At 66.7% G+C, this 82564-nt stretch carries 81 protein-coding genes and 1 tRNA gene (1 of these 82 running past the window's edge); 44 read left to right on the top strand and 38 right to left on the bottom strand.

The window, feature by feature from the left end; all coding sequences use genetic code 11:
* Nucleotides 1-247: 247 nt before the first annotated feature.
* On the top strand, nucleotides 248-598 hold the full coding sequence (locus SOM26_RS06185) for a hypothetical protein (RefSeq protein WP_320451841.1): 351 nt from the start codon (nucleotides 248-250) through the stop codon (nucleotides 596-598).
* A 152-nt stretch (nucleotides 599-750) separates the two neighbouring features.
* On the opposite strand, the gene SOM26_RS06180 is transcribed toward SOM26_RS06185, so the two are convergent.
* Both SOM26_RS06180 and SOM26_RS06175 read right to left on the bottom strand, forming a co-directional pair.
* On the bottom strand, nucleotides 751-1905 hold the full coding sequence (locus SOM26_RS06180) for a diguanylate cyclase domain-containing protein (RefSeq protein WP_320451840.1): 1155 nt from the start codon (nucleotides 1903-1905) through the stop codon (nucleotides 751-753).
* Nucleotides 1906-2414: 509 nt separating this feature from the next.
* Nucleotides 2415-2491 (bottom strand) — tRNA-Pro (locus SOM26_RS06175).
* Nucleotides 2492-2683: 192 nt separating this feature from the next.
* Between SOM26_RS06175 and yajC the strand changes: the two genes are divergently transcribed.
* The 4 genes from yajC to SOM26_RS06155 are packed head-to-tail and all read left to right on the top strand — an operon-like array spanning nucleotide 2684 to nucleotide 6034.
* Nucleotides 2684-3034: a preprotein translocase subunit YajC gene (gene yajC / locus SOM26_RS06170; protein WP_320451839.1), complete on the top strand. Its 351-nt coding sequence runs from the start codon at nucleotides 2684-2686 to the stop codon at nucleotides 3032-3034.
* A 4-nt stretch (nucleotides 3035-3038) separates the two neighbouring features.
* Entirely contained in the window at nucleotides 3039-4643 is a 1605-nt protein-coding gene (secD, locus tag SOM26_RS06165; RefSeq protein WP_320451838.1) for a protein translocase subunit SecD, read from the top strand.
* A 16-nt stretch (nucleotides 4644-4659) separates the two neighbouring features.
* Complete coding sequence (secF, locus tag SOM26_RS06160; protein ID WP_320451837.1) at nucleotides 4660-5640, top strand: protein translocase subunit SecF; 981 nt, start codon at nucleotides 4660-4662, stop codon at nucleotides 5638-5640.
* A gap of 10 nt (nucleotides 5641-5650) precedes the next feature.
* Nucleotides 5651-6034, top strand: a complete 384-nt coding sequence (locus SOM26_RS06155; protein ID WP_320451836.1) for an Mth938-like domain-containing protein — start codon at nucleotides 5651-5653, stop codon at nucleotides 6032-6034.
* 36 nt (nucleotides 6035-6070) lie between these two features.
* Here the strand turns inward: SOM26_RS06155 and SOM26_RS06150 are convergent, their stop codons facing one another.
* Entirely contained in the window at nucleotides 6071-7243 is a 1173-nt protein-coding gene (locus SOM26_RS06150; RefSeq protein WP_320451835.1) for a glycosyltransferase, read from the bottom strand.
* A 227-nt stretch (nucleotides 7244-7470) separates the two neighbouring features.
* On the opposite strand from SOM26_RS06150, the gene SOM26_RS06145 reads away from it, so the two are divergent.
* Nucleotides 7471-8916 carry a S41 family peptidase gene (locus SOM26_RS06145; protein ID WP_320451834.1) on the top strand — a complete coding sequence of 482 codons (1446 nt, stop codon included), beginning with the start codon at nucleotides 7471-7473 and terminating at the stop codon, nucleotides 8914-8916.
* 51 nt (nucleotides 8917-8967) lie between these two features.
* Here SOM26_RS06145 and SOM26_RS06140 read toward each other — a convergent pair whose 3' ends face one another.
* Entirely contained in the window at nucleotides 8968-9792 is an 825-nt protein-coding gene (locus SOM26_RS06140) for a class I mannose-6-phosphate isomerase (RefSeq protein WP_320451833.1), read from the bottom strand.
* Nucleotides 9793-9999: 207 nt separating this feature from the next.
* Here SOM26_RS06140 and SOM26_RS06135 point away from each other — a divergent pair, with 207 nt between their 5' ends.
* The 7 genes from SOM26_RS06135 (at nucleotide 10000) to SOM26_RS06105 (ending at nucleotide 20484) form a co-directional block, all read left to right on the top strand.
* Nucleotides 10000-10938 (top strand): outer membrane protein assembly factor BamD, encoded by a 939-nt coding sequence (locus SOM26_RS06135; protein ID WP_320451832.1) that lies wholly within the window; start codon nucleotides 10000-10002, stop codon nucleotides 10936-10938.
* A gap of 214 nt (nucleotides 10939-11152) precedes the next feature.
* Nucleotides 11153-12814, top strand: a complete 1662-nt coding sequence (gene recN, locus SOM26_RS06130) for a DNA repair protein RecN (RefSeq protein ID WP_320451831.1) — start codon at nucleotides 11153-11155, stop codon at nucleotides 12812-12814.
* A 135-nt stretch (nucleotides 12815-12949) separates the two neighbouring features.
* A complete protein-coding gene (locus SOM26_RS06125; RefSeq protein WP_320451830.1) occupies nucleotides 12950-13135 on the top strand; it encodes a hypothetical protein in 186 nt (61 codons plus the stop codon).
* Nucleotides 13136-13208: 73 nt separating this feature from the next.
* Nucleotides 13209-15347 carry an NAD-dependent DNA ligase LigA gene (gene ligA / locus SOM26_RS06120; protein WP_320451829.1) on the top strand — a complete coding sequence of 713 codons (2139 nt, stop codon included), beginning with the start codon at nucleotides 13209-13211 and terminating at the stop codon, nucleotides 15345-15347.
* A 317-nt stretch (nucleotides 15348-15664) separates the two neighbouring features.
* Nucleotides 15665-18424, top strand: coding sequence for a TonB-dependent receptor (locus SOM26_RS06115; RefSeq protein WP_320451828.1), 2760 nt, complete (start codon nucleotides 15665-15667; stop codon nucleotides 18422-18424).
* 132 nt (nucleotides 18425-18556) lie between these two features.
* Nucleotides 18557-19690, top strand: a complete 1134-nt coding sequence (locus SOM26_RS06110; protein ID WP_414712024.1) for a sensor histidine kinase — start codon at nucleotides 18557-18559, stop codon at nucleotides 19688-19690.
* Entirely contained in the window at nucleotides 19687-20484 is a 798-nt protein-coding gene (locus tag SOM26_RS06105; RefSeq protein WP_320451826.1) for a LytR/AlgR family response regulator transcription factor, read from the top strand. Before SOM26_RS06110 ends, SOM26_RS06105 begins: the two co-directional genes overlap by 4 nt.
* 131 nt (nucleotides 20485-20615) lie before the next feature.
* Here the strand turns inward: SOM26_RS06105 and queE are convergent, their stop codons facing one another.
* The 3 genes from queE to SOM26_RS06090 all read right to left on the bottom strand — a co-directional run bounded on the left by queE (nucleotide 20616) and on the right by SOM26_RS06090 (nucleotide 23005).
* A complete protein-coding gene (queE, locus tag SOM26_RS06100; protein WP_320451825.1) occupies nucleotides 20616-21248 on the bottom strand; it encodes a 7-carboxy-7-deazaguanine synthase in 633 nt (210 codons plus the stop codon).
* Between the two features lie 4 nt (nucleotides 21249-21252).
* Entirely contained in the window at nucleotides 21253-21948 is a 696-nt protein-coding gene (gene queC / locus SOM26_RS06095) for a 7-cyano-7-deazaguanine synthase QueC (protein ID WP_320451824.1), read from the bottom strand.
* 205 nt (nucleotides 21949-22153) lie between these two features.
* The gene (locus SOM26_RS06090; RefSeq protein ID WP_320451823.1) at nucleotides 22154-23005 is read right to left on the bottom strand and encodes an ABC transporter permease; all 852 of its coding nucleotides are present in this window, start codon (nucleotides 23003-23005) and stop codon (nucleotides 22154-22156) included.
* An 87-nt stretch (nucleotides 23006-23092) separates the two neighbouring features.
* Between SOM26_RS06090 and SOM26_RS06085 the strand changes: the two genes are divergently transcribed.
* Nucleotides 23093-23740, top strand: a complete 648-nt coding sequence (locus tag SOM26_RS06085) for a GcrA family cell cycle regulator (protein WP_320451822.1) — start codon at nucleotides 23093-23095, stop codon at nucleotides 23738-23740.
* A 195-nt stretch (nucleotides 23741-23935) separates the two neighbouring features.
* Here SOM26_RS06085 and SOM26_RS06080 read toward each other — a convergent pair whose 3' ends face one another.
* Nucleotides 23936-24796, bottom strand: coding sequence for an outer membrane protein (locus tag SOM26_RS06080; protein WP_320451821.1), 861 nt, complete (start codon nucleotides 24794-24796; stop codon nucleotides 23936-23938).
* A gap of 152 nt (nucleotides 24797-24948) precedes the next feature.
* Between SOM26_RS06080 and parE the strand changes: the two genes are divergently transcribed.
* The 5 genes from parE (at nucleotide 24949) to hslO (ending at nucleotide 31511) form a co-directional block, all read left to right on the top strand.
* Entirely contained in the window at nucleotides 24949-26928 is a 1980-nt protein-coding gene (parE, locus tag SOM26_RS06075; protein ID WP_320451820.1) for a DNA topoisomerase IV subunit B, read from the top strand.
* A gap of 112 nt (nucleotides 26929-27040) precedes the next feature.
* The gene (locus tag SOM26_RS06070; protein ID WP_320451819.1) at nucleotides 27041-28195 is read left to right on the top strand and encodes a hypothetical protein; all 1155 of its coding nucleotides are present in this window, start codon (nucleotides 27041-27043) and stop codon (nucleotides 28193-28195) included.
* Between the two features lie 117 nt (nucleotides 28196-28312).
* A complete protein-coding gene (locus tag SOM26_RS06065; protein ID WP_320451818.1) occupies nucleotides 28313-29503 on the top strand; it encodes an aspartate aminotransferase family protein in 1191 nt (396 codons plus the stop codon).
* Between the two features lie 51 nt (nucleotides 29504-29554).
* Nucleotides 29555-30478, top strand: a complete 924-nt coding sequence (gene argF, locus SOM26_RS06060) for an ornithine carbamoyltransferase (protein ID WP_320451817.1) — start codon at nucleotides 29555-29557, stop codon at nucleotides 30476-30478.
* 118 nt (nucleotides 30479-30596) lie between these two features.
* Nucleotides 30597-31511 (top strand): Hsp33 family molecular chaperone HslO, encoded by a 915-nt coding sequence (hslO, locus tag SOM26_RS06055; RefSeq protein WP_320451816.1) that lies wholly within the window; start codon nucleotides 30597-30599, stop codon nucleotides 31509-31511.
* A gap of 216 nt (nucleotides 31512-31727) precedes the next feature.
* Here hslO and SOM26_RS06050 read toward each other — a convergent pair whose 3' ends face one another.
* From SOM26_RS06050 to SOM26_RS06040, 3 genes are read right to left on the bottom strand one after another with little or no spacing between them, the layout of a single operon-like run.
* On the bottom strand, nucleotides 31728-32519 hold the full coding sequence (locus SOM26_RS06050; RefSeq protein ID WP_320451815.1) for a LysR family transcriptional regulator: 792 nt from the start codon (nucleotides 32517-32519) through the stop codon (nucleotides 31728-31730).
* A complete protein-coding gene (apaG, locus tag SOM26_RS06045) occupies nucleotides 32516-32914 on the bottom strand; it encodes a Co2+/Mg2+ efflux facilitator ApaG/CorD (protein WP_320451814.1) in 399 nt (132 codons plus the stop codon). The genes SOM26_RS06050 and apaG overlap by 4 nt, the downstream gene beginning before the upstream one ends.
* Nucleotides 32911-34119, bottom strand: a complete 1209-nt coding sequence (locus SOM26_RS06040) for a trans-sulfuration enzyme family protein (RefSeq protein WP_320451813.1) — start codon at nucleotides 34117-34119, stop codon at nucleotides 32911-32913. The genes apaG and SOM26_RS06040 overlap by 4 nt, the downstream gene beginning before the upstream one ends.
* A gap of 137 nt (nucleotides 34120-34256) precedes the next feature.
* Between SOM26_RS06040 and SOM26_RS06035 the strand changes: the two genes are divergently transcribed.
* Nucleotides 34257-34562: a hypothetical protein gene (locus SOM26_RS06035; protein ID WP_320451812.1), complete on the top strand. Its 306-nt coding sequence runs from the start codon at nucleotides 34257-34259 to the stop codon at nucleotides 34560-34562.
* Between the two features lie 141 nt (nucleotides 34563-34703).
* On the opposite strand, the gene SOM26_RS06030 is transcribed toward SOM26_RS06035, so the two are convergent.
* Nucleotides 34704-36563, bottom strand: a complete 1860-nt coding sequence (locus SOM26_RS06030) for a glycoside hydrolase family 35 protein (RefSeq protein WP_320451811.1) — start codon at nucleotides 36561-36563, stop codon at nucleotides 34704-34706.
* Between the two features lie 177 nt (nucleotides 36564-36740).
* Nucleotides 36741-38075, bottom strand: coding sequence for a methyl-accepting chemotaxis protein (locus SOM26_RS06025; RefSeq protein ID WP_320451810.1), 1335 nt, complete (start codon nucleotides 38073-38075; stop codon nucleotides 36741-36743).
* Nucleotides 38076-38263: 188 nt separating this feature from the next.
* Here SOM26_RS06025 and SOM26_RS06020 point away from each other — a divergent pair, with 188 nt between their 5' ends.
* On the top strand, nucleotides 38264-39508 hold the full coding sequence (locus SOM26_RS06020) for a phospholipid carrier-dependent glycosyltransferase (protein WP_320451809.1): 1245 nt from the start codon (nucleotides 38264-38266) through the stop codon (nucleotides 39506-39508).
* Between the two features lie 106 nt (nucleotides 39509-39614).
* Here the strand turns inward: SOM26_RS06020 and SOM26_RS06015 are convergent, their stop codons facing one another.
* Genes SOM26_RS06015 through recO form a run of 3 tightly spaced genes read right to left on the bottom strand, consistent with a single transcriptional unit; the run spans nucleotide 39615 to nucleotide 42550 of the window.
* Nucleotides 39615-40715: a glycosyltransferase gene (locus SOM26_RS06015; RefSeq protein ID WP_320451808.1), complete on the bottom strand. Its 1101-nt coding sequence runs from the start codon at nucleotides 40713-40715 to the stop codon at nucleotides 39615-39617.
* A 5-nt stretch (nucleotides 40716-40720) separates the two neighbouring features.
* Nucleotides 40721-41764: a 3-isopropylmalate dehydrogenase gene (gene leuB / locus SOM26_RS06010; RefSeq protein ID WP_320451807.1), complete on the bottom strand. Its 1044-nt coding sequence runs from the start codon at nucleotides 41762-41764 to the stop codon at nucleotides 40721-40723.
* Between the two features lie 54 nt (nucleotides 41765-41818).
* Nucleotides 41819-42550: a DNA repair protein RecO gene (gene recO / locus SOM26_RS06005; RefSeq protein ID WP_320451806.1), complete on the bottom strand. Its 732-nt coding sequence runs from the start codon at nucleotides 42548-42550 to the stop codon at nucleotides 41819-41821.
* Nucleotides 42551-42846: 296 nt separating this feature from the next.
* On the opposite strand from recO, the gene SOM26_RS06000 reads away from it, so the two are divergent.
* Entirely contained in the window at nucleotides 42847-44616 is a 1770-nt protein-coding gene (locus tag SOM26_RS06000; protein ID WP_320451805.1) for a methyl-accepting chemotaxis protein, read from the top strand.
* Nucleotides 44617-44706: 90 nt separating this feature from the next.
* Here SOM26_RS06000 and uvrC read toward each other — a convergent pair whose 3' ends face one another.
* From uvrC to SOM26_RS05950, 10 genes are all read right to left on the bottom strand, one after another.
* On the bottom strand, nucleotides 44707-46626 hold the full coding sequence (gene uvrC, locus SOM26_RS05995) for an excinuclease ABC subunit UvrC (protein ID WP_320451804.1): 1920 nt from the start codon (nucleotides 46624-46626) through the stop codon (nucleotides 44707-44709).
* A 241-nt stretch (nucleotides 46627-46867) separates the two neighbouring features.
* Nucleotides 46868-47188, bottom strand: a complete 321-nt coding sequence (locus SOM26_RS05990; RefSeq protein ID WP_056431693.1) for a DMT family transporter — start codon at nucleotides 47186-47188, stop codon at nucleotides 46868-46870.
* A 299-nt stretch (nucleotides 47189-47487) separates the two neighbouring features.
* On the bottom strand, nucleotides 47488-48150 hold the full coding sequence (locus SOM26_RS05985) for a F0F1 ATP synthase subunit B family protein (protein WP_320451803.1): 663 nt from the start codon (nucleotides 48148-48150) through the stop codon (nucleotides 47488-47490).
* Complete coding sequence (locus SOM26_RS05980) at nucleotides 48143-48637, bottom strand: F0F1 ATP synthase subunit B family protein (protein WP_320451802.1); 495 nt, start codon at nucleotides 48635-48637, stop codon at nucleotides 48143-48145. Before SOM26_RS05980 ends, SOM26_RS05985 begins: the two co-directional genes overlap by 8 nt.
* Nucleotides 48638-48696: 59 nt before the next feature.
* Complete coding sequence (locus tag SOM26_RS05975; RefSeq protein WP_007406947.1) at nucleotides 48697-48924, bottom strand: F0F1 ATP synthase subunit C; 228 nt, start codon at nucleotides 48922-48924, stop codon at nucleotides 48697-48699.
* Nucleotides 48925-49005: 81 nt separating this feature from the next.
* Nucleotides 49006-49797 (bottom strand): F0F1 ATP synthase subunit A, encoded by a 792-nt coding sequence (locus SOM26_RS05970; RefSeq protein WP_056431901.1) that lies wholly within the window; start codon nucleotides 49795-49797, stop codon nucleotides 49006-49008.
* A 33-nt stretch (nucleotides 49798-49830) separates the two neighbouring features.
* Entirely contained in the window at nucleotides 49831-50148 is a 318-nt protein-coding gene (locus tag SOM26_RS05965; RefSeq protein WP_061780102.1) for an AtpZ/AtpI family protein, read from the bottom strand.
* 354 nt (nucleotides 50149-50502) lie between these two features.
* Nucleotides 50503-50883: a YdbL family probable chaperone protein gene (locus tag SOM26_RS05960; protein ID WP_320451801.1), complete on the bottom strand. Its 381-nt coding sequence runs from the start codon at nucleotides 50881-50883 to the stop codon at nucleotides 50503-50505.
* A gap of 2 nt (nucleotides 50884-50885) precedes the next feature.
* Nucleotides 50886-51074 carry a YnbE family lipoprotein gene (locus SOM26_RS05955; RefSeq protein WP_320451800.1) on the bottom strand — a complete coding sequence of 63 codons (189 nt, stop codon included), beginning with the start codon at nucleotides 51072-51074 and terminating at the stop codon, nucleotides 50886-50888.
* A 29-nt stretch (nucleotides 51075-51103) separates the two neighbouring features.
* The gene (locus SOM26_RS05950) at nucleotides 51104-54289 is read right to left on the bottom strand and encodes an intermembrane phospholipid transport YdbH family protein (protein WP_320451799.1); all 3186 of its coding nucleotides are present in this window, start codon (nucleotides 54287-54289) and stop codon (nucleotides 51104-51106) included.
* Nucleotides 54290-54429: 140 nt separating this feature from the next.
* Here SOM26_RS05950 and radC point away from each other — a divergent pair, with 140 nt between their 5' ends.
* The 8 genes from radC (at nucleotide 54430) to SOM26_RS05910 (ending at nucleotide 60319) form a co-directional block, all read left to right on the top strand.
* Nucleotides 54430-55119, top strand: a complete 690-nt coding sequence (radC, locus tag SOM26_RS05945; protein ID WP_320451798.1) for a RadC family protein — start codon at nucleotides 54430-54432, stop codon at nucleotides 55117-55119.
* A gap of 97 nt (nucleotides 55120-55216) precedes the next feature.
* Nucleotides 55217-55792, top strand: a complete 576-nt coding sequence (gene pth, locus SOM26_RS05940; RefSeq protein WP_320451797.1) for an aminoacyl-tRNA hydrolase — start codon at nucleotides 55217-55219, stop codon at nucleotides 55790-55792.
* Entirely contained in the window at nucleotides 55789-56391 is a 603-nt protein-coding gene (locus tag SOM26_RS05935) for a TIGR02466 family protein (protein ID WP_320451796.1), read from the top strand. The genes pth and SOM26_RS05935 overlap by 4 nt, the downstream gene beginning before the upstream one ends.
* A gap of 185 nt (nucleotides 56392-56576) precedes the next feature.
* Complete coding sequence (locus SOM26_RS05930; protein WP_320451795.1) at nucleotides 56577-56741, top strand: hypothetical protein; 165 nt, start codon at nucleotides 56577-56579, stop codon at nucleotides 56739-56741.
* A gap of 129 nt (nucleotides 56742-56870) precedes the next feature.
* A complete protein-coding gene (gene ychF / locus SOM26_RS05925) occupies nucleotides 56871-57971 on the top strand; it encodes a redox-regulated ATPase YchF (protein ID WP_320451794.1) in 1101 nt (366 codons plus the stop codon).
* A gap of 83 nt (nucleotides 57972-58054) precedes the next feature.
* Nucleotides 58055-58447, top strand: coding sequence for a BLUF domain-containing protein (locus SOM26_RS05920; protein WP_320451793.1), 393 nt, complete (start codon nucleotides 58055-58057; stop codon nucleotides 58445-58447).
* A 107-nt stretch (nucleotides 58448-58554) separates the two neighbouring features.
* Entirely contained in the window at nucleotides 58555-59856 is a 1302-nt protein-coding gene (locus SOM26_RS05915; RefSeq protein ID WP_320451792.1) for an alkaline phosphatase family protein, read from the top strand.
* Nucleotides 59857-59866: 10 nt separating this feature from the next.
* Entirely contained in the window at nucleotides 59867-60319 is a 453-nt protein-coding gene (locus tag SOM26_RS05910) for a MaoC family dehydratase (protein ID WP_320451791.1), read from the top strand.
* Nucleotides 60320-60334: 15 nt separating this feature from the next.
* Here the strand turns inward: SOM26_RS05910 and SOM26_RS05905 are convergent, their stop codons facing one another.
* On the bottom strand, nucleotides 60335-60808 hold the full coding sequence (locus tag SOM26_RS05905) for a hypothetical protein (RefSeq protein ID WP_320451790.1): 474 nt from the start codon (nucleotides 60806-60808) through the stop codon (nucleotides 60335-60337).
* A gap of 369 nt (nucleotides 60809-61177) precedes the next feature.
* Here SOM26_RS05905 and petA point away from each other — a divergent pair, with 369 nt between their 5' ends.
* From petA to SOM26_RS05870, 7 genes are all read left to right on the top strand, one after another.
* Nucleotides 61178-61771 (top strand): ubiquinol-cytochrome c reductase iron-sulfur subunit, encoded by a 594-nt coding sequence (gene petA, locus SOM26_RS05900; RefSeq protein WP_320451789.1) that lies wholly within the window; start codon nucleotides 61178-61180, stop codon nucleotides 61769-61771.
* A 14-nt stretch (nucleotides 61772-61785) separates the two neighbouring features.
* Nucleotides 61786-63069: a cytochrome b gene (locus SOM26_RS05895; RefSeq protein WP_320451788.1), complete on the top strand. Its 1284-nt coding sequence runs from the start codon at nucleotides 61786-61788 to the stop codon at nucleotides 63067-63069.
* A 26-nt stretch (nucleotides 63070-63095) separates the two neighbouring features.
* Nucleotides 63096-63944, top strand: coding sequence for a cytochrome c1 (locus SOM26_RS05890; protein WP_320451787.1), 849 nt, complete (start codon nucleotides 63096-63098; stop codon nucleotides 63942-63944).
* Between the two features lie 159 nt (nucleotides 63945-64103).
* Complete coding sequence (locus SOM26_RS05885) at nucleotides 64104-64640, top strand: adenine phosphoribosyltransferase (protein ID WP_320451786.1); 537 nt, start codon at nucleotides 64104-64106, stop codon at nucleotides 64638-64640.
* Nucleotides 64640-65095, top strand: coding sequence for a tRNA (cytidine(34)-2'-O)-methyltransferase (locus SOM26_RS05880; RefSeq protein WP_320451785.1), 456 nt, complete (start codon nucleotides 64640-64642; stop codon nucleotides 65093-65095). The genes SOM26_RS05885 and SOM26_RS05880 overlap by 1 nt, the downstream gene beginning before the upstream one ends.
* Before the next feature lie 35 nt (nucleotides 65096-65130).
* On the top strand, nucleotides 65131-65991 hold the full coding sequence (gene hemF, locus SOM26_RS05875; RefSeq protein WP_320451784.1) for an oxygen-dependent coproporphyrinogen oxidase: 861 nt from the start codon (nucleotides 65131-65133) through the stop codon (nucleotides 65989-65991).
* Nucleotides 65992-65995: 4 nt separating this feature from the next.
* Entirely contained in the window at nucleotides 65996-66589 is a 594-nt protein-coding gene (locus tag SOM26_RS05870; protein WP_320451783.1) for a GNAT family N-acetyltransferase, read from the top strand.
* Here the strand turns inward: SOM26_RS05870 and SOM26_RS05865 are convergent.
* Both SOM26_RS05865 and SOM26_RS05860 read right to left on the bottom strand, forming a co-directional pair.
* Nucleotides 66579-67328, bottom strand: a complete 750-nt coding sequence (locus SOM26_RS05865; protein WP_320451782.1) for a hypothetical protein — start codon at nucleotides 67326-67328, stop codon at nucleotides 66579-66581. The two genes, SOM26_RS05870 and SOM26_RS05865, sit on opposite strands and share 11 nt — an antisense overlap.
* Nucleotides 67325-68176: a glycerophosphodiester phosphodiesterase family protein gene (locus SOM26_RS05860; protein WP_320451781.1), complete on the bottom strand. Its 852-nt coding sequence runs from the start codon at nucleotides 68174-68176 to the stop codon at nucleotides 67325-67327. The genes SOM26_RS05865 and SOM26_RS05860 overlap by 4 nt, the downstream gene beginning before the upstream one ends.
* A gap of 164 nt (nucleotides 68177-68340) precedes the next feature.
* On the opposite strand from SOM26_RS05860, the gene lipB reads away from it, so the two are divergent.
* From lipB to SOM26_RS05840, 4 genes are all read left to right on the top strand, one after another.
* The gene (gene lipB, locus SOM26_RS05855) at nucleotides 68341-69012 is read left to right on the top strand and encodes a lipoyl(octanoyl) transferase LipB (protein ID WP_320451780.1); all 672 of its coding nucleotides are present in this window, start codon (nucleotides 68341-68343) and stop codon (nucleotides 69010-69012) included.
* Nucleotides 69013-69102: 90 nt separating this feature from the next.
* Nucleotides 69103-69375: a hypothetical protein gene (locus SOM26_RS05850; protein WP_320451779.1), complete on the top strand. Its 273-nt coding sequence runs from the start codon at nucleotides 69103-69105 to the stop codon at nucleotides 69373-69375.
* A gap of 226 nt (nucleotides 69376-69601) precedes the next feature.
* Nucleotides 69602-70309 carry a hypothetical protein gene (locus SOM26_RS05845; protein WP_320451778.1) on the top strand — a complete coding sequence of 236 codons (708 nt, stop codon included), beginning with the start codon at nucleotides 69602-69604 and terminating at the stop codon, nucleotides 70307-70309.
* A 191-nt stretch (nucleotides 70310-70500) separates the two neighbouring features.
* Nucleotides 70501-72363, top strand: a complete 1863-nt coding sequence (locus SOM26_RS05840) for an ABC-F family ATP-binding cassette domain-containing protein (RefSeq protein ID WP_320451777.1) — start codon at nucleotides 70501-70503, stop codon at nucleotides 72361-72363.
* Nucleotides 72364-72593: 230 nt separating this feature from the next.
* Here SOM26_RS05840 and SOM26_RS05835 read toward each other — a convergent pair whose 3' ends face one another.
* Both SOM26_RS05835 and SOM26_RS05830 read right to left on the bottom strand, forming a co-directional pair.
* Nucleotides 72594-72872, bottom strand: a complete 279-nt coding sequence (locus SOM26_RS05835) for a DUF3297 family protein (RefSeq protein ID WP_320451776.1) — start codon at nucleotides 72870-72872, stop codon at nucleotides 72594-72596.
* An 84-nt stretch (nucleotides 72873-72956) separates the two neighbouring features.
* Nucleotides 72957-73343: a hypothetical protein gene (locus SOM26_RS05830; protein ID WP_320451775.1), complete on the bottom strand. Its 387-nt coding sequence runs from the start codon at nucleotides 73341-73343 to the stop codon at nucleotides 72957-72959.
* A gap of 150 nt (nucleotides 73344-73493) precedes the next feature.
* Between SOM26_RS05830 and SOM26_RS05825 the strand changes: the two genes are divergently transcribed.
* Nucleotides 73494-73895, top strand: a complete 402-nt coding sequence (locus SOM26_RS05825; protein ID WP_320451774.1) for an EVE domain-containing protein — start codon at nucleotides 73494-73496, stop codon at nucleotides 73893-73895.
* A 21-nt stretch (nucleotides 73896-73916) separates the two neighbouring features.
* On the opposite strand, the gene SOM26_RS05820 is transcribed toward SOM26_RS05825, so the two are convergent.
* From SOM26_RS05820 to SOM26_RS05805, 4 genes are all read right to left on the bottom strand, one after another.
* Nucleotides 73917-74735, bottom strand: a complete 819-nt coding sequence (locus tag SOM26_RS05820; RefSeq protein WP_320451773.1) for a shikimate 5-dehydrogenase — start codon at nucleotides 74733-74735, stop codon at nucleotides 73917-73919.
* Between the two features lie 65 nt (nucleotides 74736-74800).
* Nucleotides 74801-75865, bottom strand: a complete 1065-nt coding sequence (locus SOM26_RS05815) for a sialidase family protein (RefSeq protein ID WP_320451772.1) — start codon at nucleotides 75863-75865, stop codon at nucleotides 74801-74803.
* 40 nt (nucleotides 75866-75905) lie between these two features.
* Nucleotides 75906-76946 carry an NAD(P)H-dependent flavin oxidoreductase gene (locus SOM26_RS05810; RefSeq protein WP_320451771.1) on the bottom strand — a complete coding sequence of 347 codons (1041 nt, stop codon included), beginning with the start codon at nucleotides 76944-76946 and terminating at the stop codon, nucleotides 75906-75908.
* Nucleotides 76947-76954: 8 nt separating this feature from the next.
* A complete protein-coding gene (locus SOM26_RS05805) occupies nucleotides 76955-77665 on the bottom strand; it encodes a c-type cytochrome (protein ID WP_320451770.1) in 711 nt (236 codons plus the stop codon).
* A gap of 127 nt (nucleotides 77666-77792) precedes the next feature.
* Here SOM26_RS05805 and SOM26_RS05800 point away from each other — a divergent pair, with 127 nt between their 5' ends.
* Nucleotides 77793-78683, top strand: coding sequence for a prephenate dehydratase (locus SOM26_RS05800; protein WP_320451769.1), 891 nt, complete (start codon nucleotides 77793-77795; stop codon nucleotides 78681-78683).
* A 129-nt stretch (nucleotides 78684-78812) separates the two neighbouring features.
* Here the strand turns inward: SOM26_RS05800 and nudC are convergent, their stop codons facing one another.
* From nudC to mutY, 3 genes are read right to left on the bottom strand one after another with little or no spacing between them, the layout of a single operon-like run.
* Complete coding sequence (nudC, locus tag SOM26_RS05795; RefSeq protein WP_414712023.1) at nucleotides 78813-79661, bottom strand: NAD(+) diphosphatase; 849 nt, start codon at nucleotides 79659-79661, stop codon at nucleotides 78813-78815.
* 2 nt (nucleotides 79662-79663) lie between these two features.
* A complete protein-coding gene (locus SOM26_RS05790; RefSeq protein WP_414712022.1) occupies nucleotides 79664-80980 on the bottom strand; it encodes a serine hydrolase domain-containing protein in 1317 nt (438 codons plus the stop codon).
* 8 nt (nucleotides 80981-80988) lie between these two features.
* Nucleotides 80989-82038, bottom strand: coding sequence for an A/G-specific adenine glycosylase (gene mutY / locus SOM26_RS05785; protein ID WP_320451766.1), 1050 nt, complete (start codon nucleotides 82036-82038; stop codon nucleotides 80989-80991).
* 26 nt (nucleotides 82039-82064) lie between these two features.
* Here mutY and SOM26_RS05780 point away from each other — a divergent pair, with 26 nt between their 5' ends.
* On the top strand, nucleotides 82065-82564 hold the 5' portion of the coding sequence (locus SOM26_RS05780; protein ID WP_320451765.1) for a DUF721 domain-containing protein. The gene runs 16 nt beyond the window's last position; only the first 500 of its 516 coding nucleotides appear in the window; the start codon lies at nucleotides 82065-82067; its stop codon lies beyond the right edge, outside the window.

Below are 82564 nucleotides of genomic sequence, written 5' to 3'. Positions count from 1 at the left end.
ACGGAGGCCAGCCTCCATATCCTGGCCTATAACTTCAAGCGGCTGATTGCCATCCTCGGCGTCCCGGCAATGATCGCAGCAATTCAGAGCTGAGCGCCAACGCTCAACCTTCAACGCGCCGCGCCGAAAATACTGACCAGCTGCTGTGAAGCCGTTTTTACACGGCCTGGCCCAGTAGCGGACATTCAGCTTTGCTGGCACGATGCCGACCATGATGCAGCGACCCTTTACGAACCGTACTGTTGGCGTGATCGCGATCGCGCTGGTTTCTGCGGCAACCGGATACGCCGTCGGGCGGTCGAGCCAGCACGCTCCTGAAATGTACCGGCCCCGCACTGCCGAAGCTGCGGTGATCGCCCGATCTCGGGAAGACTTCGGAGGCTCGCCCATAGTGCAAGATGCAATCCGCCGTTGGACGCCGAAGAATGGTGGGACGGTCGAAAAGGCGATGTCAGGCTATCAGGTCCAAGTAGTGGACACGCCCTCGATGTCCTGCGTCAAGTTCGCTGCTATTGCATATGACGTGGGAGGAGAGCCGACCTACTGCTATAACCCCCGCACCGCCCAGCTGGTGTGGGAGAACAGCAACGTCGAGTGAATGTCCGCTTTCCACCACGCCCGGTCGGTCTGCTAGCGCCCAAACCCGGTCATTCCCAAAACTCAATTCCATACGAGACGGCGAAGGCACGGCATACGCAGGCCGGACTAATGGTTTTGCCAGCGGATACCGGGTGCGCGATGTCGCCATCGTCAGGTAACAATCCGAAGATCACCCCCGGCGAGGCGGTCCATGTGGTCGACATGACCTTGCGATACACCGCCGCCCGCACGCTTGACCTGATACGATGCCAGATCGGCCGCACGCACGAGCGCGTCGAAATCCATGCCGTCATCATATGCGACCGCGAACCCCAGGCTTGCTCCGACATACACGCTGGTGTCGCCGATATCGTATGGCTTGCGCAACGTCGCGAGTAGCTGATCCGCCAACGATATGGCGTCCTCGGTGCAAGCAACGCCGCCCTGGAGGATCGCAAACTCGTCTCCGCCCAGCCGTGCAGCCGCAGCACCCGGTGCAGAGGCTCGGATGCGCCGGGCAACATCGACGAGCACCTGGTCGCCCGCGGCATGGCCATGACAATCGTTGATGGGCTTGAACCCGTCGAGATCGAAGCAATGAATTGCGAGGCCGCCCGGCGTGCCCGATGTCACGCGAAACGCCTCTCTGAACCCCAGACGATTGAGAAGCCCCGTCAGGGGGTCGTTGCGTGCCAGCGTCGCCATATCCAGCTCGGTCGCGATATGGCGCACGGCATTGCGATAGACGTGTCGGACCGTCTCGAAACTGCCTGCAAGAAACACGGCGAACATTGCCGCCGTGACCCGGTGCGGAACATCGCTCCAAAAGCAGCATGCCACTATGACGGGAACAGCGGCAACGATCAGCGCCGCGACCGCCAGCGCGGGACAAACGGCAAGACGCGCCACTACACCCGCGCAATAAGCGAACAGGAGCGCCGTCCCGAGTACATGCCATTCCGCGTCGATATGGAAAAATAGCAGGCTCACCATTGCTGCGATCGAAGTTGCTGTGGCCAGCGTCACGACCAAATGCCGCTGTTGGTAGAAGCGGGCGGTAGAAGCACAGTGTGTTTCATTCCTCAGTGCCTCACGCTGGTAGCTCATCAGGAACAGCTTTCCGCCTGTTCCTGCCGCTCCGGTCAACGCGGCAAGGGCGAAAACAGGATTGCCAATCCGGAGCCAGGCCAGCGACGCGATACCGACCAAAGTGATCCCCATGATTGCGGTGGGTACCGCGCTGTACGCCAGATCCGAAATCAACGCCGCATAGACATCGGGATCTATACGGCAGGGAGCGGTCTGCGTGAGTTGGGGGCGCTTCATAATGGTGAAACCCGGCGATCAAGGGGAACGGGACAATTACATTCGCATGGGAATGTCTAACGCAATGTTATTACGAGATATCACGGGATTGATCGGCGCGCACTGGCTGCAGTGTCGCGTCGCCGGCTGTCCTTGGGCACCAGCGACGGGGAGGATTGCCGATCTCACTCCCATCCGTAGCAGCCGCTGATGGTGAGACCGGAGAGGATCAATGTCGCTGCCCCGATCCAGACGTTACGCCCGATCGTGATTGGCCTGCCAACCTCCAACGCCCTGGAGCGTAATGACGAGTTGCGCAAGTGGTCAGCCGTGAGGGGGGTGGACGCCGGGACCGATTTCCGTGACGGTGCCTATCCACCCATAGCAGACAATCAGTCCGGGCATCTTGGTCCGCCATGGGGCAAAGGTCTTCCCGGCGCCCACGTCATGCCGAACAAACAGGACACGCGAAAACGAAAAAAGCGGGCTTTCGCCCGCTTCATCGTCGTCCACCGATGTCAGTAGAAGATTGGTCGGGGCGACAGGATTCGAACCTGCGACCCCCACACCCCCAGTGTGATGCGCTACCAGGCTGCGCTACGCCCCGACCGAGCGGCGGCCTCTAGGCGGGTTTTATCCGGGATGCAAGCCTTGATGTTACGATACCGCCGACACCACATCCGCCTCTCCATTGCGCCTGTCCGCCTGCGATGGTAGCGGGCAGGCTATCCGACATGGGGGCTTGTCGATCGTCATCGGTCGACCGGTGCCCGTGCCCATTCAGCATAGACGGGTCCGAATGTTCATTCCCTTCACCGCCCCAGTCGCCGCGGCCGCCGCCGCAACCGGGGCCGCCGGCTCCAGCGGCGTCGCCTCGTTCATCAGCCTCGCGCCGCTGATCGTCGTCTTCGTCGTCTTCTACTTCCTGATGATCCGCCCGCAACAGCGCCGCATGAAGACGCTGCAGGCGTCGATCGAGGCGGTCAAGAAGGGCGATCAGGTCACCACGGCGGGCGGCATCGTCGGCAAGGTGACCCGCGTCGAGGACCAGCTGGTCGAGGTCGAGATCGCGCCGAACGTCCGCGTCCGCGTGGTCAAGGCGACGCTGACCGACATTCTCGATCCCACCGCCAAGCCCGCGAACGACTGACCCCATGCTGGATTTCCCCCGCTGGAAGGTCGCTTCCATCATCGCGCTGCTGGGCGCGCTGTGCCTGCTGGCGATCCCGAGCTTTCTGCCCGAAAGCATGACCGACAAATGGGGGGCGATCCCCCATCCGCGCGTCAACAAGGGTCTCGACCTGGCGGGCGGCAGCTATCTGCTGCTGGAGGCGGACACCGCCGACCTCGCCAATACGCGGCTGGAGACGATGCGCGACCAGGTCGCGGCCGAGATGCGGCGCGGCAATCCGCGCATCGACATCGGCGACATCTCGGTGCGTAACGGCCAGCTCAGCTTCATGCTGCGCGATCCGTCGCAGGTCGATGCGGCGCGCGAGCGGCTGCTGACGATCACCGGCGGCGGGGCGGGCATGACCGGCCAGCGCGAATGGGACATCAACGTCGTCGACACCTCGCGCTTCGTCCTGAAGCCGACCCAGGCGGGCCTGACCCAGGCGGTCGACACCGCGATGAAGACCGCGACCGAGGTGGTCCGGCGCCGCATCGACGCGCTGGGCACCAAGGAGCCGACGATCCTCCAGCAGGGTTCGAACCGCATCGTGGTGCAGGTCCCCGGCCTGCAGAACCCGCAGGCGCTGAAGGACCTGATCGGCAAGACAGCCAAGCTGGAATTCAAGCTGGTCGACACCACCGCCAATCCGGCCGAGGTGGTCAAGGGCAATGCCCCGGCGGGCAGCCAGGTCCTGCCCTATCCCGGCAATCCACTCGGCGCGCCGGTGATCGCGGTCAAGCGGCCGGTCATCATCTCGGGCGACCAGTTGATCGACGCGCAGCAGACGTTCGACCAGCAGACCAACGCGCCGCAGGTGGCGATCACCTTCGACGCGCAGGGCGGGCGCAAGTTCGCGCGCATCACGCAGGAAAATACCGGCAAGCCCTTCGCCATCATCCTCGACGGGCAGGTGCTGTCGGCCCCCAACATCAACGAACCGATCCTGGGCGGTCGCGCCTCGATCAGCGGCAACTTCACCGTCGACACGGCGAACCAGCTGGCGATCTCGCTGCGCTCGGGCAAGCTGCCGATCGACCTGAAGGTCGTCGAGGAACGCACCGTCGGTCCCGACCTGGGCGCCGATTCGATCCGCGCGGGCATCCTCGCCTCGGCGATCGCCGCGGTCGCGGTCATCATCTTCATGACCGTCACCTATGGCCGGTTCGGCATCTATGCGAACATTGCGGTCGTCATCAACGTGCTGGTCATCCTGGCCGTCATGGCGATGCTGAACGCGACGCTGACCCTGCCGGGTATCGCGGGCTTCATCCTGACCATCGGCACTGCGGTCGACGCCAACGTGCTGATCAACGAGCGCATCCGCGAAGAGCGACGGCGCGGGCGAAACGTCATCCAGGCGGTCGAGCTGGGTTACAAGGAAGCCAGCCGCACCATCTTCGAGGCGAACGTGACCCATGCGATTTCGGGTGTGATCATGCTCGTGCTCGGCTCGGGGCCCGTCAAGGGCTTCGCGGTCGTGCTGCTGATCGGCATCGTGACCAGCGTGTTCACCGCCGTTACCTTCACGCGGATGCTCGTGGCGCTGTGGTTGCGCCGCGAAAAGCCCAAGACCATCAACATTTGAGGCAGGAGAACAGATCATGCGCCTCCTGAAACTCGTCCCCGACAACACGAACATCGATTTCGTCCGCCTGCGCGGCTGGGCGTTCGGGCTGACGCTCGCGCTCACCCTGCTGGCGGTCGGCGTGACGTTCGTGAAGGGCCTCAATCTGGGCGTCGACTTTGTCGGCGGCCTGATGATCGAGGAGAAATTCCCCACCCCGCCTTCCGCCGACCGGGTCCGTTCGGTCGTCGACGGCCTGGGCGTGGGCGAAGCCAATATCCAGACAGTCGGCGACGGCCGTACCATCAGCATCCGCCTGCCGGTGCCCAAGTCCAACGACGAAGGCGCGACCAACGCCGTCGTGCGCAAGGTCGAGTCCGCGCTGGGCCAGCAATTCCCCGGCGCGACCTTCACCCGTTACGACACGGTGTCGGGCAAGGTCTCCGACGAACTGATCAAGCACGGCGTGCTGGCGGTGGTGCTGGCGATCCTGGGTATCGGCCTGTTCGCGATCTTCCGCTTCGAATGGCAGTTCGGCGTGTCGACCATCGTCGCCATCGTCCACGATCTTCTCGTCACGCTGGGCTTCTTCGCGATCACCCAGTTCGAGCTGGACCTGACGATCATCGCGGCGTTCCTGACCATCATCGGCTATTCGATCAACGACAAGATCGTCATCGACGACCGCATCCGCGAGAATATGCGCCGCTATCGCAAGATGGACATGCGCGAGATCATCAACCTGTCGGTGAACGAGACGCTGCCGCGCACGGTCATGACCTCGGTCACGATCCTGCTGGCGCTGATCGCGCTGCTGCTGCTGGGCGGCCATGTGCTGCGCGGCTTCACCGCGGCGATGATCTTGGGCATCGTGGTCGGCACCTATTCGTCGATCTACGTCTCCTCCTCGCTGCTGATCTCGCTGGGCCTGCGCGCCGAGCCGAACCGCGAGAAGCCGGGCACCACCGACAAGCGCAAGGTGGCCGACGCCGAGCGCATCACCCCGCGCGAGAGCTGAGCCGCCCGCAATGAGCGACTCGATCCGCATCACGCGTGATCCGACCGCGCCCGGCCCGATCGTCCGCGGCTTTGCCGCCACGGGCTTTCGGGTGGGCGAAATCGCCTATCCGGCACTGCTGCTGGCGCCGGACTGGCACGAACCGTGGAGCCCTCCGCCCTTCGAGGCGCTGACCGCCGAGGCGGTGGCCGCGCTGGTCGACGAGGCGCCGGAGTTCCTGCTGCTCGGCACCGGCGCGACCTTGCGCCGTGCGCCCGCCGCCATGGTCGCGGCGCTCGAGGTGCGTGGTGTGGGGGTGGAGGTGATGGACAGCCGCGCCGCCGCCCGCGCCTGGGGCGTGCTGCGCGGCGAAGGCCGCAAGCTGGCCGCCGCGCTCTACCCGCTTGACGCCTGAGCGTTCCTCCCCCGCAAGGGGAGGAACGATATGGGCCTACCGCGCTCGCCCGACCAGCTCCGCCAGATGCGAATGCAGCGCCGCCGCATTGGCGGGCCAGGTGAAGTCGCGCACCGCCGCGCGTGTCGCCCAGGGGTCGGGCGGCTGATCGAGCAGGTCGCGGATCGCGGTGGCGAAAGCGTCGGCATCCGCCTGCGCGATGCGTCCCGCCGCCCGGCTGGTCACCACATCGGCCGCCCCGCCCGCGGGCGTGATCACGACCGGCGTCCCGCAGGCGATCGATTCGACCCAGGCATTGGCCAGCCCTTCCGATACCGAGGCCAGCGCCATCACGTCGGCGGCCCCCAGCCATTCGGGCAGTGCGGCATGGGCCATGCCGCCGACCAGCCTGACCCGGTCCGCCACCCCCAGTCGCTCGGCACGCGCGGCCAGGGCGGCGCGGTCCGCTCCTTCGCCGATGATGACCAGCGTGACGCCGGGCAGGCGCGCCACCGCGTCGATGACGACACCGTGCCCCTTGCGCGGGATCAGAGCACCCAGCGACACCACCATCGGTCCGGTGATGCCCAGCGCCGCGCGGGCGGTCAGGCGGTCGATCGGCTGGAACCGGGCCTGGTCGACGCCGGTATGATGGACGCGGATGCGGTGGCGCGAGACACCGAGCGCGGCGACATCCTCCGCCATCGCGTCGCTGACCGCGAGCAAGCCATCGGCCTGCGCCGCCGCCTGCGCCACCTGTCGCCGGGTGGCGGGCGCATGGCCCCAATGGTGGATATCGGCACCGCGCGCCTTGATCGATACCGGCACGCCGTAGCGCCGCCCCAGCGCGACCGCCGCCGGTCCGTCGGGGAAGAAGAAGGATGCGTCAATCACGTCGAACCGCTGCTCGTCGCGAAGCCGGTCGAGCATGGGGACAAGTGCCCGCCGCATCGCCGGGACATGAAACCGCGCCCCCGTCCCCGGCAATGTGGTGAAGCGCGGCCGCGAGACGTCGAGGCCCGACCAGTCCTCCCGGAGCGGCAGCGCGGCTTGCGCCTTGAAACGCGGCGCCCCGGCCAGCGGCCAGACCGGCAGGCCGATCGGCGCGACGACACGCACCGCCACTCCCGGCCGCATCGCCAGCGCTGCGGTCTGGCGTTCGACGAAGATGCCGAAATTGGGCCGCGTCGCATCAGGAAACAGGCTCGACAGGGTCAGAACGTTCAGCATGACATTCGATACTCCCGCCGCGCGCCCACGGCTTGCCGCCATTGATTCCGATTTCGGAACGATCTGGTTAAGATGTCGCCTCCATGGTCGGCATCTGGCCACATATCACCCCTTTGCGACAAGGATCATGACGGCATCGCACATGGCCGTTCATCCATGCGACAGATCGCGCCTGACACAATCGAATGTGGCGGCTAATCTGCCGTCGACTTCGGGGGGTGGATGTGATGGCGCGATTCGGACGTCTGGGTGCCGTGTTGGCACTGGGTGCGACGCTGGCGGGTTGTGGCGGCGGCGATGGCGGCGGCAGCGGTGGTGGGGCCGCGACCAATCCCGGCGGCGGGACGACGACCGGCACGACCGAATCGGCCTGCTCGCTGCGCAATCGCCAGAACTGGGCCGCCGCGCAGTTGAACGAATGGTATCTGTTCCCCGAGACGCTGCCCGCCTCGCTCGACCCCTCGCCCTATAAGACGGTCAGCGACTATATCGACGAACTGACTGCGACGGCGCGGGCGCAGCGCAAGGATCGCTATTTCACCTACATCACCTCGATCGCCGAAGAAAATGCCTATTACAGCTCGGGCGCATCGGCGGGGTTCGGCTTCCGGCTGGCGGCGGATGCGGGGCAGACGAAGCTGCAGATCGCGGAGTCGTTCGAGGGCGGCGCGGCACTCGCCGCCGGGATCGACCGGGGTACGGCGATCCTGGGCATCGGCACCACCGCCGACAATATCCGCACCATTGCCGACATCGTCGCCGCCGATCCCAATAACGGCCTGTCCAACGCGCTCGGGCCGAGCACGGCGGGCACGACGCGCTTCCTGCGCGTGTCCGATCCTGCCGGTGCGGTCCGTACGGTGCAGCTCGCCAAGTCGGACTATTCGCTCCAGCCGGTGTCGCCCAATTACGGGGCGCAGGTGATCACCGACAACGGCCAGCGCTATGGCTATATCAACCTGCGCACCTTCATCAGCACCGCGGACCCGCAGTTGCGCGCCGCCTTCGCGACCTTCAAGCAGCAGGGCATCACCCAGGTCGTGGTCGATCTGCGCTACAATGGCGGTGGCAGCGTCGATATCGCCGACCTGTTCAACAACCTGCTGGGCGGCGCGCGCCAGTCGTCCGACGTGATGGGCTATACCGCCTATCGCGCCAGCAAGTCGGCGAACAACCAGACGACCTATTTCTCACCCCAGTCGCAGTCGATCACGCCGACCCGGATCGCCTTTATCGGCACCGGCGCGACCGCCTCGGCCAGCGAGCTCGTGCTCAACCGGACCCTGCCCTACATGGGCAGCAACACCGGGCTGATCGGCACCAACACCTATGGCAAGCCGGTGGGGCAGATCGCGCGCGACAATGCGCAGTGCGACGACCGCCTGCGCATCATCGCCATCGCGATCCAGAATGCGAACCGGCAGGGCGATTATTATAGCGGCCTGGCAGGCGTCGTTCCCGCGAGCTGTCGCGCGGCGGACGACCTGACCCGCAAGATGGGCGATCCGCAGGAAGCCTCGACCCGCGCCGCGCTCGACTTCCTGCAGGGCAAGAGCTGCACCCCGATCACCGCGACCGCCTCGGCACAGGCGTTCCGCAACGACGATCTGCGCAAGCTGGTCCAGCCCGACCGCCCGACCGCCGCGCAGCGCGACGTGCCGGGGCTGTTCTAAGATTCCGTAAGCCCTCTCTCCCAGAATCGGGGAGAGAGGGCCAGACGCCTCTTACAGGCGCTGCGTACCCGCATAGGCGAATAGCGCGTCGCCGTCCGCCGACAACGTGACGGTCTCATGCCCGGTGACGGTCACGCAATGCCCCGCGTGAAAATCGACATCCGCGACTTTGCCTGAACCGGTGATCGGGATCAGCCAGGCGGTCTTGCCCTCGGGCAGCGCCACGGCATGGTCCCCGGCCGCCCAGCGTTCCAGCACGAACTTGGGCCCCTCGACCAGAATGTCGCGGCCCTCGCCTGCTGCGCCCGGCGACACGATCGGCTGGTACGGAGTCAGATGCGCAACGTCGACGCCATCCTCCAGATGGAGTTCGCGGTCGCTGCCATAATCGTACAGGCGATAGGTCGTCTCGCTGTTCTGCTGCACTTCGATCACGGTCAGCCCGGCGCCGATCGCGTGGATCGTGCCCGAAGGGGCATAATAAAAGTCGCCTTCCTTGACCGGCACCCAGTCTAGATCCGCCTCGACCGAACCGTCGCGCGCGTCGCTGCGCAGCTGTTCCTTGGTCATCGTCGCCTTGGGCCCCAGCGCGATGGTCGAATCGGGCTCGGCGGTCAGGATCGTCCAGCATTCGTCCTTGCCGCGCGGCAGGCCGCGGGCATGGGCCTGTTCGTCATCGGGATGGACCTGCACCGACAGCTTCTCGCTGGTGAACAGATATTTGATGAGCAGGTCGGGCGAGGTGTCGCCGGGTTCCTGGAACCAGACCTCGCCGATCGGCGCGCCACCCGGCGCGACATCCTCGAACCCCGGATAGAGCGTGTGGCGGCCCCAGGGCTTTTCGACGCGGTGGGTGTGGAGCAGCGTGGCGGGCATGATTCAGGGATTCCTTCACGATCGGGCGTCGGTGAAACCGTTGGTACGGGGCGGCGTTCCACCCCGGCACCTTCGCTGCCGTCCATGCCGCGATCGCCGCGCCGATGGCAAGTCGTTCGACCCCGGAATTGCCCGCGCCGACCGCTCGCCAACCATATGTGCGGAGGGACTGTTCCCGGCCGTTCGCCTGCGCTAAGGACATGCGCGATGCGTAACCCCCGTTCCCGTGCGCTGTCGCTGGCGCTCATCGCCGCTTTGGCCCTTCCGATCGCGGGTTGTGCCCGCAACCGTACCCGCACCGACCTGCCCTATGTCGCGCGCGACGTCGGCACGCTGTACACGGCCGCCAAGAACCGGCTCGACCAGCGCCGCTACAAGGAGGCCGCGCTGCTCTTCGACGAGGTGGAGCGACAGCACCCCTATTCGGTCTGGGCTCGCCGCGCGCAGCTGATGAGTGCGTTCAGCTATTATCTGGGTCGCGAATATACCCAGTCGATCCAGTCGGCGCAGCGCTTCCTGGCGGTCCATCCCGGCAACCGCGACGCCCCCTATGCCTATTACCTGATCGCGCTCGGCTATTACGAGCAGATCCAGGACGTGACCCGCGACCAGAAGATCACCCGCCAGGCGCTCGACGCGCTGGGCGAGCTGATGCGCCGCTATCCCAACACCCGCTATGCCGCCGATGCGCGGTTGAAGGTCGATCTGGTCAACGACCATCTGGCGGGCAAGGAGATGGAGATCGGCCGCTTCTACGAGGACCGCCACCAGTGGCTGGCCGCGTCGATGCGCTTCCGCACCGTCATCGACAAATATCAGACGACCAGCCACACGCCCGAGGCGTTGATGCGCCTGACCGAAACCTATCTGGCGCTGGGCGTACGTCCCGAGGCCGAGCGGTCGGCCGCCGTGCTGGGCGCCAACTATCCGGGCACCGACTGGTACAACCGCGCTTACAAGCTGATGCGCGAATATCCGGTGGAGCCGATTCCCGCGATTCAGCCGGGCCAGCCCGTGGTGCCGACCGGCACGCCGGGTTCGGTCAATGTCGGCCTGCCAGGCGGCGGTGGCGGCACCGTCACGCCCAGCGCTGCCGCGCCGGGCCGTCCGACCCCGACCGGCAACAACAGCTCGCCGACGGGTTAAACACCTTATCCTCCCCGGTACGGGGAGGTGGCAGGCCACAGGCCTGACGGAGGGGGGCTTCCACAAGGCATGTCCTGTGTGGCGATCCCCCTCCACCAGCTTTGCTGGTCCCCCTCCCCGTGCCGGGGAGGAATAGATGCCTCCCGAACAAATCGGGATCATTTTCGCCGCGGGGGGATAACATCGCGCGGCATTTCGCTTTATATCGCGGCCTATGCTGACCGCGCTGTCCATTCGTGATGTCGTCCTGATCGAGGCGCTCGACCTCGATTTCGGCCGTGGCCTGGGCGTCCTGACGGGCGAGACCGGGGCGGGCAAGTCGATCCTGCTCGATGCGCTGGGCCTGGCGCTGGGCGGGCGTGGCGACAGCGGACTGGTGCGGCATGGTGCCGGCCAGGCGATCGTCACCGCCAGTTTCGAGCCCCCCGCCCCCGACAGCCGCCTCGCCGCGATCCTCGACGACGCGGGAATTGAGATCGAGGCGGGCGAGCCGTTGATCGTACGCCGTCAGGTCAAGGCCGATGGCGGCAGCCGTGGCTTCGTCAACAACCAGCCCGCCTCTGCCGCGCTGCTGCGCGAGATCGCGCCTTTCCTGGTCGAAATCCACGGCCAGCATGACGATCGCGGCTTGCTGAACCCGCGCGGTCACCGGACGATGCTCGACAGCTTCGGACGGGTCGATGCAAGCGCGGTCGCTGCCGCCTGGACCCGGTTCCGCGAGGCGGAGGCCGCCCTGAGCGCCGCGCGCGACGAGATCGAGACGGCGGCCCGCGATCGCGAGTGGCTGGAACATGCGGTCGCCGAACTCACCAAGCTCGCAGCCGAACCGGGCGAGGAAGAAGCACTGGCCGATCGCCGCCGCACCATGCAGCGATCGGAAAAGATCGCCGACGAACTGGGCGCGATCGACGAGCATCTGCAAGGATCGGACGGCGCGCTGGCCGGACTGCGCCAGGCGGCCCGCGTGCTGGAGCGGATCGGCGAGGACCATCCCGCGCTCGCCGAGGCCCTCGCCGCCATCGACCGCGCGGTGATCGAGGCGTCGCTGGCCGAGGATCGGCTGGTCGAGGCGCAGCGCGAACTCGCTTATGACCCGCGCGCGCTGGAAGAGGACGAGGCACGGCTGTTCGAGTTGCGCGGCATGGCGCGCAAGCATCGCGTCCAGCCCGACGATCTGGCCGACCTGACCGAACAGTTGCGCGGGCGACTCGAGCGCCTCGACGCGGGCGAGGAAGGAATCGGGCGACTGGAAGCGGCGGTCGCCAGTGCGTGCGCCGCCTTCGACCAGGCCGCCGCCAAGGTGTCGAGCGCGCGCATCGCCGCCGCCGAGCGGCTGGACCGGGCGGTAAAGGGTGAGCTGGCCCCGCTGAAGCTCGATGCCGCGCGTTTTCGAACGATCGTCGCGCCGCTCGAACCCTCGGGCTGGTCGGCGGCGGGCAAGGACCGGGTCGAGTTCGAAATCTCGACCAATCCCGGCGCCCCCTTCGCACCGCTGATGAAGATCGCCAGCGGCGGCGAATTGTCACGTTTCCTTTTGGCGTTGAAGGTCGCGCTGGCGGAGGAAGGCGGCGCATCGACGATGGTCTTTGACGAAATCGACCGCGGCGTCGGCGGTGCGGTCGCCTCGGCGATCGGCGACCGCCTCCACCGGCTCGCGGAGCGGACGCAGCTGCTGGTCGTGACCCACAGCCCGCAGGTCGCGGCACGCGGCGCGGCACATCTGCTGATCGCCAAGAGCCATGACGGCACCGTCACCCGCACCGGCGTTCGTGGCCTGAGCGCGGTCGAACGGCGCGAGGAGATCGCCCGGATGCTGTCGGGTGCGACGATCACCGACGAAGCGCGTGCCCAAGCCGACCGGTTGCTGGAGCCATGACAGCCAGACATTGGAAAAAGATTTTGTAAGTGATAGCAAGCAGCGGATGGTTAACGCGTCCTAACGCCTGTTTGCAGGACGTATCCGATGTTGAACAAATTGACCGCCGCTCCCCTGCCCGACGCCGCAAACGATATGACCGTGCTGATGGAGCGTGTGCAGTCGTGCATTGCGTTGGCTGACCGGCTGGAATTGCAGCATGTGGCGATCTATCTCGACCAAGCGCGGGCGCTTCTTGCCGAAAAGGGGGCCGAGGATCAGGCCGCCATGGGTATGGCGCCCCTGTCCTTCTCCGTAACCCCTATCGACCCCCAGCCCTGATCCGACTTGCCCGCGCCGATTGGCGCTCGGGCCATCTTGATCCCGTGACCGGGGCTGGACTAGCACGGGTCGCGTGACATCCCCGCTTCCCCTGCCGCAAACCGATCTCGAAGCCGCCGCCCAGCTCAACAGCCTCGCCCGCGAGATCGCCCATCACAACCGCCTTTATCATACCGATGACGCGCCCGAGATTTCGGACGCCGATTATGACGCGCTGGTCCGCCGCAACACCGCGATCGAGACCGCCTTCCCGCACCTGATCCGCAGCGACTCGCCCAATACCCAGGTCGGTGCCGCCCCCGCCGCGCATCTGGCCAAGGTGCCGCACGCGCGGCCGATGACCAGCCTCGACAACGCCTTCACCGACGAGGAGGTCGAGGAGTTTGTCGGCCGCGTCCGCCGCTATCTGAAGCTGGCCGAGGACGAACCCGTTACCCTGACCGCCGAGCCCAAGATCGATGGCCTGTCCTGCTCGCTGCGTTATGTCGACGGACGCCTGGTCCAGGCACTGACGCGCGGCGATGGCGCGATCGGCGAGGACGTGACCGAGAATGTCCGCACCATCGCCGACATTCCCCACACCCTGCCCGCCGACGCGCCGAACGTGTTCGAGGTGCGCGGCGAAGTCTATATGAGCAAGGCCGATTTCGCCGCGCTCAACGCCCGGCTGGCGCAGGAAGCGGCCGAAACCGGCAAGGAGGCGCGCCAGTTCGCCAATCCGCGCAACGCCGCCGCCGGATCGCTTCGCCAGAAGAACCCCGCCATCACGGCCGGGCGCCCCTTGCGCTTCCTCGCCCATGGCTGGGGCGAGGCGAGCGCGGTGAGGGTAGAGACGCAATATGACATGGTCGAGGCTTGGCGGCGCTGGAGATTTCCCATCGCCGACGCCTTTGCCCGCGTGCCCGACGCCGCCGCCGCGCTGGCCATCTATCGCACCATCGAGACGCAGCGCGCCGACCTGCCCTTCGATATCGACGGCGTGGTCTACAAGGTCGACCGGCTCGACTGGCAGGCGCGACTCGGCATTGTCGGGCGCACGCCGCGCTGGGCGATCGCACACAAATTCCCCGCCGAGCGCGCCCAGACCACGCTGGAGAAAATCGACATCCAGGTCGGCCGCACCGGCGCCCTCACCCCGGTCGCTCGGCTGGAGCCGGTGACGGTCGGCGGCGTCGTCGTAACCAACGCGACACTGCACAATGCCGACGAGATCGAGCGGCTGGGCGTTCGCCCCGGCGACCGCGTGGTCCTGCAACGCGCGGGCGACGTCATCCCGCAGATCGTCGAGAACCTGACCCGCGACGTGGCGCGCGAACCCTTCGTCTTCCCCGACCACTGCCCCGAATGCGGCAGCCTCGCCACGCGCGAGGAGGGCGAGGTCGTCATCCGCTGCACCGGCGGCTTGATCTGCCCGGCGCAGCGCGTGGAACGCCTGATCCACCTCGTCTCGCGCCATGCCTTCGACATTACCGGCCTGGGGCTGGTGCGCGTCGAGGAATTCTTCCGCGACGGCCTCATCGCCTCACCCGCCGACATCTTCCGTCTACACAAGCATCGCGAGGCGCTGATCCAGCGCGAGCGCATGTCGGAACTGGTGGTCGACAAGCTGCTCTCCGCCATCGACGCGCGGCGCGACATCTCGCTCGACCGCTTCCTCTTTGCGCTGGGCATCCGCCATGTCGGCGAGATCACCGCGCGTGACCTGGCCCGCCGCTTCGTCTCGATGGCCGGTTTCCGCGCGATGATCGATGCCGCGCTCCAGGTCCGTGCCGAAACCGTCCCTGCCCTGGGGGAACCCGAGCGCAAGTTCGAACTCCGCCGCCAGCGCGCCATCGTCGCCGCGATCGACACGCCGCAGATCGGCCCCGAAGTCGCCGACGCCCTCCTCGACTTCTTCGTCGAGGAGCATAACCGCGCCGTCGTCGACGACCTGCTGAGCGAAGTCACGCCCGCCGACACCGTCCACCAGACCCGCGAATCGGAGGTGACCGGCAAGACCCTGGTCTTCACCGGTACGCTCGAAACCCTGTCGCGCGACGAGGCCAAGGCGCAGGCCGAGGCGCTGGGCGCCCGCGTCTCTGGCTCGGTATCGGCCAAGACCGACCTTCTGATCGCCGGACCGGGGGCAGGATCGAAGCTGAAAAAGGCGCAGGACCTGGGCATCCGGGTGATCAACGAAGCCGACTGGAACGCACTGGTCGCGGCGAGTTGAGGATGGCGGGATCGTGACGGCATCGTCATGATCTGGGTTCCGGCTCGTATGGCCCGGCGGGACTTACTGCACCCTCCGCAGGACCCCATGCAGGCGGACAGTGCGCAAATTCCGGAACCGAATGAAGGCGATAGCGCCGATACCGCTCCCATTACCGTTGCCAAACTGCAACGCTTGACGAATGAGTGAAGTCCCCCCTGTCACCGCCATGAACTTTGTAACATAACGGCAATGTTCGTAGCGCAGGGGCACGCTCAACCGAGCCGAAAAACGGCCGGACCGCGCCGCTTCGCGCGCGAAAAGGGGACCTTTGATTTATGCGTAATTCGCTTTTCCTGGGCGCGGCCGTCGTTGCGCTCGCCATTCCGGCCGCAGCGTCGGCGCAGTCGACCGGCTCGGTGGATGCCGAAGAAGTCGTCGTCACCGGCAATCGCAATGACAGCGTGGGCGGCGTCAAGACCGTCGACACCACCCGCAACAAGGCGGTGCTGACGCAGCAGTTCATCAGCCGCCAGACCCCGGGCCAGAGCGTCAACGAAATCATCAACAACCTGCCGGGCGTCAGCTTCCAGAACAACGACCCGTTCGGTTCGGCCGGCGGCACGCTGACCATCCGCGGCTTCGACTCGACCCGCATCAGCCAGACCTTCGACGGCATTCCGCTGAACGACACCGGCAACTATGCGATCTACTCGAACCAGCAGCTTGACCCCGAACTGATCGAGCAGGTCAACGTCAACCTGGGCACCACCGACGTGGACTCGCCCACCCCCGGCGCGACCGGTTCGACCGTCAATTATCGCAGCCTGATCCCGACCGACAATTTCGGTGCGCGCATGGTCGGCTCGGTCGGCGACTACAGCTTCTTCCGCGTATTCGGCGTGGTGAACACCGGCGTCTTCACCCCCTGGGGCACCAAGGCCTGGATCGCGGGCAGCAACGCCACCAACGACGTGGTGTTCAACAACTTCGGCAAGATCGACAAGCAGCAGTATAACGCCAAGGTCTATCAGCCGGTCGGCAGCAACGGCGACTTCATCGCCGTGTCGGGCCACTACAATCAGCTGCGCAACAACTTCTTCGGCTCAGCCCCGCTGCGCAACGACACCAATGTATACAGCAACGTAACAGGTACCGGCACGTCGGCCGCGAATCCCCCGGTCCTGAACGTCGGCGCGATCCGCACCGCCGGCACCGGGTCGAGCAACCGCTTCCCCAACAGCCGCGACGAGCTGCCCTATTCGGTCGCACGCTGCCAGATCGCTACGGCCAATGCGGGCGTCAACGACGTGCCCAACAGCTGCGGCACCACCTTCGACGAGCGTTACAACCCGTCGAACACCGCCAACATCCGCGTCAACTCGCGCTTCACGCTCGCCGATAACCTCGTCCTGTCGGCCGACCCGTATTTCCAGTACACCAAGGCCAATGGCGGCGGCACGGTGCGCGGCCAGGAAGGCGCCTTTACCGCCCGCAACGGCCAGACCTTCTACGGCTTCATCGGTAACAACTATTATTTTGGCCGCGACCTGAACGGTGACGGCGACGTGCTCGATCGCACCACCACCGTCGGCAGCACCACGACCAATGGCGGCGTCACCCTGCTCGCCCCCAGCCAGACGGTTACGCGCCGCTACGGCCTCATCTCGTCGCTGCGCTACGACATCGCGCGTGGCCAGACGATCCGTGTCGCCTACACGCACGAATATGCGCGTCACCGTCAGACCGGCGAGCTGGGCTATCTCCAGCTGAACGGCCGGCCGTTCGACGTCTTCCCGGTCAACAACCCGATCCTCGCCGTCAACGGCTCGGTGGTCCAGAAGCGTGACCGCCAGTCGTTCGCGATCCTGGATCAGCTGTCGGGCGAATATACCGGCAAGTTCTTCGACGACACGCTGACCATCCAGGCGGGCATCCGCGCACCGTGGTTCAAGCGCGACCTGAACAACTTCTGCTTCGTCACCTCGGGCAGCGGCAATGTCGACTGCCTGGGTCGTGGCAACGATGCGGCCAACGCCGCCTATGCGGCCGCGAACCCGTATTCGTACAACGCCACCACCAACACGGTGACCGGCTTTGCGGCGCCGCAGCAGCGCGTCCTGCGCTACAACCGCGTCCTGCCGAGCGCGGGCTTCACCTATCGCCTCGACAGCAATGCCTCGGTCTTCGCGAATTACTCGCGTGGTTTCCAGGTTCCGGGCACCGACAATCTTTACCAGACGCTATACTATCCGGCGAACACCGAGGCGGCCAATCCGAAGCCCGAATTCTCGGACAACTTCGACCTGGGCGCCCGCTACACCACCAGCCGCATTCAGGCGCAGCTGGGCCTCTGGTACACCAAGTTCAGCAACCGTCTGGCCTCGGCCTATGACGTCGACACGCAGCAGACGATCTATCGCAACTTGGGCCGCGTCGATAAGTACGGCATCGATGGCTCGATCGCCTATCGTCCGGTCGACGACGTCATGCTCTACGTCTTCGGTTCGTACCTGAAGTCGGAAATCAAGAACGACGTCGTGCTGGGTCGCTGCCCGACCACGCTGACCGCCGCGAACACCACCTCGAACTGCTCGGGCCCCGGTGCCCCGGTTTATGCGCTGACTGCTGGCAAGCGGGAGTCGGGTGCACCGGTCTACACCTTCGGTGGTCGCGCTCAGGCGACGCTCGGCCCCGTCGATCTCGGCATCCAGGCCAAGCGGACCGGTCGTCGTTACCTGAACGACCAGAACCTGCCGCAGTTCGCCTGCACCGTGGCGCTGATCAACAGTGTCTGCCCGACGGTCAGCAACGTGCCTGCGTCGTTTACCGGCACGCGCGGCATTCAGTACCAGACCTACGGCGCCTATGCGCCGGGCTACACGACCGTCGATCTGGACGCGCGGATCGCGCTCGGCTGGACTGGCATCGGCACCAACAAGACCTATATCCAGGTGAACCTGCAGAACGTGTTCAACACCTTCTATGTCGGCGGCATGGGTCAGGCGGGGCAGACGGCCAATGTCGTCTCGTCGCTGCCGTTCGTGCAGATCGGTTCGCCGCGCGCGCTGATCGTGTCGCTGAACACCCAGTTCTAAGATTCGCCCCGGCTTTCACGCCGGATCGGTTCGGGGCCGCCCTTCCTTTGGGAAGGGCGGTCCTTTCTTTTTGCCCTTTCGCAGACTTTGCCCTTCCCCCTCAGGCCGTGTAGGTGTCGCCCGGCCATGGCCATGCATTCGCCCGTCGCGACCCCGTACGCGTCCTCCGCCGCCACCGACAAACCCTCGGTCCGGCCGTTTTTCGAGAACAAGGCCCGTGCCTTCTGGACGCTGCAGGCGGTCGGCTGGTCGGGCTATCTGGTCCAGCGCTCGGTGGTGGGCGTGTCCAACGGCTTTTCGCTCGAGAAGATCATCCCGATCATCATCGAGGCGATCCTGGGTTACTGCATCACCCTGCTGCTCTCGACGCTGTACGGCTATTACCGGCGGCTGCCGCGGCTGATGGGGGTGTTCCTGACGCTGGCGACGCTGGCCGCCGCGACCTTCCTCTATGCCGCGCTCAACGCCTTTTCCTTCTCGTTCATCACCACGACCCAGCCGGGGGTCACCGTCTCGCTGCTGCTCGGCAACCTGTTCATCACCTTCGAGGTGCTGGCGGGCTGGTCGGCGCTGTACTTCGCGATCAACTATTATCTGATCGTCGAGAGCCAGATCGACGAGATGCGCGCGCTGGAGCTCCAGGCGTCGACCGCGCAACTGGCGATGTTGCGCTATCAGCTGAACCCGCATTTCCTGTTCAACACGCTGAACTCGATCTCGACGCTGGTGCTGCTGAAACAGACCGAGCGGGCGAACGCGATGTTAAGCCGGCTGTCAGCCTTCCTGCGCTACACGCTGGCGAATGAGCCCACGGCGCATGTGACCGTGGCGCAAGAGGTTGAAACACTGAAACTCTATCTCGAAATCGAAAAGATGCGCTTCGAAGATCGCCTGCGTCCCAGTTTCGAGATCGACCCGCGGGCCGAGCGGGCGCGCCTGCCCTCGCTGCTGCTGCAACCGCTGGTCGAGAACGCTATCAAATACGCCGTCACGCCACAGGAAGAAGGCGCGGAAATTCGGGTCGATGTGCGACTGGTCGGGCAACGGGTGCGGATCGCCGTATCCGACACCGGCCCCGGCTTGCACGAAATCCGTCATTCCTCAAGCGTTTCGACCGGCGTTGGACTGTCCAATATCCGCGAACGGCTGGCCCAGGCCTATGGCCCGGACCATCGTTTCGAATCCCGCTCCGCGCCGGCTGGCGGATTCTCGGTCGAGATCGAGATCCCCTTCCAGCTTGAGAATGTGAACAGAGAGGCCGCATGACCATCCGCACCATCCTCGTCGACGACGAGCCCCTGGCGATCCAGGGACTGGAGATCCGTCTCCAGGCGCACGACGACGTCGAGATTATCGAGCGTTGCTCGAACGGGCGCGAGGCGATCCGCGCGATCAAGACGCACAAGCCCGACCTCGTCTTCCTCGACATCCAGATGCCGGGTTTCGACGGTTTCTCGGTGATCCAGGGCCTGATGGAGGTCGAACCACCGTTGTTCGTCTTCGTCACCGCCTATTCCGACCATGCCCTGCGCGCGTTCGAGGCGCAGGCGGTCGATTACCTGATGAAGCCAGTCGAGGAAGCGCGCCTGGCCGATACGCTGGACCGCGTGCGCCAGCGCCTGAACGAGAAGCGCGGCGCGGGCGAGGTCGAGAAGCTGAAGGAAGTGCTCGCCGAACACGCTCCCGACGCGGTCACGGACCTGAGCGAGGGCGGCGAAGTGGCGTCGAGCCGGTTCGAGAAGCTGATCAACATCAAGGACCGCGGCCAGATCTTCCGCGTCGATGTCGACACGATCGAAATGATCGAGGCGGCGGGCGATTACATGGTCATCAACACCGGCGACAACTCGCTGGTGCTGCGCGAGACGATGAAGGACCTGGAAAAGCGGCTCGATCCGCGTCGGTTCCAGCGGGTGCACCGCTCGACCATCGTCAATCTCGACCTGGTCAAGCAAGTCAAGCCGCACACCAACGGCGAATGTTTCCTGCTGCTCGAATCGGGGGCGCAGGTGAAGGTTTCGCGCAGCTACCGCGACGTGGTGGCGCGGTTCGTTCACTGAGAAATGTTCCTCCCCTTTAAGGGGAGGGGGACCAGCGAAGCTGGTGGAGGGGTGTCACCCTATCGAGAGCAGGACACCCCTCCGTCAGGCCTAACGGCCTGCCACCTCCCCTTGCAGGGGAGGAAGGGAGTTTACCGCAACCCCAGCATCTTGTGCGTTTGGAGCGTCAGCCGCCAGCGCGGCCGCTCCATCACCATGGCGATACACGCCTCGCGATGCGCCTCCGCCTGCGGATCGTCGAGCGGCTGAAGCAGGTGATTCGCGAAATCCCAGTTCTCGACCTCGGCGGGATCGATCCCCGCCTGGGGCCAGACCAGCTTCAATTCCTGGCCCGAACGCTGGACGACGTCCGATCCCGCCTTGGGGCTGATGCACACCCAGTCGATGCGCGGATGCGCCGCGATCGTGCCGTTGCTCTCAATCGCGATGAAGAAGCCCGCCGCATGGAGCGCATCGACCAGCGCATCGTCGACCTGGAGCATCGGCTCGCCCCCGGTCAGCACGACGAAACGCTCGTCCCGCGATCCGCCCCAGAAACCCTCGACCGCCGCGACCAGCGCGCCTGCATCGGCAAAACGCCCGCCGCCCAGGCCGTCGACTCCGACGAAATCGGTGTCGCAGAAACGGCAGATCGCGTTCGCCCGGTCCTGCTCGCGCCCCGACCACAGGTTGCATCCGGCGAAGCGCACGAACACCGCGCGCCGCCCGGCCTGCACGCCCTCACCCTGAAGGGTCAGGAACATCTCCTTGACGGCGTAGCTCACCGCCTCAGTCCTGCGGCTTGACCGCATAGGCGGTCGGATCGGGGATACCCGCTTCCTCGAACCCCTTGGAGCGCAGGCGGCAGCTGTCGCATTCGCCACAGTGCAGCCCCTCAGGCGTCGGGTCGTAGCAGGACCAGCTCAGCCCCATGTCGACGCCCAGCCGCGTGCCTTCGCGCACGATGTCGGCCTTGGTCATGTGCTGGAGCGGCGCGTGGATCTTGAACGGCTGCCCCTCGACGCCCGCCTTGGTCGCGATCTCGGCCAGCCCCTCAAAGGCGGCGATGAACTCGGGGCGGCAGTCGGGATAGCCCGAATAGTCGAGCGCATTGACCCCGATGAACAGGTCCCGCGCGCCCGCCGCCTCGGCCCAGCCCAGCGCCAGGCTGAGGAAGATCGTATTGCGGGCGGGGACATAGGTGACGGGAATGCCCGGCTGGACGCCGTCCTTGGGCACGTCGATATCGGCGGTCAGCGCGGATCCACCGAACGCGGACAGGTCGATCGGCAGGACGATGTGGCGCTCGGCGCCCAGCGACTCGGCGACGCGCGCGGCGGCGGCGAGCTCGACCTTGTGCCGCTGGTTATAATCGACCGACAGCGCGAGCACGCGATAGCCGGCGGCCTTGGCCGAAGCAGCGGAAATCATCGAGTCCAGCCCGCCCGAAACGAGCACGACCGCCATGGGAGCAGAAGATGTCATGATGGGCGCGATCGCTACGCCCATTGGCGCGCCGTTGCAATGCCGGGGTTATGGCAGGGTAAGAAACGGCGGGGCCGAAAGATCAGCCCCGCCAAGGACCTGGCCGGGCATGCTGATGACCCGGACGAGGGAGATTTCCGCTACTGAAAGCAGAAACCCGCCTTAGCAGCGGTTCGGTTAAAAAACCGGAAAAACCTGATCCGTTTCAGTTCTTCAGCTTCCAGCCCTTGCGCAGCAGGACATAGCAGAGGACGGCCATGGCGATGTCGATGCCCAGCACGACGAACCCGCCCAGCGTCACCGGCGAGTCGGCCAGGCCCAGAAAGCCGTAACGAAAGCCCGAAATGACGTAGAAGAACGGGTTGGCGTGACTGATCGCGCGGAAGGCCGGGGCCAGGCCGTCGACCGAATAGAAGGTGCCCGACAGCAGCGACAGCGGCACGACCACGAAATTGGTGACGGCCGCGGCGTGATCGAACTTCTCCGCCCAGATCGAGGTCAGCACGCCCAGCAACGCCAGGAAGATCGAACCCAGCAGGCCGAACCACAGCACCGCGAACAGCGCATGCGGCGTCACATGCACGCCCGGCCAGATCGCCATCGCCGCCCAGACGGTCACCCCGACCAGCACCGCGCGCGTCACCGCTCCGCCGACCAGCGCGGCCAGCAACTCGGCGGTCGACAGCGGCGGCATGAGGTAGTCGACGATCGTGCCCTGGATCTTGCCGACCAGCAGCGAGAAGCTGGCGTTCGCAAAGGCATTGTTCATCATGCCCATGACGATCAGGCCCGGCGCGATGAAATCGGCGAACGGCACCTGCGCGCCCGCGACCGGGACGGCATGGCGGCCACCCAGCGCGGTGGTGAAAATGATGAGATAAAGCAGCGTCGTGACCGACGGAGCCCAGATCGTCTGGAGCTGCACCTTGAAGAACCGGCGCACCTCCTTGATATAGAGGGTCTTGAGGCCGCCCCAGTTGATGTTCCGGATTACGGGCTCACCGGGGGCGGCACGCACCGCCGAGGGAATTTCGCCGATAGGGGGCTGGCTGCTCATCGCCATAGCGCGTAACCGTTGCCGTGGCCGCCCGCAACCCGGTACGATGATCGGCGGTTGCGATGATGAAGTAAGGAAAGGTTTCGAATGTCGTGGACCGATGAGCGGATCGATACGCTCAGGACGATGTGGGAGGCGGGACAGACCGCCAGCCAGATCGCCGAAGCACTGGGCGGGGTCAGCCGCAATGCGGTGATCGGCAAGGCGCACCGCCTGGGCCTTCAGGCGCGCCCGTCGCCGGTAAAGGCCAGCGAGCCTGCCCCCGCCGCCGAGCCGGTCGTCGCCGCGCCGCCGCCCCCTCCCGCGCCGGAACCGGAGCCCGAACCGATTCGCGCCGAGCCCGAGGTCGAGGACGAACCGGAAGCCGAAGTCGAAGCCGCACCGGTGCGCGAGCCGCAGCCGATCCTGCGCTCGGTCGGCCCTGGCGGCTTTGTCCGCCAGTCGCCCGGCGAGCAGCAGCCGCCGCCCTCGCCCGCCCCGCCGCGTCGCCTGGTCCCGGCCAAGCCCAGCCCCGAGATGGCGGGCAAGACCTCGCTGCTCGAGCTGAACGATCGCATCTGCAAGTGGCCGATCGGCCATCCGGGTGAGCCGGACTTCCACTTCTGTGGCGACAAGGTCAATCCGGGCTTCCCGTACTGCGTCGCGCATTGCGGCCATGCCTATCAGGCACAGCTGCCGCGCCGCGACCGCCGTCCGCCGCCGCCCCTGCCCTTCGGCGGCCCGCGCGTTCGCTGATCGGGTTCGGACGAATCAAAAAAGCCCGCCGGTTTCGTAACCGGCGGGCTTTTTCGTGGCTGGCGTCATGCCGTGCTCTTCGACGTCGCTCGGGCCGGACGGAGGGCGAGCCATGAGGCGCCGCCGCCGTTCACTCTGAGCGAAGTCGAAGCGCCCGCCCCGCCGCTTTCCTCAAGCGACGGGGCGCGGCTCGCATCAGAAGCGGAACGCCGCCGTCGCGCGCAGCGAATGCCAGCGGAACTTGTCGTCCGAGCGACGGAGATCCGTACCGGCCGTGTTGGGGGCCAGCACGAACGGGTTCGTCGCGGGCGCCGAACCCTGAGTCACGCGGACGCGCGTGTCGTCGTCCTGATACTGGTGGTACATATATTCCATGCCGATCGAGAAGTTGCGCCCGATCTTCTGTTCGATACCGCCGCCGCCAAGCAAACCGAACTGGTTGCGCTTGCCGCTGAGAGCAAAGGCGTTGGCGCCGTTCGAGGTCGCGAACTCACGGTTGATGCGGGCATAGCCGCCGCCGAACGTGCCGTAGAACAGCGTGTTGTTCGCCGCATAGCCCAGGCGACCACGGACCGAGGCTTCCCAGTCGATGCTGCGCGTGAAGGTGTACCAGGCCGGGGTGGTCGAGAAGGCCGAGACGCTGTCGGTGATTTCCGACTTACCGAACTCGCCGACCGCACCGTACACGATGTTGCCCGCCTGATGGTCGATGCCGACGCGGCCATAATAGGCGATGCCGTCCTTGTCGTTGTCACAGCCCGTCGCGGCGTTCTGCGGCGACAGGGTGCTGCGCGCACGACCGTTGCAGAAGCCCGGCGAGAAGGCGTTGGCACCGGTCGAGGTCGTCACCACGTCGCCGAAGCGGCCGTCGAGGTTGCGGTCGAACAGGAACCGCGAGCCGACATCGTTGGGCTGCACGTCATAGCCGAAGCTGCCGCCGACATAGACGCCGGAGAAAGGCGCAGCGTCCTCGCCGGCATAGCTGCTGTCCTGCGCCATCGCAGGCGCGGCGATCAACGCCGAGGCCATGGCCCCCGCCATCCAGAATTTCATCATTATCACTCCCGTACCCTTGGCATAAAGGTATCGCGGTAACGGTCCGGGTCGGTGAAAATATCCCACGTTAGAATATCGGCAAAGCTTTGTTGCATTTGCGCAACGCGCCAGGGCGCTGGCGCAAGCGTCCTGCACCGCCTATAGTTCCCGTTATGTCCAATGATCTGTTCGCGGGCGGTGCCCGTCCCCAACCCGCCTATGACGCCTCCTCGATCGAGGTGCTGGAGGGGCTGGAGCCGGTGCGTCGCCGCCCGGGCATGTATATCGGCGGCACCGACGAGCGCGCGCTCCACCATCTGGCGGCCGAAGTCCTCGACAACGCCATGGACGAAGCGGTGGCGGGCCATGCCAACCGGATCGAGGTCAAGCTGGAGCCGGGCAACCGCCTGACCATCGTCGATAATGGGCGCGGCATTCCGGTCGATCCGCATCCCAAATTCCCGGACAAGTCGGCGCTGGAGGTGATCCTGTCGACGCTCCACTCGGGCGGCAAGTTCACCGGCAAGGCCTATGCGACTTCCGGCGGTCTGCACGGCGTCGGCATCTCGGTGGTCAACGCGCTGTCGTCGGACACGGTGGTCGAGGTGGCGCGGGAGCGTATCCTCTATCGCCAGCGTTTCGCGCGAGGCCAAACGCTGGGCGCGCTGGAGACGGTCGGTGCGGCCCCCAACCGGCGCGGCACCAGCGTGGCCTTCACCCCCGACACCGAGATTTTCGGGCCCGAGCTGAACTTCAAGCCCACGCGGCTGCACAAGCTGGTCCGCTCCAAGGCCTATCTGTTCGCGGGCGTCGAGATACGCTGGCACTGCGCGCCCGAGCTGATCACCGACGACACGCCGGCGGACGCGGTCTTCCAGTTTCCCGGCGGCCTGGCCGACCATCTCAAGGAACAGATCGGCGGCCGGGAATGCGCCACCGCCGATTTCTTCTCCGGCAACCAGGATTTCCCCGGCGAGCAGGGCCGCGTCGAATGGGCGGTCGCATGGCCGCTCTGGAGCGACGGCAGCTATAGCTGGTATTGCAACACCATCCCGACCCCCGATGGCGGCACCCATGAACAGGGCCTGCGCCAGGCGCTCGTGCGCGGCCTGCGCGCGTTCGGCGAGCTGGTGAACCAGAAAAAGGCCAAGGATATCACCGCCGACGACGTCATGGTCGGCTCCGAATTGATGCTCTCGGTCTTCATCCGCGAACCGCAATTCCAGAGCCAGACCAAGGATCGACTGACCAGCCCGGAGGCAGCGGGCCTGGTCGAAAAGGCGGTGCGCGACCATTTCGACCATTATCTGTCGGCGAACATGGATCGCGGCAAGGCGTTGCTCGGCTATGTGCTCGACCGGATGGACGAGCGGCTGCGTCGCAAGGCCGAGCGCGAGGTCAAGCGCAAGACCGCGACTTCCGCGCGCAAGCTGCGCTTGCCCGGCAAGCTGACCGACTGTTCGGCTGACAGCCCGGAAGGCACCGAGCTGTTCATCGTCGAGGGCGACTCGGCGGGCGGCTCGGCCAAGCAGGCGCGCGACCGCAAGACGCAGGCGATCCTGCCCATCCGTGGCAAGATCCTGAACGTGGCCTCGGCGACCTCGGCCAAGATCCTCCAGAACCAGGAAATCGCCGACCTGACCCTGGCCATGGGTTGCGGCACGCGCAAGGATTGCGACCCGACCCAGCTGCGCTACGAAAAGATCGTCATCATGACCGACGCCGATGTCGACGGCGCGCATATCGCCACGCTGCTGATGACCTTCTTCTTCCAGGAAATGCCCGACCTTGTCCGTCGCGGGCACCTGTATCTGGCCCAGCCGCCGCTCTATCGCCTGACGGTCGGCGCCAAGTCGCTCTACGCCCGCGACGACGCCCACCGCGCCCAGCTGGAGCGCACGGCGTTCAAGGGTAAGAAGGTCGACGTCGCGCGCTTCAAGGGCCTGGGCGAGATGAACCCCGGCCAGCTGCGCGAAACCACCATGGACCCCGCCAGCCGCAGCCTGATCCGCATCACCCTGCCCCAGGAATATGAGGAGCGTGCGGGCGTGAAGGACCTGGTCGATCGGCTGATGGGCAACAACCCGGCCCACCGCTTCGCCTTCATCCAGGAAAATGCGGCGCGGCTGGACGAAGAGGTGATCGACGCTTGAGGCTGGAGACTTGCAAACAAGATTAAAGTTTGAAAGGATCTTCGCTTTCCCATCCGGCATTTCAAGTCACGCCACTCTTTCATGATGACATAGGTCGCAGGGGACTGTCCTTATGCTTTTGCTGGCTTTTACCCTTCAAGTACAATCGCCGCCTCCCCCGCCCCGCCCCGAATTGCAGCCGAATCAACCGGCCGAGATGGATGCCACGGTCGTGGTGACCGGCAAAAGCTTGCCCTCTACTCGAGAAGCGCTTGAAAAGTGTCTGGCAACGAAATGTCCGTCGAAGGAGGACATCGCCAAATCGCTCGCTTATGCGGAAGTCCAGTTCATGAGCGGCGACTATAAGGGCAGTCGCAAAACATTGCTGGCTGCACGGCATCGTAACGCCAATCAGGCAAGTTCTCTCCCCTATGATGTCGCCAGACTACACCGCGCGTTGAGCCGGATCACTCGGTTGAACGGCATTGCGATCAACCCCCGCGTCAATGCGGCGGACGCGGTCTATGCCCTCCGCGCCGGCCTTCCTGCCGCCTCGCCCGCCATTTTCGCTCAACGACTGGAGGTCGGCGACGAACTGGCGCGCGAGGGACGCCTCAACGGAGCGTTACAGCATTACGACTGGGTGGCGCGAGAGGCCGGGAAGGCGGGGCTGAAAGCCTCGACCGGCATGGCCTATCTACGGTCGGCTATCTTGTTGACGGCGGTCGCGGCCGAACAGCCGCCCTACCGCAATCGTGCAATGGCGGCGGTGACGCGCATCATGAAGTTGGAGGGATCGGACATGCTGCCGTTCCGCAATGCCGCTCGTGCTCTGCAAATCCAGATTGTACCCGAGCAAGACCGGGCATCGATCGCCGCGCGGCTGGCACCTGAGATGGAATTGGGCGACGATGGACAGCAGATGCTTGTCTACGCCCCGATGATCGATACCAGCCGGATGCCCTTCGGCTCTGCCGCCGGGGAAGAGGCGCCCGCCTATGCTGATATCAGCTTTCGCGTCATGCCTGACGGCCGCGTCACCGACGTTACCCCGATAACCGTCACCCAAACAGTCCGTCCGATCTGGGTCGAGGCCATAACCAAGGCGCTGGCCGAACGCCGGTATACACCACGCCGGGCCAAGGCCGGCGACGGGGGAATGCTGCATCTGGAACGGTACAGCTTCGTATCTCCACTCATCGCCGACTCCGGTTCACGAATGCCCCGCCGTTCGCCTACCCGTGAAATTAACACGACCGATCTGACGGCTGCCATTCCTGATCGATAGGTGCCGCGGCGCATTGGCAGCGTGCATCCCCATGCGTTGACGACGGCGAGCAATAGCCCGTATGATCAGGAAGGGCGGCCAACTGTGCCGCCCTTTGCTGTTTGAAGGAGACACCCCGTGACCATCACCGCCCTGATGCCCGTCTACCCACGGTGCGGGGTGCGTCCGGTCCGAGGCGAGGGCGTCTACCTTTATGGTGAAGACGGCCAGCAATATCTGGACTTTGCTGCGGGCATCGCGGTCAACGCGCTGGGCCATGGCCACCCCAAGCTGGTCGAGGCGATCGCGAACCAGGCCGCGACGCTGATGCACGTGTCGAACCTGTACGGCAGCCCGCAGGGCGAGCATTTCGCGCAGCGGCTGGTCGATTCGACCTTCGCCGACACGGTGTTCTTCACCAATTCGGGTGCCGAAGCGGTCGAGTGCGCGATCAAGACCGCGCGCCGCTATCACTTCGCCAATGGCAATCCGCAGCGTCACACGCTGATCACGTTCAACAACGCGTTCCATGGCCGGACGCTGGGCGCGATCTCGGCGACCAACCAGCCCAAGATGCGCGACGGGTTCGAGCCGCTGCTGCCGGGCTTCGCCTATGCCCCGTTCGACGATCTGGAAGCCGCGCTGGCGCTGATCGACGAGAACACCGCCGGTTTCCTGGTCGAGCCGATCCAGGGCGAAGGCGGCCTGCGTCCGGCCAGCATGGAATTCCTGCAGGGCCTGCGCAAGGCGTGCGACGAGCATGGCCTGCTGCTGGTGCTGGACGAGGTGCAGTGCGGCTATGGTCGTACCGGCAAGTTCTTCGCGCATGAGCTGTACGGCGTGAAGCCGGACATCATGGCGGTCGCCAAGGGGATCGGCGGCGGCTTCCCGCTGGGCGCATGCCTGGCGACCGAGGAAGCGGCCAAGGGCATGGTCGCGGGCACGCATGGCTCGACCTATGGCGGCAACCCGCTGAGCATGGCCGCTGGTGAAGCGGTGCTCGACGTGATCCAGGAGCCGGGCTTCCTCGAGCATGTCGAGGCGATGGGCCAGCGCCTGCGCTCGACGCTGGAGCAGATGATCCCGAACTTCGACCATCTGTTCGAGGAAGTGCGCGGCCACGGCCTGATGCAGGGCCTGAAGATGAAGAGCGACAGCCGTCGTTTCGTGGCGCATTGCCGCGACCATCACGGGTTGCTGCTGGTAGCGGCGGGCGAGAACGTCATCCGCATCCTGCCACCGCTGGTCATCGACGAAAGCCACATCACCGAGTTCGCGACGAAGCTGTCGGACGCCGCGCGCGTCTACGTGCCCGCTGCCGACGATTGATATCTTTGCCACCCCGGCGGCACCGTCCGCCGGGGGACGGAGTACCGACCCATGACGATCCGCCACTTCCTGAACCTCGCCGACGCCGGTCCCGAGGGTGTGACCGCCATTTTGCAGGATGCGCAAGCCCGCAAGACTGCCCGCGCCGGTTTTCCGAAGGGCCGCGTCGATGCCGACGCCCCGCTCGCCGGCCACACGCTCGCCATGGTGTTCGAGAAGAACTCGACCCGCACCCGTGTCAGCTTCGACATGGCGATCCGCCAGCTCGGCGGCACCTCGATCGTGCTCGATGCGGGCACCATGCAACTGGGTCGCGGCGAGACGATCGCCGACACCGCGCGCATCCTGTCGGGCTATACCGATGCGATCATGATCCGCACCGACGACCATGCCAAGGTCGAGGAAATGGCACATTATGCCAGCGTGCCGGTCATCAACGGCCTGACCGACCTGTCGCATCCGTGCCAGATCATGGCCGACCTGCTGACCGTGATCGAGGCGGGCAAGACCCTGTCCGGCCTGAAGGTCGCGTGGCTGGGCGACGGCAACAATGTGCTGCATTCGATCGTCGAGGCGGGCGGGCTGCTCGGCTTCGACGTGGTGGCCGCCTGCCCCGATGGCTATCAGCCCGAAGCGGCCACGCTGGCGTTGGGCCAGGGCCGTGCGACCTGCACCACCGATCCGCGCGCCGCGGTCGAGGGCGCGGACATCGTCGTGACCGACACCTGGATCTCGATGGGCCAGTCCCATGCCGAGGAAAAGCTGGCGGCGATGATGCCCTATCAGGTCAATGCCGAGCTGATGGCGCTGGCCAAGCCGGATGCGAAGTTCCTCCACTGCCTGCCCGCGCACCGCGACGAGGAAGTGACCTCGGACGTGATCGACGGCCCGCAGTCACTGATCTGGCCGGAGGCGGAGAACCGGCTCCACGCCCAGAAGTCGGTGCTGCGCTGGTGCTTCGGCCAGATCGGTTGATCGCGGCCCGCCCCATACTATCTATGGAAAGGCCGGCGGGTTCGTCGGCCTTTTCTCTTTTCCCCGCCGCACCGGCATCACATCGCCCGGACGCTCTCCGGTGCGTAGAGGCACGACCATGACCGACATCACCCTGCCCGACCTCGACCGCGCGATCGCGTTCACCATCCCGCAGCAACATGCGCGCGGACGGATGGTGCGGCTCGGGCCCGTGCTGGACGAGATCCTGACGTCGCATGCCTATCCGCCTGCGATCGAACGGCTGCTGGCCGAGGCGCTGACCCTGACCGCGCTGATGGGCGCGACGCTGAAGGACACCAACGGCCAGCTGACGATCCAGACGCGCAGCGACAGCGGCGTGATCCGGCTGCTGGTCTGCGACTATCGCGGCGGCGAGTTGCGCGGCTATATCCAGTATGACGAGGACCGGCTGGCCGAGTTGCCCGCCGACCCGACGCTGTTTGCGCTGTTCGGCCAGGGCTATCTGGCGATCACCTTCGATCTGGCGGTGACGGGCGAGCGGTATCAGGGCATCGTGCCGCTGGACGGCGAGACGCTGTCGGCCGCCGCCGAGAGCTATTTCACCCAGTCCGAACAGATCCCCAGCCTGCTGCGCGTCGGCATCGCCAAGGGGCCTGACGGTCGCACGGTCGCGGGCGGCCTGTTCCTGCAGCATTTGCCCGAGGGCGAGGAAGGCCGCGAGCGACTGCACGTCAAGCTCGACCATCCCGAATGGGAGCATGTCCAGGCGCTGGGCGAGACGATGCAGGTTGAGGAACTGGCCGACGCCGCACTGCCGCTGGAGACGCTGGTGTGGCGGCTGTTCAACGAGGAGCAGAATGTTCGCGTGTCGGAATCGCCCGCCATCGTGCGGGGGTGCCGCTGCTCGGCCGACTATATCGCCAGCGTGATCACCAAGTTCTCGATCGACGAACGGCGCGAGATGGCGGATGCCGATGGCCTGATCCAGATCGACTGTGCGTTCTGCGCGAAGAAATTCCCGGTGCCCTTCGACGCCGAACCGGTGGCCTGACCGTAAGATACTCCCCGGTACGGGGCGGACTGGACCGGTTCCTGTTCCCCGGCAAAGGCCGGGGTCTAGGTTCGGAATGTTCGAAATGGGGCGGATCGACGCGTGGCAGGCATCGCCTGCTGATCGCGTTTGCCTCCCACGTGGCGCACTCCAGCACCCCCAGCCGCTGTGCAACTGGATCCCGGCCCGCGCCGGGATACGGGATGTATTATGGACTTACCCGCCCAGCGCCTCGACCAGCGCCTTGACCTTTTGCTGGCGCCATTGCGGCAGCGGGGCGACCAGCCAGTACCCCATGCGCGACGGCACAGCCTCGCCGGTGGCGACCACCCGCCCCTCGGCCAGATCGCGTTCGGCAAGCAGTTGCGGGACGATGGCACGGCCCAGTCCGGCGGCGACCGCGTCGATCGCCAGGCCCGCATCGGTGACGCGGACCAGCGGGGCGCCCTCCTCCGGCGCGCCCGGCCAGGCGATCAGGGGTGCGTCGCCAGAACCGCCGGGCGCGCCGATCGGGATCATGCCATCCGACTCGATCGCCTCACCCTCCAGCCCGCCGGGCCCGTCACCCCAGCGTATGGCCAGGTCCAGATTGGCCTCGGTAAAGTCGAGCCCCTCGTCCGATGCGATCAGCGAGAAGCGCAGATCGGGGTCCCCCGCCGCGATCGCCGCCAAGCGCGGCATCAGCCACTTCTCGGTCACGTCGCGTGGCGCAGCGATGGTCAGCGACTTGGACGACTGGCCCGCCTGCATGGCACGCACCGCATCCTCGAACTGCAGGAAGCCTGCGCGCAAGGGGGCAAGCCCCGCCTCCGCTTCCGGGGTCAGTTCCAGCCCGCGCGTCGTGCGACGGAACAGGACGACGCCCAGCGTATCCTCCAGCGCGCGAATCTGCTGCCCGACCGCCGCCGGGGTCACCGCCAGCTCATCGGCGGCGCGCGTGAAGCTCAGATGGCGCGCGGCGGCGTCCAGCACGCGCAGGCCGTTGAGCGGCAGGTGCGTGCGCTTCACGATTCCACCGCCGGGGCGATCAGCGCGAAATGCGGGATGGCCGCGTCGAAGGTCACGCCGTCCGCGCCGACCATGCGATAGCTGCCCTGCATCGCGCCGCTGGTCGTCGCCAGCGGACAGCCCGAGACATAGTCGTAGGACGCGCCCGGCTGGATCACCGGCTGCTCGCCGACCACGCCTTCGCCCTCGACCGAATGGCGCGCGCCGCGTCCATCGGTGATGATCCAGCGGCGGGTGAGCAACTGCACCGGCTGGTCGCCCTCATTCTCGATGCGCACATGATAGGCCCAGAACCAGCGCCCGCGCTGCGGCTCGGACTGTTCGGGCAGATAGCTGACCGACACGCGGATCGTCACCGGCCCGCTGGTCAGCGCATGGGGAAAGAGCGCCTTCACAGACCCACGACGCGCAAGGCCTGATCGAGATCGTCGATCAGGTCGTCGGGATCTTCCAGTCCGATGTTCAGGCGCAGCATCCCCTCGCCGATGCCCATCTCGATCCGCTTCTCCTCGGCGACCCCGGCATGGGTGGTCGAGGCGGGGTGCGTCATCAGCGAGCGCGAGTCGCCGATATTGTTCGAGATATCGATCAGCTCCAGCGCGTCGAGCAGGCCGTGCGCCTGTTCGCGCCCGCCGTCCAGTTCCAGCGCGAAGATGCTGCCACCCGCCTTCATCTGGCGCATGGCGAGTTCGTGCTGCGGATGGCTGGGCAGCGCGGGGCACAGGACGCGCGGCACGCGGCCCTCCAGGAAGGTCGCGACCTTCAGCGCCGATTCCGACTGGCGATGGATACGCAGGTCCAGCGTCTCCAGACCCTTCAGCACTACCCAGGCGTTGAACGCGGACAGCGTCGGGCCGGTGTTGCGGGTAAAGGGCAGCAGCGTGTTGTTGATGAAATCCTCGGTCCCGCACACCGCGCCCGCCAATACGCGGCCCTGCCCGTCCATCATCTTGGTGGCGGAATAGGCGGTCACGTCCGCGCCGAAATCCATCGGCCGCTGGAGCGCAGGCGTCGCAAAAGCGTTGTCGACGACGGTGGTGATGCCACGCTCGCGCGCGATGGCGCAGATCGCCTCCAGGTCGGCGACGTCCATCGTCGGGTTGGCGGGCGTCTCGAAGAAGAAGACCTTCGTCTCGGGCTTCACCGCGTCCAGGAACGCCTGCGGGTCGCGGGCGTCGACGACCGTGGTGGCGATGCCGAACTTGGGGAGCAGCGTGTCGGTCAGCCAGCGGCACGATCCGAACGCCGCGCGCCCGCCGACCAGATGGTCACCCGCCTGCAACTGGCAGAGCAGCACCGCGGTCATCGCCGCCATGCCCGACGCCATGGTGCGGCACGCCTCCGCCCCCTCCAGCAGGGCGATGCGCTGTTCCAGCATCTCGACGGTCGGGTTCTGCAGGCGGGAATAGGTCATCCCCTCCTGCTCGCCCGCGAACCGCGCCGCCGCATCGCCCGCCCGGTCGTAGCAATAGCCCGAGGTCAGGAAGAGTGCTTCGGAGGTTTCGCCATACTCCGACCGCGCGGTGCCGCCGCGCACGGCCTGCGTCGCGGGGCGCCATTGGGAAGTGATCGAACGGTCCTGGCCAGTCTTGCGCTTCATGCGCGTTCATTTGCCGGTCCGGGGGGCGGGGTTCAAGGATATTCCGACGCCGATGGCCAAGTGTAGCCGTTACTGTGGCGGAACGAAACAGCGTGACGCCCGGTTATCGGCATCCAAACCGAACAGGGAGAATATGCATGAAGATCCGTATCGGCCTGCTGATGGCCGCCAGCCTGGTGTCGCTGTCGGCCTGTGGCGGCAAGGGGACCGACAAGCTGGCCGAAAATGTCGAGAAGGCTGCCGACAACCGCGCCGACGGCATGGAAGACCAGGCGGATGCGCTGCGCAACCAGGCCAAGATGCTCGACAAGCAGGCCGAGAAGACCCGCGACTATGCCGAGGACCGTGCCGACGCGATCAAGGCCGCCGACGTCAACGCCGCCGCCATGAGCCCGGAGCAGCGCGAGGCGGTCATCGACAATCAGGCGGCGGCGGTACGCTGATATATATCCTCCCCGGTACGGGGAGGTGGCAGCGCATAGCGCTGACGGAGGGGGGCTTCCTCATGGGATGTCCTTGGCGGCAAGCCCCCTCCACCACTGCTTCGCAGCGGTCCCCCTCCCCGTGCCGGGGAGGATTTCCGATTACTGCGCCTCGCGGTGGTTGGTGACCTTGCCATAGATCGGCTTGGCGACCGTGGTCAGCCTGTCGCTGGTATCGCCAGTCAGGTCGAAGAACAGGATGCGGTTCGCCCCCGCCTTCAGCCAGGGCGCGGGCGTGTAAAGCGTGTGCACCGGCCCGATCCCCCAGAAACGACCCAGATTATGGTCGTTCAGCCACAACTGCCCCTTATGCGCGCCGCGCATGTCGAGATAGGTGTCGCCGGGCTTGGCCACCGTCATCTCCGCCTCGTAGAAGCAGGGCCCGGTGCACGGGTTCGCCGACAGCTTCAGCCTGGCCAGATTGTCCATTGGCAGGCGGAACATCTGCCAATCGGTCAACGGCGCGCCCGCCAGCGTCACCGCCCCGGTCAGGCCGGTCTGCTCGGTGCGGATCGCGTGGGAATAATTCACCCGGCCGGTATTCTCGACCAGGATGTTGAGCACCGTCGGCCGGGTGCGCGCGGGCAGATCGACCGTTTCCTGATCCAGCCGCCGGTCGAGCGTGCCGACCAGCGTCTTGTCGAGATACACCTGCGCATAGCTGTGCATGCCTTTCAGGGTCAGCGGTCCGGCCGCGCCCGCCGGCACGGTCACGCGGTATAGGACATAGCCGTAATTCTGGTCGAGTTCTTCGAACGTCATCGGCGCGGCCGCGCGCACCGGCGTCGGCAGATTGTCCCACAGCGACGCGCTACGCCGTACCGCCGATACCGGGAAGGTCGTCGCCACCGTCGGCGCGGGCGTGGGCGCGGCGGGCTTGCCGGTTACATCGGCGATGGCGGCAGCGATCAGGCCGTATTTGTAGCGGGGATTGCCCGCCTCATCGATCGGCGCGTCATAGTCATAGCTGGTCGTGTCGGGATGATAGTCCTTGCCGGTGTGCGAGTCCGCGCCGTTCATCCAGCCGAAAGTGGTGCCGCCATGCACCATGTAGAGTGAGATGGAATAGCCGCGCTTGAGCATATAGGCCATTTCCTCGGCCTCTTTCCTGCCGTCCGTCTCGTGGTGCTCCTCGCCCCATTTGTCGAACCAGCCCGCCCAATATTCGCCGACCATGCGCAGGCCGTCCGGGCGATACGCCTCCAGCTTGGCGACCGAGCTTTGCGCGCCGCCCGAACCGAAATTCACGACCGACGGCAGGTTGGGCAGCGAGCCCTTGGCCAGGTCGCCGCCCTGGTTCGAGGTGAACAGGATGCCGTCGGCGAACCCGGCCCGCTTGTAGCTCACCTCAAGTCCGCGCAAATACGCCTGGTCGTCGCCGAACGCGCCATATTCGTTTTCCAACTGCACCGCGACGATCGGCCCGCCATTCTTCAGCAGCAGCGGCTTGACCTCCTGCCCCAGCCGCATCAGCCAGCGATCGACCGCGGCGGTATATTGGGGATCGGTCGAGCGCAGGACCAGCTTGCGATCCTTGAGCAGCCAGGACGGATAGCCGCCCAACTCCCACTCGGCACAGACATAGGGGCCGGGGCGCAGGATCACGTCCAGCCCCTCGGCCTGCGCGTCGCGGATGAAGGCGACGATGTCGTTCTGGCCACTGAAATCATAAGTGCCGGGACGCGGCTCATGCGCGTTCCAGAAGGCGTAGGTGGTGATGGTGTTCAGCCCCATCGCCTTGGCCTTGCGCAGCCGGTCGCGCCAATAGGCACGGGGGATGCGGACATAGTGCATCTCGCCCGAGATCACCTGATGCGGCTGGCCGTTGCGCAGGAAGCCCTTGCCCTGCACCGCGAAGGTCCGGGGCGGCCCGTCATTGGCAAGCGGGCTTTGCGCCGACAGCGGCGACAGCGCCGAAGCCGCCAGAATTCCACACAAGATCGATCGAACCGCTCGCGTCACGTCACTCTCCCGTCATTCGGACATGGCGGGACGAGATGTCTGACGATCATTGCCCGCCCTTGCCCTTTTGCCATGGGTGCCACGGGGAAATGGGTTCGTCAAATTGTCTGACCAATGGGATTGCCGTGCCGACCGTCATCGTCGGCAGGCCACGAGGCGGCCCTCCCTTCCCCCTCGTCAGGCCGCCTTCCACATCGGCTGCGCCATCGCGCCGGAGTGACCGGACAGGCGGAAGCGGCCGACCTGATCGCTCATCACGCCCGCCTCGCCTGCCAATTCCCGGACGGCGGCGGTGGCTTCCTCGACCATCGCGGCGTTCTGCTGGGTCACCGAATCGAGTTCGCCGATCGCGATCGTGATCTGCGACGCGCTGCTGGCCTGCTGCTCGGAGGCGGTGGCCATGTCGCCGATCAGCGTCGCCATCTCCCCCACCTGCGCGGCAATGCGTTGCAGCGTCGATCCGGCGGCGTCGACTTCGTGCACCCCGGCGCGAATCTGCGCGTCGGAGGCGCCGATCCGGCTTTTCACGTCCTTGGCGGCATCGGCCGAGCGCTGCGCCAGCGCGCGGACTTCGGAGGCGACGACGGCAAAGCCCTTGCCCGCGTCCCCCGCCCGCGCCGCCTCGACCCCGGCGTTCAGCGCCAGCAGATTTGTCTGGAACGCGATACCGTCGATGACGCCGATGATCGCGGAGATTTCGCTCGACGTGCGCTCGATCCCGCCCATCGCGTCGATCGCACGCTGGACGACCACGCCACTCTGCGCGGCATTCTCCTGCGCCGAAGCCGCGACCTGGGCGGCGCGATTGCTGATCTGGGCGCTTTCCTGGATCGCACCGGTCACCTCGCGCATCGCAGCGGCGGTTTCCTCCAGCGAGGCGGCCTGATGCTCGGTGCGGCGCGACAGGTCACCCGCCGCCTTGCCGATTTCCTGTGCGGCATTGTGGACCCGACGCGACGAGCCGTCGATCGCCTGGATCGAGTCGCCCAGCATCTGCGCGGTCTCGTTGAAGTGCAGGCGCAGCGGTTCGTAATCGTCGCGAAAGGGCTTGTCGATCCGGCGCGTCAGGTCGCCATTGGCCAGGCGCGACAGACCGTCGCCCAGCTGGTTCACCATCGCCATCGTATCGCCCATGTCCTGGATCAGGACCAGCACGTCCTGCGGCGTGACGACATGCGCCGGAATCAGCGTGACCAGGAAACGCTCGATCTGGCCGCGACGATCGATGTTCAGCCATTCGAACCGGGCAAAGCCCTCCCGCAATGCCTGTTCGACGCGCTCGCCGACATGCTCCTCGCTGGGACGGCCATCGGCTTGGCAGGGGGCGGAGAATTCGATCGGGCTGTGGCCCAGCACCTCTCGCATCGGACGGTCATAGACCCGCTCCGCCGCGGCATTGCCCGCGATGAACGACCCGCCGGAAAGCAGCATCATGGCATCGGGCGACTTTTCGAACACCGCAATCGCCAGTCGATCCGTGACATTCGCCTGCTTTTTACCAAACAATCCCATGATATCGATTCGCCTATCTGCATGGCTGGGCTTGCCCGGCACCAGGGCGCGTCGGCGCGCCATCCTCATCCGTGACCGGCGGACGTAACCGCCAAGTCTGAAGGATGGGTTAGGGGCACGCCCCGTCGCATCGGTCCGTTGCGGAAAAACCGTTTGTGCCCCCCGCTCCGCCCGGTCATGACCGGGCCATGCGCCGCCTGCTCGCCCCGTTTCGCCACCCGATTCCGGCCCTGCTGGCTTTGCTGGTCGCCGCGCAGGCGCTGTTCTGCTGGCGGTTGACCACCCCGCACAAGCTGGTGTTCGACGAGGTGCATTACGTCCCCGCCGCACATACCCTGCTGGCGCTCGACGGACCGGTGAATATCGAGCATCCGCTGCTCGGCAAGGCCCTGATCGCACTGGGCATGATGATGTTCGGCGATACGCCGCTCGGCTGGCGGGCGCTGTCGACGCTGGCGGGCACGGCGATCGTCGGGGGCGTGTTCGCCATCGCCTGGCTGATGACCCGCCGCACGCGCACCGCGGCGATCGCGGGGCTGCTGACGCTCGTCAACTTCATGGTCCTGGTGCAGGCACGGATCGCGATGCTCGACGGGTTCATGGCGGCGTTCGTCGTGCTGGCGGTCGCGGCCATGGCGTGGGCGATGCGGGGGACGGCCACCCAGAGCCGCTGGCGATGGGCGCTCGGCGCGCTGTTGCTGGGACTGGCGGTCGGGGTGAAGTGGGCGGCGGTGCCCTATCTCGGCTATGCCGCGATCGGCTTCGTCCTGATGAAGCGCGACGACGCCAGCCGCTGGCCGGGCCTGCGATGGTGGTCGGCATGGGGACTGCTCGGCCTGGTGGCGGTGCCGGCGTATCTGGCGACCTTCGCCCCCGCCTTCTTCTATGCGCACGAACCGATGACCTGGGCGCGGCTGTTGCCCTTCCAACTGGAGATGTACGCGCGCCAGACCCAGATACTGCCGCCGCACACCTATCAGTCGACCTGGTGGAGCTGGCCGGTGATCGGGCGGCCGATCTGGTATTTCTATGAGGTCGCCGACGGTGCGCAGCGCGGCATCTTCCTGCTGGGCAATCCGGCGGTGATGTGGGGCGGGCTGATCGCGGTGGCGGCCTGTGCGCTGGGGTGGCTGCGCACGCGCGAGATCCGGCTGGGCGTGGCGGCGGCCCTGTGGATCGGCGGCTTCGGGGTGTGGGCGATCATCCCCAAGTCGCTGGGTTTCTATTATTATTACTTCCTGCCCGCGATCTGGCTGTCGGTCGCGCTGGCCGTGGCGATCGACCGGTGGCGGGCAAAGCTGCGCGATTGGGACGAGGCGTATCTGGTCGGTGCGATATGCCTGTTCGTCTATTTCTACCCGATCCTGACCGCGGGCGCGCTGGCGGGGCCGGGGTCTTTCGCGCGGTGGACGTGGTTTGGCGATTGGCGGTGAGGTTCGGGGCATGCACTTCGACTTTGCTCAGTGCGAACGGAGCTATGTCCTCAAATCCGTTCAGGCTGAGCGAAGTCGAAGCCCACGCCCTGCCCTCACCCGAAACTCAATACCGACCCCAGACGAACCGCGACGACAGCGCATAATTCCACACCGCGCCGACCAGCACGCCGATCAGCGCCGATACCGCCCATTCGTTCGCACGCGCATCGTGCAGGAAGGCCGCGACGCCGACATTGGCGATCGCCCCGACCGCACAGACCAGACAGAACGACACCCAGCCGTCGAGCAGCGGCCGGAAACCCGTCAAACGCCGATCGCGATAGGTCAGCGCGTTGTTCAGGAAGAAGTTGAACGTCATCGCCGCCGTTACCGCGACGATCTGGCTGGCCAGGAAGCTGGTGCCCAGCGCCACGAAGAACAGGCTGAGCACCGCCATGTGCACGCCGACGCCCAACACGCCGATCGCCGAGAACATCGCGAAGCGCACCGGTACGACCTTGCCGAACCGGCGATCGTACAGAGCGATCAGATATTCCATCGCCACGACGTGATCGAGCTTCGACTCGCCCTCGGTCCGCAGGCGGAAGACATAGGGCATTTCGGCGGCACGAAGCGGGCGCGGCGACGCGCTCATGATGTCGAGCAGGATCTTGAACCCGATTCCCGACAGATGCGGCACCGTCGCCCGCGCCACATCGGTGCGGACCATGAAGAATCCGCTCATCGGGTCGGACAGGTTCACGTTCAGCACCCGTTGCGACAGCTTGGTCGCAAAGGCCGACTTGGCCACCCGGTCCCGGTCCCAGTCGCCCGTCCCGCCGCCATCGACGAAGCGCGAGCCGACGACGATGTCGAGGTCGGCTTCCGCCTGCAACCGGTCGAGCATCTTGGGGAGCAGCGTCTCGTCATGCTGCAGATCGCCGTCGATCACCGCCACCATCGGCGCGGCGGTGGCGCACATCCCCTCGATACAGGCCGAGGAAAGCCCGCGCCGCCCGATGCGCTGGATCACCCGGACGCGGGGATCGACCTTGCCCAGTTCGCGCGCGGTGTCCGCCGTGCCGTCGGGGCTGTTGTCGTCGACGAAGATCGCCTCCCACCGCCGCCCGACCAGCGCCTGGTCGAGCTTGGCGATGAGCACGGGCACATTGGCGCGCTCGTTGAAGGTCGGGATGACGACCGCAAGTTCGAGGAGCGCGCTCATGGGGCTTAGAGCCGTTCGAGGATCGCGTCGGCCATGGCGCGGGTCGACAGGCTGCCGCCCAGGTCGCCGGTCCGCGCGCCGTCACGGATCGCGCCCGCCACCGCCGCGTCGATGCGATCGGCGGCTTCAGGCTCACCCAGCGAGTGGCGCAGCATCAGCGCCGACGACAGGATCGCCGCACAGGGATTGGCCTTGCCCTGGCCCGCAATGTCGGGGGCCGAGCCATGGATCGGCTCGTACAGCCCCTTGCCGGTCGCGCCCAGCGCGGCGGAGGGCAGCATCCCGATCGACCCTGCGCACATCGATGCCTGGTCGGACAGGATGTCGCCGAACAGATTGCCGGTCAGGATCACGTCGAACTGGCCCGGATCTCGCACCAGCTGCATCGCGCAATTGTCGACATACATATGCTCGAGCGCGACGTCCGGATAGTCCTTCGCCACCTCGACCACCACGTCGCGCCACAGCTGCGAGGTTTCCAGCACATTGGCCTTGTCGACCGACAGCAACCGGCGGCGGCGGCGCATCGCGGTCTCGAAACCGACGCGGGCGATCCGCGCCACTTCCTCTTCGTCATAGCGCATCAGGTCATGGCCCTCGCGCAGGCCCGCCTCGGTGGTGCCGCGGCCCTTGGCCCCGAAATAGACGTCGCCGGTCAGCTCGCGCACGATCACCATGTCGATGCGCCGCGCGATGTCGGGACGCAGCGAGCTGGCATCCTCCAGCCCCTCGAACAGGCGCGCGGGGCGCAGGTTGGCGAACAGCCCGAACGCCTTGCGCAGGCCCAGGATCGCCTGTTCCGGGCGATGCGCGCGTTCCAGATTGTCGAAACGCGGATCGCCCACCGCGCCGAACAGCAGCGCATCGGCGCGCTCCGCCACCGCCAGCGTCTCGGGCGGCAGCGGATGCCCGGCCGCCTCATAGGCCGCCCCGCCGACCTTGGCCTCCTCGAAGATCAGGCCCAGATCCAGCGTCTCCAGCACACGCCGCGCTTCCGCCGTCACTTCCGGGCCGATGCCGTCACCGGCGAGGATCGCGATCAATGCCATGGCTGGCCCCTTTTCACCTGATTTCGACGCGCCCTTTGCCTTAGCGGACCGGCATCACGCAACCGCCCTTTTGAACCGATCGAAAAGCCGCGCACGCGCGGGCATCGGATCATTGCGCAACCCGACCAACAGATCACGCGCCAGGAAATGAGCGGTAATCCGCCCGGCGGCCAGAATATCGGGCCAGTCGGCCGCCCCGCCCCCGCTCAAGAAGCCGGGAAGCGGGAACAGCCGCGCCTCATATCCGAACGCCGCCCCCCCCGACACCGCCGCCCCGCTCTTGGGGCTGACAAACGCCAGATCGGTGGTCGCGCCGGTCACGGTGCACCGGTCGAGATCGAGGCCGAAGCCCAGTTGCCCCAGCAGCAGCAATTCGTACCGCACCAATGCCCCGGCCCAACCCCGCGCGGAAGGTGCCGACTCGATCGCGGTCAGCACCGCGTCGAGCGCATCGTACAGTACGGGATAAGGCTGCTCCTCCGGCAGCGTCGCGGCGGTCAACGCGCATAGCCATTCGATCCCGGCGGCGGCCAGCGGTTCGCCGTGAAGCCCCGCGCGGCTATGCCCCGGCTCGATGGTCAGCGCGGCGAGCTGCTCGGCGGTCCGCGCCCGCCACTCGCCGACGATCCCGTTACCCGGTTGCAGGATGGGCCGCAGCCCCCGCGATCGCCCGCCCCGGACATAGCCCGGCTGCACGCCGTCCTCGCGAGTCAACGCCCGCACGATCGCCCCATGTTCGCCATGCGGCCGGACCGACAGGATGATGGCGGGGGCAACACGGTGCATGGGGAACGATGTAGGGCGGATTGGAGCGCGATGCCATGCGCCCACCTGGGCATCGCCCCCGCAAATCCGGCGGCAAATGGCATCATGAAGAAGTGAAGGAGGCAAGGGATCGACGGATTTTCCGATACCGGCCCAGGGGCGCATCCTGGTCGGACAGCCGAAAAAAAACCTGCATGTAAACAGTATCTTGACGACAGCCTGCCGCCAGCAAGCGACAAAAGCGCTCTCAGTTAAATTATAATTAGTCCCGATCGGGCATCTTTACATGGATTAGGTTCAGTGCCGTGTGTGTGAGGATGCGTATGCCGTTCGGTTGGTCGAAAAAGCGGGACGATGGCTCAGCCGAAGTCGTCGACGTTCCTGAGATTTCCGCCATCCGGCGTTCGCAGGCGGTCATTGAGTTCAGCCTGGATGGGACGATTCTCGACGCCAACGAGAATTTCCTCTCGGTCATGGGATACCGGTTGGACGAGATCGTCGGCCGTCACCACCGCATGTTTCTCGAACCGTCCGAAGCGGCCAGTGCGAAATACGGCGAATTCTGGCATAGGCTGAACCGCGGCGAATATTTCGCGGCGGAATTCAAGAGATTGGCAAAGGGTGGCCGCGAGGTATGGATCCACGGCGCCTATAATCCCATCATGGACGCGAACGGCAAGCCGTTCAAAATCATCAAGTTTGCCAACGACATCACGGAAAGCAAGCTGATCAGCGCCGATCATGCGGGGCAGATCGCGGCCATCGGCCTGACCCAGGCCGTCATCAGCTTTACGCCGGACGGTCATATCCTGTCCGCCAACGCCATATTCTGCGACGCGGTCGGCTATCCCCTGGAGGAGATTGTCGGCCGTCATCATCGCATGTTCGTTCGCCCCGAAGAGCGGGACGACCCAGCCTATACCGGCTTCTGGAAATCGCTTCAGGCCGGCACGTGCATGGCGGGCGAATTTTGCCGGGTCACGCGCGACGGGAAGCCGCTATGGCTGCAGGCCTCTTACACACCCATCCTCGACCCGGATGGTCGCCCGTTCAAAGTGGTCAAATACGCGACCGACATTACCGAACGCGTCCGGGAGCGGCGCAAGTTCAACCTGCTGTCGCTTGTCGCCAACAACACCGACAATTCGGTCGTCATCACCGATGCCCAACGGCGTATCATCTATGTCAATGACGGCTTCGAACGCATGACCGGCTATCGCCTGGCCGACGTACGGGGCAAGAATCCCGGATCCATCTTGCAGGGGGCCTATACCGACACGGATACGGTGGACCGGATTCGCACATGCCTGTCTGCCGGTGAGCCGTTCTACGAAGAGATCCTGAACTATAACCGCCTTGGCGAACCCTATTGGATATCGCTCGCCATCAATCCGATCCGCGATGCGAAGGGGAAAATCGAGAAGTTCGTCTCGATCCAGGCGAACATCACCGAAACGAAAGTCCGCTCGCTTCAATTCAACGAGACGCTGGCGGCGATCAGCGCCTCGACCGCGATCGTCGAATGGAGCCTGGACGGTGCGTGCCAGTCATTGAACTCGTTTTTCAAGGGCAGGTCGCCGGTGCCGCTGGCGCGTCTGCTGCCCGCCGAGACCATCGCGAGAATTGTCAAAGGCGAACAGGTGCGAAGCGAGTTCGTCTGGCCCGGCTCTGGTCAGGATGAGTTGTGGCTCGATGGCATGTTCTCCGCCATCAACAATCTTGGAGGAGAGCCGGAAAAGATCCTGATGTGCGCGGTCGATATGACGCCACGCCGCCGAACCGTGGTCGAAACCTCCGACGCGATGCAGACCATGTTGTCGCGCGTTTCCGACATCGTCGGCAAACTCGACGACATCGCCCGGATGACCAACCTGCTCGCCCTGAACGCCTCGGTGGAAGCCGCCCGTGCGGCCGATGCCGGACGTGGTTTCGCGGTCGTCGCCGCCGAGGTTCGCGTCCTGGCCCATCAGGCCGGGGAAGCCGCGGGCGAAATTCGCGACCTGATCGACGAAAGTCGCCTGCAAATTCTCCGCCTGGGCAGCAAGACGGCCGAAAACCACGCTCACATCACGGCTGGCACCGCATGAGTTCCTTGCATAGGCCGTTCCCGAAATGACCATTGGGGCTGGACGACACGAGGACCCGGCATCGTCAAGCTGGCCAGAGGGGAAATGCCGTCACCGGCTATGATAGAAATCATAGACCTGCTGTGCAACCGCCTGGCTGACCCCCGGCGCCTTCTGCAAGTCCTCAAGGCTGGCGTTGCGCACCGCCCGACCTGTCCCGAAGTGCATCAGCAGCGCCTTCTTCCGCGCCGGGCCGATGCCGGGCACTTCGTCCAGCGGACTCGCGCCCATCGCCTTGGCGCGCTTGTCGCGGTGCGCGCCGATCACGAAGCGGTGCACCTCGTCGCGTAGCCGCTGGAGATAGAAGAGCAACGGCGCATTGACCGGCAGCATCCGCTCGCTGCCGTCCATCATGTGGAAGACCTCGCGCCCTTCGCGGCCGTGATGCGGGCCCTTGGCGACGCCGACCAGGCAGACATCCTCGATGCCCAGATCCTCCAGCACCGCCTTGGCCGCGTTGAGCTGGCCACGCCCGCCGTCGATCAGGACCAGATCGGGCCAGGTCGCGTCGTCACGGTCGGGGGTTTCCTCCAACTGGCGGGCGAAGCGGCGGCGGAAGACTTCGCGCATCATGCCGAAATCGTCGTTGGTCGCCGCCTCGTTCCCCTTGATGTTGAACTTGCGATACTGGCCCTTCTGGAAACCCTCCGGCCCGGCCACGACCATCGCGCCCAGCGCGTTGGTGCCCTGGATATGACTGTTGTCATAGACCTCGATCCGCTGCGGCGGTTCGGACAGGTCGAAGAATTCGGCGACCTCTCGCAGCAGCCGGGCCTGCGTCGTCGATTCGGCCAGACGCCGGTCGAGTGCCTCGACCGCGTTCCGCTTGGCCTGGTCCAGCAGGCGGCGGCGATCGCCCCGCTGCGGCACCGCAAGCTGCACCTTATACCCGGCACGCTCGCCCAATGCCTCGGTCAGCAATTCGCCTTCGGGCAGGTCGCGGTCGAGCAGGATTGTCTTGGCGGGGGGCACCTCCTCGTAGAATTGGCTGAGGAAGCTGGTCAGCACCTCCTCTTCCGGCACATCGTTGGTATGCGCCGGGAAGAAGCTGCGATGCCCCCAATTCTGGCCGCCGCGGATGAAGAAGGCCTGGATGCCCATCACCCCCTCGCGATTGGCAAGTGCGAAGATGTCGGCGTCGCCCACCCCTTCGGCGTTGATCGCCTGCGTGCCTTGGATGAAGGTCAGCGCCTTCAGTCGGTCGCGCAGGATCGCGGCCAGCTCGAAGTCCATCGCCTCGGCCGCGTCCTGCATCTGCTTGCCCAGCTTTGCCTGCACCTGGGTCGACTTGCCGCCGAGGAAATTCTTGGCGTCGGCGACCAGCTCGGCATAGGCGGCTTCGTCGATCCGGCCGACGCAAGGGGCCGAGCAGCGCTTGATCTGATAGAGCAGGCACGGCCGGTCGCGTCCCTTGAAGAAACTGTCGGTGCATGACCGCAGCAGGAACAGCTTTTGCAGCGCGTTCAGCGTGTTGTTGACGCTGCCCGCACTGGCGAAGGGGCCGTAGTAATTGCCCACCGCACGCCGCGCACCGCGATGCTTCTGGATGCGCGGGAAATCATGGTCGTGGCGCAGCAGGATGAACGGGAAGCTCTTGTCGTCGCGCAACAGGACGTTGAAGGCAGGGCGATAGCGCTTGATCAACTGCGCCTCGAGCAGCAGCGCCTCGGCCTCGTTGTTGGTCGTGACGATGGTCATCGACCGGGTCTGCGACACCATGCGCTGCAACCGCTTGGGCAGCCGGTCGACCTGGGTATAGTTGGCGACGCGGTTCTTCAGCGCGCGTGCCTTGCCGATATAGAGGACGTCGCCGCGCGCATCCTGCATCCGATAGACGCCCGGCCGCAGCGGCAGCGTGGCCAGCACGTTGCGGATCGCGGCCACGCCTGCGTTCAGATCGGGCGCATCGGCCCCGCGCAGGGTGAAGGTGGATTTCTCTTCGTTGAAGCGGTCGACGGGAGGCTCGGACATTGCGCCCGATTTAGGAGCGCAGGGTCCGGATCGCTACCCTGTGCGGTGGCTTTGGTTCAGGCAAAACCGCGAAGATACGAAGGTTTTTTGTGCGCGCAGAGGCGCGGAGGACGCAGAGATAATTCCTCCCCTGCAAGGGGAGGTGGCAGTCCGAAGGACTGGCAGAGGGGTGCAACCGCCAGCGGGACACCCCTCCACCAGCTTCGCTGGTCCCCCTCCCCTTACAGGAGAGGAATAGGGCTCACCCTTGTGCGAACAGCTTGGTGCCCATCACGCCGATCACGGTCAGCACCATGAAGCCCGCCTGGATCGGCGCGATCTTGTCGCCGAACACGATGGCGCCGCCGATCACGACACCCACCGCGCCAAGGCCCGTCCACACCGCATAGGCGGTCCCCGCCGGAAGCCCGCGCATGGCCAGCGCCAGCAGGCCCATATTCACGAAGCTGAGGACGATCGGCACGCTCGATGCCTGCCAGGTGGCGACGGTCGCCGCCCATTTCAGGCTGAGCGCCCAGCAAATCTCGGTAATCACGGCAATGCCCAGAATGACCCATGCCATCGGAAGTATCTCCTTTGTCACGGGCTCGGCGATATGGGCATCGTCGCCGGAAACCCGGAAGAGACGGCGATGCGGCCCCGTGGTGACGGGGCTATGGGCAAGGTTGGATCAAATACCCAACTTCCGTTCAGGCTGAGCGAAGTTGAAGCCCACGCCCTTTCCCATCCCAACGCGGAGCAGAGAGATTCCCTTGGGCTTCGACTTCGCTCAGCCTGAACGGAGGGGGGATACAGCTCCAAAACGACCGAACCGCGCCTCGGCTTCCCGAAGCGCGGTCCTGTCTCCGGCCAACAGGCCGATCAGTTGGGGCGACCGAGCCCCGAAATGGTGCGGTCGATCATCGCCCGGTCGGCATCCGCCGAATGATGCTCTGCGATCAGCAGACCGGCGGCCTTGGCGGCAGCCTCGGCCGCGCGGGCGCGGACTTCGGCGATCGCGGTGCGCTCGGCGGCGGCGATCTTGTCCTCGGCCATCTTGGCGCGACGCTCCATCAGCGCCTCGGCATCGGCTTTGGCCTTGCTGAGCAGCTGACCCGCTTCATGCTGGGCCTGGGCGCGCATCGCCTCGGCATCGGCATGGGCGGCCTTCGCCTTGGCCTCATACTCGGCCTTCAGCGTTTCGGCTTCCTGACGCAGCTTGGTCGCTTCGTCGAGCTGGGTGCGGATACCGGCGATCTTCTGGTCGAGCGAACGACCGATCATCGCAGGTACCTTCTTCACCAGCATGCCGATCAGCACGACCAGCGCGGCAAGCGCCACCCAGCCGGTCGAATCGAAGCCTAGCGCGGTCGGGCTGGCGGCGTGGTGCTCGACCTCGGCGGCCACGACGGTGTTACCGGTCAGGCCATCACCTTCGCGGATGGGCTTCTGGGTCATGCCCTCGGCCGAGGCCGCATCGGCCAGGTTCTGCGCGACCAGCGCATCAGCGTTGGTCAGCGCGCCGTTCGCGGATTGATTAGCCATGCGCGCTCACCTTTCGCACCGCGTCGGCCGCCGCATCCTCGCCCACATGGACGCCGGAAAGCTTGGCGACGAGATCGCGCGCGGCATCGGCCGCCACGGTCTGAAGATTGGCCATCGCCTCGACCTTGGCATTGGCGATCGCCAGGTCGTGATGACCCAGACGCTCGGCCAGGTCGGCATCCGCCGCCTTGACCTGCGCCTCGAAAGCGTGGGTCGCCCGCGACTTGGCGGCGTTGGTCTCGGCCATCGCGGCGACACGGGCGGCGTCCATCTCGGCTCGCCATGCCGCCTCGACCCGGTCGGCCTCGGCACGCGCGGCCTCCGCCGCCGCCAGATCACCGGCGATACGGGCTTCGCGAGCGTCGACGGTCGCCTGAATCTTGGGCACCATCCCACGACCGACCACAAAATAGAGCAGGCCGAAGGTGATCAGGAGCCAGAAGATCTGCGACGCATAGGTCGCACTGATCTGTGCTATCTGGGGCATGGAGTCCTCGTTGCCATATCAACCGGGCGGCAAAATCGCCGCCCGGCCGATCCGAATGATTAGGCGACGAACACCAGGATGATCATCGTCACGAAGGCGAGCAGGCCCAGAAGCTCGGCACCGGCGAAACCGATGAACAGGCGGCCCTGCTGGCTGTCCGCCGCGCCCGGATTGCGCAGCGCGCCTTCGAGGAACTTGGCGAACACGTTGCCCACGCCGAGCGAGGCGATGCCCATGCCGATAGCGGCCAGACCGGCACCGATCAGCTTCGCGGCTTCTGCGTCCATTTCAATCACTCCAGTTCAAAAAGGGTCGTTTGGGTATTCAAGTCGGCGGCGCGTCCGCCCGCCCGATCCGGCGTTACCGGATCAGTGCAGGTTGACGGCGTCGTTCAGATAGACCGAGGTCAGCAGCGCGAAGACATAGGCCTGGATCGCGGCGACCAGCAGTTCGAGAAGCGTGATGCCGATCATCAGCAGGAAGCTCGGCAGGGTGATCAGCGCGGCATAGCCGGGGCCCATGTTGATGCCGTTGATGACGAAGGCGGCGAGAACCTTCAGCAGGATGTGCCCCGCGGTCATCGCGACGAACAGTCGCAGACCGAGCGAGAAGGGGCGCACCAGGAAGCTCATCAGCTCGACCACGAAGATCAGCGGAATCATCAGCTTGGGCGTGCCGTGCGGCACGAACAGCGCGAAGAAGTGGAAGCCGTGACGACCGAAGCCGACGATCAGCACGATCGCGAACGAGATCAGCGCGAGCACGCCGGTGACGGTCACATGGCTCGTCACGGTGAAGGGATGGACACCCGGCACCACGCCGAAGGGCAGCAGGCCCAGCACGTTGGCGAACAGGATGAACATGAACAGCGAGAAGACGTAGGGCAGGAAGCGCTTGCCCTCGGGGCCGATGTTCGACGTCAGCATCGAATTCACGAAGCCGGTGAACCCCTCGACCGCCGCCTGCCAGCGCCCGGGGACCAGATCGCGCTTCATGCCGCCGATCATGAACACCCACAGCGCAACCAGCGTCGCCACCATCCACAGAGCGGAATTGGTGAAGGAAAGGTCGTAGCCGCCGACCACCCAGTGCTGACCGAGCACCGGCTCGATCAGGAACTGGTGCATCGGATCAATCTTGCCGCCCGATTCTGCCGCCACGCTGCTTCGTTCCCACATATGACGAACGCCCGGTTACTCCGGGCGTTCGCCAGAAATCCGAATAATCTGCCTGAACGCCACGCCGATCCCCAGGAACAGCATCACGATCAAGGCCCAGGGTGCGGTGCCGAACCAGCGGTCAAAAAGCCAGCCGATCAACGCACTGCCGACAAGACTTCCGATCAGCGCGGAGATCACGCGGCTGCCCTGGGAATATCCCCTGTCGGCATCCACCTTCACCCCCTGCCGCGCTACGCCTTCCGCTTTCGCCTTAGCCAATCGCTGATCCAGCGCGGCCAGACGCGGATCGTCCGCATCGCCAAAGTCCTGTCCGGGTTCCTTCTCCGCCACGCAGCCACCCTCACCTGATTTCGTCACCGAAGGGGAGAATGCGCGCAAACGGCGAGCGACCCCGCCAAGGCGAGGCCCGTTTAGAAAGCGTACCTGCCCAAGTCAACCGCCTGGGGAAAGGGTTATGACAGATGCGTTAAGGGTTGTTGCCGGGGAGTGACAGGCACACCCTTGTTCCTCACCTTGTTCTCCCCTCCCGCAGGCGGGAGGGGTTGGGGGAGGGTTGGCGCTGTCGGCGAGAGATGCCGCTTGTCTGTTGGGTGAACACCGGCCCGCCCTTCCGATCGTCAGCCTGATCGCGACCGGAGTCCCCTCCCCCAGCCCCTCCCGCCTGCGGGAGGGGAGGAAGAAGGCTTACACGCAGGCGGGGGCGCGTTCCGGTGCCGCCGCCGTGCGGGTCTTCCACACGCCTTCGGGCGTCTTGTACTTCTCGCCGCTGACCGTCTGGGCGATCAGGTTGCAGCCGCTGGTGAAGGCCATCTGTTCGACGGTCGCGCCGCTGGCCTGGGCCTTCTGGGTATAGGCGGCCTTGCGCTGGATGTTGATGCTGTTGACCAGCGTGCGCAGTTCGCCGGTCGCGGCGCCGACGATGCCGAGATAGCCGTCGGGCTGCTCGCCGACCTGCCCCGCCGCGCGCGCGGCCGCATAGGCCGGATCGCGCTGCGCCATCGCCATGCCCGACACGCCCAGCAGGGCCACCGCACCGAGCGCCAGGATCACCGTCTTTGCCTTCATGATTAGAATATCCCCGGATTCTGCTGGATCAGCGATTTGGCCTCGCCATCCAGGCGATATACCACTTCCTGCGTCACATTGATGTTCAGATTGATCTCGATCGGCTTCTCCGGCGCGGAGATGTTGACGCATCCCCCGCTCGCCAGTGCCAGCGCGACCGGCATCCATCGTGTCGCATCCAAGATCGGCATCCTTCCCAGCATTTTCAATCCTGTTACGGTCATGGCACGGTCTCGCTTGCGGCTGGCTGAATGGGGGTGGCGGCGGGTTTGGCGGGCGACGTCGCGGGCGGCGCGGCGCGCTTGTTCTGCTCGTCCAGCAAGGCGGGCAGGTTGCGCTGGATCAGGCGGCGCGGATCGTAGAAGGACTGCGCCGAGTCGAGCAGCCCCCGGAAGGGCGCCTTGATCCGGACGTTGAAGATGAAGGGCAGGCGCTGGAGCCGCCGGATGATGAAGTTGGACTTGGCGCCCTTGCCCTGGCTGATCCCGGCGAAGCGGACGTCCGTCACCATCTCGCCCGCCAGCGGCCCGTTCATGTCGATCCGCAAGGACCGGTAGTTGAGCGAGCGCAGCGCCCCGAACGCCAGATTGCCCCAGACGCCTAGATTCTTCTGACTGAGCTCGCCCAGATAGGCGATACTGCCGCCGCCCGGCCGCACCACCAGCCGCCCGCCCTCGATCCGCCCGCCGCGCTCGTCGAAGATCATCGGCAGGGTGCCGTCGAAGACGCCGGTGGCGTTCAGGTTCTGAAAGTCGAACTGGAGCAGGAACTGGTCGGCGGCGGCCCCCTCGACATGGAAGGTCATGCGGCGCTCGACCGGCTGCGAGAAGTCGAGCAGCGTGGGGTCGAGGGTCAACATGCCGCCCGCGAACGGCCAGCGCCCACTCTCCACCTTCACCCGCGCGCCGGACAGGGTCTGATACCGGACGACGCCGTTCGTCACCTGGATGCCCGGATTGATCGTCTTGATCGTCGCCACCTGTCCGGGTGCGCTTTCCAACGCCAGCAGGTCGGTGAAGTCGATCGTGCCGACGATACCGCCGACCGGGCCGAGCGCGGCGGCCAGGTCGATGCCGGTTGTGCCGAATCGCCCGGTCGAGCGGACGCCGTTCGCATCCCACGCAATTTGCCCACGCCCGTTGATAGGCCCGCGCACATCCTCGATCACGCCCTTGGTCACCGGGGTCAGCAGATCGGGCTGGAATTCCTTGGTGAAGACGATGCCCGGCACGTCGAGCAGCGCCTCGCCCGCCCCCTTGTCGAGCGCATGGGTGATGGTGAGGTCGGCGACCTTGACCGACTTGCTCGGTTCGTAAAGCGTGCCTTTGGCCTCGATCCGGCTGCCCGCCAGCGTCAGCGTGACGTCGCGCGCCGCCATGGGGAGGAAACGCGGCGAATCGGCGCGCGCATCGCGCACCTGGAGCGCGCCGGTCAGGCTCAGCACGCCCCCGGCCAGTCGCCAGTCGCCCGTCGCTTCGCCGAGCAGCAGCGGCACCTGTCCCAACTGTCCCGCGCCGCCGGTGAACTGGCCCGCAATCCCCTGCGGCGTGATTCGACCCGACAGGGTCGCGGCGTCGATCCGGGTCGGCGATTCTGGGCGGCCGATCCGGCTCTTCACGTCGGCCAGGGTGAAGGCGCGATCCGCCAGCGCGAAGCGGGTGCTCGCCGCCGCCAGGCTCAACGGGCTGCTGCCGATCGTGCCGGTCAGCGTCGTCGCACCCAGTTGTGCACCGCCGCCCAGCCGTGCGCCGTCCAGGCGGACCAGCGCGCGGTCCAGCGGACAGAGCCGCGTCGCCACCCGCACCAGCCGCAGCCCGGACAGCGCCAGCCGGTCGATCGCCAGCGGCTGGCAATCCGGGTTGATCACCAGCCGCCGCCCGCCATCCCAGCGCGCGGCGATCGGCAGGACGAGTCCGTCGATCCGCCCGCCGCTGATCGGCCCCGACAGCGACACGAGGCTCGTCACCGCCGTCGCGCCATCGGCGGCGGCGGAAAAGACCAGCCGGTCGAACGCCAGCGCCGCATCGCCCGCCGCGTAACGCGCCATCGTCGCGGTACCCCGCACCGGCGCACGCGGCGCGGCCTGGCGAAGGGTCGCGCGGATCGTGGGCAGGCCGCCGCCGCCCATCGCCAGCGCGGTATCGAACCGGACACCGCGCGAATCGACAAGCAGCCCGTCGCCGCCGCCCAGCGCGACCCGTCCGCCACTGTTGGCGGCCAGGGTCAGGCTCGGTACGCGCAGGGCAAAGCCGGTGCTGCGCGGCGCGGCCTCGCGGTCAAGCGCGAGCTTCAGGTCGGCGGCGAAACCGCGTCCGCTGCGCTGGACGGCCTGTGCGACCGCCGCCGCGACCGGGCCGATCGGCGTGTTGGCCGCCGCGCGCGCCCAGCCGTCCATGCGCCCGAGCAGCGCAGGCGCGACCCGCGCACCGCCCATGCGTACATCGCCGTCGAAGCGCAGCGCCTGCCCGACCAGATAGCGGCCATCGATTGCCAACCGGTCGGCACGTCCATAACGCGTCGTGACGGTGCGCGCCGCGAGGTTCAGCCGACCGCTGGTCGCCGCCGCCTTGCCCGCAAAGGTGATTTGCCCACTGAGCGCGACGGTCGCCGCCACCGGATGCCGCAATGCACCGCCCTCCAGCGTGGCGGTGCCGTTCCACTGGTCGAGCGCGGGCTGGAGGGTGACGTCGACCCGCGCGGCCAGGTCGCGCCCGGCGACCTCGCCACAGCGCAGGGCCGACAGCCGCAACGGCCCACTGAGCGTCGGGCGTTCGCGCACCACCCGGATGCGCAGCGGCGCGGCCAGCCCGGCCATGACGCAGTTGCCGACCGCCAGTCGCGGCGCCACCGCGCCCAGCCGTCCGCTGAATCCGTCGTTCAGCACGCCGCGCCCCGACAGGCTGAGCCCGACCAGCCCATAGGGCGTCTCCAGCCGGATGCCGCCATTCGCCACATCGACATCCAGCGCGGGCAAGGCGAAGGGCTTGCCCGAGGACGGCCCCATCAGCTTGTCGAGCGCACCCAGCCGGACCTGCCCATCGACCAGCCGCCCGCGCAGACGCACCCTGCCCGCGCGCACGCCCGTCACCACCGGGCCCGACAGGCCGATGCGCGTCCGCGTCTCCAGCCAGTCGGCGACCAGATCGGGCCGGCGGGGATCGCCGATGACGACGTTGGTCAGCCGCTGCCGCCCGAAGCCCAAGTCGGAGATGGTATAGCGGGCGGGCACCCCGCGCCGGGCCAGTTCGCGGTCGAGCACATCGCCCGCCAGCGGCTTGCGCTCGACCCATAGGATCAGCAGCGCGGCCAGCAGGATCAGGGCGATGGCGATCAGGATGCGCTGCGGGCGCCCGACACGCCGTGGCAGGCGACCGGGCGTCCGACTATCCTCGCTCGCGCCCTTCACCCCGATCGTTCGTCTCCCGTCCTGATCCGCGTCATAGCCGCGGGGCCCCGCGCCACGCAATCGCACGAGCCCCGGCGACAGTTCCCGCCGCCTGTCCTATGCTGGCCCGGTACGGTGGACCAGCACGGGGGAGCAGGGACATGGCCAAGGACGGCGACCCACAGGCAATCGACCAGGCCGGGCATCGCGGGCGGCTGCGCGAGCGATTGTTGGGCGGCGGCGGATTGCTCGATCATGAACTGATCGAATATCTCCTGATGACCGCCATTCCGCGCCGCGACACCAAGCCGATCGCCAAGGCGCTGCTGCGCGAATTTCACGATATCGGCGGCGTGCTGACCGCCGATCCGGTCGCGCTCCAACGCATCGACGGGGTGGGCGAGACGGCGGCGGCGACGTTGAAGATCGTCCAGGCCTGCGCCCTGCGACTGGTCCAGGCGGAGGCAGCGAAGCGCCCGGTCCTGTCCAACTGGCAGGCGCTGCTCGACTATCTCCACGCCGACATGGCGCATCACGGGGTGGAGCGGTTCCGGGTCCTGCACCTGAACACCCGCAACATGCTGATCCGCGACGAGCTGATGGGCGAGGGTTCGATCGACCAGGCACCGGTCTATATCCGCGAGGTGATCCGCCGCGCGCTGGAATTCGGATCGGCGGCGGTGATCCTGGTCCACAACCACCCCAGCGGCGACCCCTCGCCCAGCCGGGCCGATATCGACGTGACACGGGGCATCGCTGAGGCGGGCAAGCGGCTGGGCATCGCGGTGCACGACCATCTGATCATCGGGACGTCGGGGCATGTGAGTTTGCGGGCGCAGGGGTTGATTTGAGAGGGAGGGATTCCCGTGGCCTCCGCCCTCAACCGCATTGGAAACCCTCACACCCCGGTGCTAGGGCCCGACCAACCAAGTGAGCGAGGAACACCACATGCAGGTCTGGACCGGGCTGGGCAATCCGGGGCCGCAATATGCGATGCACCGCCACAATGTCGGCTTCATGGCGATGGACGCCATTGCCGAGGTGCATGATTTCGGCCCCGTGAAGAAGCAATTCCAAGGCTGGACCCAGGAAGGGCGGATCGGCGGCCAGAAGATCCTGCTGCTGAAACCGGCCACCTTCATGAACGAAAGCGGACGTAGCGTCGGCGACGCGCTGCGCTTCTACAAGCTGGGCGTCGAGGCGCTGACCGTCTTCCACGACGAGCTCGACATCGCGCCCTTCCGCGTCAAGGTGAAGACCGGCGGTGGCACCGCCGGGCATAACGGGTTGCGCTCGATCGACCAGCATCTGGGCCCCGACTTTCGCCGCGTCCGCCTGGGCATCGGCCATCCGGGGCACAAGGACCGGGTGACCGGCTATGTGCTCGGCAATTACGCCAAGGCCGAGATCGATCCGCTGTCCGACCTGCTCGGCGCGGTGGCGGGTGAGGCGCATTGGCTGGCCGAGGGCGACGATGTCCGCTTCGTCAACGATGTCGCGCTCCGGCTGGGGGACGCCGCATGAGCGTGCGGCGCCTCTTCGCCTCGCTCCTGTACGAGGGCCAGCTGGACGATGCCGACCTGCTGGGCGAGATCGAGCAGAGCTGCTGGGCCCTGGCCGAGGACGACCGGGCCGGGCGGCGGTGGAGCAAGGAGCATGGCTATCGCGGCTATACCAGCTATGCCTCGCTCAACGACCTGCCGATCCGCGACCCGGTCTTTGCCGACCTGAAGAAGAAGCTCGACCGCCATGTCGCGCGCTTCGCCGAGGAATGCGCCTTCGACCTGGGCGGCCGCAAGCTGAAGCTCGACAGCCTGTGGGTGAACGTCCTGAAGCCGGGCGGGCATCATTCCGCGCATATCCACCCGCATTCGGTCGTCTCGGGCACGCTCTATGTCGCCATGCCCAAGGGCTCGGGCGCGTTGAAGCTGGAGGACCCGCGCCTGCCGATGCTGATGGCCGCGCCGCCGCGCCGCCCCCACGCCCCGGACGACCTGGCGACCTTCGCCACCGCCACGCCCGAGCCGGGCACCGTGCTGCTATGGGAAAGCTGGCTGCGCCACGAGGTGGTGCCCAACGGCGCCAAGGGTGAGCGGATCAGCGTCAGCTTCAACTATCGCTGACGCAGGTTGCGACGATGCGGCACCGACACGCGACAACCCGAAAAGTTCCGGCCATTCATCGATGATTCGCCTCGTTTCGTCGCGCTGATATCGTGCGATTAACCTATATCGGTTAGGGGAAGGACGAACGCACCCCGAACCGGACCTTATTCCCGATGCTTGAATTTTCTGTCTTCACCTTTGGCATGTTGGCGAGCTTCATCCTGTCGGGGCTTGGCCGGAACAAGAAGGCGCAGCGCGCCAATCCGCCGATGCTGCATTATATGGGCCTGGTGATGATGGGCTTTTCCACCGCGCTCGGCGTGCTGCTGCTCGGCTGGGCCGCCGCGATGATGGTCGGGGTGGCGTAAATTCTGCCACCTCGAGGATGAATGGAAGTCGAGGGGTTCGCATCCCCCTCGCCTCCCACCATCGGTTGAGAAATTTCCGCATCGTCGCTAGAGGGGCGCTTTCCCCTTGATCCACAGGATACGCGACGCATGGGTTTCCGCTGCGGCATCGTCGGCCTGCCGAATGTCGGCAAGTCCACCCTCTTCAATGCGCTGACCGAAACGGCGGCGGCGCAGGCCGCCAATTATCCGTTCTGCACGATCGAGCCCAATGTCGGCAACGTCGCGGTCCCCGATCCGCGCCTGTACCAGCTCGCCGAGGTCGCAGGCTCGGCAAAGATCATCGAGACTCAGCTGGCCTTTGTCGACATCGCCGGCCTCGTGCGCGGCGCGTCGAAGGGCGAAGGGCTGGGCAACCAGTTCCTCGGCAATATCCGTGAGGTGGATGCGATCGTCCACGTCCTGCGCTGCTTCGAGGACGGCGACGTCACGCACGTCGAGGGCAAGGTCGATCCCATCGCCGACGCCGAGACGGTCGAGACCGAGCTGATGCTCTCGGACCTCGAAAGCCTGGAAAAGCGCGTCCCCGCCTTCATCAAGAAGGGCCAGCAGGGCGACAAGGAAGCCAAGATCGCTGCCTCGGTGCTCGGCCAGACGCTGGAACTGCTGCGCGAGGGCAAGCCCGCGCGCCTGACCAAGCCGAAGGACGAGGAAGAAGCGCGCGTCTTCGCGCAGGCGCAGCTGCTGACCGCCAAGCCGGTCCTCTATGTCTGCAACGTCGAGGAATCGAACGCGGCGAACGGCAATGCTCATTCGGCGCGCGTCTTCGAAAAGGCCGCCGCCGAGGGTGCGCAGGCCGTCGTCGTGTCCGCTGCGATCGAGGCCGACATCGCGACCATGCCGCCTGAGGATCGCGGCGAGTTCCTGTCGGAGCTGGGCCTGTCGGAAACCGGCCTGGCCCGCGTGATCCGCGCCGGTTACGCGCTGCTCGACCTGCTGACCTTCTTCACCGTCGGCCCCAAGGAAGCACGCGCCTGGACCGTGCATCGCGGTGCCAAGGCCCCCAATGCGGCGGGCGAGATCCACAGCGATTTCGAACGCGGCTTCATCCGCGCCGAGACGATCGCCTATCCCGACTATATCGCCTGCAAGGGCGAGGCCGGCGCGCGCGATGCGGGCAAGCTGCGCGCGGAGGGCAAGGAATATGTCGTCCAGGACGGCGACGTCATGCTGTTCCGCTTCAACGTCTGATCCGGAATGCGCCGGTCGCTTTACGACGACCGGCGCATTTGGACTTTGCATCGGGCGATCGGAGTATTACCCCCGGCTTTACCATGATCCATGTTAGTTCATACCGCCGCATCATCTATAGCAGCCGTCCGGTCGGCGATGACGTTCGCGCCGATCACCAGGCGATCCTGGCGGTATCCCGGCGAAACAACGGCATGGACGGCATCTCGGGCATCCTCTGGATCGGTGGCGACCAATATCGCCAGTTGCTCGAGGGGCCGGTCGACAGCGTCGTCGAGACGCTAGAGCGGATCCGGCACGATCCGCGCCATACCGACATCGTCGTCCTGGACGACCGGATGATCGACGCGCCCGAATTCGGCGAATGGGCGATGGCTGGCCTGCCCGGCGACCGGCCGGACGCCGCCGCCGAACGCCTCCGCTTCCTGCTGCGCAATGCCGCCCCGGAAATCCGGCAGTATTTTCCGGTCGACTGACGGGCCACGGCCTGGGGCCGTTACGGCCGCTGGCGGCGCCCTGAAAGGGATACTCGCCAGCGTCACACAGGCCCGTTATCTGGCGGGGACGAAAGGAAACGTTTCCCGTGATCCGACTCCCCCTGACGGCCCTCGCACTCGCCCTGCTCGCGGGCTGTGCCTATCCTTACACCCCGCCCGCGCTATCGCCGGTCGCCACCGCCGCCCCAGCACCAGCGGGTGCCGTCGCCAATGTGTCGCCGCAGGAAGCACGGGCACCGGTCACCATCCTGGTGTCGATCGATGGGTTCTGGGCACCCTATCTGCAGCGCGGGCTGTCGCCGAACCTGGCGCGTCTGGCCGCCGGGGGCACGAGTGCGTCGATGCGCCCGTCCTTTCCGTCCAAGACCTTTCCCAACCACTGGACGCTGGTGACCGGCGTCGTGCCCGACCGGCACGGCATCGTCGCCAACAGCTTCACCGATCCGGCGCATCCGGGCCAGCGCTTCACCATGTCGTCGGACCAACCCTATTGGTGGGACGAGGCCGAGCCGATCTGGGTCACCGCCGAACGCGCAGGAATTCCCACCGCCACGATGTTCTGGCCCGGCTCGAACGTCGCCTGGGGCGCGACCGGCGAGGGTCACGATGCCACGAACGGCATGCATCCGCACGACTGGCAGCAGTACAACAAGAATGTGACCGACCGTCAGCGGGTCGATTCGGTCATCGACTGGCTGCGCCGCCCCGCCGCCAGCCGCCCCCGCTTCCTGACGCTGTATTTCGACGAGGTCGATACCGCAGGCCATGAGGGCGGCCCCGACTCGCCCGGGGTGAACCGCGCGATCGCATCGGTCGACCAGGCGATCGGACGATTGATCGCCGGACTGGCGGAGCTGAACCAGCCCGCCAACCTGGTCATCGTCGCCGACCATGGCATGGTCGCCACGTCGAGCGATCGGATGATCGTCCTCAACCGCTTCCTCGACCCGGCCGACTATACGCTGGAGGAGGATGGGCCCTTTGCATCGATCCGCGCCAAGCCGGGTCGCGAGGCGGCGCTGGAGGCCAGGCTGCTCGGCCACCGCGACCATCTGGACTGCTGGCGCAAGGGGGAGATTCCGGCGCGCTTCCACTACGGCCGCAACCCGCGCATCGCACCCTATTTCTGCCTGGCCGAGGCGGGCTGGACGATCGCGGCCAAACCGCCCGAAAAGCCCTTTGCCGGGGGCACCCATGGCTATGACAATGCCGATCCCAGCATGGCCGCGCTGTTCATCGCCAATGGCCCCGCCTTCCGGCCGGGTGTGAAGCTGGCACCGTTCGACAATGTCGCGGTCGCCCCGCTGCTGCGTGACCTGATCGGCTTGCCGCCGGGCCAGGGGCTGGACGGCACCGACCGGCCCTTCGCCCGTGCCTTCAAACGATAAGGGAAGCTTCATGACCTATCTGGAGGATATCTCGGTCGGCGACGTCGCACGGTTCGGATCATACCGGGTCGAGCGCGACGCGGTGCTGGCGTTCGCCGGGGCCTTCGACCCGCAGGCCTTTCACCTGTCCGACGAAGCCGCCGCCGCGACCCATTTCGGGCGGCTGTCGGCCAGCGGGTGGCACACCGCGTCAATGGCCATGGCGATGATCGTCGCGCATTTCCGCGAAACCGGCTTCCAGAGCCTGGGCTCGCCGGGCGTGGACGAGCTTCGCTGGCTGAAACCCGTCTATCCCGGCGATACGCTCCATTGCGAAACCGAGGTGCTAGAAACCCGCGCTTCGGCCAGCCGCCCGGAAATGGGCTTCGTCATCAGCCGCTGGACGGTCCTGAACCAGGACGACGTGGCGGTGATGACGATGCGCCCCACCGTCATGATCGCCACGCGCCAGGCTCGGGGATAAGGGGCGCGGCGGGGATCAGCGGCGGCCGCGACCGCCGCTTCGCCCGCCACGCCAGCCGCCGGGCGTCCCGCGATTGCCGTGCCAGCCCTCGGCGCGTGGTGCCGACGGCGCGGGCCGGGCCACGCCGTTGCCGCGCCAGCCATTGTTGCCGCGCCAGCCGCGACCGGGCACTTCTCCGCGCCAGCCGCCCCGGCCCCAGCCGCGCCACTGGTCGCGGATCGGCCCTCCGTGCCACGCCCCGCGCCGCCCTTCCCAATAGGCGCGCTGCCCGTCGTTCCACGGATAGGCCCGGCGATAGCGATCGTAGACGAAGGCGCCGGTGCCCGGATAATAGAAATCGTCGTACCAGCCATAATAGGACGGCGCGTAACCATAACCGCCGCCGCCATAATAGCCCGGCGCATAGCCGCCATAGCCCGCACCGACCGACACCCCGCTATAGCCATAGCCGTCGGTACATCCGCCCAGCGCCATCAGACCGGCGAGCATCGCCGCCGCCCATGTTTTCCGACCGAGGACCATCGTCCCTCTCCAAACCCCTGGGCTGTCATTGCGGGCGCGGCGGCAGGGGTCCGCCTTTTCCCGCATCCATCACCGGTCAACCCGGGCATCATTCCATGGTTCCTGCGCGCCTGCGCCTGCACCCGTGCTGAACGCCCATGCCGAGCGGTCGCGAAGGCGCGGCCCAAAGGGGATTGGCAAAGCGGCTCAAGCAAGGCTAACCTGACGCACCGTTCATCAAGGGCGGGCCGTCCTTCATGGGGCGGGAGTGACAGGCGGCGCATGACCGGGGACAATCCGGCACGACCGTCAAAGCGTACCACGGTGCACGCGAGCGAAGGTGGAGGGACAGGACGAATGGCGATGACGGAGAACACCGTACCCCCCGGCGAGGCGCCGGAGCCATTCCATGAAGAGGTCCATGATCCCCGTCGCCGCGACTTCATCAATGTCGCGGCCGTATCCTTCGCGGGTGTCGGCGCGCTGGCGATCGTCCTGCCGCTGATCAACCAGATGAACCCGTCGGCCGATGTGCTCGCGCAATCGACGACCGAGGTCGACCTGTCGAAGATCGAGCCGGGCCAGGCGATCAAGACCAGCTTCCGCAAGCAGCCGCTGTTCGTACGCAACCTGACACCCAAGGAAATCGCCGAAGCCAACGCCGTGCCGCTGTCCGAGCTGCGCGATCCGCAGACGCTGGCGGAGCGGACCAAGCCCGGCAAGACGAACTGGCTGATCACGCTGGGCGTGTGCACCCATCTGGGCTGCGTGCCGCTGGGCGCGGGCGAGGGCGAGAACAAAGGCCCCTATGGCGGCTATTTCTGCCCCTGCCACGGCTCGGCCTATGATACCGCGGCGCGCATCCGGAAGGGTCCGGCGCCGCTGAACCTGCACGTGCCCGACTATACGTTCAACACCGACACGACCGTCACGGTCGGCGCGGCGGCTTAAGGGAGACCCGAGAGATGAGCTTTCCCTGGGCCAAACAATATCAACCGAAACAGCCGCTCATGCGCTGGCTGGACGAGAAGCTGCCGGTGCCGCGCCTCGTCTACAACGCGGTGGGCGCGGGCTATCCGGTGCCGCGCAACCTGAATTACTTCTGGAATTTCGGCGTGCTGGCGGGTGCCGCGCTCGCCATCCAGATCATCACCGGCGTCGTGCTGGCGATGCACTATGCCGCCAATGCGGGTGTCGCCTTCGATTCGGTCGAAAGCATCATGCGCGACGTGAACGCAGGCTGGTTCCTGCGTTATGCCCACGCCAACGGCGCGTCGATGTTCTTCATCGTCGTCTACACCCACATCTTCCGCGGCCTCTATTACGGATCGTACAAGGCCCCGCGCGAGATGGTGTGGCTGCTCGGCGTCGTCATCTTCCTGCTGATGATGGCCACAGCCTTCATGGGCTATGTGCTGCCCTGGGGACAGATGAGCTTCTGGGGGGCGCAGGTCATCACCGGCTTCTTCTCGGCCATCCCGCTGGTCGGCGACACCATCCGCATCTGGCTGCTGGGCGGTTTCGCGCCGGACAATGCCGCGCTCAACCGCTTCTTCTCGCTCCACTATCTGCTGCCCTTCGTGATCGCGGGCGTGATCATCCTGCACATCTGGGCACTGCACATCCCCGGCTCGAACAACCCGACCGGCGTGGACGTGAAGGGCGAGCAGGATACCGTGCCCTTCCACCCCTATTACACCGCCAAGGACGCGGTCGGGCTGGGCGTCTTCCTGCTGGTCTTCGCCGGGCTGCTGTTCTTCTTCCCGAACTATCTGGGCCATCCGGACAATTACGTGCCGGCCAACCCGCTCTCGACCCCTGCGCATATCGTGCCCGAATGGTATTTCTGGCCCTTCTACGCGATCCTGCGCGCCTTCACCGCCGACTTCATCCTGCCCGCCAAGCTGTGGGGCGTGCTGGCGATGTTCGGGTCGATCCTGCTGCTGTTCTTCCTCCCCTGGCTGGACAGCTCGCCGGTGCGGTCGAACAATTTCCGCCCCAAGGCGCGGATCGCCTTCTGGGTGCTGGTCGTGGACGTGTTGTTGCTCGGCTGGTGCGGTGGATCGGCCGCGACGCCGTTCTTTATCATCCTCAGCCAGATCACGGCGGCCTATTACTTCCTCCATTTCCTGGTGATCCTGCCCTGGATCGCCCGGACGGAGCGTCCCGCGCCGCTGCCCAACTCGATCACCGAAGCCGTGCTGTCCAAGCATGGCGGGACCGCGCCCACCAAGTCGGCCCTGGCCTGACCCGAACCGAAAGAGGATAGCTGAACATGGTTCGTGGTATCGCATTCCTGGTCGGGGCGGCCTTCACCCTGGTCCTCGCCATCGCGCTGTGGGGCAGCGTGTCGGGGCTCGTCTCCGACCCGCCAGCCCCCTCGGCCGAGGAGGAGTTCCACCTTCATCCCAAACAGGCGCATCTTGCCTCCGACGGCATATTGGGCCGTTTCGACCGCCGCCAGCTGCAGCGCGGGCTGCAGGTCTACAAGGAGGTTTGCGCGGCCTGCCACTCGCTGCGGCTGGTGGCGTTCCGCGACCTGAAGGACCTGGGCTATAACGACGCCGAGGTGAAGGCGATCGCCAACCAGTGGGCGATCGAACAGCCGAGCATCAATCCGGAGACGGGCGAGGCGACGACGCGCAAGAACGTGCCCGCCGACCGCTTCCCATCGCCCTTCGCCAACGAGGTGGCGGCGCGCGCGGCGAACAACAACGCGCTGCCGCCCGACCTGTCGCTGATGACCAAGGCGCGGCATGACGGCACCAATTACGTCTATTCGCTGATCGGCCCCGACGCCTATCGCAACCAGCCCGCCGAGCTGCTGCGCAAGTTCCCGGACATCAAGACGCCCACGGGTCTGCACTACAATCCGTATTTCGCGAACCTCAACATCGCGATGCCGCCGCCGCTGAACCAGGACGGCCAGGTGCAATATACCGACGGCACGCTGGCGACCCGCGACCAGATGGCCAAGGACGTCGCCGCCTTCCTGACCTGGACCGCCGAGCCCAAGCTGGAGGCGCGCCATTCGGCCGGGATCGGCGCGGTGATCTTCATCCTGATCTTCTGCTTCCTGGCATGGGGCGCGTATCAGAATGTCTGGCGCGACGTAAAACACTGAGATCGGGCAAGCCCGTACGAGCGCCTGGGGCGGCTTCCGACACGGAGGCCGCCCATTTTATTTGGGTAACACGTCCCCACCCCCGCTCAGGCCGAACGGGCGTTGAGGGAGCTTCGCCCCCCCTTTACCGCCGCGCCCCAGAGGCCCATGACGCGACGCATGAGCGCCAATGACGACCTGAAAGCCCTGATCCGGACCATCCCGGACTTCCCCAAGCCCGGCATCCAGTTCCGCGACATCACCACCCTGCTGCTCGACCCCAGGGGCTATGCGCAGGCGATCGAGCGGATGGCCGCCGCGACGCGGGGGAACGTCGATCTGGTCGCGGGCATCGAGGCACGCGGATTCCTGTTCGCCGCCGCGCTGGCGGTGCCGCTGAACGCGGGCGTGCTGCTGATCCGCAAGGACGGCAAGCTGCCCGGTGCGACCATCGCCGAGGATTATGCGTTGGAATATGGCCAGGACCGGATCGCCATCCACGAGGATGCGCTGGTCCCCGGTGCGCGCGTGCTGCTGGTCGACGACCTGATCGCCACCGGGGGCACTGCGCGCGCCGCCGTCCGGCTGATCCGCAAGGCGGGCGGCGTGGTGGAGCAGGCCCAGTTCCTGGTCGACCTGCCCGATCTGGGCGGAGCCGATGCGCTGCGCCAGGACGACATCGCGGTCGATGCGCTGCTATCCTTTCCGGGGCACTGATGCGGCTTGCCCTGTATGAGCCCGATATCGCGGGCAATGTCGGCACGCTGATCCGCACGGCGACCTGTTTCGGCGTCGCGGTCGACCTGATCGAACCGATGGGCTTTCCCTATTCCGACCGCGCGCTGGCCCGCTCGGCGATGGACTATGCCACCATGGCCCAGGTGGTGCGCCATGCCGACTGGCAGGCCTTCCGCACGGCGACACGCGGCCGGGTCGTGCTGGCCACGACACTGGGCGCAGTGCCGCTGCCCGAGATGGTGTTCCACCCCGACGACGTGATCCTGCTGGGCTCGGAAGGGGCGGGCGTGCCGGAGGCGGTGCACAATGCCGCCGACATACGCGTGCGCGTGCCGATGCGGGTCGGCGTCCGCTCGCTCAACGTCGCGATCACCGGCGGCATCCTGCTGGCCGAGGCGCGGCGCCAGACCGGTTGGGACCAAATACCCGGTTGACCCTGCCCCCTACGCCCGCCCAGAACGCGGCCGACATGACCAGCCGTATCCCCGACATCGCGCTCGACGCCGAGCAGGACGCCGCCCGCCTTTGGTTCGAGTCCCTGCGCGACCGGATTTGCGCCGAGTTCGAGGCGATCGAGCGGGAGGCCGGATCCGACGCCGCCTTCGGCTATACCGCCTGGGACCGCACCGATCCCAGCGGCGAGCCCGGCGGCGGCGGCGTGCGCGGCGTGATGAAGGGCCGCGTGTTCGAAAAGGTCGGCGTCAACGTCTCGACCGTCGGCGGCACGTTCGAGGGGCCGTTTGCCAAGACGATCCATGGTGCGGGCGACGACCCGCGCTTCGTGGCGACGGGGATCAGCCTGGTCGCGCACATGGCGAACCCGCATGTGCCCGCCGTGCACATGAACACCCGCTTCCTGACCACGACCAAGCGCTGGTTCGGCGGCGGCGCGGACCTGAACCCGCCGCTGCCCATCGAAGAGGATACTGCCGACTTCCACGCCCGGATGAAGGCGGCCTGCGACGCGCATGACGCGGGCCATTACCCCCGGTTCAAGGCATGGGCCGACGACTATTTCTACATCCCCCATCGCCAGGTGCATCGCGGCGTCGGCGGCATCTTCTACGACCATCTGGAGGGCGATTTCGACCGCAGCTTCGCCTTTACCCGCGATGTCGGCGAGGCGTTCCTGGACGTCTACCCACGCATCGTCCGGCGGCGCATGGGCCTGCCCTTCGCCGAGGCGGATCGCGCCCAGATGCTTGCATGGCGCGGCCGCTATGCCGAATTCAACCTGGTCTATGATCGCGGCACGCTGTTCGGGTTGAAGACCGGCGGCAATATCGACGCCATCCTGATGAGCCTGCCGCCGCTCGCGACCTGGGAATAAGGTCATGGCGCTGACCCCCGTCGACCAGACCGAGATCGCGACCATCGTCACCACGCTGGAAATGCGTGAACGCCCGCGCCCGCGCCCCCTGCCCGCCTCGCCGCTGTCGCTGGCGGCCTGGGCGCCGCCCGATCCGGCGAAGTACCGGACGTTGTTCGCACGGGTCGGCGCGCCCTGGCTGTGGTTCTCGCGGCTGGTGATGGACGAGGCCTCGCTGACCGCGATCATCCACGATCCCGCCGTCTCGGTCTTTGCGGTCGTCGACCGGATGGGGATCGAGGTCGGCCTGCTCGAGCTGGACCATCGCCAGCCGGGTGCGTGCGAGATCGGCTATTTCGGGCTGGTCCCCGAACTGGCCGGGCGTGGCCATGGCCGCTGGCTGATGGCGCAGGCCATGATGCGCGCCTGGACGCCGGGGGTCGAGCGGGTGTGGGTGCATACCTGCACGCTCGACCACCCGTCGGCGCTGAACTTCTACCGCAAGCAGGGCTTTACCGCCGTCTCGCGCGCGGTGGAGACGTTTCCCGATCCCCGCCGGCTCGGCCTTTTGCCGGAAGACGCCGCGCCGCAGATCCCGCAGCTGGCGCCTAACGATTGACCAGGCGACGATAGGCCGCGACCGAGATCAGCGCCTGGGCCAGCCCGGCGGCCATCGCCACCGCCGCCGCGCCCGCCTGCAACAGCGCGATCGCGACCGGATTGCTGGCCCCGCCGTCACCCTTCACGACCTCGACCAGCGCGACGAAGGGTTGGCCCGCGACGATCCCGCCCAGATAGGTGCAGGACGCCAACGCCGCCATCGAGAGCCCCGCACCGCGCGTCAGCTTGACCGAGCGCGCCATCGCGGCCAGCGCCGCCATCCGCCGCTCGGCGAACAGCACCGGCCCGACCAGCAGCAGCCGGCCCGCAATGTACAGCCCCGGCAGGATATAGAGCAGCGTCCCCGCCCCCACCGGAATGCCGACCAGGATCATCGCCAGCAGGAAACGCGGCGCGGCCTTCAGCGCACGGCCCAGCGCTTCGCCGACACTGGTCGAGCCACCGCCCAGTTCCAGCGCGAGCACCGCCGCCGTGCCGATCATCCCGATCGCATAGGCCGCGAAATACCAGCCGCCATATTGGCCCGCCCAGGCGCTGACCGAATCGATCCACGCCATGGCCCGCATGCTCGGCTCGCCCCCGCCCTCCGGCGGCAGGGGCGGAAGCGGCGCCAGCAGGCCCAGCGCCAGCGCGGGCAGGAAGAGGAAGGGCGCCGCCAGCCGGATCAGCAGGTCGCGATCCCGGCGGAACAGGCCCCAGGCATCGCGCAGCGTCGCCATGACATCGAGTTTCATCACAGCGACGGCGAACCATCCCCGGCCAGGCGCGCTTCCTCGCCCGTCGCCGCGACGTACAGCCGCGCGACGAAGACATAGGCCAGCGTCATGAAGCCCGCGCTGACCACCGCCGCGACCAACGTCGCCACGGTCACCGCAACCGGCGCGCCGTCCGGCCCCAGCATCAGGCGCAGGACCGCGCCGGTGATCCCCTGCGCCGCGCTCGTCGCGACGGTCAGGACGATCAGGAAGAGGGCGAACACGCCGATCAGCCGCCAGGTCATGCCCCGCGTCAGCGCGATCGAGCGGCGGATCGCCCCCAGTTCGCGCCGTTCGTTCAGGACGACCGCATAGACCAGCATCAACCGCGCCACGAGCCAGAGCGAGGCGACGCCGACCACCAGCCCATAGACGATCAGGAACAGCGCCGAGCCCGACGTCATCGGCGGCAGTTTCGAGGGATCGCCGTTGGCGGCCATCGCCGCGGCAAAGTCATAGCCCGACGCGCCCAGCACCAGGATCGGCACGAGGACGACGATGGCGAACACAATGCCCATCGCGATCGCCACGCCCAGCACCGCCAGCAGGCGACGAAGCCCGGCGCGCGATGCATCGGCGGTCGTGGTCGACGGATGGGTCGCGACCGCCATGATCGCCAGTTGCGCCCAGATCCCCAGCACCAGCGACACGAAGGTCATGACGACCCCGGCCACCCCGACGGATATACCCGGTTCGCGCGGCAGCAGCAGCACCTGGACCAGCGCGGGAAGGACGAAGCCGATCGCTGCGATCGGCGCGAGCATTCCGGTCCTGCCCGCCAGCACCTGCTGCGTGCTGTCCCACACGGTTCCGATCCTGACGGTCATCATTCCTCCCTTGGCCGGGTCACCCCACCCGTCCCGTTTCACCTGGACCATCGGCCTAGACGATTGGCCCCGCCAATACCATCGGTGCCATGCCCCACGCGCCGAACGCCCCCGTCGGGCGCCCGATACTTGCATCGCGGGGGACGGAGGCGCAGATACGGGCCACCGTGACCCATAGCCCCGACATGCCCGATATCGAATGGCGGATCAGCCCCGGCCTGACTCCCTATGACCAGTCGCTCGCCGAAATGGAGGCGCGCGCCGCAGCCGTCGCACAAGGGGAAGCGCGCGAGCTCGTCTGGCTGCTCGAACATCCGCCCGTCTATACGGCCGGGACCAGCGCGAACCCGGTCGAACTGGTCGACCCGCGTTTTCCGGTGTTCCAGACCGGGCGTGGCGGCAAATACACCTATCACGGGCCCGGCCAGCGGACCGGCTATCTGGTCCTCGACCTCACCAAGCGCGGGCGCGACGTGCGGCGGTTCGTCCACGGGCTGGAGGACTGGCTGATCGCGGCGCTGGCGCGGCTGGGCGTCCATGCCTTCAGCGTCGAAGGACGCGTCGGCATCTGGACCCGCGACGGTGGCCCGGAGGCCAAGATCGGCGCGATCGGCGTGCGGGTGAAGCGCTGGACCACGCTGCACGGCTTTGCGATCAACATCGCGCCCGATCTGTCCCATTTCGGGGGGATCGTCCCTTGCGGGCTACCCGAATTTCCGGTCACCAGCCTTTTTGCGTTGAACGGTGTCGACTCCCTGGCAACCTTTGACGAGGCGCTTGCGTTCACATTTCCGGGTTTCCTCGAAAGTCTCGATGCGGTGCGACAAAACGAGGCTTGAGGACCGGACGGTATCCGATTAATGTCCACTCCGATTTGGGTAATAGGGCCAGCAAGCCATTCCAAATCCATAATATCAAGGGAGCTTCCAATGCGTGCAATCATCTCCAAGGTCCTGACGGGCTCGATCATCGCCGGCGCGGCGCTCGCGGTTTCGGCTTGCGGCTCGAAGACCGAGAACACTGTCGATGCGAACATGACCACCGAAATGAACGCTTCGGAGAGCATGGACACCACGACCACCGACAACATGACCGCCGTCGACGGCGCGATGAACGGTGGCACGATGGCCAACGACACGATGGGCAACGACATGATGATGTCGAACGACACCATGTCGATGAACGCATCGAACGCGATGTAATCATCGTCGGGGTCACACCCGATCGGAAAGGGCCGTCCGGGCGACCGGGCGGCCCTTTTCATTTGGCCGGCAAAGCCCTTGAAACGCCGGACTTTCACTACCTTCCCGTAACGACCGCGCCCGTCGCGCAATCGGCAAGACGCCGCGATTTCCATTTGGGGAAAAGGCCAAAAAGCGTTATGTTTCGGGACGCTCGAAGGCCCTCCGGGGGAAGGATCGGAATATAATGAAGGTGGTGCGTACCGCGCTGGTCGCTGGCGCGGCGTTTTGGGGGATGGGTGCCGCGGCACCCGCATCGGCACAATTCTTCCTGCAGCCCTATAATTTCCAGGGAAAGCCCGTCCAGGGTGACGAACCGGGTATCGGGCAGCCCCTGCCCGGCGCGACTCCGGCGGAATTGCGCGCAGGTCTGTTGTGGAACATGCGGGCGGCGCTGAACGTGGCCGCGCTGCAATGCCAGTTCGAACCGATGCTCTCGACCGTCGCGAACTATAATGCGATCCTGAAGGATCACGATGCCGAGTTGAAGGGCGCGTTCGACACGCTCTCCGACTATTTCAAGCGGACGAACAAGACGCCGCGCGCAGGCCAGATGGCGCTCGACCAATATGGCACGCGCACCTATTCCAGCTTCGCGGCGGTCGCGGCGCAGCTCAACTTCTGCCAGACGGCGGGTGAGATCGCGCACCAGGCCATCTTCACGCCGCGCGGCCATCTGGGCGAGCTGGCGGTCGACCGGATGCGCCAGCTGCGCAACAGCCTGACCCCTTATGGCGAGCAGCGTTTCCCGCGCTATATCGGCCGCGAGCATTTCGCCGCGACCATGCCGCGCCTGGATACGCTGTGCTGGAACAAGAAAGCCGAATGGGTCGTCAAGAAGTGCGGCCCACAGAACTGGCCGCCCGCCGGCGCCACCAGCCTGGCGGCACGCTGACCGACTCAATCCTCCTCAAGCTGTGCTTGGGGAGGGGGACCATGCGAAGCATGGTGGAGGGGCAGAGCCGCCAAGGACGCCCTATGTGGAAATCCCCCTCCCCCACCGCTACGCGGCGGTCCCCCTCCCCGTGCCGGGGAGGATAAACGCCCTCTCCCCTTTCTCCCCAGAATTTGCTAGGCGCGCCGCCTATGCTCAATCTGAATGGTATCACCGTGCGCCTGGGCGGCCGCACGATCCTTGATGGCGCATCCGCGGCCCTCCCCCCCGGCAGCCGTGTCGGCCTGATCGGCCGCAACGGCGCCGGCAAGTCGACGCTCGTCCGCGTGATCGCGGGCCAGCTGGAGGCCGATGACGGCGCGTGCGAGATGCCCAAGGGCGCCAAGCTCGGTTATATCGCGCAGGAAGCCCCGGACGGCACCGCCACCCCGTTCGAAACGGTGCTGGCCGCCGATATCGAGCGCGCCGACCTGATGGAGCGGAGCGAGACCGAGAGCGATCCGGAAAAGCTGGGCGATATCTATGAGCGCCTGATCGCTATCGACGCCTATACCGCGCCCGCGCGCGCCTCCAGCATCCTGCAGGGCCTGGGCTTCGACGAGGCGATGCAGGCGCGCCCGCTGTCGAGCTATTCGGGCGGGTGGAAGATGCGCGTGGCGCTGGCCGCCTTGCTGTTCTCGGCCCCGGACGTGCTGCTGCTCGACGAACCGTCGAACCACCTCGACCTGGAAGCGGTGATGTGGCTGGAGGATTTCCTGAAATCCTATCGCGCGACCATCCTGCTGGTCAGCCACGAGCGCGACTTCCTGAACAACGTCGTCGACCACATCCTGCACCTGCAAGGCGGCAAGGTGACGCTGTACCCCGGCGGTTACGATTCGTTCGAGCGCCAGCGCGCCGAACGCATGGCGCAGCTTGCCGCGGCCAAGGCGAATCAGGAGGCGCAGCGCGCCAAGCTGCAGGACTATATCGCGCGCAACTCGGCCCGCGCCTCGACCGCCAAGCAGGCGCAGAGCCGCGCCAAGATGCTGTCCAAGATGCAGCCGATCGCCGAGATGGCGAACGATCCGTCGCTGTCCTTCGACTTCCCCGATCCCGACCAGCTGCGCCCGCCGCTGATCACGCTGGACCTGGCGAGCGTGGGTTATGCCGAGACGCCGATCCTGAAGCGGTTGAACCTGCGCATCGACCCGGACGACCGGATCGCCCTGCTGGGCCGCAACGGCAACGGCAAGACGACGCTGGCCCGCCTGCTTGCCGCGCAGCTGACGCCGATGGAAGGCGACATGAATTCGAGCGGAAAGATGCGCGTCGGATACTTCACCCAGTATCAGGTGGAGGAACTCGACACCGACGACACGCCGCTGGAGCATATGACGCGCATCATGCGCGGGGCGACCCCGGCGGCCGTGCGCGGACAGCTGGGCCGGTTCGGCTTTTCGGGCGACAAGGCGACGACCAAGGTCGGCAAGCTGTCGGGCGGCGAGCGTGCGCGGCTGGCGCTGGCGCTGATCACCCGCGACGCACCGCATATGCTGATCCTCGACGAGCCGACCAACCACCTGGACGTCGACGCACGCGAAGCGCTGGTCCAGGCGCTCAACATGTACAAGGGCACCGTCGTGCTGGTCAGCCATGACCGCCACATGCTCGAGATGACCGCCGACCGGCTGGTGCTGGTCGACAACGGCACCGCGCGCGAGTTCGACGGGTCGCTCGACGATTACATCGCCTTCGTCCTGAAGGGCGATGCGGGCCAGGGTGACGCCGCGTCCAAGGCGGACCGGGCCGCCAGCAAGAAGGCCTCGGCCGAGCAGCGCGAACGCTTCAATGCGATGAAGAAGACGCTGCGCGGCATCGAGGACGAGATGACCAAGCTGACCCGCGAACGCGAGGCGCTGGACAAGGCGATGAACGACCCCAAGGCCGCCGAACCGCACCATGCCAAGCTGTCGATGGGCGAGCTGAACAAGCGCCGGGCCGAGGTGGTCGAGAAGCTGGCCGAGGCGGAAGTGCGCTGGATGGAAGCGGGCGAGGCGATGGAGGCGGCGTAATCCGCTTGCCTATGGGCGAGGTTGGAGGGCTGAGAGGGTTTCCCTTGGCCTTCGACTTCGCTCAGCCTGAACGGCGGTTGGGACGCACTTATCCCTCAACACCGACCTGTTCCCCGGCGAAGGCCGGGGCCCAGTTTCCATAACGCCGATGGCGCGCTGGCCGCCGCGTGGGAGGCCATTGCCCGCACACAGCGGCTGGACCCCGGCCCTCGCCGGGGTGGGACATGGAATTACGCTTCGTCCGAACCCTCGGCGGCGTCTTCACCATCCGCCGGATTTTCGATCCACGCTTCGACTTCGCCGTTCAGCTTCAGGGTCAGCGGGCGGCCATGACGGTCCACCTTCTTGCCCAGCGCGACGCGGATCCAGCCTTCGGAAATGCAATATTCCTCGACGTCGCGGCGCTCCGCACCCTTGAAGCGGATGCCGACCCCACGCGAGAGGAGGTCCTGGTCGAAATAGGGGCTGTCCGGGTTGGTGGACAGGCGATCGGGAACGGTATCGGTCATGCCCCGGCCTTAACGCCGAGTCGGCCACCCTGCCAAGCAAAAGAAAAAGCGGCGCCGGGATCGCTCCCGACGCCGCCCTGGGGATTAGTCGCAGACCCGAACCTGCACGTTGCGGCCCCAATAGGGGTCCCAGCGCCAGTCGTTCCAGCACCGCGGGGCATAGCCGCGATACTCGTACTGATACACCGGCGGCGGGGGAGGCGGTGCGTAATAGGGGTCATAGCCGCGATCATAATAATAACCGCGATCGACGTAGCGCGGCCGATTGCTGCTGGCGATCGCCGCCCCGACACCCAGACCAACGATCCCGCCGAGCAGGGCGCCCGCCACCGCATCTCCACCGCGATCCCGGTGGTAATAGCCGCCGCCCCAGCCACGACCCCAGCGCTGCGCTTCGGCCGGCGCCGCCGCGGTCAGCGCGGTGGCGCCCAGGGCCAGCCCCAATCCCAGCTTCTTCAAAATCCCGTTCATATCGAACCTCCGATACTCATACGCCCGGTCCGCTGATCGCAAAACGCGCCCATGGCGTCCGTGTTGCGTTGTTTGGCACGATCGGGCTGAATGGACGCGGAATGCGGTGTTTAGTCCTCGTTCAGGCGCATGGCGGGAGGATATGGGGATATGGCCTATTGGCTGCTGAAGTCGGAGGCGGACAGCTATGGCTGGGACGATCTGGTCCGCGACGGCGCGACGGAATGGGACGGCGTACGCAACGCCGCCGCCGCCAAGCACCTGCGCACGATGGCGGTGGGCGACCATGCGCTGTTCTATCACAGCGGCAAGGACAAAGCGGCGGTCGGCATCGCGACGATCACCCGCGCCGCCAGGGCGGACGGCGATGACGGACGCTGGGTGTCGGTGCAGATCGCACCCGATCGCCCGCTCGCACGCGCCTTGACGCTGGCGGCGATGAAGGGCGAGGCGCGGCTGGCCGACCTGCCGATGCTGCGCCAGTCGCGGCTATCCGTATCGCCGGTCGGCGAAGCGGAATGGGCGGTGCTGATGGCGATGGCCGAAACCTGATCCTCCCCGGCAGGGGGAGGATCAGCCCAGGCTTCGGGCGTAATCCGCCGCTTCCCGGACCTGCTCGGCGGTCGGGCGCACGCCGGTGTACAGGATGAACTGCTCCAGCGCCTGGATCGTCGCGACCTCGGTGCCGGTGATGATGCGCTTCCCGCGGGCCCGCGCCGCCGCCAGGAAGCGCGTCTCGGGCGGATATTGCACCACGTCGAAAGCGATATCCGCCCGGTCGATCAGCCGCTCCGGAAAGGCGAGGTCATCCGCATTGCCGCCGGTCATGCCGATCGGCGTCACGTTGATCAGCAATGCGGCCCCCTCGCCCGGCTCACTGGCCCAGTCATAGCCGTACAGCTCGGCCAGGCCACGTCCCGCTGCCTCGTTGCGCGCGACGATGGTGCCGTGCGCGAACCCGGAGTCGCGCAGGCCCGCCGCCACCGCCTTGGCCATGCCGCCCGATCCGCGCAAGCAGAAGGGCGTCGCCCGGTCGATATCGGTGATCAGTGCGACGACGGCGGCATAGTCGGTGTTGTAGCCGGTCAGGCGTCCGTCATCGTTGACGATCGTGTTCACACTGTCGATCGCCGCCGCCGATCCCGCCAGCCCGTCGAGCATCGGGATTACCGCCTCCTTGAACGGCATCGAGATGGCGCAGCCCCGGATGCCCAGCGCGCGAATCCCCCCGACCGCCGCCGCCAGATCGGTCGTGCTGAACGACTTGTAGACATAATCCAGGCCGGTCAGCTCGTAGAGCCGGTTGTGGAACCGCGAACCGAAATTGCCGGGCCGCGCCGACAGCGACATGCAAAGCCGCGTATCGCGGCCGATGGGGGGCTTGGTGGTCATGCCAGGGGTTTAGCGGAGGGTGGCGGCCAGCGCATCCCCTGCCCTTGGCCCTCCGCTTCCCCCGATCAGCGCAGCAATTTCGGATCGATCACCACATGCCGGATATGCTGGCGGTTCCAGGTATAGGTCACATGCACCAGCCCGTCGCGCGTCTGGATGACCGCCGGATAGGCATAGCCATCGGGCATGGGCTTGCTCTCCAGCGTCAGGACGTTGCGCCAGCGCACGCCGTCGTCCGACAGTCCGATGTTCAGCGGCCAGCGCGGGCCGTCGCCCGGCGTGCCCGGTGCGTGTCCGGCATGGTTGTACACGATCAGCTGTCGCCCATCGGCCAGGGTCACGGCATCGGTGCCCGCATTGGGATTGGGCAGGTCGATCGCCGCGACCGGCGACCAGCTTACCCCGCCATCGCGCGACCAGCTCTGCGCCAGCGCGCCCTGCCGCGTTCGTGCGACCAGTTCCAGCTTGCCGTCCTTGTGGAACAGGATGCTCGGCTGGATCGCCTCGATATGCATGGGCGAGGCGATGGCGGGGGTGACGGTCCAGTTGCGGCCCCGGTCGGTGCTGCGTTCGATGCGCAGCGACCAGATATTGGCCTCCGCCGTCCCCTCCTCGCGGCTGGACGGCGACAGCCAGGCGCCATCGGGGGCGATGACCGGCTTGTTCTTGATCGGCCCGAGCACGCCGTCGGGCAGTCGTTCGGGCTGGCTCCAGTGACGGCCGCCATCGTTCGACCGGATGACCATGCCCCACCATGCGCGCGGCGACGGCCCGACCTTGTAGAACAGGTGGAGCGGCTGGCCGGGCGGCTGGAACAGCACGGGGTTCCAGGTGGGTTGACGCTGTCCATCCGCCGCCACCCCGTCCGCGACGGGGCGCGGTGCGCTCCATCCCTTGGCCTCGCGACGGGCGAACCAGATGCGGACATCGGGGCGGCTTTCACCCGATCCCGCGAACCAGGCGGCGGCCAGCGTGCCGTCCGGCAACTGGACCAGGGTGGAGGCATGCGCCTGTGGATAGGGGGCGCCCGCATCGACGAACTCCGACAGCAGGATCGGCGAGCGTCGTTCAGCCGCCGGGCTTGCCGTCGCCACGATCGCCAGTGCCGCCGCCATCACGATCCGCATCATACCCATCCTTTGCATCCACCAGGGACCGCGCGGATAGCCGCTATCGCCGCATCTCGCCAGCGATGGTGGCGACCAGCGCGGCGGCGGGCATCGCGCGGGCGAGCGGTGCGCCCTGCCCTGCCCATTGCGCTCCATACCCCGCCTCGCCACGCGCCTTCGCCGCCGCGTTCAGCGCCTTGCCCGCATCATAGGCGACCGGATAATCCGGCACCGGCCCTGCCAGAGTCTCCGCCAGCGCGGTGAAGCGGTTGGCCAGGCAGCGCGCGGGACGCCCCGAAATCGCGCGCGTCATCACCGTATGCGCCGCCCCAGGTCCCAGCAGTGCGGCGCGGTAAGCCGCATCCGCCGCGCTTTCCGGGCACGCGATGAATGCCGTCCCCAGTTGCGCCGCCGCAGCACCGAGTGCCAGCGCCGCCGAAACCCCCGCCCCGTCCATGATCCCGCCCGCCGCGATCACCGGCACCGCCATCCGCTCCGCCAGCAGCCGGGTCAGCGCCAGCGTGCCCAGCCGGTCGTCTAGCGCATCGGGATTGAACAGGCCGCGATGGCCGCCCGCCTCGTGCCCTTGCGCGACGATGGCGTCCATCCCCGCCCGCTCGGCGGCCCGCGCCTCCACCAGCGACGTGACGCTGGCAAGCAGACGGCATCCCGCCGCCTTGAGCGCGACGACCTGTGCCGGGCGAGGCAGGCCGAAATGAAAGCCGACCACCGCCGGTCGCGCCTCGACCAGCAGGGCCAGCATCGCATCATCGTCGAGAAAGCTGGGATAGATGGCGTGCAACGTCGCGGGCGGCCGAGCACCATGTTCGGCGAAAGCAGGGCGCAGCGCGTCGCACCAGGCGGCCTCGCCCACCGGATCGCGACGCGGCGGCGCATGGACGAACAGATTGACGGCAAAGGGGCGGTCGGTGCGTGCCCGTGTCTCGGCGATCATCGCCGCGGCGGCATCGGGGCGGCTTGCCCCCAGCGCGATCGCGCCCAGTCCACCGGCCGTACAGACCGCCGCCGCCATGGCGGGGGTCGATACCCCCGCCATCGGTGCCTGCAACAAAGGCACGTCCAGGGTCAGCCCGTCCAGCATGACGGGCCTTAGCGGGGCGCCTTGGTCCCCTCGATCGCGGCCTGCGGATCGACCGAGGGTGCCCCCTTGGCGGGCGTGCCGGTATTGGCGATCGAGCCGGTGTCGCCGCGTGGGTCCTCCGCGACCTTGTTCACCGCCGCATCCGCACCGTTGGCCGGCGCGTCACCTGCCGCCGGTTCGGTTTTGGCCGCCGGTGCCGCGGGCAGCGGCAGGTTCGATCCCTGCTTGTTGAGATACAGGATCACGTTTGCGCGGTCCTGCGGATTGGACAGCCCTGCAAAGGTCATCTTGGTGCCGGGCGCGAATTTGCGGGGGCTGGTCAGCCACGCATTCATCTTGTCCCAGTCCCAGTTGCCCCCGACGCCCTTCAACGCGTCGGAGAAGGCAAAGCCCGCCTTGCCTTGCGCGATCGCCTCGCCCATCGTCGCATAGAGGTTGGGGCCGATGCCGTTGGCGCCGCCCTGGTTGATGGTGTGGCACGCCGCGCACTTCTTGAAGACTTCGGCGCCCTTGGCCGCGTCCGCCGTAGGCAGCAGCGAGGCGATCGGCACCTCGGCGGCACCGCCGCCCGCACCCTCGGCCTCGACGCCTTCGATCGCATAGCCCATTTTTTCGGGACGTTCTTCGTGGAAGATCATGCCTCCGACGATCGAAAGGCCCAATGCCGCGCCTGCCGCGCCCAGCACCCATCCCGCGATCGTATTGGTCTTTAGGTCCATCGCGTTTCGCTGCCCCGCCAATATCTCTCCTGAACGCCGACCTTAGGTGCGGCTTTCGCGAACGGCAAGTTTTGTGTCGGACGCCGCACCTTGATCCGCCCCGCCGCCGTCTCTAGGCCGCTGGGCCATGGAGAATTATGCCGCCCCCGCCCGCCCGATCGTCGCAGGCATGACGACCGCCGCACTGGCCGAGCCTGCCCGCGCCGTCGCGTTCCAGGGGGCGCCCGGCGCCAACAGCCATGTCGCCGCGATGGAGGTATTCCCCGACGGCCTGCCGCTGCCCTGTTTCGATTTCGCCGATGCGCTGGACGCGGTGAAGACGGGCAAGGTCGACCAGGCGATCATCCCAATCGAAAACTCGCTGCACGGTCGCGTCGCCGACATCCATTTTCTGCTGCCCGAATCCGGGCTGGCGATCGTCGGCGAGCATTTCCTGTCGATCCGCCACGCGCTGATGGCGACGGGCACGCGTGACGAACTGGTCGAGGCGATGAGCCATCCGCAGGCGCTGGGCCAGTGCCGCCACTGGCTGCGCGCGCACGGGTTGCGACCGATCGCTTATGCCGACACCGCCGGTGCCGCCGCACGGGTGGCGGAGATGGGCGATCCACGCACCGCCGCGCTCGCCCCGCTCAGCGCCGCCAAGCTCTATGGCCTGAACCTGCTGGCCGAGGATATCTCGGACAGCGACAGCAACATGACCCGCTTCGTCGTGCTGGCGCGCGGCAACCAGCCGCCGGTCGGCGAGGGGCCGTGGATGACCAGCCTGATCTTCGAAGTGAAGAACATCCCCGCCGCGCTCTACAAGGCGATGGGCGGTTTCGCGACCAACGGCGTCAACATGACCAAGCTGGAAAGCTATCAGCGCGGCGGCAGCTTCGCGGCCACCGAATTCTACTGCGACGTGGTGGGCCGCCCCGGCGAACCGGCGTTCGACCGGGCGATCGAGGAACTGGGCTTCCACAGCAAATGGGTGCGGATGCTGGGGACCTACCCCCAGGCGCGGCGGCGGGGGTAAGATCCTCCCCGGCACGGGGAGGGGGACCGCCGCGAAGCGGTGGTGGAGGGGGGCTGCCACGAAGGACGGCCCGTGCGGCAATCCCCCTCCACCAGCTTCGCTGGTCCCCCTCCCCGTGCCGGGGAGGATTTAATCGGCCCACGCCTCCAGCAGCGTGTGCGCGATCGCATAGGCCGGCGGTACGCCGAAGCGCGAGCCGTCGCCCGCCAGCGCCGCACGAACCTCGTCCCGCGATACCCAGATCGCATCCTCCAGCTCGGTCGTGTCGATGGTCAGCCGGTCGTCCACCGCCTCCGCGACGCAGGCGATCATCAGCGACGACGGGAAAGGCCAGGGCTGGCTGGCGATGTAGCGGACATTGCGTACCCGCACGCCCGCTTCCTCGAACAGCTCGCGCGCGACCGCTTCCTCGATCGATTCGCCCGGCTCCAGAAACCCGGCCAGCGCCGAATAGCGCCCCGGCGGGAAAGCGGGCTGGCGACCGAGCAGTGCGCGACCGTCATGCTCGGCGATCATGATGACGACCGGATCGACGCGCGGGAAATGCTCGGTTCCGCAGGACGCACAGTGTCGCCCCCAACCCGCACGAAACGGCGCGGTCGCCGCCCCGCACTTCGCACAGAAACCGTGCCGCGCGTGCCAGTCCAGCACCGAGCGCGCCGCGGCATAGGTCGCCGCCTCGCCCGTCGCCAACGCATGGAGCGCAGCGATCATCTCGAACGAACGACCCACCGCCGGTTCGCCGGTGATCCTCGCGAAATGCGGGATGCCGTCCTCGATGCCCAGCAGGACATGATCCTCCGGCACCGCATCCGGCTCGATGGTGGTCCAGCGCAGGCGTCCGTCCGCCATCTCCGGCTGATAGTCATTCAGGACCAGCAACCGCGCCGCCGGATCGGCCAGCGCGCCTGCGAACCCCGCCGGATCATGACGCAGCGGATCGGCGCGATCGAGCCGCCCGCCGGTAAAGCCCAGCATGCTCACTTCGCCGTCCGCCCCAGATCCTGATACAGGGCCACCGCCAGATCGCGGCGCAGCGGATAGCGATCGGCGGGGAAGTAATTGACCATCACGACGCCGCGCACATGCCGGGTCGGATCGACATAGGCGATGGTGCCCGCCGCCCCGCCCCAGCCATAGGTGCCCTTGCCCGGCCCGCCCGGTGTATCGGCCAGCGTCACCGATCCGCCCGCGCCGAAGCCCATCGCCGCCTCACCCGACGCGCCGCCCGTCGTCCCGCCCACGCCACCGAACGTCACGCCTTCGGGGAGCAGATTGGACATGGCGACGCGCACCGTCTCGGGCTTCATCACGCGCACGCCGTCCACCTCACCACCATTTTGCAGCATCTGGAGGAAGCGGTCATAATCGCGCGCCGACATGACCAGCCCCGCCCCGCCATAGGGAAAGCTGGGAGGCTGGCGGAACACCGAGGTCGCCGCCGGATCGACCGGCACCATCGTGTCGCCCAGGAAGGTGTAGTTGGTGACCAACCGGTTCGCCGCGGAGGCCGGAACCTGCCAATAGCTGGACGTCATCTTGAGCGGGGCGAAGAGGCGCGTCTGGACGAACCGCTCGAACGGCATGCCCGACACCTTCTCGACCACCGCCGCCAGCACGTCGAGGCCCATCGAATAGCTCCACCGCGTGCCCGGCTCGGCGATCAGCGGCGCGGTGGCGGCGCGCTCGGCGAATTGTTGGAGCGTCGTGGGACGGGTCGGACGCACCTTCGCCTCGACCTGCGCATTGGCGGCATAGGGCATCAGCCCCAGCCGCTCATATTCCTTGAGCAGCGGCCCCTTGGCGGTGAAGCTGTATCCCAGGCCCGCCGTATGGGTCATCAACTCGCGGATCGTGATCGGCCGGGTCGCCGGGCGGCTGTCGAGCGAGGCCTGCGGGTTGGTCAGCACCCGCATCTGCTTATAGGCCGGATAGATATCGGACAGCGGCTGATCGAGCTTCAGCTTGCCCTCCTCGATCAGGATCATCGCGGCCATGGCGGTGATCGGCTTGGTCATCGAATAGACCCGCCACAGCGTGTCGGGACCGACAGCGGGTGCGTCGGGCACGATGCCGGTGCGTCCGGCCTGAACGAACATCGTCGGCTGTCCCGCCACCCCGATCGCCGCGACGATGCCGGGCATCTTGCCGCTGCGGACATAGGCCTGGAACAGCGCCTGGGTGGCGGGTAGCGCGGCCGGCGGCGCCACCGCGCGGCTGGGCGCGGCCACCTGCGCGGGGGCGGCGGCGCTCAGCAGGGACAGCATCGCCCCGCCCGTCATCATCACATGGCGCATCATCGGTATCAGGCCCTTTTCAACAGATCGGCTGCCCGCGCGAACAAGGTAGGCAGGCCTGCGGTTCCCAGATTGGCGATCGGCCACCACTCGCCCGGACACGAATCATCCGGCGAACCGTCGGTCCGCGCCAATGCCAGTTCCAGTTCGAAATGGGTAAAGCCGTGCACGACCGTCTCGTTCAGCATCGTCCACGGCCCCGCCCCCGGCGCGTCCTCCAGGCCCGGCCGCTCGTCCACCCACGGCCCGGTCGGCAGCGCGCGCATGCCGCCCAGCATCCCCTTGTCGGGGCGGCGAACCAGCCAGACCCGGCCGTCGCGCTCGATCCAGAAGACAGTGCCGTGGCGATAGGGGCGTTTCTTCTTCGGGGCCTTGGCGGGCAGCGTCTCGGCAATACCCTCCGCCCGCGCCTGGCAATCGACGGCGATCGGGCAGAGCAGGCATTGCGGCCGCTTGACCGTGCAGATCGAGGAGCCCAGGTCCATCATCGCCTGCGCGAAATCGCCTGCGCGGGCGTCGGGCGTGATCCGGTCGGTCGCCTCGCGGATCGCAGGGCGCGCGCCGGGCAATGGCGTCCGGATCGCGAACAGCCGCGCCACGACCCGCTCGACATTGGCATCGACCACCACCGCCCGCTCGCCGAACGCGATCGCCGCCACCGCCGCCGCCGTATAGGCCCCCAGCCCCGGCAGCGCGCGTAGCTCGGCCTCGGTCGCGGGGAAGCGCCCGCCATGCTCGGCGACCACCGCACGCGCCGCCTTCACCAGATTGCGCGCGCGGGCATAGTATCCCAGCCCCGCCCAGGCGGCCATGATGTCCTCGTCCGACGCCGACGCCAGGCTCGCCACATCGGGCCAGCGCTCGGTCCAGGCGGTGAAGCGGGGCGTGACCGCCGCCACCGTCGTCTGTTGCAGCATCACCTCGGACAGCCAAACGCGGTACGGGTCGGCCACCTCCCCCGGTTTGCTGCGCCAGGGCAGGTCGCGGGCATGCCGGTCATACCAGGCGAGCAGCCGGGCGGCGATAAAGTCGGGCGATGATGAATGCTTGGCGTCCACCCGCCCGCTATGGCATGGAGCCCGATATGAGCAAGCGCGTCCGCGCCCCCCAGGAGCCGCCCCCCCGTTCCAACCGCCCCCGCGCGGTGTCCGAACTGCTGCCCGCGATCGGCGGCGCGGCCTTTCGCCGCTTCGGTTTTGTCCAAAGCGCGATCGTCAGCCGCTGGCCCGATATCGTCGGCCCCCGCCTGTCGACCGCCAGCGCGCCCGAGTCGATCCGCTTTCCGCAGGGCGAAAAGCAGAACGGCGTGCTGACCTTGGTGGTGCGCGGCGCCCATGCACCGATGATGCAGCATATCGCGCCCGAGATCATCGAGCGGGTGAACCGCTTCTTCGGCTATCCGGCGGTCGCGCGGTTGCAGATCCGGCAGGGCGAACTGCCCATGGCCGCGCCCCGCCGCCCCGCCCCGCCCAAGCCGCAGCCGGTGCCCCCCGAAATGGGCGACGGCTTGCGCCAGATCGCGGACCCGGAGCTTCGCGCCGTGCTCGAATCGCTTGCCGCGGGCGTCGCTGCGACGCGCGGCCT

The organism is Sphingomonas sp. CFBP8993 (genome assembly GCF_034044895.1).
Taxonomy (GTDB): Bacteria; Pseudomonadota; Alphaproteobacteria; order Sphingomonadales; family Sphingomonadaceae; genus Sphingomonas.
The sequence above is the reverse complement of the archived record's forward strand: the minus strand, read 5'-3'. Positions and strand labels throughout refer to the sequence as shown.

What these genes read in the sequence shown, in the direction of transcription:
- SOM26_RS06070 (WP_320451819.1), top strand. Translation starts at nt 27,041, where the DNA reads ATGCTTTTGCTGGCTTTTACCCTTCAAGTACAATCGCCGCCTCCCCCG.
- leuB (WP_320451807.1), bottom strand. Translation starts at nt 41,764, where the DNA reads ATGGCATTGATCGCGATCCTCGCCGGTGACGGCATCGGCCCGGAAGTG.
- SOM26_RS05905 (WP_320451790.1), bottom strand. Translation starts at nt 60,808, where the DNA reads ATGCTCGCCGGTCTGATGGCGCTGGGCGGATGTACCGACGGCTATGGC.
- SOM26_RS06025 (WP_320451810.1), bottom strand. Translation starts at nt 38,075, where the DNA reads ATGGGATTGTTTGGTAAAAAGCAGGCGAATGTCACGGATCGACTGGCG.
- SOM26_RS05820 (WP_320451773.1), bottom strand. Translation starts at nt 74,735, where the DNA reads ATGACCACCAAGCCCCCCATCGGCCGCGATACGCGGCTTTGCATGTCG.
- hemF (WP_320451784.1), top strand. Translation starts at nt 65,131, where the DNA reads ATGACCAGCCGTATCCCCGACATCGCGCTCGACGCCGAGCAGGACGCC.
- SOM26_RS05845 (WP_320451778.1), top strand. Translation starts at nt 69,602, where the DNA reads ATGAAGGTGGTGCGTACCGCGCTGGTCGCTGGCGCGGCGTTTTGGGGG.
- petA (WP_320451789.1), top strand. Translation starts at nt 61,178, where the DNA reads ATGGCGATGACGGAGAACACCGTACCCCCCGGCGAGGCGCCGGAGCCA.
- SOM26_RS05910 (WP_320451791.1), top strand. Translation starts at nt 59,867, where the DNA reads ATGACCTATCTGGAGGATATCTCGGTCGGCGACGTCGCACGGTTCGGA.
- SOM26_RS06090 (WP_320451823.1), bottom strand. Translation starts at nt 23,005, where the DNA reads ATGAGCAGCCAGCCCCCTATCGGCGAAATTCCCTCGGCGGTGCGTGCC.
- secF (WP_320451837.1), top strand. Translation starts at nt 4,660, where the DNA reads ATGCGCCTCCTGAAACTCGTCCCCGACAACACGAACATCGATTTCGTC.
- SOM26_RS05955 (WP_320451800.1), bottom strand. Translation starts at nt 51,074, where the DNA reads ATGCCGATCTTGGATGCGACACGATGGATGCCGGTCGCGCTGGCACTG.
- SOM26_RS06115 (WP_320451828.1), top strand. Translation starts at nt 15,665, where the DNA reads ATGCGTAATTCGCTTTTCCTGGGCGCGGCCGTCGTTGCGCTCGCCATT.
- SOM26_RS05810 (WP_320451771.1), bottom strand. Translation starts at nt 76,946, where the DNA reads ATGCTGGACGGGCTGACCCTGGACGTGCCTTTGTTGCAGGCACCGATG.
- argF (WP_320451817.1), top strand. Translation starts at nt 29,555, where the DNA reads ATGACGATCCGCCACTTCCTGAACCTCGCCGACGCCGGTCCCGAGGGT.
- SOM26_RS05850 (WP_320451779.1), top strand. Translation starts at nt 69,103, where the DNA reads ATGCGTGCAATCATCTCCAAGGTCCTGACGGGCTCGATCATCGCCGGC.
- SOM26_RS06015 (WP_320451808.1), bottom strand. Translation starts at nt 40,715, where the DNA reads ATGAGCGCGCTCCTCGAACTTGCGGTCGTCATCCCGACCTTCAACGAG.
- SOM26_RS05895 (WP_320451788.1), top strand. Translation starts at nt 61,786, where the DNA reads ATGAGCTTTCCCTGGGCCAAACAATATCAACCGAAACAGCCGCTCATG.
- SOM26_RS05930 (WP_320451795.1), top strand. Translation starts at nt 56,577, where the DNA reads ATGTTGGCGAGCTTCATCCTGTCGGGGCTTGGCCGGAACAAGAAGGCG.
- SOM26_RS05840 (WP_320451777.1), top strand. Translation starts at nt 70,501, where the DNA reads ATGCTCAATCTGAATGGTATCACCGTGCGCCTGGGCGGCCGCACGATC.
- SOM26_RS06035 (WP_320451812.1), top strand. Translation starts at nt 34,257, where the DNA reads ATGAAGATCCGTATCGGCCTGCTGATGGCCGCCAGCCTGGTGTCGCTG.
- uvrC (WP_320451804.1), bottom strand. Translation starts at nt 46,626, where the DNA reads ATGTCCGAGCCTCCCGTCGACCGCTTCAACGAAGAGAAATCCACCTTC.
- yajC (WP_320451839.1), top strand. Translation starts at nt 2,684, where the DNA reads ATGTTCATTCCCTTCACCGCCCCAGTCGCCGCGGCCGCCGCCGCAACC.
- radC (WP_320451798.1), top strand. Translation starts at nt 54,430, where the DNA reads ATGGCCAAGGACGGCGACCCACAGGCAATCGACCAGGCCGGGCATCGC.
- SOM26_RS05790 (WP_414712022.1), bottom strand. Translation starts at nt 80,980, where the DNA reads ATGCGCCATGTGATGATGACGGGCGGGGCGATGCTGTCCCTGCTGAGC.
- SOM26_RS06080 (WP_320451821.1), bottom strand. Translation starts at nt 24,796, where the DNA reads ATGATGAAATTCTGGATGGCGGGGGCCATGGCCTCGGCGTTGATCGCC.
- SOM26_RS05880 (WP_320451785.1), top strand. Translation starts at nt 64,640, where the DNA reads ATGCGGCTTGCCCTGTATGAGCCCGATATCGCGGGCAATGTCGGCACG.
- ychF (WP_320451794.1), top strand. Translation starts at nt 56,871, where the DNA reads ATGGGTTTCCGCTGCGGCATCGTCGGCCTGCCGAATGTCGGCAAGTCC.
- parE (WP_320451820.1), top strand. Translation starts at nt 24,949, where the DNA reads ATGTCCAATGATCTGTTCGCGGGCGGTGCCCGTCCCCAACCCGCCTAT.
- SOM26_RS05990 (WP_056431693.1), bottom strand. Translation starts at nt 47,188, where the DNA reads ATGGCATGGGTCATTCTGGGCATTGCCGTGATTACCGAGATTTGCTGG.
- SOM26_RS06135 (WP_320451832.1), top strand. Translation starts at nt 10,000, where the DNA reads ATGCGTAACCCCCGTTCCCGTGCGCTGTCGCTGGCGCTCATCGCCGCT.
- SOM26_RS05825 (WP_320451774.1), top strand. Translation starts at nt 73,494, where the DNA reads ATGGCCTATTGGCTGCTGAAGTCGGAGGCGGACAGCTATGGCTGGGAC.
- SOM26_RS06140 (WP_320451833.1), bottom strand. Translation starts at nt 9,792, where the DNA reads ATGCCCGCCACGCTGCTCCACACCCACCGCGTCGAAAAGCCCTGGGGC.
- hslO (WP_320451816.1), top strand. Translation starts at nt 30,597, where the DNA reads ATGACCGACATCACCCTGCCCGACCTCGACCGCGCGATCGCGTTCACC.
- SOM26_RS06000 (WP_320451805.1), top strand. Translation starts at nt 42,847, where the DNA reads ATGCGTATGCCGTTCGGTTGGTCGAAAAAGCGGGACGATGGCTCAGCC.
- SOM26_RS05920 (WP_320451793.1), top strand. Translation starts at nt 58,055, where the DNA reads ATGATCCATGTTAGTTCATACCGCCGCATCATCTATAGCAGCCGTCCG.
- SOM26_RS05835 (WP_320451776.1), bottom strand. Translation starts at nt 72,872, where the DNA reads ATGACCGATACCGTTCCCGATCGCCTGTCCACCAACCCGGACAGCCCC.
- SOM26_RS05800 (WP_320451769.1), top strand. Translation starts at nt 77,793, where the DNA reads ATGGAGAATTATGCCGCCCCCGCCCGCCCGATCGTCGCAGGCATGACG.
- SOM26_RS05960 (WP_320451801.1), bottom strand. Translation starts at nt 50,883, where the DNA reads ATGAAGGCAAAGACGGTGATCCTGGCGCTCGGTGCGGTGGCCCTGCTG.
- SOM26_RS06125 (WP_320451830.1), top strand. Translation starts at nt 12,950, where the DNA reads ATGACCGTGCTGATGGAGCGTGTGCAGTCGTGCATTGCGTTGGCTGAC.
- SOM26_RS06110 (WP_414712024.1), top strand. Translation starts at nt 18,557, where the DNA reads ATGCATTCGCCCGTCGCGACCCCGTACGCGTCCTCCGCCGCCACCGAC.
- SOM26_RS05870 (WP_320451783.1), top strand. Translation starts at nt 65,996, where the DNA reads ATGGCGCTGACCCCCGTCGACCAGACCGAGATCGCGACCATCGTCACC.
- SOM26_RS06150 (WP_320451835.1), bottom strand. Translation starts at nt 7,243, where the DNA reads ATGCTGAACGTTCTGACCCTGTCGAGCCTGTTTCCTGATGCGACGCGG.
- SOM26_RS06085 (WP_320451822.1), top strand. Translation starts at nt 23,093, where the DNA reads ATGTCGTGGACCGATGAGCGGATCGATACGCTCAGGACGATGTGGGAG.
- secD (WP_320451838.1), top strand. Translation starts at nt 3,039, where the DNA reads ATGCTGGATTTCCCCCGCTGGAAGGTCGCTTCCATCATCGCGCTGCTG.
- SOM26_RS05980 (WP_320451802.1), bottom strand. Translation starts at nt 48,637, where the DNA reads ATGCCCCAGATAGCACAGATCAGTGCGACCTATGCGTCGCAGATCTTC.
- SOM26_RS06155 (WP_320451836.1), top strand. Translation starts at nt 5,651, where the DNA reads ATGAGCGACTCGATCCGCATCACGCGTGATCCGACCGCGCCCGGCCCG.
- SOM26_RS05860 (WP_320451781.1), bottom strand. Translation starts at nt 68,176, where the DNA reads ATGATGACCGTCAGGATCGGAACCGTGTGGGACAGCACGCAGCAGGTG.
- queC (WP_320451824.1), bottom strand. Translation starts at nt 21,948, where the DNA reads ATGACATCTTCTGCTCCCATGGCGGTCGTGCTCGTTTCGGGCGGGCTG.
- SOM26_RS05890 (WP_320451787.1), top strand. Translation starts at nt 63,096, where the DNA reads ATGGTTCGTGGTATCGCATTCCTGGTCGGGGCGGCCTTCACCCTGGTC.
- SOM26_RS06180 (WP_320451840.1), bottom strand. Translation starts at nt 1,905, where the DNA reads ATGAAGCGCCCCCAACTCACGCAGACCGCTCCCTGCCGTATAGATCCC.
- SOM26_RS05935 (WP_320451796.1), top strand. Translation starts at nt 55,789, where the DNA reads ATGAGCGTGCGGCGCCTCTTCGCCTCGCTCCTGTACGAGGGCCAGCTG.
- SOM26_RS05975 (WP_007406947.1), bottom strand. Translation starts at nt 48,924, where the DNA reads ATGGACGCAGAAGCCGCGAAGCTGATCGGTGCCGGTCTGGCCGCTATC.
- SOM26_RS05885 (WP_320451786.1), top strand. Translation starts at nt 64,104, where the DNA reads ATGAGCGCCAATGACGACCTGAAAGCCCTGATCCGGACCATCCCGGAC.
- recN (WP_320451831.1), top strand. Translation starts at nt 11,153, where the DNA reads ATGCTGACCGCGCTGTCCATTCGTGATGTCGTCCTGATCGAGGCGCTC.
- nudC (WP_414712023.1), bottom strand. Translation starts at nt 79,661, where the DNA reads ATGCTGGGCTTTACCGGCGGGCGGCTCGATCGCGCCGATCCGCTGCGT.
- SOM26_RS05815 (WP_320451772.1), bottom strand. Translation starts at nt 75,865, where the DNA reads ATGATGCGGATCGTGATGGCGGCGGCACTGGCGATCGTGGCGACGGCA.
- SOM26_RS05985 (WP_320451803.1), bottom strand. Translation starts at nt 48,150, where the DNA reads ATGGCTAATCAATCCGCGAACGGCGCGCTGACCAACGCTGATGCGCTG.
- SOM26_RS06040 (WP_320451813.1), bottom strand. Translation starts at nt 34,119, where the DNA reads ATGAAGCGCAAGACTGGCCAGGACCGTTCGATCACTTCCCAATGGCGC.
- SOM26_RS06020 (WP_320451809.1), top strand. Translation starts at nt 38,264, where the DNA reads ATGCGCCGCCTGCTCGCCCCGTTTCGCCACCCGATTCCGGCCCTGCTG.
- SOM26_RS06105 (WP_320451826.1), top strand. Translation starts at nt 19,687, where the DNA reads ATGACCATCCGCACCATCCTCGTCGACGACGAGCCCCTGGCGATCCAG.
- pth (WP_320451797.1), top strand. Translation starts at nt 55,217, where the DNA reads ATGCAGGTCTGGACCGGGCTGGGCAATCCGGGGCCGCAATATGCGATG.
- SOM26_RS05830 (WP_320451775.1), bottom strand. Translation starts at nt 73,343, where the DNA reads ATGAACGGGATTTTGAAGAAGCTGGGATTGGGGCTGGCCCTGGGCGCC.
- recO (WP_320451806.1), bottom strand. Translation starts at nt 42,550, where the DNA reads ATGCACCGTGTTGCCCCCGCCATCATCCTGTCGGTCCGGCCGCATGGC.
- SOM26_RS05805 (WP_320451770.1), bottom strand. Translation starts at nt 77,665, where the DNA reads ATGGACCTAAAGACCAATACGATCGCGGGATGGGTGCTGGGCGCGGCA.
- SOM26_RS06145 (WP_320451834.1), top strand. Translation starts at nt 7,471, where the DNA reads ATGGCGCGATTCGGACGTCTGGGTGCCGTGTTGGCACTGGGTGCGACG.